The sequence below is a fragment of the Aequorivita sp. Q41 genome (genome assembly GCF_039831855.1).
Lineage (GTDB): Bacteria > Bacteroidota > Bacteroidia > Flavobacteriales > Flavobacteriaceae > Aequorivita.
Genome location: NZ_JBDPMS010000001.1, coordinates 288,358 through 403,700 on the forward strand (window position 1 = coordinate 288,358; position 115,343 = coordinate 403,700).

Annotated in this window: 99 protein-coding genes (2 of these 99 only partly in view); 54 read left to right on the forward strand and 45 right to left on the reverse strand. The window is 34.2% G+C overall.

All coding sequences use genetic code 11. From position 1 onward, the window contains the following. On the reverse strand, window positions 1–251 hold the 5' portion of the coding sequence (gene holA / locus ABJ955_RS01340; RefSeq protein WP_347372804.1) for a DNA polymerase III subunit delta. It extends 754 nt beyond the left edge of the window; only the first 251 of its 1,005 coding nucleotides appear in the window; it begins with the start codon at window positions 249–251; its stop codon lies off the left edge, out of view. 63 nt (window positions 252–314) lie between these two features. On the opposite strand from holA, the gene ABJ955_RS01345 reads away from it, so the two are divergent. The 4 genes from ABJ955_RS01345 to ABJ955_RS01360 all read left to right on the forward strand — a co-directional run bounded on the left by ABJ955_RS01345 (window position 315) and on the right by ABJ955_RS01360 (window position 3,416). Beyond that, window positions 315–758, forward strand: a complete 444-nt coding sequence (locus ABJ955_RS01345) for a type I restriction enzyme HsdR N-terminal domain-containing protein (RefSeq protein WP_347372805.1) — start codon at window positions 315–317, stop codon at window positions 756–758. Between the two features lie 38 nt (window positions 759–796). Beyond that, the gene (locus ABJ955_RS01350; protein ID WP_347372806.1) at window positions 797–1,789 is read left to right on the forward strand and encodes a glycosyltransferase family 2 protein; all 993 of its coding nucleotides are present in this window, start codon (window positions 797–799) and stop codon (window positions 1,787–1,789) included. A 106-nt stretch (window positions 1,790–1,895) separates the two neighbouring features. Further along, entirely contained in the window at window positions 1,896–2,759 is an 864-nt protein-coding gene (locus ABJ955_RS01355) for an OmpA family protein (RefSeq protein ID WP_347372807.1), read from the forward strand. A 198-nt stretch (window positions 2,760–2,957) separates the two neighbouring features. After that, window positions 2,958–3,416 carry a nuclear transport factor 2 family protein gene (locus ABJ955_RS01360; RefSeq protein ID WP_347374346.1) on the forward strand — a complete coding sequence of 153 codons (459 nt, stop codon included), beginning with the start codon at window positions 2,958–2,960 and terminating at the stop codon, window positions 3,414–3,416. A gap of 1 nt (window position 3,417) precedes the next feature. Here ABJ955_RS01360 and ABJ955_RS01365 read toward each other — a convergent pair whose 3' ends face one another. Then, complete coding sequence (locus tag ABJ955_RS01365; protein WP_347372808.1) at window positions 3,418–4,035, reverse strand: L-threonylcarbamoyladenylate synthase; 618 nt, start codon at window positions 4,033–4,035, stop codon at window positions 3,418–3,420. Between the two features lie 186 nt (window positions 4,036–4,221). On the opposite strand from ABJ955_RS01365, the gene ABJ955_RS01370 reads away from it, so the two are divergent. Then, window positions 4,222–5,094 carry an alpha/beta hydrolase gene (locus ABJ955_RS01370; RefSeq protein ID WP_347372809.1) on the forward strand — a complete coding sequence of 291 codons (873 nt, stop codon included), beginning with the start codon at window positions 4,222–4,224 and terminating at the stop codon, window positions 5,092–5,094. A gap of 24 nt (window positions 5,095–5,118) precedes the next feature. Here ABJ955_RS01370 and ABJ955_RS01375 read toward each other — a convergent pair whose 3' ends face one another. Further along, on the reverse strand, window positions 5,119–7,434 hold the full coding sequence (locus tag ABJ955_RS01375) for a UvrD-helicase domain-containing protein (RefSeq protein ID WP_347374347.1): 2,316 nt from the start codon (window positions 7,432–7,434) through the stop codon (window positions 5,119–5,121). 147 nt (window positions 7,435–7,581) lie between these two features. On the opposite strand from ABJ955_RS01375, the gene ABJ955_RS01380 reads away from it, so the two are divergent. Together ABJ955_RS01380 and ABJ955_RS01385 are read left to right on the forward strand one after the other, a co-directional pair. Beyond that, on the forward strand, window positions 7,582–9,198 hold the full coding sequence (locus ABJ955_RS01380) for an FMN-binding glutamate synthase family protein (RefSeq protein ID WP_347372810.1): 1,617 nt from the start codon (window positions 7,582–7,584) through the stop codon (window positions 9,196–9,198). A 68-nt stretch (window positions 9,199–9,266) separates the two neighbouring features. After that, the gene (locus ABJ955_RS01385) at window positions 9,267–9,791 is read left to right on the forward strand and encodes a hypothetical protein (protein ID WP_347372811.1); all 525 of its coding nucleotides are present in this window, start codon (window positions 9,267–9,269) and stop codon (window positions 9,789–9,791) included. Window positions 9,792–9,804: 13 nt separating this feature from the next. Here the strand turns inward: ABJ955_RS01385 and ABJ955_RS01390 are convergent, their stop codons facing one another. The 6 genes from ABJ955_RS01390 to ABJ955_RS01415 all read right to left on the reverse strand — a co-directional run bounded on the left by ABJ955_RS01390 (window position 9,805) and on the right by ABJ955_RS01415 (window position 15,706). Continuing rightward, a complete protein-coding gene (locus ABJ955_RS01390; RefSeq protein WP_347372812.1) occupies window positions 9,805–10,437 on the reverse strand; it encodes a response regulator transcription factor in 633 nt (210 codons plus the stop codon). Window positions 10,438–10,473: 36 nt separating this feature from the next. Then, window positions 10,474–11,226, reverse strand: coding sequence for an ATP-binding protein (locus ABJ955_RS01395; protein ID WP_347372813.1), 753 nt, complete (start codon window positions 11,224–11,226; stop codon window positions 10,474–10,476). Then, on the reverse strand, window positions 11,208–11,819 hold the full coding sequence (locus ABJ955_RS01400) for a hypothetical protein (RefSeq protein WP_347372814.1): 612 nt from the start codon (window positions 11,817–11,819) through the stop codon (window positions 11,208–11,210). Before ABJ955_RS01400 ends, ABJ955_RS01395 begins: the two co-directional genes overlap by 19 nt. 49 nt (window positions 11,820–11,868) lie before the next feature. After that, window positions 11,869–12,549, reverse strand: a complete 681-nt coding sequence (locus ABJ955_RS01405; protein ID WP_347372815.1) for a hypothetical protein — start codon at window positions 12,547–12,549, stop codon at window positions 11,869–11,871. Window positions 12,550–12,740: 191 nt separating this feature from the next. Next, window positions 12,741–13,655, reverse strand: a complete 915-nt coding sequence (locus tag ABJ955_RS01410; protein ID WP_347372816.1) for a patatin-like phospholipase family protein — start codon at window positions 13,653–13,655, stop codon at window positions 12,741–12,743. Continuing rightward, a complete protein-coding gene (locus ABJ955_RS01415; RefSeq protein ID WP_347372817.1) occupies window positions 13,652–15,706 on the reverse strand; it encodes a M1 family metallopeptidase in 2,055 nt (684 codons plus the stop codon). The genes ABJ955_RS01410 and ABJ955_RS01415 overlap by 4 nt, the downstream gene beginning before the upstream one ends. Window positions 15,707–15,795: 89 nt before the next feature. On the opposite strand from ABJ955_RS01415, the gene recG reads away from it, so the two are divergent. From recG to ABJ955_RS01480, 13 genes are all read left to right on the forward strand, one after another. Beyond that, on the forward strand, window positions 15,796–17,913 hold the full coding sequence (recG, locus tag ABJ955_RS01420; RefSeq protein WP_347374348.1) for an ATP-dependent DNA helicase RecG: 2,118 nt from the start codon (window positions 15,796–15,798) through the stop codon (window positions 17,911–17,913). A gap of 121 nt (window positions 17,914–18,034) precedes the next feature. Next, on the forward strand, window positions 18,035–18,868 hold the full coding sequence (locus ABJ955_RS01425) for a peptidylprolyl isomerase (protein ID WP_347372818.1): 834 nt from the start codon (window positions 18,035–18,037) through the stop codon (window positions 18,866–18,868). A gap of 206 nt (window positions 18,869–19,074) precedes the next feature. Next, the gene (locus ABJ955_RS01430; protein WP_347372819.1) at window positions 19,075–20,238 is read left to right on the forward strand and encodes a M28 family peptidase; all 1,164 of its coding nucleotides are present in this window, start codon (window positions 19,075–19,077) and stop codon (window positions 20,236–20,238) included. A 99-nt stretch (window positions 20,239–20,337) separates the two neighbouring features. Further along, window positions 20,338–22,542 (forward strand): RelA/SpoT family protein, encoded by a 2,205-nt coding sequence (locus ABJ955_RS01435; protein ID WP_347372820.1) that lies wholly within the window; start codon window positions 20,338–20,340, stop codon window positions 22,540–22,542. Between the two features lie 27 nt (window positions 22,543–22,569). Then, window positions 22,570–23,043 carry a transcriptional repressor gene (locus ABJ955_RS01440; RefSeq protein ID WP_347372821.1) on the forward strand — a complete coding sequence of 158 codons (474 nt, stop codon included), beginning with the start codon at window positions 22,570–22,572 and terminating at the stop codon, window positions 23,041–23,043. 3 nt (window positions 23,044–23,046) lie between these two features. Next, window positions 23,047–24,318 (forward strand): adenylosuccinate synthase, encoded by a 1,272-nt coding sequence (locus ABJ955_RS01445; protein ID WP_347372822.1) that lies wholly within the window; start codon window positions 23,047–23,049, stop codon window positions 24,316–24,318. A gap of 47 nt (window positions 24,319–24,365) precedes the next feature. Continuing rightward, window positions 24,366–26,087, forward strand: coding sequence for an OstA-like protein (locus ABJ955_RS01450; RefSeq protein ID WP_347372823.1), 1,722 nt, complete (start codon window positions 24,366–24,368; stop codon window positions 26,085–26,087). Window positions 26,088–26,189: 102 nt separating this feature from the next. After that, a complete protein-coding gene (locus ABJ955_RS01455) occupies window positions 26,190–27,374 on the forward strand; it encodes an aspartate aminotransferase family protein (protein WP_347372824.1) in 1,185 nt (394 codons plus the stop codon). Between the two features lie 141 nt (window positions 27,375–27,515). After that, entirely contained in the window at window positions 27,516–28,916 is a 1,401-nt protein-coding gene (locus tag ABJ955_RS01460) for a tetratricopeptide repeat protein (protein WP_347372825.1), read from the forward strand. A 34-nt stretch (window positions 28,917–28,950) separates the two neighbouring features. Then, a complete protein-coding gene (locus ABJ955_RS01465; RefSeq protein WP_347372826.1) occupies window positions 28,951–29,931 on the forward strand; it encodes a DUF368 domain-containing protein in 981 nt (326 codons plus the stop codon). A gap of 35 nt (window positions 29,932–29,966) precedes the next feature. After that, complete coding sequence (locus ABJ955_RS01470; RefSeq protein WP_347372827.1) at window positions 29,967–30,989, forward strand: DUF368 domain-containing protein; 1,023 nt, start codon at window positions 29,967–29,969, stop codon at window positions 30,987–30,989. After that, entirely contained in the window at window positions 30,982–31,713 is a 732-nt protein-coding gene (locus ABJ955_RS01475) for a shikimate dehydrogenase (protein WP_347372828.1), read from the forward strand. Before ABJ955_RS01470 ends, ABJ955_RS01475 begins: the two co-directional genes overlap by 8 nt. A 102-nt stretch (window positions 31,714–31,815) precedes the next feature. Next, the gene (locus ABJ955_RS01480; protein ID WP_347372829.1) at window positions 31,816–33,816 is read left to right on the forward strand and encodes a DUF349 domain-containing protein; all 2,001 of its coding nucleotides are present in this window, start codon (window positions 31,816–31,818) and stop codon (window positions 33,814–33,816) included. 59 nt (window positions 33,817–33,875) lie between these two features. On the opposite strand, the gene mazG is transcribed toward ABJ955_RS01480, so the two are convergent. The 4 genes from mazG to ruvX form a co-directional block, all read right to left on the reverse strand. Then, the gene (mazG, locus tag ABJ955_RS01485) at window positions 33,876–34,649 is read right to left on the reverse strand and encodes a nucleoside triphosphate pyrophosphohydrolase (RefSeq protein ID WP_347372830.1); all 774 of its coding nucleotides are present in this window, start codon (window positions 34,647–34,649) and stop codon (window positions 33,876–33,878) included. Window positions 34,650–34,745: 96 nt separating this feature from the next. Beyond that, window positions 34,746–35,291, reverse strand: a complete 546-nt coding sequence (locus ABJ955_RS01490; protein WP_347372831.1) for a DUF5606 domain-containing protein — start codon at window positions 35,289–35,291, stop codon at window positions 34,746–34,748. A 65-nt stretch (window positions 35,292–35,356) separates the two neighbouring features. After that, window positions 35,357–35,947 carry a peptide deformylase gene (gene def, locus ABJ955_RS01495; RefSeq protein ID WP_347372832.1) on the reverse strand — a complete coding sequence of 197 codons (591 nt, stop codon included), beginning with the start codon at window positions 35,945–35,947 and terminating at the stop codon, window positions 35,357–35,359. A 70-nt stretch (window positions 35,948–36,017) separates the two neighbouring features. Next, the gene (ruvX, locus tag ABJ955_RS01500) at window positions 36,018–36,428 is read right to left on the reverse strand and encodes a Holliday junction resolvase RuvX (RefSeq protein WP_347372833.1); all 411 of its coding nucleotides are present in this window, start codon (window positions 36,426–36,428) and stop codon (window positions 36,018–36,020) included. A gap of 164 nt (window positions 36,429–36,592) precedes the next feature. On the opposite strand from ruvX, the gene ABJ955_RS01505 reads away from it, so the two are divergent. Beyond that, entirely contained in the window at window positions 36,593–37,408 is an 816-nt protein-coding gene (locus ABJ955_RS01505) for a 2,3,4,5-tetrahydropyridine-2,6-dicarboxylate N-succinyltransferase (protein ID WP_347372834.1), read from the forward strand. A 49-nt stretch (window positions 37,409–37,457) separates the two neighbouring features. On the opposite strand, the gene ABJ955_RS01510 is transcribed toward ABJ955_RS01505, so the two are convergent. Beyond that, window positions 37,458–38,207 (reverse strand): lipopolysaccharide kinase InaA family protein, encoded by a 750-nt coding sequence (locus ABJ955_RS01510; protein ID WP_347372835.1) that lies wholly within the window; start codon window positions 38,205–38,207, stop codon window positions 37,458–37,460. Window positions 38,208–38,255: 48 nt separating this feature from the next. Here ABJ955_RS01510 and ABJ955_RS01515 point away from each other — a divergent pair, with 48 nt between their 5' ends. Next, a complete protein-coding gene (locus ABJ955_RS01515) occupies window positions 38,256–39,329 on the forward strand; it encodes a glycosyltransferase family 9 protein (RefSeq protein ID WP_347372836.1) in 1,074 nt (357 codons plus the stop codon). On the opposite strand, the gene ABJ955_RS01520 is transcribed toward ABJ955_RS01515, so the two are convergent. After that, window positions 39,326–41,011: a glycosyltransferase family 2 protein gene (locus ABJ955_RS01520; protein WP_347372837.1), complete on the reverse strand. Its 1,686-nt coding sequence runs from the start codon at window positions 41,009–41,011 to the stop codon at window positions 39,326–39,328. The two genes, ABJ955_RS01515 and ABJ955_RS01520, sit on opposite strands and share 4 nt — an antisense overlap. A gap of 128 nt (window positions 41,012–41,139) precedes the next feature. On the opposite strand from ABJ955_RS01520, the gene ABJ955_RS01525 reads away from it, so the two are divergent. Next, on the forward strand, window positions 41,140–41,877 hold the full coding sequence (locus ABJ955_RS01525; RefSeq protein ID WP_347372838.1) for a glycosyltransferase family 2 protein: 738 nt from the start codon (window positions 41,140–41,142) through the stop codon (window positions 41,875–41,877). A gap of 29 nt (window positions 41,878–41,906) precedes the next feature. Here the strand turns inward: ABJ955_RS01525 and ABJ955_RS01530 are convergent, their stop codons facing one another. After that, entirely contained in the window at window positions 41,907–42,611 is a 705-nt protein-coding gene (locus ABJ955_RS01530) for a polysaccharide deacetylase family protein (protein ID WP_347372839.1), read from the reverse strand. A gap of 59 nt (window positions 42,612–42,670) precedes the next feature. On the opposite strand from ABJ955_RS01530, the gene ABJ955_RS01535 reads away from it, so the two are divergent. Continuing rightward, window positions 42,671–43,432 (forward strand): glycosyltransferase family 2 protein, encoded by a 762-nt coding sequence (locus tag ABJ955_RS01535; RefSeq protein WP_347372840.1) that lies wholly within the window; start codon window positions 42,671–42,673, stop codon window positions 43,430–43,432. A gap of 9 nt (window positions 43,433–43,441) precedes the next feature. Here ABJ955_RS01535 and ABJ955_RS01540 read toward each other — a convergent pair whose 3' ends face one another. Both ABJ955_RS01540 and ABJ955_RS01545 read right to left on the reverse strand, forming a co-directional pair. After that, a complete protein-coding gene (locus ABJ955_RS01540; RefSeq protein ID WP_347372841.1) occupies window positions 43,442–44,227 on the reverse strand; it encodes a glycosyltransferase family 2 protein in 786 nt (261 codons plus the stop codon). After that, window positions 44,224–45,093, reverse strand: a complete 870-nt coding sequence (locus ABJ955_RS01545; RefSeq protein WP_347372842.1) for a hypothetical protein — start codon at window positions 45,091–45,093, stop codon at window positions 44,224–44,226. Before ABJ955_RS01545 ends, ABJ955_RS01540 begins: the two co-directional genes overlap by 4 nt. A 72-nt stretch (window positions 45,094–45,165) precedes the next feature. Here ABJ955_RS01545 and ABJ955_RS01550 point away from each other — a divergent pair, with 72 nt between their 5' ends. Then, a complete protein-coding gene (locus tag ABJ955_RS01550) occupies window positions 45,166–46,107 on the forward strand; it encodes a glycosyltransferase family 2 protein (protein ID WP_347372843.1) in 942 nt (313 codons plus the stop codon). 1 nt (window position 46,108) lies between these two features. Here ABJ955_RS01550 and ABJ955_RS01555 read toward each other — a convergent pair whose 3' ends face one another. Next, entirely contained in the window at window positions 46,109–46,918 is an 810-nt protein-coding gene (locus ABJ955_RS01555; protein ID WP_347372844.1) for a glycosyltransferase, read from the reverse strand. A 106-nt stretch (window positions 46,919–47,024) separates the two neighbouring features. Here ABJ955_RS01555 and ABJ955_RS01560 point away from each other — a divergent pair, with 106 nt between their 5' ends. The 5 genes from ABJ955_RS01560 to ABJ955_RS01580 all read left to right on the forward strand — a co-directional run bounded on the left by ABJ955_RS01560 (window position 47,025) and on the right by ABJ955_RS01580 (window position 51,819). Next, window positions 47,025–47,585 carry an L-threonylcarbamoyladenylate synthase gene (locus tag ABJ955_RS01560; RefSeq protein ID WP_347372845.1) on the forward strand — a complete coding sequence of 187 codons (561 nt, stop codon included), beginning with the start codon at window positions 47,025–47,027 and terminating at the stop codon, window positions 47,583–47,585. 74 nt (window positions 47,586–47,659) lie between these two features. Continuing rightward, window positions 47,660–49,090 (forward strand): HD domain-containing protein, encoded by a 1,431-nt coding sequence (locus tag ABJ955_RS01565; RefSeq protein ID WP_347372846.1) that lies wholly within the window; start codon window positions 47,660–47,662, stop codon window positions 49,088–49,090. Window positions 49,091–49,117: 27 nt separating this feature from the next. After that, window positions 49,118–50,143 carry a COX15/CtaA family protein gene (locus ABJ955_RS01570; RefSeq protein ID WP_347372847.1) on the forward strand — a complete coding sequence of 342 codons (1,026 nt, stop codon included), beginning with the start codon at window positions 49,118–49,120 and terminating at the stop codon, window positions 50,141–50,143. A gap of 25 nt (window positions 50,144–50,168) precedes the next feature. Continuing rightward, window positions 50,169–50,684: a hypothetical protein gene (locus ABJ955_RS01575; RefSeq protein ID WP_347372848.1), complete on the forward strand. Its 516-nt coding sequence runs from the start codon at window positions 50,169–50,171 to the stop codon at window positions 50,682–50,684. Window positions 50,685–50,760: 76 nt separating this feature from the next. Continuing rightward, window positions 50,761–51,819 (forward strand): nucleoid-associated protein, encoded by a 1,059-nt coding sequence (locus ABJ955_RS01580; protein WP_347372849.1) that lies wholly within the window; start codon window positions 50,761–50,763, stop codon window positions 51,817–51,819. Window positions 51,820–51,846: 27 nt separating this feature from the next. On the opposite strand, the gene ABJ955_RS01585 is transcribed toward ABJ955_RS01580, so the two are convergent. Continuing rightward, complete coding sequence (locus tag ABJ955_RS01585; RefSeq protein ID WP_347372850.1) at window positions 51,847–54,039, reverse strand: RecQ family ATP-dependent DNA helicase; 2,193 nt, start codon at window positions 54,037–54,039, stop codon at window positions 51,847–51,849. Window positions 54,040–54,240: 201 nt separating this feature from the next. On the opposite strand from ABJ955_RS01585, the gene ABJ955_RS01590 reads away from it, so the two are divergent. Genes ABJ955_RS01590 through lptB form a run of 4 tightly spaced genes read left to right on the forward strand, consistent with a single transcriptional unit; the run spans window position 54,241 to window position 57,250 of the window. Next, window positions 54,241–55,206 (forward strand): KpsF/GutQ family sugar-phosphate isomerase, encoded by a 966-nt coding sequence (locus ABJ955_RS01590; protein ID WP_347372851.1) that lies wholly within the window; start codon window positions 54,241–54,243, stop codon window positions 55,204–55,206. After that, window positions 55,206–56,048, forward strand: coding sequence for a twin-arginine translocase subunit TatC (gene tatC / locus ABJ955_RS01595; RefSeq protein WP_347372852.1), 843 nt, complete (start codon window positions 55,206–55,208; stop codon window positions 56,046–56,048). Before ABJ955_RS01590 ends, tatC begins: the two co-directional genes overlap by 1 nt. Window positions 56,049–56,095: 47 nt before the next feature. After that, window positions 56,096–56,449, forward strand: a complete 354-nt coding sequence (locus tag ABJ955_RS01600) for a carboxymuconolactone decarboxylase family protein (RefSeq protein ID WP_347372853.1) — start codon at window positions 56,096–56,098, stop codon at window positions 56,447–56,449. A 60-nt stretch (window positions 56,450–56,509) separates the two neighbouring features. Then, window positions 56,510–57,250, forward strand: coding sequence for an LPS export ABC transporter ATP-binding protein (gene lptB / locus ABJ955_RS01605; RefSeq protein ID WP_347372854.1), 741 nt, complete (start codon window positions 56,510–56,512; stop codon window positions 57,248–57,250). An 83-nt stretch (window positions 57,251–57,333) separates the two neighbouring features. Here lptB and ABJ955_RS01610 read toward each other — a convergent pair whose 3' ends face one another. After that, entirely contained in the window at window positions 57,334–58,077 is a 744-nt protein-coding gene (locus tag ABJ955_RS01610; protein ID WP_347372855.1) for a CDP-alcohol phosphatidyltransferase family protein, read from the reverse strand. 210 nt (window positions 58,078–58,287) lie between these two features. Between ABJ955_RS01610 and ABJ955_RS01615 the strand changes: the two genes are divergently transcribed. Together ABJ955_RS01615 and ABJ955_RS01620 are read left to right on the forward strand one after the other, a co-directional pair. Further along, a complete protein-coding gene (locus ABJ955_RS01615; protein WP_347372856.1) occupies window positions 58,288–59,355 on the forward strand; it encodes a PorV/PorQ family protein in 1,068 nt (355 codons plus the stop codon). 43 nt (window positions 59,356–59,398) lie between these two features. Then, complete coding sequence (locus ABJ955_RS01620) at window positions 59,399–60,577, forward strand: DUF4105 domain-containing protein (RefSeq protein ID WP_347372857.1); 1,179 nt, start codon at window positions 59,399–59,401, stop codon at window positions 60,575–60,577. Window positions 60,578–60,643: 66 nt separating this feature from the next. On the opposite strand, the gene ABJ955_RS01625 is transcribed toward ABJ955_RS01620, so the two are convergent. From ABJ955_RS01625 to ABJ955_RS01675, 11 genes are all read right to left on the reverse strand, one after another. Next, window positions 60,644–62,035: a sugar transferase gene (locus ABJ955_RS01625; RefSeq protein WP_347372858.1), complete on the reverse strand. Its 1,392-nt coding sequence runs from the start codon at window positions 62,033–62,035 to the stop codon at window positions 60,644–60,646. A gap of 190 nt (window positions 62,036–62,225) precedes the next feature. Next, window positions 62,226–63,239 (reverse strand): glycosyltransferase family 4 protein, encoded by a 1,014-nt coding sequence (locus ABJ955_RS01630; RefSeq protein WP_347372859.1) that lies wholly within the window; start codon window positions 63,237–63,239, stop codon window positions 62,226–62,228. A gap of 81 nt (window positions 63,240–63,320) precedes the next feature. Next, window positions 63,321–64,898, reverse strand: coding sequence for a hypothetical protein (locus tag ABJ955_RS01635; protein ID WP_347372860.1), 1,578 nt, complete (start codon window positions 64,896–64,898; stop codon window positions 63,321–63,323). A gap of 24 nt (window positions 64,899–64,922) precedes the next feature. Continuing rightward, window positions 64,923–65,861: a glycosyltransferase family 2 protein gene (locus ABJ955_RS01640; RefSeq protein WP_347372861.1), complete on the reverse strand. Its 939-nt coding sequence runs from the start codon at window positions 65,859–65,861 to the stop codon at window positions 64,923–64,925. Continuing rightward, complete coding sequence (locus tag ABJ955_RS01645) at window positions 65,862–66,707, reverse strand: O-antigen ligase family protein (RefSeq protein WP_347372862.1); 846 nt, start codon at window positions 66,705–66,707, stop codon at window positions 65,862–65,864. 466 nt (window positions 66,708–67,173) lie between these two features. Further along, a complete protein-coding gene (locus ABJ955_RS01650; protein WP_347372863.1) occupies window positions 67,174–68,289 on the reverse strand; it encodes a glycosyltransferase in 1,116 nt (371 codons plus the stop codon). A gap of 39 nt (window positions 68,290–68,328) precedes the next feature. Then, entirely contained in the window at window positions 68,329–69,420 is a 1,092-nt protein-coding gene (locus ABJ955_RS01655; protein WP_347372864.1) for a glycosyltransferase family 4 protein, read from the reverse strand. Window positions 69,421–69,473: 53 nt separating this feature from the next. Further along, on the reverse strand, window positions 69,474–70,802 hold the full coding sequence (locus tag ABJ955_RS01660; protein WP_347372865.1) for a glycosyltransferase family A protein: 1,329 nt from the start codon (window positions 70,800–70,802) through the stop codon (window positions 69,474–69,476). A 138-nt stretch (window positions 70,803–70,940) separates the two neighbouring features. Further along, window positions 70,941–72,110 carry a glycosyltransferase family 4 protein gene (locus ABJ955_RS01665; RefSeq protein ID WP_347372866.1) on the reverse strand — a complete coding sequence of 390 codons (1,170 nt, stop codon included), beginning with the start codon at window positions 72,108–72,110 and terminating at the stop codon, window positions 70,941–70,943. A 9-nt stretch (window positions 72,111–72,119) separates the two neighbouring features. Beyond that, window positions 72,120–73,199: a glycosyltransferase gene (locus ABJ955_RS01670; RefSeq protein WP_347372867.1), complete on the reverse strand. Its 1,080-nt coding sequence runs from the start codon at window positions 73,197–73,199 to the stop codon at window positions 72,120–72,122. Window positions 73,200–73,251: 52 nt separating this feature from the next. Further along, entirely contained in the window at window positions 73,252–74,190 is a 939-nt protein-coding gene (locus ABJ955_RS01675) for a glycosyltransferase family A protein (protein ID WP_347372868.1), read from the reverse strand. A 237-nt stretch (window positions 74,191–74,427) separates the two neighbouring features. On the opposite strand from ABJ955_RS01675, the gene ABJ955_RS01680 reads away from it, so the two are divergent. The 4 genes from ABJ955_RS01680 to ABJ955_RS01695 are packed head-to-tail and all read left to right on the forward strand — an operon-like array spanning window position 74,428 to window position 78,515. After that, entirely contained in the window at window positions 74,428–75,864 is a 1,437-nt protein-coding gene (locus ABJ955_RS01680; protein WP_347372869.1) for an MBOAT family O-acyltransferase, read from the forward strand. A gap of 2 nt (window positions 75,865–75,866) precedes the next feature. Next, entirely contained in the window at window positions 75,867–76,763 is an 897-nt protein-coding gene (locus ABJ955_RS01685) for a hypothetical protein (RefSeq protein ID WP_347372870.1), read from the forward strand. Continuing rightward, entirely contained in the window at window positions 76,760–77,659 is a 900-nt protein-coding gene (locus ABJ955_RS01690; protein ID WP_347372871.1) for a hypothetical protein, read from the forward strand. Before ABJ955_RS01685 ends, ABJ955_RS01690 begins: the two co-directional genes overlap by 4 nt. After that, on the forward strand, window positions 77,628–78,515 hold the full coding sequence (locus tag ABJ955_RS01695; RefSeq protein WP_347374349.1) for a sulfotransferase family 2 domain-containing protein: 888 nt from the start codon (window positions 77,628–77,630) through the stop codon (window positions 78,513–78,515). Before ABJ955_RS01690 ends, ABJ955_RS01695 begins: the two co-directional genes overlap by 32 nt. Window positions 78,516–78,522: 7 nt before the next feature. Here the strand turns inward: ABJ955_RS01695 and ABJ955_RS01700 are convergent, their stop codons facing one another. The 13 genes from ABJ955_RS01700 to ABJ955_RS01760 all read right to left on the reverse strand — a co-directional run bounded on the left by ABJ955_RS01700 (window position 78,523) and on the right by ABJ955_RS01760 (window position 95,076). Next, window positions 78,523–79,779, reverse strand: coding sequence for a glycosyltransferase (locus ABJ955_RS01700; RefSeq protein WP_347372872.1), 1,257 nt, complete (start codon window positions 79,777–79,779; stop codon window positions 78,523–78,525). 29 nt (window positions 79,780–79,808) lie between these two features. After that, window positions 79,809–80,801 carry a glycosyltransferase gene (locus ABJ955_RS01705; protein ID WP_347372873.1) on the reverse strand — a complete coding sequence of 331 codons (993 nt, stop codon included), beginning with the start codon at window positions 80,799–80,801 and terminating at the stop codon, window positions 79,809–79,811. Between the two features lie 15 nt (window positions 80,802–80,816). Beyond that, entirely contained in the window at window positions 80,817–82,205 is a 1,389-nt protein-coding gene (locus ABJ955_RS01710) for an asparagine synthase C-terminal domain-containing protein (protein WP_347372874.1), read from the reverse strand. A gap of 59 nt (window positions 82,206–82,264) precedes the next feature. Beyond that, window positions 82,265–83,467 (reverse strand): glycosyltransferase family 4 protein, encoded by a 1,203-nt coding sequence (locus ABJ955_RS01715; protein WP_347372875.1) that lies wholly within the window; start codon window positions 83,465–83,467, stop codon window positions 82,265–82,267. A gap of 111 nt (window positions 83,468–83,578) precedes the next feature. Next, entirely contained in the window at window positions 83,579–84,517 is a 939-nt protein-coding gene (locus tag ABJ955_RS01720; RefSeq protein ID WP_347372876.1) for a glycosyltransferase family A protein, read from the reverse strand. Window positions 84,518–84,616: 99 nt separating this feature from the next. After that, window positions 84,617–85,969 (reverse strand): sulfotransferase, encoded by a 1,353-nt coding sequence (locus ABJ955_RS01725; RefSeq protein WP_347372877.1) that lies wholly within the window; start codon window positions 85,967–85,969, stop codon window positions 84,617–84,619. A gap of 45 nt (window positions 85,970–86,014) precedes the next feature. Further along, entirely contained in the window at window positions 86,015–87,250 is a 1,236-nt protein-coding gene (locus ABJ955_RS01730) for an ABC transporter ATP-binding protein (protein WP_347372878.1), read from the reverse strand. 56 nt (window positions 87,251–87,306) lie between these two features. Next, window positions 87,307–88,173, reverse strand: a complete 867-nt coding sequence (locus tag ABJ955_RS01735; protein WP_347372879.1) for an ABC transporter permease — start codon at window positions 88,171–88,173, stop codon at window positions 87,307–87,309. A 93-nt stretch (window positions 88,174–88,266) separates the two neighbouring features. After that, complete coding sequence (locus ABJ955_RS01740; RefSeq protein WP_347372880.1) at window positions 88,267–89,004, reverse strand: hypothetical protein; 738 nt, start codon at window positions 89,002–89,004, stop codon at window positions 88,267–88,269. Window positions 89,005–89,409: 405 nt separating this feature from the next. Continuing rightward, window positions 89,410–90,393 (reverse strand): SDR family oxidoreductase, encoded by a 984-nt coding sequence (locus ABJ955_RS01745; protein ID WP_347372881.1) that lies wholly within the window; start codon window positions 90,391–90,393, stop codon window positions 89,410–89,412. Then, window positions 90,384–91,670, reverse strand: a complete 1,287-nt coding sequence (locus ABJ955_RS01750; protein ID WP_347372882.1) for a nucleotide sugar dehydrogenase — start codon at window positions 91,668–91,670, stop codon at window positions 90,384–90,386. Before ABJ955_RS01750 ends, ABJ955_RS01745 begins: the two co-directional genes overlap by 10 nt. Window positions 91,671–91,817: 147 nt before the next feature. Continuing rightward, window positions 91,818–94,277: a polysaccharide biosynthesis tyrosine autokinase gene (locus ABJ955_RS01755; RefSeq protein WP_347372883.1), complete on the reverse strand. Its 2,460-nt coding sequence runs from the start codon at window positions 94,275–94,277 to the stop codon at window positions 91,818–91,820. A 4-nt stretch (window positions 94,278–94,281) separates the two neighbouring features. Then, a complete protein-coding gene (locus ABJ955_RS01760; protein WP_347372884.1) occupies window positions 94,282–95,076 on the reverse strand; it encodes a polysaccharide biosynthesis/export family protein in 795 nt (264 codons plus the stop codon). 188 nt (window positions 95,077–95,264) lie between these two features. On the opposite strand from ABJ955_RS01760, the gene ABJ955_RS01765 reads away from it, so the two are divergent. From ABJ955_RS01765 to ABJ955_RS01830, 14 genes are all read left to right on the forward strand, one after another. Continuing rightward, on the forward strand, window positions 95,265–97,094 hold the full coding sequence (locus ABJ955_RS01765; RefSeq protein WP_347372885.1) for a cytochrome c peroxidase: 1,830 nt from the start codon (window positions 95,265–95,267) through the stop codon (window positions 97,092–97,094). 192 nt (window positions 97,095–97,286) lie between these two features. Further along, window positions 97,287–100,301, forward strand: a complete 3,015-nt coding sequence (locus tag ABJ955_RS01770) for an alkaline phosphatase PhoX (RefSeq protein ID WP_347372886.1) — start codon at window positions 97,287–97,289, stop codon at window positions 100,299–100,301. Between the two features lie 81 nt (window positions 100,302–100,382). Further along, the gene (locus tag ABJ955_RS01775; protein WP_347372887.1) at window positions 100,383–101,318 is read left to right on the forward strand and encodes a leucine-rich repeat domain-containing protein; all 936 of its coding nucleotides are present in this window, start codon (window positions 100,383–100,385) and stop codon (window positions 101,316–101,318) included. 85 nt (window positions 101,319–101,403) lie between these two features. Further along, window positions 101,404–103,272, forward strand: a complete 1,869-nt coding sequence (locus ABJ955_RS01780) for an ABC-F family ATP-binding cassette domain-containing protein (protein ID WP_347372888.1) — start codon at window positions 101,404–101,406, stop codon at window positions 103,270–103,272. A gap of 127 nt (window positions 103,273–103,399) precedes the next feature. Then, window positions 103,400–104,176 carry a class I SAM-dependent methyltransferase gene (locus ABJ955_RS01785; RefSeq protein ID WP_347372889.1) on the forward strand — a complete coding sequence of 259 codons (777 nt, stop codon included), beginning with the start codon at window positions 103,400–103,402 and terminating at the stop codon, window positions 104,174–104,176. 113 nt (window positions 104,177–104,289) lie between these two features. After that, window positions 104,290–104,988: an ABC transporter ATP-binding protein gene (locus ABJ955_RS01790; RefSeq protein WP_347372890.1), complete on the forward strand. Its 699-nt coding sequence runs from the start codon at window positions 104,290–104,292 to the stop codon at window positions 104,986–104,988. Between the two features lie 33 nt (window positions 104,989–105,021). After that, the gene (locus ABJ955_RS01795) at window positions 105,022–105,198 is read left to right on the forward strand and encodes a hypothetical protein (protein ID WP_347372891.1); all 177 of its coding nucleotides are present in this window, start codon (window positions 105,022–105,024) and stop codon (window positions 105,196–105,198) included. 92 nt (window positions 105,199–105,290) lie between these two features. Next, the gene (locus ABJ955_RS01800; protein ID WP_347372892.1) at window positions 105,291–105,863 is read left to right on the forward strand and encodes a cob(I)yrinic acid a,c-diamide adenosyltransferase; all 573 of its coding nucleotides are present in this window, start codon (window positions 105,291–105,293) and stop codon (window positions 105,861–105,863) included. Between the two features lie 143 nt (window positions 105,864–106,006). After that, window positions 106,007–106,228: a DUF2795 domain-containing protein gene (locus ABJ955_RS01805; protein WP_014782927.1), complete on the forward strand. Its 222-nt coding sequence runs from the start codon at window positions 106,007–106,009 to the stop codon at window positions 106,226–106,228. A gap of 225 nt (window positions 106,229–106,453) precedes the next feature. Then, entirely contained in the window at window positions 106,454–109,807 is a 3,354-nt protein-coding gene (secA, locus tag ABJ955_RS01810) for a preprotein translocase subunit SecA (RefSeq protein ID WP_347372893.1), read from the forward strand. A gap of 109 nt (window positions 109,808–109,916) precedes the next feature. Then, window positions 109,917–110,393, forward strand: a complete 477-nt coding sequence (locus tag ABJ955_RS01815; RefSeq protein ID WP_347372894.1) for a DUF4199 domain-containing protein — start codon at window positions 109,917–109,919, stop codon at window positions 110,391–110,393. Window positions 110,394–110,467: 74 nt separating this feature from the next. Beyond that, window positions 110,468–112,036: a helix-turn-helix domain-containing protein gene (locus ABJ955_RS01820; RefSeq protein WP_347372895.1), complete on the forward strand. Its 1,569-nt coding sequence runs from the start codon at window positions 110,468–110,470 to the stop codon at window positions 112,034–112,036. Between the two features lie 46 nt (window positions 112,037–112,082). Beyond that, complete coding sequence (locus ABJ955_RS01825) at window positions 112,083–113,147, forward strand: tetratricopeptide repeat protein (protein ID WP_347372896.1); 1,065 nt, start codon at window positions 112,083–112,085, stop codon at window positions 113,145–113,147. A 184-nt stretch (window positions 113,148–113,331) separates the two neighbouring features. Continuing rightward, window positions 113,332–115,343, forward strand: partial view of a YCF48-related protein gene (locus ABJ955_RS01830; RefSeq protein WP_347372897.1) — the 5' portion only. It continues 637 nt past the right edge of the window; only the first 2,012 of its 2,649 coding nucleotides appear in the window; its start codon is at window positions 113,332–113,334; its stop codon lies beyond the right edge, outside the window.

Genomic DNA, 115,343 nt, shown 5'->3' on the forward strand with positions numbered 1-115,343 from the left:
ACAATTACAACCTGCTTTTCTGCCATCATAGGGTAGCGCTTGGCATTGCTAATAATATCTTCAATTGAAATATCACGCCCATAAAGCACCATTTGATTAAAGCCTTTTTCTTCTTCAGACAAAACTTTTTCTTCTATATATTTTGAAATACCATCAATATAATAAGGTTCCTCTCCCATCAAAAAGTAGATTGGCTTTGTGTTTCCGCTTTTTATATCGTTGATAATAGATTTTACTTTGTCTAATGGCATTGGACGTTTTACAATTTACAATTCAGGATTACAGATTGAGGGATAAATTTTGAATCTTTGCGTATGCAAAAACTAAACTTTCAGGAATACTCCTTTCGCTTCAAAAGTAGCGAAAATAAAACATTGGTTTTTGATGAAATCAGAAAAAAATTTGTGGTCCTTACTCCCGAAGAATGGGTTCGGGTACATACAGTTCAATTTCTGATAAACGAAAAAAAATACCCTAAAAGCCTCATTAATGTTGAAAAACAGATAAAGATTAACACTACCGTAAAAAGATACGACGTAGTGGTTTTTAATAAAGATGGCAGTATTTTTTTAATTGTAGAATGCAAAGCGCCATCCATAGCAATTACACAACTTACTTTCGATCAAATTGCACGTTATAACTTAGCGTTACAAGCAGAATACTTAATGGTTACAAACGGTTTAGCGCATTATTTCTGCCAAATGGATTTTGAAAAAGAACGTTATCAGTTTCTAAAAGAAATTCCAAACTACAAATAAGCATCACAAAAACGCTTCAAAAAACTATCTTTATACCTGTGAAAATAGCAATAGTCATCTTAAATTGGAATGGGCAGCAGTTGCTTGAAAAATTCCTGCCCACTGTAGTGAATTTTTCAACTGAAGCTACGGTTTATGTAGCCGATAATGCCTCAACGGATACTTCAATCACTTTTATTTCTGAAAATTTTCCGACTGTGAAAATCATTCAAAACATGGTTAATGGGGGGTATGCCAAAGGTTATAACGATGCTTTAAAAAATCTTTCTGAAGCTATTTTTGTTTTGTTGAATAGCGATGTTCAAGTAACAAAAAATTGGTTAGAGCCAATAATTTCAGAATTTAAAAATGAACCTAATCTAGTTGCAGCACAACCAAAAATTCTTGATTATAAAAATAAAGAGTACTTTGAATATGCTGGTGCTGCTGGAGGTTTTATTGATAAATACGGCTATCCTTTCTGCCGCGGACGTATCTTCAATAGTTTAGAAAAAGATTTAAGACAATACAATGATATAACTGAAATTTTTTGGGCCTCTGGTGCTTGTTTCTTTGTAAAAGCAAAAGCTTTTTGGGAAGCTGGTGGGTTTGATGAGGATTATTTTGCGCATCAAGAAGAAATAGATCTTTGCTGGCGCATGCAGTCTCAGGGGGGGAAAATTAAATATGTAGGTACTTCAACAGTCTATCATGTTGGTGGGGCAACCTTAGAAACTTCAAACCCGAAGAAGACATTTTATAATTTTAGAAATTCACTTTTAAACCTCTTAAAAAATGTAAATGGCTTACAAGCTTTCGTAATACTTTTTATAAGAATGGTGCTTGATGGAGTTGCTGCTTTTCAATTTTTATTTCAAGGAAAACCCAAACATTTCCTAGCTATTATAAAAGCGCACATTGGTTTCTATAAATTAATTCCAAAATTTCTTCAAAAAAGGAAAAAATACGCCTCAAATTTAAAATTCTATCACATTAAATCTATTGTATATCAGTATTTTATACGCAATAATAAAAATTTTAACGAACTTTAATTTTTTTTACTTAAAGTATTGTTAATCGTTTCTTAAGTGACTGCTATTTTAATAATTTTGGTTCTTAAATTTAAAAACAACAATCTAATATAACACGTTAAAAATTATGAAAAAACTATTGATTTTAGTAATGTGTTCTGGTTTAGCCCTGACCTCTTGTGTCCCTAAGAAAAAATATGCTGAACTTGAAGCAAAGCAAAAAAATACGCAGGATTTGCTAAATACAGCAACAGTTAAACTTAATGACTGTCTTACTGAAAGAGCGGCATCTACAGCACGTGCTAAAGAGCTGGAAGAGCGATTGGCTGATATGAAAAAAACAAATGCTGACCTTATTCAAAGTTCTAAAGAACTTACAATGTTAACATCAAAAGGAGCTACAAACCTTGAGAAATCATTGGAAAGTCTTAAAGAAAAGGATTTAAAAATTACACGTTTACAGGACGCCCTTAATAAAAAAGATAGCGTTACCCTTGCACTTGTTACTAGTCTTAAAAAAGAAGTTGGTATAAATGACCCAGACATTGAAGTAAATGTTGAAAAAGGTGTTGTTTATATTTCACTTTCAGACAAAGTAATCTTTAAGAGTGGTAGCTACCAAATTTCAGGTAGAGCTACCGAAATTTTAGGTAAAGTTGCAAAAGTAATTAACGGCAAGCCAGACTTCGAGGCTATGGTTGAAGGCCATACAGACAATGTTCCTTACGGGAAAAGAGGTGAATTGTTAGACAACTGGGATTTAAGTGTAAAACGAGCTACTGCAATTGTTAGAGAGCTTCAAAACCTTGGTGTTGCACCATCGCGATTGGTTGCAGCGGGACGTTCAGAATACGTACCCTTAGTACCTAACACAACTGCTGAAAACAGAGCTACAAACAGACGTACTCGTATTTTAGTACTTCCAAAAATTGATCAATTCTATGATATGATCGAGAAAGAAATGAAAAATCTTGAAGCTGGAGGAAAGTAATTTTCAAAAGGAATAGCTATTAAAAACCCAGTCCCTAACGACTGGGTTTTATTTTTTTAAAGCGAAAATTAAAGATACTTTTACATCCCCGTTAATTAAAACATAGTACATTCTTTTTATAGTTATCCTTAAATCAAGAAATAGTATATTATTGTAACCGTAAATTATAAAATCATCGCAACAAAAGAAGAAAATATAATTGAAACCTTTTATACTGCTTTTGCAAATTTAGATGCAGAAGCTATGGTTGATTGTTACCACGATACTATCATATTTGAAGACCCTGCATTTGGAGTTTTAAAAGGGGAAGAAGCAAAAAACATGTGGCGTATGCTTTGTAAAACACAAAAAGGAAAAAACTTTAAAGTAATTGCATCAAACTTTGAATCTACATCACAAGCTGGAAAAGCAAGATGGGAAGCCTTTTATACCTTTAGTAAAACAGGTAGAAAAGTACATAATGTTGTCAATGCTTCCTTCAAAATTAAAAACGGGAAAATAATAAGCCACGTAGACAGCTTCAACTTATATAGATGGTCAAAACAAGCGTTAGGTTTTAAAGGCTTTTTAATGGGGTGGACGCCTTTCTTTAAAAAACAATTAAACGCTCAAACAACCTATTTGCTTAGAGAATTTCAAAAGAAAAAGAACCGCTAATCTAAAGTTCCAAACTTCCTTTTCCCTCTCGAATTACTACCGGCTCAGCACCCGTTAAGTCAATTACTGTTGAAGGAATGTTTCCACCATACCCCCCATCAATTACCAAATCGACTAGATTATCCCATTTTTCAAGAATAAGCTCTGGATCGGTTGTATATTCAATAACCTCATCTTCGTCTTTTATAGAAGTAGAAATAATTGGATTGCCCAGCTCATGCACAATAGCCCGGGTTATCGCATTATCAGGAACCCGAATTCCTACTTCTTTTTTCTTTTTAAAAACTGTTGGAAGGTTATTATTTCCAGGAAGAATAAACGTGTACGGGCCAGGTAAATTTCGCTTTAAGAGTTTAAATGTGGGCGAATCTATTTGTTTTACATAATCACTCAAATTACTTAAATCCTCACACACAAAAGAGAAATTCGCTTTCTCAAGTTTTACACCTCTTAGTTGTGCCACGCGTTCCATGGCGCGATTATTTCTTATATCGCATCCAAGAGCATAAACAGTATCGCTCGGATAAATTACAACTCCTCCATCACGAAGAATTTTTACAACGCGTTTAATTTCTTTTGGATTTGGGTTCTCCTCGTAGATTTTTATAAATTCTGCCATGCTTAAAAAAATTTATCGCTTCTAGTTCGTTTACAGGATTTCACAAGTTAATGTTATTTTTAACCCTATTAATAGGAGCAGTATTTTTATTTAAAGTTACTTACTATTTTTAAAAAAAGATAACTTCCTTTAAAATTCTTTACATAAAAAGCAATTTCTATCGTTATGATTAGAACAAAACCTTTTATGAAAAAACTCCTCCTTATAATTATTTACTTCGGAATTCATTTTAGTTTTATTTCTTGTACTAAAGACAATGACTCTGATAGGGCTGACACCTTGGCTGCCGAAACTTTTCTAAATGTTTCCTACGGAAATAATTCTCAAGAAAAATACGACCTTTATTTACCTGCAAACCGTTCTTCAGAAAAAACAAAAGTAATTGTTTTAGTACATGGCGGTGGTTGGACTGAAGGAGATAAATCAGACATGGGCTCCTTTATCCCTTTTATTCAGCAAGTACACCCCAATCACGCAATAGTTAATATGAATTATGTATTGGCAACTGTCAATACACCTGCTTTTCCTAACCAGTTTTTAGACTTAGATGCCGTAATAAATAAGTTGACTTCTGAGAAAAATGAACTGCAAATTCTTCCGCAATTTGGACTTATTGGGGCAAGTGCTGGCGCACATATTTCATTGATGTACGATTCTGTTTATGACAGCGATGACCAAGTAAAAATGGTTGGTAATATTGTTGGTCCGGCAGATTTTACTGATCCATTTTACAGCGACAATCCAAATTTTCCGGTTTATCTTACCGCTCTTGTGGATGAAAGCGCGTATCCTACTGGAACAAATTATGCAGCAGTTTTGAGTCCGGCCTTGCAAGTTTCTAATGCTAGCAGCCCTTCCCTACTTTTTTATGGAAACACAGACCCTTTGGTACCACTCTCGAACGCAATTACTTTAAATACCGCGCTAAATAATGCACAGGTTGACCATAACTTCACTGTTTATGATGGTGGTCATGGCGATTGGTCTTCAAATGATTATGAAGATTTAAAAACACAATTAAGTATGTATATTAATACATATCTAAAGGTATCTGAATAAGGTTTTATGCTTTCGAATTCAGTTTTAGATAACTTTCAGCTTTGCAAAACGAAGCAGTAACTTTTTTAATCCCCCGTTTTCAAAATCTATTTCCGCTTTAGTATCGGCGCCAATGCCTTCAATTTTTAAAATTTTTCCTTTTCCGAAGCGAACGTGTTCTACAATTGTTCCAACATTTAGATTGGCATCTTCAGCGTTAAAGTTTTTATCGGTATCGCTTGTAACAGGTTTTAACCTACGTAATTTTCGCAATTGCGCTTCTGTTGGCCCCATGGGTGCTTTTCCTGCAATAGGTTTTTGAAGGCGAAGTTTGCTATGATCTACTTCATCAAAAATATCAGCATCTAATAATGGTTTGTAGCGATTTTCTGTAATTGGAGTTAAGTACTCTAAAAAACTTTCGTCTATTTCTTCAATAAAACGACTTGGTTCAGCATCTATAAGCTTCCCCCAACGATAGCGAGATTGGGTATATGTTAAATAGGCCTGCTTTTCTGCACGTGTTAAAGCCACATAAAATAGCCTGCGTTCTTCTTCTAATTCACTGCGGGTATTCATACTCATTCCACTCGGAAAAAGATCCTCTTCCATCCCCACAATATATACGTATGGAAACTCCAATCCTTTTGCCAAATGGACAGTCATCAAAGCTACCCGATCGCCATCGCCTTTATCATTGTCCAAATCAGTTGCAAGCGCTACATCTTCCATAAATTCTGAAAGTGAACCTGTGGCATCGGCAATTTCTTTCTGTTCTTCTACAAAATCGCGCATACCATTAAGCAGTTCCTCAATATTTTCAATTCGTGCAATACCTTCTGGAGTACCGTCTTTTTTCAATTCCTGAAGCAATCCGGTTTTTTTTGAAACATGCTCCGTAATCGTAAACACATCATACCCGCTATTTAGAACCTGAAAACTTTCAACCATAGTAACAAAATCTTGTAATTTGGTTTTGGTTCCTGAATTAATTTTCAAATCGATTTTATCAATGTTCTTCATCACTTCAAAAATCGAACGATTGTAATGGTTTGCTGCAACTATTAATCGCTCCATCGTTGTTTCACCAATACCACGAGCGGGATAGTTTATAACGCGTTTTAATGCTTCTTCATCTTTTGGGTTTAATACCAAACGTAAATACGCAAGTACGTCTTTAATTTCTTTTCGTTGATAAAAACTGAGCCCGCCGTATATTCTATACGGAATATCTTTCTTTCTAAGAGCGTCTTCAATAGCACGGCTTTGTGCATTTGTACGGTATAGAATTGCAAAATCACCATCTTTTAATTGATGGTTCATTTTATTTTCAAATATGGAACTTGCCACAAAACGACCTTCGTCTCCATCAGTCATTGTACGGTTTACGAGGATTTTAGGGCCCTCATCGTTTGCCGTCCACACTACTTTTTCGAGTCTTGTTTTATTTTTTTCAATGATATTATTTGCTGCATTGACAATGTTTTTTGTGGAACGGTAGTTTTGTTCCAAACGAAACACTTTTACTTCATCATAATCCTTTTGAAAATTCAAAATATTATTAATATTCGCCCCTCTAAAAGCATAGATACTTTGCGCATCATCACCAACAACACATATATTCTGAAATTTATCTGAAAGCGCACGTACAATTAAATATTGACTATGATTGGTATCTTGATACTCATCTACCAAAATGTAGCGAAAACGATTTTGGTATCTGGCCAATACGTCTGGAAAACGCGTTAAAAGCTCATTTGTTTTTAGCAACAGATCATCAAAATCCATTGCACCTGCTTTAAAGCATTTATCTACATACGATTTATAAATATCTCCCAACCGGGGCATTTTTGCCATAGCGTCTGCTTCCATCAATTCTGGATTGTTGAAGTATGCCTTTACAGTTATCAAGCTATTTTTATAGGAAGAGATCCGAGAATACACTTGCTTGTATTTATAGACATCTTTATCGAGGTGCATTTCTTTAATAACCGCACGAATTACGCTTTGTGAATCTTGGGTATCATAAATCGTGAAGTTGGAAGGATACCCAAGCTTATCAGCTTCAAACCGGAGTATTTTTGCAAAAATACTATGAAAAGTTCCCATCCAAAGATTCTTGGCTTCACTTGTCCCCACAATTTGTGAGATACGTTTTTTCATTTCCCTTGCAGCCTTATTGGTAAAGGTTAGCGATAAAATATTAAACGGATCCACACCTTGCGACATTAAATACGCAATTCGAAAAGTTAGCACACGGGTCTTCCCAGAACCTGCGCCTGCAATAACGATCATTGCCCCGTCTTTTTGCAATACGGGTGCGCGTTGGGCTTCATTAAGTTGTTCTAAATAATTTTCCAAAACTACATTTTCTTCAAGCTGTGAAAATAGCCATAATGATAGAAACAAGGAAAGAGAATTCTATGAAAATTATAAACAATGATTTACTTCGGCTTTATTCTTTTAAAAACAATTTTATTTTAAATACCTTTATAAAAATTTGATTAAATGAACGAAATCTTATCTTTCTTAGGACAGATTCCATGGTGGGTCTGGGTACTTTTAGTAGTATTTCTTGTTGCTATTCGCGACGTTTTTTTTAACAAACATCACACTATAAGTCATAACTTCCCGATAATTGGACATATTAGGTATATGCTTGAAGGTATTGGGCCAGAAATTAGGCAATACATAGTTGCTAATAATCGTGAAGAACTTCCATTCAATCGAATAGAACGCGGCTGGATTTATGCTTCTGCCAAGAATGAAAACAATTATGAGGGTTTTGGTACCGACCGTGATATATATGAGCCTAATTATATATTTATAAACAATTCACTACTTCCCTTTAAGGTAGAAAAAGAAAACCCCAATTATAAAAACCCTTATTTTTTACCCTGTGCAAAATTAATGGGTGAATTTCATAAACGCCGCCGTCCTTATCGCCCTACATCGGTAATTAATGTATCCGCCATGAGTTTTGGTTCGCTTTCTGCACGAGCGGTAGCATCATTAAATAAAGGTTGCGGACTTGCTTATTGCTATCATAACACAGGGGAAGGCGGCCTTTCGCCATATCACAAAACAGGGGCAGATGTTGTTTTTCACTTTGGAACAGGATATTTTGGAGTTCGTGATGACAATGGAAATTTTTCAATGGAAAAAATGGTAAAGCTTGTAAATGAAAATCCACAAGTTAGAGCTATTGAAGTAAAACTTTCACAAGGTGCAAAACCAGGGAAAGGTGGCGTACTTCCGGGTGCAAAAATAACCCAAGAAATTGCTGAAATAAGACATGTACCTTTAGGGAAAGATGTGCTTTCTCCACCAACTCATTCTGCGTTTCAAGGGGTTCAAGGATTGGTTGAATTTGTGGAAAGTATTGCTGAAGCAACTGGGCTTCCCGTTGGAATTAAGTCTGCTGTCGGCCGTTTAAACGAATGGGAGCAGTTGGCAAAAATAATGAAAGAAACAGGCAAAGGCCCAGATTTTATAACCATTGACGGAGGTGAAGGTGGAACAGGTGCTTCACCACCTAGTTTTGCAGATCATGTTTCATTACCGTGGCTTTTTGGTTTTGCTGAAGTCTATAAAATATTTAAAAAACACGCTATCTGCGATCAAATAGTCTTTATTGGAAGTGGAAAATTGGGTTTTCCTGCAAGAGCAGCAATGGCATTCTCAATGGGAGCAGACCTGGTAAATGTTGCGCGTGAGGCGATGATGAGCATAGGATGTATACAAGCCCAACAATGCCATACCAACAAATGCCCAAGTGGCGTGGCGACTCAAAATAAATGGTTGCAGCGCGGAATTAATATTGAAGACAAATCTGTACGGGCGCATTTTTACTTCAAAAATTTTAGGAAAGAGCTTTTAGAAATGACGCACGCATGCGGATATGAACACCCTTGCCAATTTACGATGGAGGATGTAGATTTAACCGTAGGTGATAAAAATCTAATAAGCACACTTTCTCAAACTTTTATGTATCATAAATGCGATGTACCTTTTAAAAGTATGAAGCACTTAGCCGAATGCGAACATTTAGGGGGTAATTTTCATCAAAAAGAAGCTAAAAAAGAAGTGAAAGCAATGAAGAAGGAAAATATGGTACGATATTAATATTCATATAAAACATGCTTGCTCATATATCAAAAACACATTAAATTTGTTAGCTTTTAAAAAAATATATGGAAGAAACAACACTCGTTATAAGTTATGTAGCCTATCTATTACCTGCAATTGTTGTTGGTTTAGTTGCTTATTTTTTCTTTAAGGGACATACCGCAAATGAAGAAGGGCGTCGTAGGTATTTGGTTCAAAAAGAAGCCCAAAAACAAGTACTACCGCTTCGATTGCAAGCTTATGAGCGTATAACTCTGTTGCTGGAGCGTATAGACCCAAACAAATTATTGGTACGCGTTAAGCCTTTTTCAGATTCTAAAGATGATTATGAAACCTTATTGGTGAAAAATATTGAACAAGAATTTGAACACAATCTTACACAACAAATCTATGTTAGCCCTGAATGCTGGAACGTAGTGAATGCTGCTAAAAATGCTACAATTCACGTTATCCGCCAAGGGGCAATGCATGAAAAAGATGGAAATGTAGATAAAATGCGAGAATGGTTATTACAGAATTTTATTGAAGAAGTTACACCTTCTCAAAAAGCAATGGGGTATATAAAAAAGGAAGTGAGCGAGCTTTTTTAAAAAAAGTATTTTTTCAAGGCGTAAAAAGGTTGTGATGTATTGCAAATAATACAAGACCAATTCTATTTCTTATACCGAGTTTTCTATATAAAGAATCTCTATAGCCCTCTACAGTTTTATAACTACAATACATTGCTTCAGCAATTTCTTTATAATTCATATCTGTACAAGCAAGTTTGATAAATTCAAACTCTTTGGGTTTAATTTCAGTATCAACATCCTTGTCTAAAGAATCCACAAGTATTTGTGAAACTGTATTTGTATAATACTGTCCATTTTGCACAAGCCCCATTAAAGCTTCCTCGAGTATATCTTTTTTTGTGTCTTTCATCAAATATCCCTTGGCGCCAGCGCGAAGCATTTTTAATATGGTATATTCATCTTCTTCTATGGAGAGCGCGAGAACTTTTATTGTAGGGAATTTATTTTTTAATATTTCTGTAGTTTCTATTCCATTGAGAATTGGCATTTTGATATCCATTAAAACGATATCTGGAATATTAGCAGAATCTTTAAGTTTTTCCAATAATTCACTGCCATTGCTGCATAAATACAGCACCTCAAAATTTTTAAAATCCTGCACCAACCCCCCAATTGCTTGAGAAAGCAAAAAATGATCATCGACAACAACTACAGAATATTTCATTTTATGATTTAATTAAAAGTATTACCCTCAAATATATTAAGTAAAATTATAATCCAAATAAAGTGCGGTGCCTTTATCTTTTATAGAATCAATTTTTAATGCTGAATGTATAAGTTTTGCGCGTGTTTCCATATTTTTTAAACCTATACCCATAAAATCATCATTTTTTTCAAAGCCGATACCATCATCCTTGGCGGTAATTTTCAACTCTTCATCAGAATAATTAAGTATTACTTTTAGCGAAGAGGCTTTTGAATGTTTTATTGTATTTGAAAAAAATTCTTGCAATATTCTAAAGATAATAACTTGTATATTACTTTCTATCGGTATTATATCTCCTTTAACAATTAATTCTGCTTTTATAAACTTCAATCTATTAAAGCGTTCTATTTCTAAAGAAACTGCTTCTTTCAAGCTAAGACTTTTTAGGGCCTCAGGGTTAATTAGTTTTGAAAGCGCCCTTAATTCATCAATCCCAGAGCCTATTGTTTTTGAAACCTCGGTCATTAATTCAGGCTTTTCAAGGGCCATTTGAGATTGTATTTTGGCCAAGGTCATTAATTGACCAATATTATCGTGTAACTCCCAGCTAATATTTCGAAGTGTTTCTTCGCGTATTTCTATTTGTGATTCCGCTAATTCACGATCAAAAACTTTTTTGGCTTCTGCTTGTTCTCGAAGCAATCGGTTCTTTCTACTAGAAAAAACACTAAATAAGACGATAACAATGATAACCAGAGATACTGGAATGGCTATTGCTGCTATTATTATTATCTCTTTTTCATCCATAAAAACCCTGTCAGGAAAAATAAATACATCAATATAATTAAGGAAAACTGAATAATCAGTAAAATCTCAAAAAAACTATCAGGTTTGTAAAACCAAGTTTTTATAATTTTAATTGGTATATACCCAATGTAAAATAAAAAAAGACCAACACTAATCCAAAATAAAAGATCATTTTTCACCACTAACACCAAGGATGATTGTAAAATACTTATATAATACAAAATGATGCATAGTATAAGTATTCCTGCACCTACAATATAGGTTATTATAAATGATTCCTTAAGGATACTTGAAAATACAATATCGCCTAAAAAAACTAGCCAAAATATCGCAAGCCCTATTTTTATACACTTTTTAAAAGATACTACATCAATTACTTTCATAAATACATAAAAGAAAAATGAAAAATACAGAAAGTAATATATGTTATAAATTAAAAATATAAAATCCCGATGCCCTATTTTAAGTAGCTGCCCAACAAACTCTGTTGCAAGTGTAATAAATAGAATAATTGGCAAATACTTTAAAGGCGTATCCTTATACAAGGGGAGTCTAATCAATGCTATAATAAACACGATGACGTAAAGCGTCATAAAGGTATTTTCAAGTATGTTTAAAACTGTTTCCAAGTAAAATTTATAACTAATTACTATTACCAAAATCATCGTCACCTGGAGGTGGGATTAGTTGGCCATCATTTATAATTAAACTTGTAGATTTTTGAACTGCGCTGTTATTTGAAGTAAAAAAACCTGCTTCGTTCATTTGGTTTGATGAATCATCCGACTCACCATCTATGTTTTTAGTTTTGCCAAAATTTTTATTGATAGGTACAGCTACCCTTTTTCCATCCATATTTTCAATTGAAAATCCTACGTTGTTTCCTTCATAAGCCATTGTTGGTAAAATAAAAAAGCTATTTCGTCTTGGGTATTTTACTGCTTTCCCATCCGAAAACTTATCGCTCGCCGGGTAGGTGGATAAATAAAAGCGAAGCGTTTTTATATCAACCTTAGCGCCTTTAGCTTCATGCTCAATATATGCGATGTATTGTTTTATTGTCTCTAAATCATATTCTGCATAACGCGTAGGTAAGAATTTTTCATCCTGCTTATCAATACTATCTTCAAATTTCTGGATAATAGGCACACGTCTTTCAGTATAAGTTTTATACATGTTTTGAGCCTGTGCTACAGAGATTATTTTGCCTTTTGGCGGACCATTATACTGAGGTTCTTTATGCGTACTTGTTTCTTGACAACTAATAAATAGTAAGTTGGCAAAAATTAAGACTAAAAATCGTTTGGTTATTTTTGTTTTCATAATATAGAGGTTTACGGTTATGGTATAAATGTAGTTACAAAAGCGCTCACTTAAAAACAGATGTTTTCATCTTTAAAATGAACTCCATCCAAAATTACTGATAATTAATACATTAACTTTATGTTTTAAGTAAAATACGGGGAAAACACTTAAAAATTGGGGGATTCCCCCTTTTTTAAAAGAAAAGAAATTTAGCTGTCTTTTGCACGAACTTCGCTTAAATCTTCATTTTTTTGATGGGCATATACATAGCCGCTTTCCCACCATTTCTTCATCATTTCCTTATCAAAAATCAATGAATTTGTAGTTAAAACCGTAGGGGTATAATATAGATTGATAATTGCATTTTTATTTGCTGCTGCAAATTTACCAATCCGAATATTCTGTTTTTCAATGCGATCTGCCATATAATTGTGCATATTCGTAAGCAATGAAAAAACATTTTTTGAGGGAAGCCGGTTGTAATAGGTAACTTCAGTTTCCAACACAATCACATCAACCGTTGTGGCCCCTCGGTTTATAGCCTCTTCGATAGGAACCATGCTTCCAAAACCGCCATCGGCATATTCACAACCTTCTTTTTTTGCAAGACTCATAAAAGGCGTAAAATTTGAAGAAATCCAAATCCAATCTAAAAAATCGTTGTACTCAAAATCATTGATAGATTTATATTCCACTTGACTCAATGAAAGATTTGAAACCGTTACAACTACTTCCTTTTCTGAAGCTTTTAAGATATTAAACTCATTTTCAGTAAACGTATTTCCTATAAGCTTTCGCAAGTTTAGGCTTTCGCCAAAAGTTTTCTTCCCTTTAATAAAATTTTTAAGCACCGTTATATGGTCAATTCCAATTTGTTTCCCACCAAATTTATCTTCTTTTATTGTAAAAGGACAACTGCTAAAGATACTCTGTTGGTTAACGGAGGTAAAAGTGTCTTTTATTTTTTCAACCTTATTAAGTGCCAAATGTGAAATAAGCAAACTCCCTGTGGAAGTTCCAACAAAAAGATCGTAATCATGGTGTAGCTGCTCCATTAAGTACTGCGCCACACCTCCAGCAAATGCACCTTTGCTTCCCCCGCCAGAAATTACCAACGCCCTCATTCTTTAACCATTAAATTTAAATAATTCGATGCTTTTTCTGAAAGTTGCCTCCCTAAAACCTTCACTTGCTCGTAGTATTTTTGATTGCGAATTAAAGAATTTAAAAGTTCTTTTGAAGTCTTTGAAAATCGCCAAGTAGGATGAACACAGGCTTCCACCAAATTTTTTATCGTTTCCAAATCCCATAATTGAAGCTCGTTAACATACTCAAACGCCTTTTCACGAATTTCAAAACTGTAATCTGTTGAAGTATACTTTTTTAATTCTTTCAAGTACTTTTCCTTTTCAGTGGTTTTATAGTTTTCAGTAATTAAAGCCAATGCAAGCCATAACTGACGAATGTTTTTATTCTGGAACCCTTCAATTCGCTGAGTTTTGTTTAAATACTCACTTCTTTTTTCAGGAAATTGCATCCATAATTGATACAACGCAGCCTCTATTGTTACATAGGAATCGTCATTTAACAGACTTTCATATTCCGTTTGAAATTCCTTCGGGATAGCTTGAAGCGAAAGCGCTACTGCCTGCCGAACATATAGATTATTACTTTCAAAAGCTTTTTTGTATAACGGAAGTACTTCTGAAATCGGTTCGTTTGCAAGTTGATAAACAGCTTCCTGCCCAATAAAATCGTTAGGAAAAATTAATGCCGTTTTCAGCTGATTTTTTTTGTCTTGCAACGCAGTGGCACGAAGTGCTGAAATTTCAAAATAGGTAGTAATAAAGGAAGATTTTAGCAAGGATTTATAAGCTTCTTCGGCTTTAAAAGCTGTTTGCTGCAACCAATCTTTTTCAAAGGTTTCAATATCAGCTTGTGAAACTGCTTTAACTTCATTCAAAAAATCATCTGTTGAAACATTTTTGAATTTATATTTTTCCAAATAATTTTTGATGGCTGTTTTAAATACTTCGTCTCCTATTCGTTCTCTTAAAATATGAAGTGCCCAAGCTCCTTTTTGGTAAAAAGTAAGCGAACTCGCCTTCGCATTTAATAAAGACTCTCCTTTTCCTTCATCGCTCATTGCTTTAAGTTGCTCTGCAGTTTGGTACAATTGCCAGTAATAATATTCGTCGCCAAAAATTTCTTTTTCGGCCAACAAAGCGTAATAAGTTGCAAAACCTTCCTGAAGCCAATGGTCTTTATTTGCTGTTTCCGTAACCAAATTTCCAAACCATTGATGTGCAAGCTCGTGAGCGTTTACATTTACATAATTTCTATCTGCAAAACCTATAGAATCTACCATAAACGCTTCTGAAAAAAATGTGGCGGTGGTGTTTTCCATTCCTGCGTACAGAAAATCGCGAACTGGAACTTGCTTGTAATTTTGCCAGGGATACGGTACGCCAATTTCAGTTTCTAAAAAGTCGAAAATTTGTTTGCTATAACGGTACGTAGGTTCAACTTTTAGTGAATCTTTTGGTTTAAAATACAACTCTAATGGAATTCCAGAATTTGAAACGAGTTCTTTTCTATCAAAATCCCCAATTGCGAAGGCTACTAAATAGCTAGGCATGGATTGTTTCATATCAAAATGCCATGCATTAACTTCCTGCACATTCTGCAAATCGATTAATTTTCCATTTGCAATTACAGTTTTATCTTTTGGAGCTAGTATTTGTAAATCAAACTCAATTTTATCGTTTACATCGTCAATACTTGGCAACCAATGCGACGTATATTTTCCCTGTCCTTGCGTCCAAATTTCATTTCCGAAGAAATAAAGAGTTTGTTTAGGCTTCATTTCGTACCAAAAATCAGCTTTATATGTCATTCCCTTTTCAAAATCTCCCACAAACCACAACTTTTTTTCATCAGAAGTTATCTTGAAATTTTTAGTTTTAACATCATTAATATGAATGTCTTTAGCATCCATAAAAATAGAATCTGTGGTTACTAAAACTTTAAAAGTGGTTAAAAATTTTCCTTCTACTTTTTTTTCCATTAAATCAGTTCCGACAGTTGCTTCAATCTTTAAAAAATCTACAACATCCGTCTGCTGTGAAAAAACAGTAAAACCTGAAAAAAGAAGTGCAATGAGAAACTTGTACATTAGTATAAATGGCGAATTAATTAATGAAAGCAAATTACAAATTTTCAACCAATGCTTCCTGCTCGCAACCAAATTTGTATTTTCGTTTTATGAATGCCAATTTTTTACAAACTCCAATAGATTATCTTAAAGGCGTCGGTCCAAACAGGGCGGATTTGCTGAAAAAAGAACTCGGCATTCACACATTCCAAGATTTGTTGAATCTTTTTCCGAACAGATATTTGGATCGCACCAAATATTATAAAATTGCACAACTACAGCAAACCAATGCAGAAGTGCAACTTATTGGTAAAATAACCCACATTAAAACCGTGGCCCAAAAACGCGGAAAACGATTGGTTGCCACTTTTATTGATGAAACGGGAACTATGGAATTGGTATGGTTTCGTGGACAAAAATGGATCCGGGAAAATTTGAAACTCAATCTTCCCTATGTGATTTTTGGAAAAACAAATTATTTCAACGGAAGTTTTTCTATGCCACACCCTGAAATGGAAACGCTAGATGCGCATAAAAAAAGTATTCGGTCTGCAATGCAAGCCGTTTACCCTTCAACCGAAAAATTAGGAAATAGTGGCATTACAAATCGAGTAATAAATGGACTGATGCAACAGCTGTTTTTGGAAACCCAAAATGGCTTCGCAGAAACCCTTTCAAAACCACTTCTAGCGCAGCTAAATTTGGTCTCAAAAAAAGAGGCGCTTTTCAATATCCATTTTCCGAAAAGTCAAACGCATTTGGCACGCGCACAGTACCGCTTAAAATTTGAAGAATTATTTTACATTCAATTGCAATTAATTCAGAAAAACCGCATTCATAAATCGAAAATAAAAGGCTACCCTTTTGATAAAATTGGATCTAATTTCAATACCTTTTTTTCGGAACATTTACCTTTTGAATTAACCGAAGCTCAGAAACGAGTTATTAAAGAAATTCGAAACGATTTAGGAAGCAATGCCCAAATGAATCGATTGCTACAAGGCGACGTAGGTTCTGGAAAAACAATTGTGGCCTTAATGGCTATGTTAATAGCACTTGACAATGGTTTTCAAGCTTGTTTAATGGCACCAACTGAAATTTTGTCAGTTCAACATTACAATAGCTTAGTTGAAATGTGTAAAAAACTGAACACCAGTATAGCATTGCTAACTGGCTCAACCAAAACTTCAAAGAGAAGGGAAATTCATGAAAAATTAGAAAATGGGGAATTAGATATTCTAATTGGCACACACGCCCTACTTGAGGATAAGGTGAAATTTAAAAATTTGGGGCTTGCAATTGTTGACGAACAACACCGTTTTGGAGTGGAACAGCGCAGTAAATTATGGCATAAAAACACTTACCCGCCACACGTACTTATAATGACCGCCACCCCCATTCCCCGCACTCTCGCTATGAGTGTATATGGCGACCTCGACAGCAGTGTTATAGACGAACTTCCACCAGGGCGAAAAGACATTAAAACCGTGCATCGTTTTGACGCCAATAGACTGAAGGTTTTCCGCTTTATTAAAGACGAAATTTCGAAGGGCAGGCAGGTGTATATTGTGTACCCTTTAATACAAGAAAGTGAGACCATGGATTACAAAGATTTGATGGATGGTTATGAAAGTATTGTACGTGAATTTCCTCCAGACGGATCGGGTCCAACTTATCAAGTTTCAATTGTTCACGGTCAGATGAAGCCAGCCGATAAGGAATATGAGATGAACCGTTTTATAAAAGGAGAAACTCAAATTATGGTTGCCACAACGGTTATTGAAGTTGGTGTAAACGTACCCAATGCCAGTGTCATGATTATTGAAAGTGCTGAACGCTTCGGGCTTTCACAATTGCATCAATTGCGTGGTCGTGTGGGGCGTGGAGCAGAACAGAGTTATTGTATTTTAATGACGGGCCATAAACTTTCTGCAGATGCAAAAACCCGATTAGAAACCATGGTTCGCACCAGCGATGGTTTTGAAATTGCTGAAGTTGACTTAAAACTTCGTGGTCCAGGCGATTTGATGGGCACCCAACAAAGCGGTGTTTTAAACCTCCGTATTGCCGACATTATAAAGGATAGCGAAATATTAAAGCTTGCCAGAAGCTACGCCATGCAAACCCTAAAAACAGACCCTAAGCTTGCTTCGGAAGGAAATATTCCTATCAAAAACACCTACGTACAACTTGTGAAATACAGAAATATTTGGAATTATATTTCATAAATATTGCCTCACAAACCGACTGTTTTAAATGATAGAATTACACGCTTCGTAGACATTTATTGTTGCATTTTTACGTTATCACAAATAAATCATATATATTTAATTCCTAAACGTATTCACTATGAAAAAAACACTACTTTATTTTCTTTTTATTATTGGTTCTGTTGGAACTGTAAATTCGCAAACGGTCGTTACTTTTTATACAACACTGGGCGATTTTGAAGTGGAATTATATGATGAATTAGCACCCATTACTGCTGGCAACTTTTTAAGTTTAGTGGAACAAGAATTTTATGATGGTATTATTTTTCATCGTGTAATTTCAAATTTTGTAGTTCAAGGTGGCGATCCAACTGGAACCGGAAGTGGGGGACCTGGATATACTATTCAAGATGAATTTATTCCTGGTTTATCCAACGTAGAAAGAACCCTTTCTATGGCCAATACTGGACAACCAAATTCTGGGGGAAGTCAATTTTTTATCAACCTTAAAGACAATACTTTTTTAGATTTTGATAAACCACCCCTTACATCTGCACATCCTGTGTTTGGAAAAGTAATTACAGGCTGGGAGGTTGTTGAATTGATTGAGAATGTACCTGTTGATGGAAACGACAGACCAATAACTCCTGTTGTAATGAACATGATTCGTGTTACAAAACCTTTAGGAACTAATGATTTTAACTCGAATGATTCTTCATTTGCTATTTATCCAAACCCAATAACAAAGCAAAGTATTATTGAACTAAATAGCAAAACATCCGCAAGGACGTCATTTTCCATAAGAAATGTTAATGGCGCCCTTATCGCTAGCAAAAGTATTCAGGTAAATGAAGGCCTAAATAAAATTAATTTAGCAGCATTTGAAATTGAAAAACTTCCAGTTGGCATGTATTTTATGTCTATAAACAACACCAATATGGTTACACAAAAACGCTTTTTAGTTTCTGAATAATTAAGTTTTTTGTCCTCATAAATTTAAAAGCTAGGCTGTAATTTATTCTTGAAGGTCAAGAATAAATTACAGCGTTTATGTAAAATACACCAAGCTAACCAACATAGAATCAGATTTAAAAGGACAGGTTTCTTTTACAACAAGTTTTTATATATAGCTTGAATGAAAGTATTTGAAAATACAATACTTTTACAAAAAAATTACAAATGAAATTAATTACCTTCTTCACTTTTACCGTGTGTCTTTTTACTTTTCCAACTACTAAGGCGCAGGTTTTTAACACCTATTATGACGAAATAGTTCAAGATGTTTCTTCAGCAAATCTTTTAAACGACTTAACTACACTGGTAGGTTTTGGCATAAAAGAACCTGGAACAAATGCAATTGAAAACGCAAAAGACTGGATTGTAAACAGGTACCAAACCTTAGGATATACAGACATAGAAACCCAAGCTTTTAGTGTTGGTGGAGAAATTACTTCAAATATTATCATCACTAAAACTGGAAGTGTGTATCCAGACACTTTTTTAATAATTGATGGTCATTACGATACCCTAAATGGTCCTGGCGCCAATGATAATGGCAGCGGAACAGTACTTATACTTGAGCTTGCGCGATTATTAAAAGACGTAGAGACCGAATATTCTATCAAATTCATTCATTTCAGCGGAGAAGAAGAAGGCTTAATTGGAAGTAAATTTTATGTAAATAATACTGTAATTCCTGAAAACCTTGACATTAAATTAGTGTTTAACATTGACGAAGTTGGTGGAGTTGCTGGCATGCAAAACGATACGATTGTATGTGAACGCGACGAAGGGTCACCAAATTCAAACAATGCTGCTTCTGCGCAAGCAACTCAAGAAATGGCAAATTGCTTCGGTCTGTATTCAAACTTATTAACAGAGATTTCATACGCATACGCTTCAGATTATATGCCTTTTGAAGCCAATGGCGAAGTGATTACAGGGCTTTATGAAAAAAACGAGTCTCCTTACGCACATTCTCCAAATGATATTATTGATAATATGGATCCCGATTATGTTTTTGAAGTAACAAAAGGCAGTTTAGGCACCGCCCTTCATTTTGCGGTGGGCATTGAACCACTAAGCATTTCTGAAAATAGTTTTGCTGAAAATATTATTAGCTACCCAAACCCTTCAAAGGGAAAAATAACAATAAGTTTAAACCCCTCTTTATCTGAAAAAATAGAATTAACGGTTTTTGATGTGCTAGGAAAACTAGTCTATAACACAAATTTGAATAGCAAAACCAATACGTTGGATTTAGCTTTTTTGCAAAGCGGAATGTATCAAGCTGTTTTTAAAAACGACACCAATATAGCTTTCAAAAAAATTATTATTGACTGATAATCAGCAGCTAACTTTCTGTTGTTTTTTCTCATTATAATTAGCGTACTTCTTATTAATTTCCTTGCCAATTAAATTACTTATCAGTATTTTTAGTTTATGACAGAAGCCGCATTAGAAGAAGAAAAAAAAGAGCTCGCAAAGCAGTATAAGCAATTGCTTAAAATTAGTTATCGCACACTTTCTACGGAAGATAAAAAACTAATTCGTAGCGCGTTCGATCTTGCTGTTGATGCACATAAAGAACAACGACGAAAAAGCGGTGAAGCCTACATATTTCATCCCATTGCTGTCGCAAAAATAGTAGCTTCAGAAATTGGTCTCGATGCAACTTCCATCGCTGCTGCCCTTTTGCACGATGTTGTTGAAGACACAAGCTACACCCTAGAAGACATTGAAAAAATGTTCGGGTCAATGGTATCGCGTATTGTGGACGGTCTGACAAAAATTGCGCACATCTCCATGTCTGAAGATGTTTCCATGCAAGCGGAAAATTTTCGAAAAATGTTGCTTACCCTTAATGAAGACATTCGGGTAATAATCATAAAAATTGCAGATAGGTTGCACAATATGCAAACCATGGATTCCATGCCTCCGCATAAGCAACGAAAAATCGCTTCAGAAACACTTTATATTTATGCCCCCCTCGCCCACCGTATTGGTCTTTATAACATAAAAACTGAACTGGAAGACTTAGGATTAAAATTTACAGAGCCTGAAGTATATGCCGAGATATTAGGTAGAATAAAGGAGAGTAAAGAAGAACAAGACGCTTATATAAAAGCTTTTAATAAGGTGATAAAAGATTCTTTGGATGAAGAAGAATTACAATATGAAATAAAAGGTAGGCCAAAATCTATCTTTTCCATCCGAAGAAAAATGCTTGCGCAAAATGTAACTTTCGATGAAGTATACGATAAGTTTGCCGTACGAATAATCTATAAAGGGAAACCTGAAAATGAAAAGTTTTTCGCTTGGAAAATATATTCAATCGTTACAGATCATTTTCGACCCAATCCAATACGACTGCGCGATTGGATTTCTTCGCCAAAATCTACAGGTTATGAAGCTTTACACATTACCGTAATGGGGCCAAAAGGACGTTGGGTAGAAGTGCAAATTCGTAGCGAGCGGATGAATGAAATAGCTGAAAAAGGTTTTGCGGCACACTATAAATATAAAAACAAAGAAAAAGACGACGGCGGCCTTGAAAATTGGCTCAATAAACTCCAAGATACCTTAGAGAATTCTGAGATAAGCGCGGTAGATTTTGTAGAAGAATTCAAATTAAACCTGTACGCAAAAGAGATTTTCGTTTTCACACCAAAAGGAGATTTATATTCATTGCCAAAAAGTGCTACTGCTTTAGATTTCGCTTTTCACATCCATACCGAAATTGGAATGCGAACCCGGGGAACTAAAGTAAACGGTAAGTTGGTGCCGCTAAGCCATGAATTAAAAAGTGGTGATCAAGTAGAAATTATTACTTCAGAAAACGCAAAACCCACTGCAAACTGGTTAAATTATGCTACTACTGGACGCGCAAGATCTAAAATTAAATCTTCTTTAAAGGATGAAAAGAAAAAACTTGCAGCAGAAGGAAAAGTAGTTTTAGCTAGAAAATTAAAGTCCTTAAAGCTAAATCTAGACGAAAATACGTTGAACCAATTAGTTGTATTTTTCAAAGTTAAAACAAGCCTCGATTTATACTACCGCGTTGGTGCTGGAATTATAGATAATCAAAAACTAAAAGATTTTGCCGCTTCACGAAGCAATGCTTTTATTAGCTTCTTTAAAAACAGAATTCGCAAGCCCGAAAAACCTGAAGATGTAAATAAAGAAGAAATAACAGAAAAATTTGACCAGTTAGTCTTTGGTAAAAATGAAGAAAAGCTAGACTATAAAATGGCTAATTGTTGCAATCCAATCCCTGGAGATGATGTTTTTGGATTCGTAACCGTTAATGAAGGTATTAAAATTCATAAAACAAATTGCCCCAATGCGTTACAGCTTCAAAGCAATTATAGTTACCGAATTATGCCTGCAAAATGGATAGATTCCACACAACGGGAGTTTAAAGCAAATCTTTCAATTAGTGGAATTGACACCATCGGATTGGTAAATGAAGTGACAAAAATAATTTCAAACAACCTTCACATTGACATGAAAAGTGTCCATTTTGATAGTGATGATGGTGTTTTCACTGGAAAAATCATTGTGATTGTAAAAAATAAAACCATCCTAAATAATTTGGTTGAAAACATAAAAAAAATAAACGGAATTGATAAAGTAACTAGAGTGTAAATTTTAAGTAACTTTGCAAACTTAATTATGAGTTCAAAAACAGATATAAATAACCAAGCAATTGTAAAGAACGTTTTTACAGGTTTTCTAGAAGAAAAAGGACACCGTAAAACGCCGGAACGCTATGCAATTCTTCAAGAAATTTACGACCACGACGACCATTTTGATATTGAATCGTTGTATATAAACATGAAGAATAAAAATTATCGTGTTAGCCGTGCCACACTTTACAATACGATTGAATTGCTTTTAGAATGTGGTTTAGTGCGCAAACACCAGTTTGGGCAAAACCAATCACATTACGAAAAATCATATTTTGACCGCAATCACGATCATATTATTCTTACAAATGGAGAAGTAATTGAGTTTTGCGATCCACGAATTCAAAGCATTAAAAAAACCATAGAAGAGGTTTTTGATATTGAAATAACCAACCATTCACTTTATTTCTACGGAACTAAAAAATCTACCGCTACTATAGAAGCGGATAATTCTAAATAAATTATGGCAGTAGACTTACTACTTGGACTACAATGGGGCGACGAAGGCAAAGGTAAAATTGTTGATGTGCTCACGAAAAACTATAATATAATTGCACGTTTTCAAGGGGGACCAAACGCTGGTCATACCTTGGAGTTTGATGGCATAAAGCATGTTTTGCGCACAATTCCTTCAGGGATATTCCACCAAGATTCCGTTAATGTAATTGGAAACGGTGTTGTAATTGACCCTGTTGTTTTTGTAAAGGAATTAGAAGCTTTAGATAAATACAATATTGATTATAAAAAGAATCTAATCCTCTCCAGAAAAGCACACGTAATTTTACCCACACATCGGTTGCTAGATGCAGCTTCAGAAGCATCTAAAGGGAAAGCTAAAATTGGCTCAACCTTAAAAGGAATTGGACCAACCTATATGGATAAAACCGGTAGAAACGGAATACGTGTTGGTGACTTAGAACTAGAAAACTGGCAAGAAAAATACAGGGCTTTGGCAGATAAGCACGAAGCAATGATAGATTTCTACAATGTGGATGTTCAGTATGATTTAGCAGACCTTGAAGCCGAATTTTTCGCGGCTGTTGAAACACTTAAAACGCTAACTTTCATAGATAGTGAAGAATATTTGCACCAAGCTCAAAAAGAAGGAAAAACCATCTTGGCGGAAGGCGCACAAGGCTCTTTACTTGATATTGATTTTGGAACCTACCCTTTTGTAACCTCCTCAAACACAACAGCAGCAGGTGCTTGCACAGGATTGGGCGTTCCTCCAAACAAGGTAAAGGATGTCTTCGGAATTTTTAAAGCCTACACTACCCGAGTGGGTAGCGGTCCTTTCCCTACCGAACTTTTTGATGAAGTAGGAGAAAAAATGGCGAAGATTGGTAATGAGTTTGGCGCAGTAACTGGTCGTGCAAGACGTTGCGGTTGGTTAGATTTAGTCGCTTTGCGTTATGCCGTTCAAGTAAATGGTGTTACACAATTAATAATGATGAAAGCTGATGTTTTAAGTGGCTTCGAAACATTAAAAATTTGTACCGCATACAATTATAAAGGAGAAACTATTCACCATTTGCCTTACAATATTGAAGCTGAAAATGTAACACCAATCTTCACAGAAATGAAAGGTTGGAAAGCAGACCTAACTAAAATGGATGCGGCTTCACAATTGCCACAGGCTTTAAATGACTATATCGACTACCTTGAAAAAGAACTGGAAGTACCTATCAAAATTGTTTCGGTTGGACCGGATAGAAAACAGACGATTCATCGGTAACCAATTTTTTGCTGATATTTTCGTTGCTAATGACAAATAAATCTTTTTTGAAAATATCACAATTCATAGTTATTATTACTTTGTTTTTCTTCGGAAATACGCTTTTCGCACAGGAAAAACAAAAAGTAGATATCCAATCTGGATACCTTGAATTACGCCCTGAATTTCCTGATGCCGCTATCTACACAAAAGATGAAACTGGGCAGGTTTATATTGTTCATGAAGGTGTAGAAATGTGGTGTGATCAAGCTTTTGTTTACCTAAAAAACAACTTTGTAAAAGCGTATGGCTCGGTGCGTATTTCTCAAGGCGATACTATTTCTATGCATAGTAAATATGGAGAATATAATGGAAATACGCAGTTTGCTTTTGCCAGTGGCGATGTGGTGCTCACCGAACCAAAAACTACTTTAAAAACAGACACTCTTTATTTTGACAGAATAAAACAACAGGCTTATTATAGAACTGGCGGGACAGTCCGTGATACTGCAAGTGTTTTAACAAGTCGTTCCGGAAGGTATTTTGCAGAAAGCAAAAAGTATGAGTTCCTTTCAAACGTAAAAATTGTTAACCCAAAATATACCGTAAATAGCAATCAACTGGATTTTTATTCCGAAACCGGCGCTGCCTATCTTTACGGGCCTTCTACGATTGTTAGTGAAACAAGCACCGTTTACTGTGAACGTGGCTATTATGATACGCGAGGTGACACGGGATATTTCGTAAAAAATTCTAAAGTAGATTATGAAAATAGAACATTGTATGGCGATAGCATTTATTTTAATCGAAATAAAAGTTTTGCTTCCGCTACAAACAACATTCGGGTTTTAGATACTGTAAATAAAAGTGTCATCCGGGGTCATTATGCTGAAGTTTTCCGTGAAAAAGATTCTGTTTTTATAACGAAAAGAGCCGTTGCCATTACAGTTCGTGATGGAGATTCCATATACGTTCACGCAGACACACTACAAGTAACGGGCAAACCAGAAAACAGAATTGTTAAAGGTTTTTACCGCGCCAGATTATTCAAACCCGGAAAAGAAGGAGACGAACCTACAAGTGGAAAATGCGACTCAATTTACCTAAACCAAAAAAAAGGAATCACAAAATTACTTCGCAATCCAGTTTTATGGAGTGGCGAAAACCAAATGATTGGTGATACGATACATATTTTATCTGACACAATTACAGGCAAGCTAGATACTTTAAAAGTTTTTAATAATGCATTTTTAGTCCAAAAGGACAGCCTGGGTTTCAACCAAGTAAAAGGGGAACGGCTTATAGGTCTTTTCACAAATAATGAGCTAGACACTGTAAATATTGATCGAAATGCTCAGGTAATTTATTATTCTCGGAACGACAAAGGTGAATTGGTTGGTATAAACAATACTGTTTCCAGCGCTATACAAATGTATCTGGAAAAACAACAAATTTCAGGAATTCGATTTATTAAAAAAGCTACAGGAAAAGTATACCCGCCTTCTATGCTACCAGAAAACGCACGGATTCTCCCTGGTTTTCAATGGCGTGGTGAGGAAAGACTTTATACCGTAGAAGATTTATTTAAGGGGAAAATAGCCCCCGTACTCCCAAAAATAACAGGAATACCTTTACCAAAAGATGAAGGTGCGTTTTTTGAAGAGGTCCCCGACGAGGAAATTGATATCCCAGAAGAATCAAAGCTTAGTCCGAAAGATTTGCAGGACAGACCAGATGATCCCAAGCCTGAAACACAAGAAAGTGAAGCAAAACGGGACTCTATTCAGTAAGTAAATGACACTACTCCAAAAAAAAGATAACTAACTCTAACTGACATAATAAAAAACGTCTTTTAGAATCAACTTACCGCGCAAAAATATTCACTTAATTAAATGAAAAAAGATTTCTTAAAATACCAAGCTCAGACAAGCCCGCACCCTCTGGCATTAGAAATTTCGCATGCAAAAGGAAGTTATATTTACGACACTACTGGTAAAAAGCATTTGGATTTTGTAGCAGGAGTTTCTGCTTGCACTTTGGGGCATTGTCATCCACGCGTGGTTTCGGCAATTAAAAAGCAAGTGGGGAAATATTTGCATGTTATGGTATATGGGGAATATATTCAAGAGCCTGCTGTGGAACTTACAAAACTGCTTTCTAAAAACCTTCCGCAAAATTTAAATACCACTTATTTGGTAAATAGTGGTACTGAAGCAATTGAAGGCGCCTTAAAACTAGCGCGTCGTGCAACAGGCAGAAGTCAAATTTTATATGCAACCAACGCGTATCACGGAAACACAATGGGCGCAATGAGTGTGATGGGGTTTGAGGAACGTAAGAATGCTTTTAAACCATTACTTCCGGATTGTTTTCCTATTAACTTCAATAATGAGGAAGATTTGCAAAAAATAAATTCAGAAACTGCAGCTCTAATTTTAGAAACCATACAAGGTGGCGCTGGCTTTATTCAGCCTAAAAACGAGTATTTAAAAAAAGTGCGTCAACGTTGTGATGAAACGGGCACACTGCTAATACTTGATGAAATTCAACCTGGATTTGGACGTACAGGAAAACTCTTCGCTTTTGAATATTTTGATATTGTTCCAGATATTTTGGTGTTAGGAAAAGGAATGGGAGGTGGCTTGCCTATTGGTGCTTTTACAACATCACACGCTCTAATGGCACTACTTCAAGACAATCCAAAACTTGGACATATAACCACTTTTGGCGGAAATCCTGTAATTGCGGCTGCCGCTTTGGCAACACTACAGGAGCTGACAGAAACTGACTTAATTCAGCAAACACTTGAAAAAGAAAAGCTTTTTAGAAAATTGTTAAAACATCCGTTAATAAAAGAAGTTCGTGGTAAAGGCCTGATGCTAGCAGCAATGTTGGAATCTCCAGAAATTGCTTCTCAAGTAATTCTAGCCTGTAAAGATCAGGGATTAATTCTATTTTGGCTACTCTTTGAAGGTCGTGCGCTCCGTATAACACCGCCACTAACAATAAGCAATAACGAAATTGAAGCTGGTTGCAAAATACTGACAAGGGTTTTAAATAGCATCCAATCGCAATAAAAATTACATAAATAATTAATTTTCAATTGATTAACAAATGGCGGTTTGTTGATAAGTTCGTTAACAATAAAGACGGCATAACTATTGAACTTGATTATACATTAGTATCTTTAAAATAGAAGAAACCGTTAAACCGTGTGTATGCAATTAAGTTCAAACGAACATAACAACTTCTCACTTGCCAGATTCGAATCTATGCTGAAAACCAACAGCGTTCTTTTTTTCGATTCAGAGGAATTTGAAGAAATAGTGCACCACTATCTTGAAAACGGAAAAATTGCCTTGGCTAAAAAAGCCACTAAGCTTGGCCTAGAGCAGCATCCTTCCTCAACAAACCTAAAGCTTTTTCAAATAGAGATGTACATTTTTGAGAATCAATTGGACATCGCCGATGAACTTTTAGATGAATTGTACCAATTAGAACAAAGCAACGAGGAAATTTACATTCAAAAAGCAAACATTTTTTCACGACGCGATAAACATAAAGAAGCGATTGTGCTTCTTGAACAAGCATTAGAAATAACTGATGATGTAGCAGATGTATTGTCATTATTAGGCATGGAGTATCTTTTTATGGAAGATTACCAAAATGCCAAACATTATTTTATGAAATGTTTAGAAGAAGATGAAGAGGATTATTCAGCGCTTTACAACATTATATATTGCTTTGAATATCTTGATGAATATGAAGCTGCTATAGACTATTTAAATGATTTTTTAAACAAAAACCCTTATTGCGAAGTTGCTTGGCATCAAGTAGGAAAACAATATTACGAGCTTAAAGATTACAAAAAAGCGCTTGCAGCTTTTGATTTTGCTATAATTAGTGATGACCGTTTTATAGGTGCATACCTTGAAAAAGGAAAAGTCTTAGAAAAACTAAAACAATATGAAGAAGCTATTGAAAGCTACTCCATCACTTTAGGCTTAGACGACCCAACTTCATATGCGTTATTACGAATCGGAAAATGCTATGAAAAACTTGGAAATGCAGAAATGGCACTTCAATTCTATACAAAATGCGTAGAAGAAGATTCCTTATTAGATAAAGGTTGGATTGCAATTACAGACTTTTACACTAAAAACAAACAATTTCAAAAAGCGCTTTATTTCATTGAAAAAGCCATCAATATTGACAGTGAAAACATACTTTACTGGAAACGATATGCTAAAATAAACAACCGTTTAAATCTTTTTGAAGAAGCTGAAGTAGGCTATAGAAAAGCCTTAGAGCTTGGTAATTATGAACTTGAATCATGGTTAACACGAGGCGACATTCTTACCAATTTAGGCGAATATGAAGCAGCAGTAAATAATTTTAACCAGGCCTTGGAGTTCTACCCTCAGCATGCCGAAATAGAATACCGTCTTTCTGGGCTATATTTTACGCTAAGCGAAAGTGATAAAGGAGCATTTCATTTAAAAAATGCACTTAAAACAGAAGCTGATTTTGTGATGATTATTGAAGAATTATTCCCCCTGGTTTATGAAATGAAAACGGTTAAAGAAATAATCAAACAACACAAAAATCCTTCTCTTTAATTTGTGTATTTTTGAAGCATAGCAAAAGAAAATTATGCCTCAAAGAAATTTCCTTCAATACTTAATAATTACTGCAAAAGGCCTTGCAATGGGTGCTGCAGACGTAGTTCCAGGTGTATCTGGCGGTACAATCGCTTTCATTTCTGGCATCTATGAAGAGCTTATTCAAACCATACATAATATAGATTTAGGCTTTTTTAAAATCTGGAAAAAAGAAGGTTTTTTAAAGGCTTGGAAACAGTATAACCTGTCATTTTTAGCAGCTCTTTTTTTAGGTGTTTTTATCAGTATTATTTCACTTGCAAAATTAATTACCTGGCTTTTAGACACCTATCCAATACTGATATGGGCGTTTTTCTTCGGGTTGGTAATTGCCAGTATTATATATGTAGGAAAGCAAGTAACTATCTGGAAAATGCCTGTTATAGTAGCGCTAGTAATTGCCTCAATACTTTCATACTTAATTACAATTGCAGACCCCGTTGGTTCTCCAGAAAGCACATGGTTTTTATTTTTTGCAGGGTTTATTGCTATCATAGCAATGATACTTCCTGGTATTTCTGGTTCTTTTATTCTTTTACTTTTAGGTGCCTACACTACTGTTATTGGGATTATCACAGAATTTGGAGAAGGGATAACTACCCTCAACAGCACCCTATTTTTTGGCGCGCTCAGTAAACTTTCAATATTTGGAGTCGGTGCTATTTTAGGTCTAAAAATGTTTTCTAGAGTATTAAATTGGATGTTTAAACACCATAAAAATTTAATATTGGCAGTCTTAACAGGGTTTATGATAGGTGCGCTCAATAAAATATGGCCGTGGAAAGAAGTATTGCAATACAGAATGAGTCATGCAGGGGAAAAAGTTCCTTTTATTGAAAAAAGCATTCTTCCACAACATTATCAAGGAGAGTCACAAGTAGTATATGCTATTGTTTTTGCGATAATTGGATTTTTAACAATTTTCTTATTAGAAAGGATTGCCGGAAAAAAAGTCACAATCGAAAATGAATAGCAAACAAATAAAACCCTAAGCTCAGAAACAAACAAATGCACCAACACCGATCTTTTTCTGACAAAGTTTGGCTAGTCCTAAAAGGACTCGGAATGGGTGCGGCAAATAAGGTTCCGGGGGTTTCGGGTGGCGTTGTAGCTTTCGTAGCTGGTTTTTATGAAGAGTTTATTTACTCACTTCAAAAAGTGAATAAAAAAGCATTCAAACTATTTTTTTACGGACGTTTTAAAAGCTTTTATAAATATACCAACGGACAGTTTTTAAGCCTCCTAATTTTGGGAATGATAATAAGCTATTTTAGTGTCTCCAAGCTTCTCGATTACTTAATTGTTCATTATGAATTATATGTTTGGAGTGCTTTCTTCGGAATGATTATAGGGTCTATATACTTCATTGCAAAAGATTTTGGCGACTGGAATCGGAAGTATGCAATTTATCTACTTTGTGGTGTTATTGCTGGAGTAGCCATAAGTTTTCTTGAGCCTGCAAAGGAAAATAGCAATCTCTTTTTCGTTTTTTTCTGCGGGATTATTAGCGTTTCTGGAATGACATTACCTGGGCTTTCAGGTTCTTTTATCTTGATGCTCTTTGGGAATTATGTCTTACTTTTAGTCGATTCTGTAAATGCCCTTTTTGATACGTTTGCCAATATTATTCAATTGGATTTCACTTGGGTTTATAATACTCAAAGAATTGAACTCCTAAAAGTTTTGGCTGTATTTTCACTAGGATCATTAGTAGGTTTGGTTTCCCTTTCACATCTTTTAGCATATGTTTTAAAGCGCTTTAAAAAAGCTACTTATGCAGTTATTATAGGGTTTATAGCCGGATCGCTTGGTGTTGTATGGCCTTGGAAAGAAAAAAAATATGCACTTAATGCTTTAGGTGAAATTCAATTTGACGCCAATGGAAGAGAAATCATTATTGGTTATAATCGTTTCTTTCCTTCAGAAATTGGCACGGAAACAATCCTTGCTATATTTTTTATAATCATTGGAGTTTTAATTGTACTAAGCTTAGACTGGTATGATACTCATAAAAACACACAACATGTCTAAATTTGGATTGCTAGGAAAAAACATTGATTATTCTTTTTCAAAAACCTACTTTTCTGAAAAATTTGAAAACGAAAACCTTCCTCATTCCTACAACAATTTTGATATTTCTTCAATAGATTTATTTCCGAAGCTGATTTTAGAAACTTCAAATTTAAAAGGATTAAATGTTACAATTCCCTATAAAGAGCTAATACTTCCATTTCTGGATGATATTGCTCTTGAAGCCAAAAAAATAGGCGCAGTAAACACCATTAAAATTTCAAAAAAAAATAAGCTTAAAGGATATAACACCGACTGCTTTGGGTTTCAAAAATCTCTTGAAACATTTTTGCCTCTTGAAAAAAAAACAGCACTAATTTTAGGAACTGGAGGGGCTTCAAAAGCTGTGGCTTATGTGCTAAAAAAATTAGGGTTTGAATTTAAATTTGTGAGCAGGACTATAAGTGCAATAAATCTAAATTACGCTGCTTTAAACAAAGAGCTAATTGAAAACCACCTATTAATTATAAACTGTACCCCCTTGGGAACATTCCCGAATGTTTTAGATTGTCCGCCAATTCCGTATCAATTTTTAACAAATAAACACTTGCTTTTCGATTTGATATACAATCCTACTGAAACCGAATTTTTAAAACGCGGAAGGCTTCAAAATACTAAAACCAGTAATGGTTTGATAATGTTAGAACTCCAAGCTGAAAAGGCTTGGGAGATTTGGAATTTATAAATTTCAGCTAAAAAGATTCAAAAAAACGCTGTGTGCTTTGCCAAGTGCGCAGTTGTTAGTATCTTGAGCATCCAATAAAAACGAACCTAAACATTGAAACAAATGTCTGACGAAAAATTATCTCAGGAAGAAAACGAAAAAGAATTACCAACTACAAATTCAGTTGATGAGACACAAACTGTTTCTAAGGAAGTGGCAAACACTACAACTAAATTAGCTGAAACAGCTTTAGAAGAAAAAACAGAAGACACTTCAAAAACCACTGAAAATGTTTCTAAGAAAGAAGTAGAAGGTACTTTAGAAACTATCGAAATTGACGAAGATGAAGAAGAAATAAAATCTTCCGAAGATGATGAAGAGGAGGAAGAACACAATGAAGAAGTACAAAAAGATTATAGCTCACTTTCAAAAAAAGAATTAGTTTCTGAACTTGAAAATTTGCTTAATAGCAAAAAAATTCAAGACTTAAAAAACGAGGTTGAGGAAATTCGATCAGAATTCAACAATCAATTTAATGACGAATTAGAGCAGAAAAAAGAAGAGTTTCTTGCTGAGGGCGGAAATATTATTGACTTCCAATACACTACTCCACTAAAAAAAGAGTTCAATTCACTTTACTTTGATTATAAAGAAAAGCGAAATACTCATTACAAAACCTTAAAAAATAATCTTCAAGCCAATCTAGACAAACGTTGGGAGCTTATTGAAGAACTCAAAGGACTTTTAAGTGCCGAGGAAAACATAAACACAACATACAAGCATTTTAAGGATATTCAGGAAAAATGGCATGTTGCTGGTGCAATTCCACGCGATAAATACAACACTGTTTGGAATACTTACCATCATCACGTTGAAAATTTTTATGATTTTCTTCACCTAAATAGAGAGTTTAGAGACCTTGACTTTAAGCACAATCTAGACAGTAAGTTAAAATTGATAACCCGTGCTGAAGAATTAGGCCAGGAAGAAGATATAAATAAAGCATTCCGTGAGCTTCAAATGCTTCATAAAATGTGGAAAGAAGATATCGGTCCTGTAGCCAAAGAATATCGTGATGAAGTTTGGGACAAATTTAGCGAAGCCACAAAAATTATCCATGATAAGCGCCAGGAGCAATTGGCAGCTATGGAAAAGGATTTTGCAGCAAATTATGAGAAGAAAAAGCAGCTTGTAGAAGAAATAAAAAAAGCTACAGAAGAAGCTAAACCGAGTCACCAAGGTTGGCAAAATGCGATTAAAAAAGTACAAGAACTTCGCGATGCATTTTTTAATACTGGCCGTGTACCAAGAGCAAATAATAAAGAAATCTGGAAAATATTTAAGGATGCTACAGGCAACTTTAATCACCAAAAAAACAGTTTCTACAAGAACCAAAAGAAAGAACAATACACCAACCTTGAAAAGAAACTTGAGCTTATAAAAATTGCTGAAGATAATAAGGATAGTGAGGATTTTGAGGTGACGACAGCATTGATGAAAAAAATCCAAAACGACTGGAAGAATATTGGTCATGTACCCCGAAAGGACAGTGATAAAATTTGGAAACAATTTAAAAAGGCATGTAACGATTATTTTGATCGCCTTCACGCCCAAAAGAATGAAGCTAATAAAGAAGAGGTTGTTCATTTTGAAGCCAAGCAACAAATGCTTGAGAAACTAGCTAGTTTTGAATTAAGTGGAGATCATAAAGCTGATATAAAAACCATAAAAGAACATATTACAGCTTGGAAAGAAATTGGTCGTGTACCTTATAACAAACGTACTATTGAACAAAAATTTAATAAAACACTCGACGGTCTATTTTCTAAACTAGATTTAGGTAAAAAAGAAACGGAACTTATTAAATTTGACAACAAGCTAAATACACTCGTAAACCGTGAAGATGAAAGAAAACTTCAGAACGAACATTTCTTTATTTCTAAAAAGATTGACGAAACGAAAGATGAAATTCGTCAGTTGGAAAATAACTTAGGGTTTTTCCATCACGTTGATGAAAATAATCCCTTAGTAAAAGAAGTACATAAAAACATTGCCAGACATAAAGAGCAACTTGATGTCTGGAAAGCTAAGCTTTCAAAAATTAAGGAAGTAAGAGAAGATTAAAATAAAAAAGTGCCGGATTTAAATCCGGCACTTTTTTTATGCTATATACTGTATGGCTCTCACTGCTTTTTTGCTTCTTCCCAAAAAATGTCCATTTCTGCAAGCGTCATATCTTTTAGGGATTTATTCATTCCTTTTGCTTTACCTTCTAAATACTGAAAACGTTTAATAAACTTTTTATTGGTACGCTCTAATGCGTTTTCAGGATTTACTTTTAAGAACCTTGCATAGTTAATCATTGAAAAAAGAACATCGCCAAATTCAGCTTCTATTTTTTCTTGATTGTTTTCATTGATTTCGTGTTGCAACTCACCCAATTCTTCTTGCAATTTTTCAAAAACTTGCTGCGGTTCTTCCCAATCAAAGCCCACACCCGCTACTTTATCTTGAATTCTACTTGCTTTTACCAGTGCTGGCAATGATTTTGGAACCCCCTCCAAAACACTGCTTTTACCCTCTTTGAGTTTTAAACTTTCCCAATTTTGTTTTACCTCTTCTTCATCAGCAACTTTAACATCGCCATAAATATGTGGGTGTCGTGAAATTAATTTTTCACAAATGCTATTACAAACATCTGCAATGTCAAAATCATTCGTTTCGCTTCCTATTTTAGCATAAAAAACAAGGTGCAATAACACATCTCCCAATTCTTTTTTTACTTCATCCAAATCATTATCCAGAATTGCATCGCCTAACTCATAGGTTTCCTCTATGGTTAAGTGACGTAGGCTTTCCATGGTTTGCTTTTTATCCCAAGGGCATTGCTCTCGCAACTCATCCATAATAGTTAACAGCCTATCAAAAGCATTTAATTGGTTTTCTCTAGAGTTCATAGTATAAATATTCTATAATTTTAAATGTAATTAAAGAAAAAAATCCCGAAAGTGCTTACTGACGGGATTTAAATTAGTGAAAATTACTTTTCAATTTTAGGTTTTACGTGAAGCTGCACTTTTAGTGGCTCCTCCTTTTTTTGCTGAAGATGCCTTTGGGGAAGCTGATTTTGGATTTGTTGCTTTTGGAGCAGTACCCTTTTTAGTTGTAGCTGCTTTTACTTCTTTTTCTACTTCAGCCGTTTCTTCTTTTGCTTCAGAAAAATCTGTAATTCCATTTTTTATAAGCATATTATACCACTGTACAACTTTCTTGATATCACTTGCGTACACACGATCTTCATCATAATCTGGCATAACACTAAAGAAATATTCTTCCAATTCTTCTTTTGAAGCCTTATGATTTATCGCTTCTTTTCCTTCTTCTTTTTCAGAAATCTTATTAAAAACTTCACGAAGTGGAACTTCTTCTGAAAGTGTATATATCGCAATTTCAGAAAGCAAACTCACATTGTGGCGACCACTTACATTTATGGTTTTTCCATCCAAAAGCGATTCTGCAAGAAATCCTGCACGGGTTTGGGTTTTCAATTTATATAGACCGGGTTTACCGGCTATGGAAAGCACTTTTTCTAAACTCATAAAATCCTTTTAAAATGTTATAATGGATGCAAATATCTTTGGTTTGGTTTATATTTCCAAAAGAGTTAACGTTTCTTTTTTGCATTTGGGAATTTCATCCGATAATCAACGCCTACTTTTCCTTTAGAAATATTTGCCAATTTACTTTTTATCAATCTTTTCTTTAAGGGGGAAAGCTTGTCAGTGAACAAAATACCTTCAATATGGTCGTATTCATGCTGAATAATTCGCGCTACAATCCCACTGAAATTTTCTGTGTGTTTTTTAAAATTCTCATCTTCATATTCCACAACGATGTTTGGTTGTCTAAAAACATCCTCTCGTACCTCAGGAATACTCAAACAACCTTCGTTAAATGCCCATTCAGTACCAGATTCTTCAATTATTTTTGGATTTATAAAAACTTTTTTGAAGGTAGAAACAAATTTTTGTTCTTCTTCAGAAAGCTCATCATCATCCTCAAACGGAGTTGCATCTACAATAAAAAGACGAACAGCTACCCCAATTTGTGGCGCAGCCAAGCCTATTCCGCGTGCTTCATACATGGTTTCAAACATGTTTTCTATAAGCACGTCAAGTTTTGGGTACTCCTTTGTAATTTCTTCAGTTTGTTTTCTTAAAACTGGATCGCCGTAGGCTACAATCGGTACTATCATTTTTATATTCTATTATTATTTATGGAAGTACTTGCTTACTAAAAAATGGTGTCGCAAACTTCTTTAAAATCTATTTGTTATAAAGATACTCTTGTAAAATAATGGTTGCACTAATTTCATCAACCAATGCTTTATTCTGGCGTTGTTTTTTTTTCAAGCCGCTATCAATCATTGTTTGAAAAGCCATTTTACTGGTATAACGTTCATCTACACGTTTTACCTCTAAATTGGAAAAAACATTTGAAAATTTCTTTAAAAACTTCTGAATTTCGGCTTCAATATTAGAATGTGTTCCATCCTTCTGTTTAGGTTCTCCCACCAAAACGAGCTCCACTTTTTCTACAGCTATATATTCCTTTAAAAAATTCATCAAATCGGCAGTAGGTACTGTTTTTAAACCTGAAGCAATTAACTGCAACTCGTCTGTAATGGCGATTCCTGTGCGTTTACTTCCATAATCTAATGCTAAAATCCTTCCCATATAGACTGCAAAAATAAGGGTTTCGGAAATAGTATGCTAAAAATGAACCATTAATTGAGATTGAGGTTTTATATTTGTATAAAAATAGCTAATAACCAAAATAGGGATGTTTGGTGAAAAATGAAATTCCCATCCAAATAATAAAATTTATAGGATTAAAAAATATGACTGAACTACAGCAAACCATAGAGAAAGCTTGGGATGACCGCTCGCTACTTTCAGAAACAGAAACAATAAACGCAATCCGCGAAGTAGTAGCCCTTTGTGATGCAGGAACCTTGCGTTGCGCTGAACCAACAGCAAACGGATGGCAAGTAAATGAATGGGTAAAAAAGGCTATTGTTCTTTATTTTCCAATCCAAAAAATGGAAACAATGGAAGCTGGAATTTTTGAATATCACGATAAAATTCCATTAAAAAGAGGCTACGAAGCTAAAGGCATTCGTGTAGTGCCCCACGCAGTTGCACGTCATGGTGCCTATATTTCTAAAGGGGTTATTTTAATGCCAAGCTATGTAAATATTGGTGCGTATGTAGATGAAGGAACAATGGTTGATACCTGGGCTACAGTGGGCAGCTGTGCACAAATTGGCAAAAATGTACACCTAAGTGGCGGCGTAGGAATTGGCGGTGTTCTAGAACCTTTGCAAGCTGCACCAGTGATTATTGAAGATAATGCTTTTATAGGTTCGCGCTGTATTGTTGTGGAAGGTGTACGCGTTGGTAAAGAAGCTGTTTTAGGTGCCAATGTAGTACTTACTGCTTCTACAAAAATTATTGATGTAACTGGTGAAAATTCAGTCGAAATAAAAGGCTATGTTCCAGAGCGTTCTGTAGTAATTCCTGGAAGTTACACCAAAAAATTTCCTGCTGGTGAGTTTCAAGTACCTTGTGCATTAATTATTGGGCAACGAAAGAAAAGTACAAATTTAAAGACTTCTTTAAATGATGCGCTTCGAGAATATGGAGTAGCTGTATAAAAGCTAAGCAGTATTTAAATGCAGCTTGCAAGCTACATTTAAATACTGCTTATTTTCTTCTTCTTCTTAGTTTTTTGCTATTAATTTTTTTCTGAAACTGTCTACTGTAATGTAACATCATCGCATAGGTGCTGTCAACAGGTTTAGTATATAAGGTGGCATATTCTTCTGCCATTACTTTTATCATGGTTTTTGAAAGCCATAGTCTTCTAAAATTATGCATACGTGCGTTAAAATCCATAGGCTCAAACCGCATGCGGTTTAAATCGATTAGATAGTATTCATAATTATTACCTCCATTATCTACTATCAAGGTGTTTCCTGGCGAATGGTCTAAAAAGTTTATACCATTTTCATGAAGCTTAAATGTGAATTTAGTAAACTGCCTTAAAATTTCATTCCGATTTTTGAATTTTGGATTGTGTATTAATTCTCGGAAATCAAAATCGTAATTTATATGCTTACTAATGTAAAAACTCTCCTTTAATCCACCCGAAAAAACTTCTAAATAGCCAACCGGAAAAGGCGTATTAATACCAAAACCTATCAACTTTGAAGCATATTCGTAGGATCTTTTCGCCTTGCTTTTCCGAAGAAATTGATATACTATTGATTGAAAAACATTAGGAGTTTTAAACTTTTTAATATTAAAAATAGTCCCCTCAAGCTGAACCCTTTTTATAACATTGCGATCGCCCTTAGTAACATATTCTCCTTTTTTTGAAAAATTAATAAGCACATCCATTAGCTTTGCAGCTAAAGGGGAATAATCAGGGTGAATTACAAAATTCTCACGCATTTATAAAAAAGATAAATTCAAAAAAGGTATTTTGCGAAGGTAAACTATATGAAGAAAATACTCGTAATACAGAACAAAAGAATTGGCGATGTGCTAATCAGCTCCGTTATTGCTAATAATATTAAAACTATTTTCCCAGATAGTAAAGTTACTTATTTTGTATATGATTATACTACTGGAGTTTTGGAAAACAACCCAAATATTGACCAAGTTATTTCCGTTAAAGAAAAAGAACTCAAGAGTTTTCCAAAGTTATTACAGACTATATCAAAAATAAGAAAGGAGAATTACGATATTATTTTCGACCCATATTCCAAACTTCAAAGTCGATTAATTTGTTTGTTTTCTGGTACTAAATTCAGAATCGGCCTTAAACGTGCGCACAAGGAATTAAAACTACCATTCTATACACACCCCATTAGTTTTTTAGAGCACCGTTCTAAAAATTGTGGAAAAGCAATTGAAGATAGAATAAATATGATTACTTCTGTTTTTGAATTAAAGCAGGCTGAATATACCCCAAAAATTTTTTTGACTGAAGAAGAAAAAAAATATGCGCGTATAGCTTCGCTTCAAAAACCTGTAATTATGCTAGGTATTTTGGGTAGCACCCCGCAAAAATCCATGCCATATGATTATATGGTTAAAATAGTTGACTATATAACAACCAATTATAAAGGCACTATACTTTTTAATTATGCACCTAACCAAAAAGAAGAAGCGTTAAAAGTGTATGAAATGTGCCAAAATAAAAACCAGATAAACTTGGATATTTATGAAGATTCCATTCGCGGTTTTATAAAATTAATGAATCAATGTACCCTTCTAGTTTCAAATGAAGGTGGAAGTGTACACATTACTAAAGCGTTAGAAAAACCAACGTTCACCATCTATTCTCCCTATGTAAACAAAGAACATTGGTGCAGTTTTGAGGATGGCGACAAACACGATTCTATTCATTTACTGGAAGAAAACCCCAATCTTTTTAGCAGTTTTACGCTTGAAGAACGCCGAAAAATTGAAGAAGACCCACATTCGCTATACAAAGAATTAACCCCTGCTATGATCCTTTTGAAGTTAAAACCCTTTTTGGAGCATCATCTTTCAGAATATGCTGTCTAATTACTTAAGCTTTCTTTCTTCTGAAAATTTTCAGATTTTGGAGATTTAACAATCCCGAATTCTGTCCAAACCCGTTTTTCCTGTTTAGTAATTTTTCGGATTGCTTTGTTTTTAACAAACATTTCTTTAGTTACATAACCACGTTCATGATCCAGGTGCAAGGTAACGGTACTATACCTAATCTGTAAAGGTTTTATGCCATAATTCATCAAACGCTCGCCCATTTCACGGTCTTCGCCTCCGTATTGCATTCGTTCGTCAAAACCATTAACAGCTAGTACATCTTTACGCCAGCCAGATGCATTATTTCCATCCCATGTAGCACTTGTAGGTGTAAAAGTGTTTAAAAAATCTTCCTTAAATCCGTACGATGTAAGCTTATTAATTTTAAAAGTCTTTTTCAAACCATGTTTCAAAAGCCACTTTGCATTAAAACAGCGCTGAGTTTCAATATCATTTTTTGTAATCTGATTCGAAATTTTCATAGAAAGCTTAAAATATCCAGCAGAAAGGAAACACCCTGGTCGACTTAAGCCTAAATGTGTAGAAACTAAATCATTCCGAGGAATACAATCACCATCTGTGAAAATTAAATATTCTCCCTTTGAAATACTTATCGCTTTATTTAAAATTTTCGTCTTCTGAAAACCGTCATCTTCTTGCCAAACATGCGTAATATTTAACGAAGAGTTTTGTTTGAAAGAATCTATCATTGCTTTAGTTTCTTGTCTTGAACCATCATCAGCAATAATAATTTCAAAATTCTTTTCATGCTGTTGCTCAAAACCCCAAAGTGCTTTTTCAAGCCATTCTGGTTGGTTATAAGTACTTACAATAACAGAAATATAAGGTGTGGAATCTGCATTTTTCACAATTCCATACGGTGTCCACTTCTTTTTTTGTTCCCGTGTCAACTTACGAATAGCAAGATTTTTTTCTATGGATTGCTTATTTTTATACCCCCGTGGATGGTCTAAATGCAACACAACCGCGTTATAACGAATCTGTTTACTTTTTATTCCTAAATTTATTAAACGTTCTCCAAGCTCACGGTCTTGTCCGCCATACTGCATGCGCTCATCAAAACCATTTATTGCCACAATATCCTTTTTCCATCCTGAGGCATTGTGGCCATTCCAACTTGCGTTGGTGGGTGTAAAAGCATTTAAAAGGGATGCTTTTATAGGACCTGAATAAAGTTTGTTATTTTTAAATGAAGAATGAAGGCCATGCTTTTTAAGCCAAGCAACATCAAAACATTTTTCTGAATAAACATCTTCCTTGCTAATTTCTTTAGAAATACCCATCGGCAACATAAAATAGCCCCCAGATAGAAAATAACCTTCTTCACGGTATTTAACGTGTTGCTCAACAAAATCTTTCCGAGGAATACAGTCGCCGTCGCTCATGATTATATACTCGGCACTGCATTGCTGAATTGCTTTATTTAAGATTTGAGATTTCTGAAAACCTTTATCCTCATGCCAAACATGAACAATGGGATAAAAAACTTCGGCTTCAATCCTTTTTAGCAATTGCAGTGTTTCATCGTTTGAACCATCATCCGCAACTACAACTTCAAATTGCCTATAAGTCTGATTATTATAGCCGTACAAAACCTTCTCTAACCAATCGCTGGAGTTGTAGGTACTTATTATTATGGAGGTATCAAGTTGCTTCATTACTACAAAGATAAAGTTATTTATCAAGTTGGCTCACGAAACAAAAAGTTGTAATTTCGAAAAAACTAAAGAATCATTAATTCACAAATAGTTAAAACAATAATTTGTGAATTTTTAGCAAAAATAAAATGCTGAAACTTACAGTAATCATACCTACATTCAACGAAGAAGCCTACCTAGAAGATGCTTTGTTTTCTGTTTCTTTTGCAGATGAAATTATTGTAATTGATTCTTTCAGCAGTGATAAAACTCCTGAAATAGCCAAAAAATACACTACAAAATTTCTTCAACGGAAATTTGATAATTTTTCAAACCAAAAAAACGCTGCCTTAAAAGAAGCTACTGGAGATTGGGTATTATTTGTAGATGCTGATGAACGGGTTACGCATTCGCTTGAAGCCGAAATAAAAGAAGTTCTTAAAAACCCCAAACACGGAGGCTACAAAATAAATTTCCCGCATTTTTATATGAATCGTTTTTTATACCATCACAGTGATGATGTGTTGCGATTAGTAAAAAGAAATGACGCTAAATTTTCGGGTTCCGTTCATGAAAAACTGAATTGTGAAGGCAGCATTGGAAAATTAAAAAATAAAATGCTTCATTTTACCTACAAAGGCTTAAACAGTTATATTTCAAAAAAAGAATCGTATGCTTGGTTTCAAGCGCAACAGCAATTTGACAAAGGCAAAAAAGCAACTTGGTTTCATCTGTTTTTTAAACCACCCTATCGTTTTTTTCGTTCCTTTATTTTAAAAGGTGGTTTTCGTGATGGTGTGCCTGGAATGACCGTTGCCGCTGTAAATGCCTACGGTGTTTTTGAACGGTATGTTAAGTTGATGCTTTTGCAAAAAGGGATTCGGTAAGATTGAATAGTGAAAATAATTATTTAGTATCAAAAAAGCTTTCCAAATCGGATTTTCTGCCGAAACTTTAACATTGAATATTCTCCTTTTATGTCAATTCGTTCAATTTCGAAGGGTTTTTTAAATGGAAAATGATTTATTCTATTTCCAATTCGCAACCCAAGTTGAATTCCATGCTGTTTTAATACTTTTTTGAAAGCTTCATTTTGCTTTATTTTCTTTGGAAATTTACCGTATGGATAAGCTACTATGGAAGAAAATTTTAGTTTGTTTTCAGCAACAAAATCAATACACTTCTGCGTATCTAATTCAATTTCAGCATTGGAAAGTTCCGTAATTTTTTTATGATAAAACGTATGGAAACCTAACTCAACAAACTTTGAGTCAAGAGATTTTAATTGTGTCGCGGTCATTATTTCTATGGAAGAAGTGTTCCAACTATCGGTTTTTCCTAAAAAATTAAGTGGGACAAAAAAAGTAGCTTTCAATTTATATTTTTTCAACAACGGTAGTGCGTGTTCCATCTGGCTTACATAGCCATCATCAAAAGTGATTACTATATTTTTACCTTTTGGCAGTTTTTTTAGTTGGAAAAGTTCCTTTAAATGAAAAGTTTTATACCCATTCTCAGCCAAGTGCTTGAATTGCTTTTCAAGTTTTTCTGCTGAAATAGTCAAGCCCTTCCCTTCTTCCACAGTAATGTGGTGGTACATTAAAATTGGCAGCTTCTCCATAATTGTTTTAAATTTTATACTTGTAAAATTATTACTTTTACACAAACTACAACTCGTTTTTGGAAAACGCTACAAAAATCACCGCCCTTGCTATTACGCTCAACGAAGCGCATACTATTGAAGCTTATATAAAAAGCCTTTGGTTTGTTGATGAAATCGTTATTGTAGACTCTTTTAGCACGGATGAAACCGTTTCCTTGGCCGAAAAACACGAAAAGGTAACTGTTTATCAGCGGAAATTTGACAACTTCTCTAAACAGAAAAATTTTGCGATTTCAAAAGCAAATAACGCTTGGGTAACTTTTTTTGACTTAGATGAAGAAATAACGCCTGCCCTTGCAAAAGAAATAATTGAACTTTCCAAAAACCCAACTGCCATTGCTTATTTAGTAAAACGCGACTTCTATTTTATGGAAAAACGCATAAAATATAGTGGTTTGCAGAATGATTATATTGTGCGTTTTTTCAATAAAAAATACTGTAAGTACAACGCAAATTTAGTTCACGAGACTTTGGAGGTTAATGGGGAAAGTGAGAATTTAAAAAACAGTCTTCCGCACCACACCTATAAATCATTCGATACTTATACTTCAAAAATGCATCAGTATAGTGCGCTACAAGCGGAAATGCTTTATAAAAAAGGAAAAAAACCTAATTATTATCATTTTCTATTCCGTCCTTTTTATCGTTTTTGGAATCAATTTATTTTTAGACTGGGAATTCTGGACGGCAAAGAAGGGTTTATTTTAGCCTATGTAAGTGCTTTTTCGGTTTTTAAACGGTATGTAAATCTTTGGCTTTTATATCGTAAAATCGATTAAAATTTTAAGTTACAAATATTTATCAATTCCATTTTCACACCATTTGCTTTTTTCTGCAACTGCTTTACTTTGTAGATTATCATTGATTTCAAAGCGGCTTTGGTCTTTTACTCGATGCCAAATATGGTACACAATACCGCGGTAACGCAGCCTTCTTCCTAATACGCCATTATTCATCATCCTAATAATTAGCTCTGAATCTTCCCTGCCCCAACCTTCAAATGCTTCGTTATAACCGTTTACGGCCACAACATCTTTCTTCCAGAAGGAAACATTGCAACCTCGCATTTTATCTGAAATTTCGTTTTTGGTTTTATAAAGACCACTTAAAATTGGAATTCGCAGATTTCGAGTCCTCTTTTTAATTCCTTCATCAAAAAAACCAAATTTTATTTTCTGTGAATCAAAAAGCTTTGGAAGAAATTTTTCTTGAATGTTTACACGACTTCCAAAGAGATATACATTTTTCTGAGCCAACGCTTTGTGATCGCGCACAAAATCTTTGTGCATTATACAGTCACCATCAGCTTGAATAATATAATCACCCTTTGCTTCAGCGATTGCTTTATTTAAAATTATTGCTTTTCTAAATCCTTTGTCTTCATGCCAAAAGTGATGAATTGGGGCGATTAATTTTTTTTGAAAATCTTCAATTAAACGCTTTGTATCTTCCGAAGAGCCATCATCTGCAATCAGAATCTCATCTGGTTGCTCTGATTGATTGTGCACACTTAAAAGCACTAATTCTAGTGCTTTCGGCCAATTATAGGTAGAAATTAGTAATGAGGTTTTCATTTAAAAAGGTGTTTAAAATATTGACCAAAATTCTTTTTAAAAAGAAAAATAGCAGATGGATGTAGTTTAGGGTTTTTATTTAATTGCTGCTTTATTTCATTTAAATCTTTAGTATCAATATAGTCTAAAGTTTTCCAACCATCAGGCTGTAAATAAAAAAAATCCTGCTTTTTTTTATAATTCTCTTTATTTACTGAGCGCCATTTTTCAACATATTTTTCAATATCAAAGTCTTTTGAATGTCCCCAATTTGTAAGTTTAGTCATCAATTCTTTCTCACTGCGTGAAATACATTCGTGCATCAAAAGATTATCAGTATAAATTATTCGCTTACGATTTTGGCGCGCATAAGTGTATTTTGGATAATTTGTTGCTAATAAAACCTTTGTTGGATTGTCTACATAAAGCAAGCCATCATCTGTATATTTATACATATTTATTAAAAATCCAGCAATTTGAACAGGCGTCTTTTCTGGGTTGTTTAAAAAACTATCGTATGTGCGAAGTGTTTTTACAAATTTTTTAAAATCAATAAAATACTCATCAGCATCTACTTGTATCAGCCAATTACCAACCCCCATTTTTTCAGAAAGCATGGTGCGTTCCCGCGTGTCATTTTCTATAGCTGATAACTCAGGAATGTAAAAATCATCCCTATAAATTTGGATTTTTCCTTCGGTGTCAAATTGTTTTATCCAATCGTAAAAACTTTGATCAACCTCAAATTTTTCTCCAGACCAAGTTCTATATTCCATATCTTCAGCAATAAATATGGCATCAGCCTCCCTATAAACTGGCGGAATAGCCTTTTTGAGGTTTTCATAATCGTAGGAGAGTAAAAAACCGACTTGAATTTTTTTAGACATATCTTTGTGATGGTTACAATATTCACAAAAATAGCCTATTTTTAAAGCCATTGACAACTATACCGCTAAATTTTGGAAAAAAGCAGTTTCACAAAACCACATATTTCAGTCGTAATTTTAAACTATAATACGTTCCAACTTACACTGGATTGTATAGCTTCCATTAAAAAAAATACACCTCCCGCAATTGTTGTAGAATATATAATTGTAGATAATGCTTCGGCTAATAATGAAGGAGCCTTACTTGCTACTGAATTTCAAAATAGCAGCGACATAAAAGTCATAAAAACGCAAATAAACTTAGGTTTCGGAGCTGGAAATATGGTAGGTGCACAACAAGCCACAGGTTCCTTTTTCGCTTTTATAAATAGCGATGTGCTGTTTACACAAGATTGTTTTTCTGAAATGGTCTCCTTTATGAAAACCAACAAGGATGTAGGTGTTTGTGGTATTCAGATTTTAAATAGGGAAGGACAAAAAACCATTTCGCAACGCCCGTTTGAAGGAGTTCGTTATAAATTATTGGGAAAAAAACTACTCTATAAAACTGATGCAACTATTCCTAAAATTAATGCAGAATTAAAAAAGCCAACTCAAGTAGATTTTGTTATTGGCAGTTTTATGTTTTTCAATGCAAGTGCATACCGGGAATGTGGCGGTTTTGACCCTAACATATTTTTATATTATGAAGAGTTCGATATCTGCTATCGCTTAAAGAAACTTGGTTATAAAACAATGTTTCTACCGCATTTGCAATACATACATCTGGAAGGGCAAAGTGGCGCTTTCAATATTTTGAAGAAGAAGGAACACTTACTTTCGTACCTCTATGTAGTGCGAAAAAACTTAGGTATTTTTAAGTTTTGGATTATAAAAAACTATTTATTAATCAGCTATTTTTTTAAAGCAATCTTTAAGCCAAAATACCTCCCAATGTTTACTTTTTTACTTTTCCGAGGGGAGAGTTTGGCGCATTCTATACGGCATCTACAAAAACAGTTGGAGAAGAAGTAAATTAATTTTCAGTTACTTTATAAACCATACCGCACATTCTTTTTATTTTAACAACCATTTTTTGAAACAAAGAAGGTTTGTAGCGCCTTTTCAGCTTTTTAAGTAGTTTGTATTGTTGGTCTCTTTTTCCACTGGTTTCATAGGCCGTAAAACTTTGTGATTCCTTAGAAACAATTCGGTAATAACAGCTGCGTTCTTTCACAAAACTCACAGAATTATTCATATAAATTGGTAATAAAAACAAATAATCTTCAGCCAATTGTAAGCGTTCATCAAATTCTAAACCTAATTGTTTTACCGTATTCTTTGCTACTACAAAACTATGAATGGTTATAAAATTATCTTTATAAAAAGATACCTTATCAATATATCTTCCTACAAAAAGTCCAGGTTTTTGTTTCCCTGTTTCATCCACAACTTGCGAAATACAAAAAGCCATAACAGTGTTATTGTTTTTAATTGCTGAAATCAGATTTTCATAGTGATTGCTAGCCACAAAATCATCATCATCTAGAAAAGCTAAATACTCCCCTTGGGCAGAGCGCATACCGAGGTTAAGGTTTTTTGAACGTTCATCTTCATTCGTTTTATTTTGAATGAAAACAATTTTTTTCTTAGGAAAAAACGCAGTAAGATTATTTTTAACTTGCTCAAAAATAAGGCTATCAGTACCTTGAAAAACTACAATAACTTCTATGGAAGGGTATGAATTTTCAAAAATACTGTTAACAGCTTTTTTTAATAATTCTATATCCCGCCCCATTGTTCGCACAATGACAGAGAGTTTCGGTAACGTATTTAAGGTATCCAACTTTATTAACCAGTTATTATTAAAGATTCAAAGCTACTGAAATAAATATACACCTATTCGCTTGTAAACTTCAAATTCAATAACTTCGCAGTTCAAAATATTACACATGAAAACTGAAATTGAAAACTGTCTTACCATCCTTAAAAGAGGTGGTCTCATCCTCTACCCTACAGATACTCTTTGGGGTATTGGCTGCGACGCTACCAATCCAGAAGCAGTTGATAAGGTTTTTCAACTAAAGAAAAGAAGTGATGAAAAATCGCTAATTTGTCTGGTTCATGATTTTAGAATGCTCAATGAATATGTTGAAAACGTACCAGAAGTGGCTTACGATATTTTGAAATACGCGCAAAAACCTACCACTATTATTTATGACGACCCCATACGTGTGGCTGAAAATATTATTGCTAAAGACAACTCTCTTGCTATTAGAGTAACGAAAGATGAATTTTGCAAAAAACTACTTCAAAAATACAGAAGACCTTTGGTGTCCACATCAGCAAATATTTCTGGTAAAAAAAACCCACAAAGCTTTGCCGAAATAGACCCTATAATTTTGGAGGGCGTAGACTATGTTGTAAATTTGCATCACGAAAAAAAATCAGGAAAGCCATCTGCAATTATCAAGCTGAAAAATGATGGTTCCGTACGTATAATTCGGAAGTAAAAACGAATTCTAAAAGGAGTCCAAAACTTACTTGAACATTTCAAGAAAAAACACACCTTTTCGATACTATAAAAATGCAACATCAAACCTACATATCTGCTTTAAAAAACCCACTTTTTAGAACAATTTCCAAAGCAGCTTCAAACCTAAATACAGAAAGCTACGTGATTGGCGGTTATGTTCGTGATTATTTATTAAAACGTGGTACTGCTAAAGATATTGATATTGTTGCTGTTGGCAGCGGCATCGATTTAGCACAAGAGGTTTCAAAATTACTTCCAGGAAAACCTAAAGTTTCTATATTTAAAACCTATGGAACCGCAATGCTAAAAAGTGGCGGAATAGAGCTTGAGTTTGTAGGAGCGCGCAAAGAATCCTACTCTGAAGAAAGTCGAAATCCCGCTGTGGAAAATGGCACTTTAGAAGACGATCAAAACCGAAGGGATTTTACCATAAACGCTTTAGCGTTGAGCCTAAGCAATGCTACTTTTGGAGCACTTCTAGATCCTTTTAACGGTGTTAAAGACCTTCAAAATAAAATAATCAGAACACCATTAGATCCAGATATTACCTTTAGCGACGATCCTTTACGCATGCTTCGAGCAATCCGCTTTGCAACTCAATTGGATTTCATTATAGAGCAAAAATCGTTGGATGCAATTACACGAAATTCTAAAAGAATTAAGATTATTTCCAAAGAGCGAATAGTTGATGAAATAAACAAAATACTGCTTTCAGAAGTTCCTTCTAAAGGTTTTGCCTTACTGCATAAAACTGGGTTGCTTCCTCACATTCTTCCAGAATTAATCGCCTTACAAGGAATAGATGAAAAAGAAGGCCAAACCCACAAAGACAATTTTTGGCATACCTTAGAGGTGGTCGATAATATTTCAAAAACCACAGACGACCTTTGGTTACGCTGGGCCGCTTTACTTCATGATATTGGAAAAGCACCCACAAAAAAGTTTGATAAAAAGCTAGGTTGGACCTTCCATGCGCATGAGTTTATAGGCGCTAAAATGGTTTATAAACTCTTCAAACGCTTAAAATTGCCATTGAATGAAAAAATGAAATTCGTTCAAAAAATGGTTTTAATGAGCTCACGTCCAATTGTGCTAGCCAGCGATGTAACTGATAGTGCTGTTCGAAGATTAATTTTTGATGCTGGCGAAAATGTAGAGGATTTAATGACGCTCTGCGAAGCAGACATTACAACGAAAAACCCTAAAAAGTTTAAAAAATATCATAGTAATTTTCAGCTAGTTCGTACTAAATTAGTGGAAGTTGAAGAACGCGACCAAGTGCGTAATTTTCAACCACCGGTTACCGGAGAAGAAATAATGAAGACCTTTAATTTAAAGCCTTCTCGTGAAATAGGAATTATAAAAGACGCCATAAAGGAAGCAATTCTAGAAGGCGAAATCCCCAATGAATATGAAGCCGCAAAAGAGTTTATGCTGAAAAAAGGAGAATCATTAGGCTTGAAAATAACTGATGCTTCCTAATTAAATCGTGCTTAAAAACCGTAAACAATGTATCGTAAATTTGTAAAAATATCACTTGTATTCGTGTATTTGGTCATAATAGCAGGGGCAATGGTGCGAATGACTGGCTCTGGAATGGGGTGCCCAGATTGGCCTAAATGTTTTGGGTATTATATTCCGCCAACAGATATTTCGGAACTTGAATGGGATGCTGTGCGCGATTTTAAAAAAGGGGAAGTTATTATTCACAATGAAACACTACAAGTTGCTAAAAAAGATTTTACAACTTCCGATACTTACAATGCTACAAATTGGGAACTTTATACAAAACACGCTTACGCCAAGTTTAATGTTTGGCACACATGGATTGAATATATAAACCGATTGTTTGGCGCGCTGTCGGGAATTGCCATTTTTATCATGGCCATCTATTCCATTAAAAAATGGAAACTTAGTAAAAGAATCACCCTAATTTCATGGGCAAGTGTCTTTATGCTTGGTTTTCAAGCTTGGTTAGGTGCAACAGTGGTGTATTCGGTTTTAGACCCTATAAAAATTACAATTCATATGGTTATGGCATTGGTAATTGTTGCCGTGTTACTTTATCTTTTATATATCTCTAAGGATACGCAAGAAGACTTTAGTACTTCAAAAATGTTTAAATCTATTATCATTTTCTCTGTTATACTCACGCTTATTCAGATTGTTTTAGGAACACAGGTTCGTGAGTTTGTGGACGAACAAGTAGCCATAGTTGGGTACGGCGCACGCGCGCTTTGGTTAGAAAACCCAAGATTAGATTTTTATCTTCACCGTTCATTTTCGATATTAGTGGTGGCTACAAATCTTTTTCTTTGGTATTTAAACCGTAAAAATAATTTTGGCCTCCAAAAAATAAATTATTTATTGCTTTTAATACTTGCCGAAGCATTCACAGGAATATTGATGTATTATTTTGATTTCCCGTTTCTTTCGCAGCCATTACATTTAGTCCTTGCTTCCTTACTTTTTGGATATCAATTTTATATCTTGTTAGAAGCATTTCACCCCCGTAGAACAAGCAAAAGTTTGTAACTTTGCACCCTAATTTTTTATACGTATGATTTATCGTTTCAGAATAATCCTCGACACCCACGAAGATGTTTTCCGTGACATCGAAATAGAAGCATCAGCAACACTGGAAGATTTGCACAATGCCCTTACTCAATCCTTTGGGTTTGATGGACAAGAAATGGCTTCCTTTTATATTAGCAATGATTTATGGGAAGAAGGTGAAGAAATATCTCTTTTTGATGTAAGTGATGAACCGGGAGGCATTCGGGTAATGAATGAAACCACACTAGAAGACGTTGTTGACGAAGAAAATACGCGCCTTTTGTATGTGTATGATTTTTTAAACATGTGGACATTTATGGTGGAACTTGCTGACATTGCAGAGCTTGAAGAAGGAATAATGTACCCAAACCTTATGTTTGCTCACGGACAAATTCCTGAAGAAGCACCTGAAAAAGAGTTTATCGCTGAAGAAATTGATGAAGATGAAAATTTTGATGAGGAATTTGATTTAGATCCTGAAGATTACGACAACCTGGATTTTGATGAAAATTGGAATTAAATAAATAGCTACTCCTTTTAAGTAGTAATTGAACTAAAAACACTTTATTTACAACTCTTAATTCACCCCTCAAGAAATGATCAACCTTTTTTCAACCCATATCGCCTCCCTTTCCATTCACCGAGTTGGTAATAAAAGCCGAAGCGAAGCAATGTTCCTTTCTGAAGAGCCCTATAAAATGGATGATGAAATTACACCATTGCTTAAGGAATTTTTCTTGAAACCCTTTCGCGATAAAGAAGAAAACTATTTTAAATTTTCACATGAAGCAGATTTAGAATTTCATGAATTGTTTAATAGTGCTACCAAAATTTTTGACAACCCGGATACCATTCATGAAGAGAGTCGTAAAATAGCAACCTACCTTTACAATCAATCTGAACATCCACATATAAAGAGTGGCGAAGTATATGTAGCATACCTTGAAAATGTACAACTGGACAATGTAAAAATGGATGCCATTGGCATTTTTAAAAGTGAATTAAAGCAGGATTTTTTACAATTTTCTGAAGAAAAAAATCAGTTAGAAGCCATGCTTCAACACGGTGTTAACCTAAACAAACTCGACAAAGGTTGTATTGTATTTAATACTCAAAAAGAAGAAGGTTATAAAGTGCTCTCTGTAGATAGCAATCGCTATGATGCTAGATATTGGTTAGAAAGTTTTCTTGGGGTTGACGCTCTTGCAGATGATAATTTCTACACAAAAAAATATTTAAAATTCTGTCAAGATTTTGCGAAAGACGTTGTGCTTCCTGCAGAAGACAAAAAACAGGAAGTAATGTTTATGAACCGTGCGGTTAATCATTTTGCGAAAAATGACAATTTTGAAGAAACCGCTTTTATGAATGAAGTAATCGACAATCCAGATTTACTACCCGAATTTCGTCATTATAAAAGTGAAAAAGCGCCCAAATATAGCATTGAAGATTTAACCACATTCCCGATTGCAAACACTGCTGTTACCGCGGCTCGAAAGAAGATTAAAAATGTAATAAACCTAGATACAAACATTCAGATAAAACTAGATTTTATAAATCCTGAAAGTGCTGAAAAATTTGTAGAAAAAGGATGGGATGAAGAAAAACAGATGTATTACTATTTAGTGTATTTCAATAAAGAACAGAAAAGTTAGTGAATAGTAAAAAATTAAATTTATATACTAATTCCCAACTTCACTGATGAATTTGATACGGTACAAACGCAATTCTTCTTCATCGTAATCACCATCAAATTCCTCTAAAGCTTCTTCTATTTTATCGCTTTTGGCTTCAAGAAAATAATCATGAATTTCTTCTTGTTGGTCTTCGTCTAAAACTTCATCTACCCAATAATCAATATTTAATTTGGTCCCGCTATAAACGATGGCTTCCATTTCTTTAATAAACTCAGGCATTTCAAGGCCTTTCGCATTGGCGATATCCAACAAAGAAAGTTTTCGATCAACGTTTTGAATTATATATAATTTTAAGGAACTATTTGTTCCAGTAGATTTTACAACAAAATCTTCGGGTCTAATTATATCGTTTTCTTCAACATAATCTTGAATTAGCTTTAAAAATCCTTTCCCATATTTTTTTGCTTTCCCCTCTCCTACCCCATGAACATTGGAAAGTTCTTCCATAGTTACAGGATATTTAAGCGCCATATCTTCCAATGAAGGTTCTTGGAAAATAACAAATGGAGGAAGGTCTAACTCATGCGCCACTTTTTTAAGCTGCGCCTTCAAAAGTTTAAAAAGGTTTTCGTCTGCAACATCGGCTCCTTTATTTGCAGCGACAATAACATCATCGTTCGCTTCTTTAAAAGAATGATCTTCTGTCATCATAAAAGAAGTTGGCGATTTTATAAACTCTTTGCCTAGCTGTGTTAAATGAATTACACCATAAGTTTCAATATCCTTTTTTAAATATCCAGCTACAAACAACTGGCGCAGTAAGGCCATCCAATAGGCCGCATCATGATTAGAACCAGAGCCAAAATATTCTTGTACATCGGTACGGTGAGATTTAATAAGTGCATTTACTTTTCCAACCAATACATTTACAATTTCCTTGCTTTTATATTGTTCATTTGTTTTAGCAACTACTTCTAGAAGCTGCTTGGCATTATCTTTTGCTTCTCGTTTCTTTTTAGGATGACGCATATTATCGTCCATCATTCCACCTTCCCCAGTTTCATTATCAAACTCTTCCCCAAAATAATGAAGGATGAATTTTCTTCGGGAAATAGATGTTTCAGCAAAACCTACTACTTCCTGCAATAGCGCATGGCCTATTTCCTGTTCTGCAACAGGTTTTCCGCTCATAAATTTTTCGAGCTTTTCTATGTCTTTATAGCTGTAAAATGCAAGGCAATGACCTTCCCCTCCATCTCTTCCTGCACGGCCTGTTTCTTGATAATAGCTTTCTATACTTTTTGGAATGTCGTTATGGATTACAAAACGCACATCGGGTTTGTCTATTCCCATCCCGAAAGCAATTGTTGCCACAACCACATCCACATCCTCCATCAAGAACATATCTTGATGTTTTACACGGGTTTTTCCGTCGAGTCCTGCGTGATATGGAACCGCTTTTATACCATTTACTTGCAATGCTTGCGCTAGTTCTTCAACTCTTTTTCTACTTAAGCAATAAATAATTCCACTTTTTCCTTCGTTTTGTTTTACGAAACGTATTACATCTGCATCAACATTTTTAGTTTTCGGTCTAATCTCATAATAAAGATTCGGGCGATTAAAAGAAGCTTTAAACGTGTTTGCTTCTTGCATTCCTAAATTCTTCAGAATATCTTCTTGTACTTTTGGGGTGGCTGTTGCGGTAAGTCCGATTATTGGAATAGCGTCGCCAATTCGCTGAATTATACTTTTTAAATTCCTGTATTCAGGTCTAAAATCGTGTCCCCATTCGCTAATACAATGTGCTTCATCGATAGCCATAAAGGAGATTTTCTGGGTTTGTAGAAAAGACACATATTCTTCTTTCGTAAGTGATTCGGGAGCTACGTAGAGTAATTTTGTGATGCCATCGGCGATATCGCTTTTCACTTTTTTCACTTCCGTTTTATTAAGTGAAGAATTGAGTACATGTGCAATTCCTTCTTCCGATGAAAGTGAGCGTAAAGCATCCACTTGGTTTTTCATTAGCGCAATAAGTGGCGAAACTACTATTGCCGTACCTTCCTGCATAAGCGCTGGAAGTTGATAACAAAGTGATTTTCCTCCACCTGTTGGCATAATTACAAAAGTATTATTGCCGTCAAGAATGCTCTTTACTACTTCTTCCTGCAAGCCTTTAAACTTGCTAAATCCAAAATATTTTTTTAATGCTTCGTAAATGTCAGTTTTTGCCACCCTGCGTTGGTTTTAATGGACAATTCAGTTTTAATCAACAATACATTGTTTTACAACTTAACAATCGTAATTTTGCAACCGTATTTAGTTGACTGCATCTTAATAGAAAGGTATCTTTATTAAGATTCTGAATTTAGTTAAATTCTATTTTAAATATACTAATTTCTGAAACAGTTACAAACATTCAAAAGCAATTAAATTTTGAACAAACAGAAACGAATCATTTCCGTAGCCAAAAGCACCATAGAAACTGAAAGTAAAGCCATTGCAAACCTCGCTCACCTAGTGGATGCTGAGTTTGCAAACGCTGTAGCATATATTTATCACTCTAAAGGAAGGGTAATTGTTACGGGAATTGGCAAAAGTGCGAATATTGCGACCAAAATTGTTGCAACTTTAAACTCAACTGGGACGCCTGCAATTTTTATGCATGCTGCCGATGCAATACATGGAGATCTTGGAACAATTCAAGAAAACGATGCCGTAATTTGTATATCAAAAAGCGGTAATACTCCCGAAATAAAAGTGCTTGTTCCTTTAATAAAAGCAATCGACAACAAATTGATTGCAATTACAGGAAATCGGGATTCATTTTTGGGGCAACAGGCAGATTATGTATTAAACGCATATGTTGAAAAAGAAGCTTGCCCAAACAATCTTGCTCCTACAACGAGCACCACTGCACAATTAGTAATTGGTGATGCTTTAGCTATGTGCCTTCTGGATCTTCGCGGATTTTCAAGTAAAGATTTTGCTAAATTCCATCCTGGGGGTTCTTTAGGAAAAAAATTATATTTACGCGTTAGCAATCTAACTTCCCTCAATGAAAAACCACAAGTAAGCCCGGATACAGATGTTAAAAAGGTAATTATTGAAATTTCTGAAAAAATGCTGGGTGTAACCGCTGTTGTTGAAAATGATGAAATTATTGGTATAATAACCGATGGTGATTTAAGAAGAATGCTAACAAAAACGGATAATATTGCAGGTTTAACGGCTAAAGATATAATGACCCGTAACCCCAAAAAAATAGCCAATACCGCCATGGCAGTTGAAGCTATGGAAATGATGGATACTTTTGGTATAACCCAGATTTTAGCTGAAGAAAAAGGCAAATACAGTGGTGTGGTACACATTCACAACCTTTCCAAAGAAGGAATTATTTAATGAAGAAAAAAGCTTCCCAAGAAAAAGAAATGTCCTTTTTGGACCATTTAGAAGAATTGCGCTGGCATTTAGTACGTTCTACTTTTGCGGTATTAATCGTAGCAGTGTTAGCCTTTATTTTTAAACGCTTTATTTTCGATGTCTTAATTTTTGGGCCATCACGACCTGAATTTGCTACCTATAGTATTTTTTGTGACATCTCTCAGGCTTTGGGAATGGATGCATTTTGCTTTCAAGAAATGCCCTTTAAAATTCAAAGTAGAACAATGGCTGGACAGTTTTCAGCCCATATGTGGACCTCTATTTATGCGGGAATAATTGTTGCGTTCCCTTATATATTATTTGAATTCTGGAAATTTATCAGTCCTGGTTTAAAAGACAATGAACGTAAATCCAGTCGTGGTTTTATTGCCATCGCCTCCATACTTTTCTTTTTAGGAGTTTTGTTCGGTTACTATCTAATTACACCATTATCCATCAACTTCTTGGGTAATTATCAAGTTAGTGACGAGGTAATAAATCAGTTTGATCTGGACAGTTATATTTCATTGGTTAGAACCTCTGTTTTGGCCTGTGGGATTGTTTTTGAGCTTCCTATTTTAATGTATATCCTCACGAAAATTGGCTTGGTAACACCCGAAATTCTTCGGAAGTATAGAAAATTCGCCTTGATTATAGTTTTGGTGCTTTCAGCAGTAATTACACCGCCAGATATTGTAAGTCAAATTATCGTTGCAATCCCGATTATCATTCTTTATGAAGTAAGCATTCATATTTCAAAAATTGTGATAAAAAATCAGTTGAAAGAGGAAAAAAGAAGGAAAAAAGAACAAGGTATTTAATTCATTTTTACAATTCTTTATTCAGTATAAAATTTAAGTTTATTGGTATGAAAAACAAGCTAGTTGAAGAATTTAACGCATATCGTGAAAAAATGAACGCGAAAATGCTTGAAGATAATAATAAGATTATCAAGCGTATTTTTAATCTCGACACCAATGCCTATAGGGAAGGTGTACTTTCTAAAAAAACCAAAGAATTACTCGGCCTGGGTAATTCGCTTGTATTGCGTTGTGATGACTGTGTACGGTATCACTTGGAAGAATGTCATAAATTAGGGTTGACCAAAGAAGAAATTGTGGAAGGCATGAGTATTTCATTATTAATTGGTGGAACCATCGTAATTCCTCATCTAAGAAGAGCTTTTGAATATTGGGAAGCGTTAGAAGCGCAGCAATCTTAATTTTTTCTTCGTAAAATTATATAGTACATTTATCGTTTTATCTACGGAAACAAAAACCGAATGAAGCTAAAAGCTGAAAATCTTATAAAATCGTACAAAGGCCGAAAGGTTGTGAAAGGAATCACCGTGGAAGTTAACCAAGGCGAAATTGTTGGTCTATTAGGCCCTAATGGTGCTGGAAAAACCACTTCTTTTTACATGATCGTGGGGTTAATAAAACCCAATGGTGGTAATATTTTTTTGGAAGGAACCGAAATCACTACGTACCCAATGTACAAACGTGCTCAAAATGGGATTGGTTACCTAGCACAAGAAGCTTCCGTATTTAGGAAACTAAGCGTGGAGGATAATATATTAAGTGTACTTCAGCTTACAAAACTTTCAAAAAAAGAACAGCTTAAAAAAATGGACTCCCTAATTGAAGAATTTGGGCTGGGCCATATTCGTAAAAACCGTGGCGATCTTTTAAGCGGTGGGGAGAGACGAAGAACCGAAATTGCCCGTGCATTGGCAACAGACCCACATTTTATCCTTCTTGATGAACCATTTGCTGGCGTAGACCCTGTTGCTGTGGAGGACATTCAACGTATTGTAGCCCAACTAAAAAATAAAAATATTGGTATTCTTATTACAGACCACAATGTTCAGGAAACCCTAGCAATTACCGATAGAACCTACTTGATGTTTGAAGGTAGCATCTTAAAACACGGTATTCCTGAAGACCTTGCTGCGGATGAAATGGTGCGAAAAGTCTATTTAGGTCAGAATTTTGAACTTCGGAAGAAAAAACTGGAATTTTAGCTTTAAACGAAATCAAAAATTACCACTAAGACTTTGGTTATACTGAATTCTAGGGAGCAAACCGCATACCTATTACCTAGAACCTAGTCCACTGTTTTCCAAAACAATGAAAGCAATATATATAGAAGGATTATAAGGGGTATTGCCATAAACTTCAGCAATACTAAAAGTAAAACACAAAGAATTAAAAACACATAGCGCAGTGCATTATTTTTAAAGCCCCAAGTTTTAAATTTTAATGCGAAAAGCGAAATTTCGGCATTTAATAAGATACAACTCAATAGTGTCATTCCTATTAAAAACCATTTATTGAGAATAATATTTTCCACAATTTCTGAGTATTGAAATTGCAATATTAATGGAAGGCTTAAAATTAGAAGTGTATTTGCAGGCGTTGGCAGACCAATAAAACCAGATGTTTGGCGTGTATCTACATTAAATTTCGCAAGGCGATACGCTGAAGCTATTACTAATAAAAGCCCTAAAAGAGGCACATAGTTTTGGAACCCAACATTCCATCCTCCTAAAGAAAATGTTTCTGTTAGGGTTTGCATATGTCCAAAATAAGAAAGATTTAATAGTTGGTACATTACCACACCTGGTGCCACCCCACTGGTAATTACATCTGCCAAGGAATCTAATTGAAGTCCAACCTCACTTTGTGCTTTTAGCAAACGTGCCGCAAGCCCATCAAAAAAATCGAAAAAAATCCCGAGAAAAACAAAAATAGAAGCTGTAATCAAATCACCTGAAACAGCAAAAAGAATTGCCACGCACCCGCAAAGGATGTTCATGGAGGTAATAATATTAGGTATTTGTTTTAGCATAGCAATAAAAATTAGTTGTAAGCAACTGTTTTTACAGATCGAAATTATAGCGTATAAAGCTAAAAGTTCTTAATCAATTTTAATGAATTAAATACTTTCATGTAAAAATAGCAAAGTATTTTCGTCCAAAGGCATATAAACACAATATGTGCCTTAATTTAAAGTTTAGTATTTTGTAAAATAGTGCCATATTTGTCCAAATTTTTAAGTTTGAAAGAAAAGTTTTTCCTTTTATTTATCATCATTTCTGCAACATTGAGTGCCCAAACCGTGCGTAAGTATTCAAATGAATTTATGAATATTGGGGTTGATGCTGCTGCTTTTGGGATGAGTAATGCTGTTGTTGCTTCCTCAGCCGATGTAAACTCCGGTTATTGGAACCCTGCCGGTTTGGTAAATCTTGAAGACAAACAAGTTTCTTTGATGCACGCTTCTTATTTTGCAAACATAGCAAATTATGATTATGCTGCATTTGCAATGCCTTTAGACGATAAAAGTGCCGTGGCATTTTCTGTAATTCGTTTTGGAGTAGATGATATTCTAAACACCACACAGTTGATCGATGATGAAGGAAATATTTTTTACGATCGCATCAGTAAATTTTCAACTGCAGATTATGGGTTTACTTTTTCCTACGCCAGAAAATTACCTTTAGATGGGTTAAATTATGGGGTAAATGCAAAAGTAATACGCCGTGTAATTGGTGAGTTTGCTTCTTCATGGGGTTTTGGTCTGGATGCTGCTATTCAATTTAAAAGCGATAAATGGATGCTGGGGTTTATGGCACGCGATATTACCACCACTTTTAACGCTTGGAGTATTGATAAAGATAAATTTGCAGAAATCCAAGGTGCCGTTGAAAATCAAAATCAAGAGCTACCCGAAACTACAGAAATTACAATCCCTAAACTACAGTTGGGAATAGCCCGTAAATTTGTGTACGACCATGATTTTTCGTTATTGGCTGAAGTAGACTTAAACTTTAGATTTGCTGAAACCAATGATGTAATTTCTACTTCTTTTGCAAGTATTACTCCTTCTATGGGGTTTGAATTTGCGTATATTGATATGGTATATGTACGCGGTGGCATGGGGAACTTTCAAAACATTAAACAACTTGATGGTAGCGATTCTGTAGGTTTTCAACCCAATATTGGAGTGGGTTTTCGATATAAAGGAATCCAAGTAGATTATGCTTTAACAGATATTGGCGATCAAAGTGCAGCTTTGTATTCCAATGTGTTTTCATTAAAACTAGATTGGGATGTATTTAGATAACGATTACATTTGGTTTGAAAATTATTAAATGAAATAAATATCCGTGATAAAAAAATTCATTTTTCTCTTACTGCTTTTAATAAGTATTTCTGTAAAAGCACAATTTACTCCGCTTTCAGAAACATCTGAGATAAGTATTTTAACAATTGGACCAGGAGCAGAGCTTTACGACAAATTTGGACATAGTGCTTTTAGGGTTCAAGACACTTTAAATGGTCTTGACGTAGTTTTTAACTATGGTAAGTTTGATTTTAACACCCCAAATTTCTATACTAAGTTTGCCCAAGGAAAACTTCTTTATGAGCTAGGAGTAAATTATTATCAGCCATTTTATGAAAACTACGTAGCTCAAAACCGCTGGATAAAAGAGCAAGTATTAAACCTTAATCACACTGAAAAGCAAGCTGTTTCAGATTTTCTTTGGAATAACGCCAAGCCCGAAAATAAAAAATACAAATACGATTTTTTTTATGATAACTGTGCAACCAAAATCCGTGATGTTATTAAAATAGTACTTGGCGATAAACTTGAATTTAAAGAAAATCATATTAAAGATGGGTACACCTTTCGGGAACTTATTCAACAGAACCTTCATGCAAATTCATGGGGAAGCTTAGGGATTGATGTTGCGCTTGGTGCAGTAATAGATAGAAAAGCTAGGCCAATTGAATATCAATTTCTCCCAAAATACGTATATGCTGGTGCCGAAAATGCGGTAATCCATAGAAACAATGGAACCAAGCCTTTGGTTAAAATTACACACACACTTTTTAACAACATCCCTAAACCTACAACCTCAAGCTTTTTTTTAAGTCCGCTATTTCTTCTTGGGGTATTAGGGCTTTTAATTATAGGCATTACCTATCGAGATGTTAAGAAAAAATCCCGAAGCAGGTATTTAGACATGTTACTATTTCTTGTTACAGGGATAATTGGAGTTTTTTTACTATTGCTTTGGTTTGCTACAGATCATACAGCAACGGCTAATAATTACAATTTATTATGGGCTTTTCCAATCTCATTATTTTTTATTCCAGTCATTTTCAAAAAAAGCATCGCCCCAAAAAAGAAGCGCTATGTTTTATTGCTTATCCTACTTTTAGCCCTTATGTGCATTCATTGGATTACGGGAGTTCAAGTTTTTGCAATTGCATTAGCCCCTTTATTGATAGCTTTCGCACTTCGCTATTTTTATTTGATGTATTTTATAGCAAGGCAGTAATCATTATATTTTTTTATACGTATCGTAGCAGTTTCAACACTATGCATACTTAACTAAGCCATTTATTTATTTCCCTCTATAAAAAATAATTGTACTTAGTGTTTTTATAATAATTTCTACATCTAGGAAAAGACTACGATGTTTAATATAATATAAATCGTATTGTAGTTTTTCTAATGAATCTTCCTCACAGGAGCCGTATTTTGCATTTACTTGCGCCCAGCCAGTAACACCAGGATTAACTAGGTGTCGTACTTCATAAAAAGGAATTTTTTCAATAAGATTTTTTACAAATTCAGGACGCTCAGGACGTGGGCCTATCACACTCATTTCTCCTTTTATTACATTCCAAAATTGTGGAATTTCATCAAATCTAGACTTTCTTAAAAAACTACCGAATTTTGTAATCCGAAAATCATTATCAACCGCAAATTGTGCCCCGTTTTTTTCAGCATTCTGCACCATGCTTCTTAATTTATAAATTCTAAAATGTTTCCCATTTTTCCCTATACGCGTTTGAAAATAGAACAATGGACCTCGATTTCCAATAAAATTTCCCAAGATAAATAACGGCAGTAAAGCAATTCCAAAAAGCAACCCAATTATAGCGAATACTAAATCGAGAATTCTATTAAAAAAAAGGTATAGTTTATTTTGATTACTTCGACTAAAAGGAAAGTAACGATAGAAGTCTTTTTCAACGTGTTGTACGGGAATTTTATGTGTAAGCTCTTCATAAACTTGTGTGTACTCTCTAATGGGAACTCCGTTTTCAAGTAATTTTATTAGTTTATTATTTAGCTCTACCGTCATCCCTTCAGAAGTTGGTGTACCAATTACAATTTCAGAAATAGCCGCTTCTAAAATTAAATCATCCATAGTTTTCAATGAAATGGATGCTACTTCAATCTCGTTATTATCATTCTCTTCTTTAGAATTTGTATTAAAATAACCAATTACGCGATAATTTGGATCCGATTTTTGTAGGGAAGTCACAATGCTATTTACATCAGCAGTATGAGCAACCAATACTACTTTTTTATAAAAACGAGGTGTTGCTATAAAAGTGATATACGCAAAGCGCCAAACTAATAATGCAGTATTAATCGCCAAATAGAAATAAACTATTTGTAAACGATTGCTTGGCAACATGGGGGTATAAAACGGTGTTAACAAATAAAACAAAACCGTAACAGCGCTTGTTATAATAACATTCTTAACAACGACATCAAATTTACTGGCTTTTTGAAGGTTATAAAGCTCGAAAATACTAGCAAAAATAGTAAGGTAAAATCCAAGAACAATAGACCATACCCAATGATCTGAATTTATTTTGAAATAATCAAAATCAAAAATAATCCCTACCACATAGAGCAAACTTAAAACGCAGGCAATATCTAAAATACGCAGAAGTATTTTCCGTTCAGATATATCGAAATGCATACTGGTTTTAGCCATTATTTTTTAAAAATATTTTAGTAGGGATAGAATACTTGCAAAAGTACGGACTTTTATGAAACTCTATTTGTTTAAAATACTTCCAAAAATTCAAACAATCGCAAATTGAACTACAAAAAAATCCATTTTACACTCATTAGGGGAGAACAGTATTTATAAAAAAATAAAATTTCTTACGTATAAGTAAAATCTACGTGTTTAAAAGCCTTGTCCATTTAGCCATTATTTCTCTCCAATTGAATTGCTCAATTTTCAAACGAGATTTATAAGAAATTCCTGCTGTTTTTAAAGAGTTATTACAAAGCGCTTCAATAGCTTCAACAAATACTTTCGCGTTATTTGGCGGTAACAAGATCCCATTTTCATCATTATCTATAAGGTAAGGCATGCCCCCAACGTTTGTAGAAATAACGGGAAGACCAAGTGCCATTGCCTCCATTACACTTACTGGCATGTTGTCGAAATTGGTAGTATTAATAAAAATATCATATTCTGTAGAAAGTTCAATCCATTCTTCTTTTTTCAACATTCCTTTAAAGCTTACAGGAAGGTTTAAGTCTAAAGCAATTTTTTCACAACGTTTTAAGGAGCCATCTTTATCTGGCCCAACCATACACAATGATACTGGCATGCCTTTTTTCTTTAAAATTTCTACTATTTCCAACGCCAGCAACGGATTGTATATTTCAGAAAAAGAGCGCACCCATAGTAATTTTGGGGTCACTTGGTTTCTAATTTTAAAAGGGTAATTCGCTATCTCTATGGTATTAGGAATATATGTAAGTTTGCTATACCCACGTCTTTTAAACTCTTCTAAAATATATTGTGAAGGCGCTACATTTGTCGTAGCTCCATTGAAAAGATTTTTACTTAATTTCTTGCTTTTATCGAGACGCTGTGGAAGATTACCTCCTCTTAGAATAGGGATATAAGGCACTTTAATAATTCTACAAAGTGCAGCAACTGCTACGGCATAATAAAAATTTTGTGTGCTATAGGTGTCTATTAAAACCCATGACACTTTATTTCTGAATACAAATGTTGCTCTTAGCATATCTAAGATGCGAAGAATCTTATTTTTAAATGATGAAAAAGACAGTATAAAAAAACCTTCCCTTTCTAAAAAACTACCTAAAGTTTCTATAGAGGTTATTGTGCTTCCTTTTTTAGAAAGCTTATTTCCTATGTATAATATTTTTTTCAAGCTAGACTTTCTTTGTATACATTAAACATTTAAATATGAATTAAATATAAAAGATGAATTTAAATCTTATAGGAGTTGCTATCACAATTTATAGAGCTTTAAGGTATTTATTATTTTTATAGGCATGAGGGAGTCGAATCGGTTTCCATAATCGACTATATAAGTTACTTTTTTCTCTTGAAGAAATCGGATTTTATCAATTTGACTTGAAAGGTTTTCGAAGTGTTTTTTTTCAAGATACCAATTAGAAAACTGTTCTGGATTGCCTTCAATAAGTATAGAAGCACCTTTAGTGTCTAAAACAACTGATCGTTTTGTAGCGCTTCGTATTATTTCTGGCCCATAAAAAACAGCTTCTTCTGGAGTATTCTTTCTTATAAAATTTAACATGAATTCCATCTCTTCATTTTTTGAAGAAGAACGATCATATACATTTAAAGAATTAGGAAGGATGCTTCTAACAATATCATCGCCCACAACAGGAATTTTGTTAAATGCATAATTATTAGAAATACTTATAATTAAACAAAAAGATATAAGCAAAATAGGCCAATAATACTTCTTTGGTTTCAAAAGTAATATCAAAAATAGCAATGCAAAATAGGCTGGTAAAATTGCTAATTTCTGTAAACGTATAAATTGAAATGAAATTCTAAAATTCCGGTCTAAAAGAAAGTTTAAATAACTCTCAACATACACACTCAAATTTGGTATAATTAAAAGTATGATTGTTATTAAAACTAAAAGTAAAGCTCTTTTAAACTCTTCCTTTTTGTAGAAAGAAATGATAAAATACAGCAGTAAAGGAACAATAAAAAACAACGTGCTGATTCGCCACCAGCTTTTAAGGTATAAGATTGGGTCAAAAAAATCATTGGAAAGTCTTGCATCAAGTGCTTTTTGATATATCGTTAAATCATAATCTAATACGGATGATGTTTTTCCAAAGTATGTAAGTATAAAAGGCAGCATTCCAATGATTATTGAGGAAAGTATCACAGCTGCTTTTTGAAGTGGTTTCTTAATTATGGCTTTGTTTAAAAAATAAGAATAGCCGATAATAGTTAGGTAAATAATAATCCCTCCTAAGCCAGTAATGGGGTGAAAATTAAAAATAAGCCCTGCCAAAAATGCGGATAACCAAATATATTTTTCACGAAAATGAAAAAGGATTAATAAAAAAACGGGCATAAATACAATATAGACGGTTCTTGGCATAGTGGTCCAGATACCAGAAATACCCCAGATTTCATATCCTGGAAGCCAAATAATACCACGTATTAATAAAGACATTAATAAAGAGAGCCAAAAATTCTTAGCAACTTTATAAAAAAGCATAAACCATAACAGTCCATAAAAAAAATGCAAAATAAAACTCATTACATTAAGTGCCTGAACGTAATCATAGTTTGTAAAACTTGCAATAAAGCGTAGCGGCTGAACAAAGAAAGGAGTGTAATACTTAACGTTTTCCAAAGTGTTTAAAAACAAATCTTCTTTGAATAGTTGCGGATTATCAAATTTCTGTGCAATTCCAACGATACTGTGCACATCAGAAACAAGAGAAGTAAATCCTGCATTTTTATGTGTTGTATAAAAGCCTATTGCAATCAATAGGTTAAGAAATACGATTAGGAATATTTTTTTATTTTCCTTCATTAATTTTTTAAAAAACGATAATACTTAATTAGATGGGGTTTTAAAAATATCGAATTGCACCGCTTGAAGTAAAAGTTGAAACCCTAAAATTATCAATATAGCACTTATCATTATAGTTCCTAAAGGCGTTAAGATACCTTGGCTTGAGTAATGATACCAGTTATAGCCTCCAAAACTCACTCCCCCTAAAAAAAGGGGAAGCCCAAATAGTATATAGAGCGTTCCTATATTAAAGTCGTAAACGAAGTAAGCCTTCCAAATACGCTCAAAAAAGATTTTAAATAGTTTTCCCATGAAGACAAATGGCATTTTAAAAATCTTCATATTCGATTTTTCATTTCCATAAATTGCAGGCATTGGCACTTCTAAAATACGTGCGTGCTGATAATACAAAGATGCTATTAAGGAAGTTTCAAAAAAATAAGTATTTGAAAGTGAATTAATTTCAATTAGCTTTAGGTTTTTAGTTGCTATTGAAAAAAATCCATTGTTAAAATCAAAACAATTCCAGTATCCGGTTGCTCCTTTGCTTAAAAAAGATAACACTAAATTTCCAAACCTTCGTATGGGCGGCATTTGCTTTAAGGCTTTAAAGTCGCGAAACCTATTGCCTTTTACAAAATCATACTCCCTTTCAAAAATTGGCTTAACCAACTCTGGAATATAACCTGTATCCATTTGATTATCCGCATCTAGTTTGACGATCACTTTAATTTGTGATAATGAGAGTAGGTATTCAAAGCCACATTTTGTAGCGCCACCTACACCAAGATTGGAGTTTGTTTTGAGTATTACAACTTTTTCGATTTCACGGATACTCTTGGGCAGTCGTTCAAGGCTGTTATCATCAACTACAACAACGGTTTCAGCATATTGAATTGCCTTACGCACCACAGTTTCAATTTGTGCTGCGGCATTATAGTACGGAATAACGATTCCTATAGCTTGTTTAGTAGATTTCATTTAGGTTGATTTTCTTAAAGGAGCAGTTAAGAGAACACAAATCATCATAAAAAAACCTAAAATACCAAATAAAGGTCTATAAACATATAGATGTTCTCCAAAATATAATGTTACCAAAAGTGCTATAATTAAACCGTTAAGCGCTAATTGTAATCCAGGCATTTTCTGCTTTATTATTACCATAAAACTAATTAACCATCTTAAAAAAAGGATTAGTCCTACAATTCCCACTTCATTAATAAGAGACAAATACATATTATGTGCAGACGAACCAATACCCAAACGATTGTTAAAGCCGCGACCAAAAGGAATAACTAATGGTTTATTAAGTAAGTATTTTACATACATTACATGTAACTCTGACCTTCCTGCGCCCAGCTCGTCATACACCCCTGTAAAATCCTCATAACTTGAAATATCTTCAGGACCGTCTATTGCATATGTTACTCTATTTTCCAAAGTAGCTGAAATTCGATCCATTATCATTGGGCTAGATACAATCAATATAACAAATAATACCCCTCCTATAATTCCAAAAACCATAAAGTGTCCCGTTTTTGTAAAGAAAAAATATAATAAAAAGAAAATTAACCCCAGATAAGTGGTTCTTGAGCCACTAAATAAAATACAAAGTGCTGCTATGGTAATTGCGCTATAAAGCAACAATTTGTTTTTCTTTATTTGTTTTTCACTATTAATTCCTATCAAAAAAATAAAAGAAATAAGCATTGTCATTCCCAATACAATTTTATTTGGTCCAAATGTACCAGACAAGAAGCCATGATAACTAATACGATATACTTCACTCCATAAAAAAGGAACAAGACCTATATTCTGCAAAATCACTATCAGTCCTTCTATTATTACAAGAAGTAGTATAAATGATAAAAAAGAATGAAATCGCTTTGCCGAGTTTAAATAATAATATAAAAATACAGCTCCCAAAAAAAACACCCACATATGATAGAGGTATAAGAAGCTTTGAATAAACCAAACAAATCTATTTTTAAGTATCGAAAAAACTAAGGTTAAAAGAATGGAAATACTGCAATAAATAAGAAAATACTGAAACCTTCGAAAAAAAATAACTTTTGAAATTTCTATTGAAACTACTTTATAGTTTATGAAATATTGAAAAAAAATAATTATTCCTAAAAAGTCATATAATCGAAACTCATTGTCTCCTTTAATAGAATAGCTTAAAACAGGTAAATTATAGAAATAACTAAAAAGTAATAACCAGAGTAAAGCCTTAAAAAAAGGTTTGCTTGTTACGTCTTCTAATATTTGTCTGGTTGTTTGGATAATAGTACTACTTGTTAAGAATTTCTCTGTTTACTCTATTTCTAAAATAATTGTATGTAAAGTACTCAGCAATAGTGTAATTTTTCTTGATAAATGACTCATAATTTATGCATTCAATACTTTCCGATATTTTATTTCCTACCCCCTCTGAGGTAATAGGTGCTATTAAAAACCCATTCTTACCATCATTAATATATTGATGAATACACGAAACATTAGATACTAAAGGGATACAGCCATAATTCATAGCTTCTGCTATTACTTTTGGAAAACCTTCCGAATCGCTGGGCAACAAAATAAAATGAGCTTTTTTATAAATTTCAAAAACTTGTACCCTTTCCAAAAAGCCATGAAATAGTGCAGGTAATCCAAATGTATTACATTGGCTTTTATAATGATCCATTTTCTCACCATCTCCGATAAAGTGAATTGAGTCCACTTTGTCTAACGAGTCTAAGTCTCTAAAAGCGTCAATAATACGTTGAACACCTTTAGTATCCTCTAATCTACCCACAAAACAAAATGTAAAAGGAGGCTCGATTTTTTTTAAATTAGTAATTTGTAAACCTTCCTCCCGCTCTGCTTCTGTAAGGCATGGATTTTCAAAAGTTAAACACTGTTCGGGCTGGTTTGGCCAACGTCCATTTATAGTAACTTTTCGTTTTTGTTGTTTTAAAAACCACCGTTGAAGTGCATACCCCAAAGGTGGGTTTTTTTGAATCCAGTTTCCAGCATATTTATACCATCCTTTTTTTGCACTAAAAAAAGTAAGGTAAGGAATTAAAAAAACACCTATCCCTGTTGGCGTACGCAATTGGAATACATCGACAAGCTTTAGTGTTTTTCGCACTGTGCTTAAAATTGTAGGAATATTGTATATAAGCTCTAATTTTGAACTAAACCCTTTGCCGCCAACCGGTTTTAAAGGAATAAAATTTATTTTTTGTGACGTATAAGGCAAAGAGCTTTCAGAAGGGGCTTTTGTATATAAAAATGCGATGTGATAAATTTCCTCAAAATCTTTTGCCAAATGATTTATCTCGCTTATGGTTGGGCCCCACCCTACTATTGCGCCATCCGACAACTTATAGTGTTCTGTATGTGAGATAATTGCAAGCTTCATAATGTTTGCTGATTCATTTTATTAAAAGGCAAATACTTATTAAATTTTTCTCAAAACCTCGAGATACTTATCTAATATTTTTTCCCAAGTAAAATTTCTCGACCAGACTTCTGCTGCCTTAGAATACATTTCGTAATTGCCTAAAATCTCATCTAAGGATTCTAAAAGTTCTATTGGGGTATTAAGGTTGATTAATTTACCTGAAACACCATCATTTATTGCATCTTCTATCCCACAATGTAATGCGCCTATTGCTGGAACACCAACAGCATTTGCTTCCAAAATAGCAATTCCAAATCCTTCAACATCACCCCTATTTGTTGTTTCACTTAACATAACAAAAACATCTGATTGTTGTAGTAATGCTATCTTTTCTTGTTCCGAAACTTTTCCAAAAAAGACCACAGCGCTTTCAACCTTTAAATGTAGGGCTAATTTTTCCAATCTTGGTTTTTCCGTAGGGATGCCTACAATATAATATTTTAGGTCTGGATATTTTTTTAAAAGTGTTGGTAAGGCATTAATAATGTTATGCTGCCCTTTTCGTTGCGTAAGGTTTCCAACAGTTATAAGTATTGGCAAGGGCTTATTTTTTACAGGCTTCTTTATTTCCACCTCAACATTAAAACCATTGGGTATCACAACAACTTTTTCTGTTGAAAGCTTTGAAATCAATGATTTTGTATAATTACTTACAGCAATAATAACTTTAAAGCGTTTTAGTGAAAAATCAGTTAACTTTCTTAAAAAATAATTGGAAAGCAAAACTTCACTGCCATGAATTATTGCTATATTTTTTTTTGTTTGCAATACACTTAAAAAAGCACCAAGCCACAAGGAGAATTTTCCTGAACAAATTATAATTTCCGAATTTTTAGCCAAGCTAAATGCAACCTTAATTCTCTTAATGTAACTTTTAAGAATAAACTGCTCTCTATTAATGCGAACAACTTGAAAATCTAAATCAGCATCAAACAAAAACTCTTCATTGCCATTTTTGGAACGCCTGTCACATACTAGTTTAACGTCATAACCATTTTCCTGTAATCCTTTTGCCAAATTAAAAGCATGATTACCAATCCCACCAGGTTGTGGGGGAAATTCAGATGATACTATTAAAACTTTTGTCAATCTCAGAATTAATTATAAAATTTAGGAAACCTTAGTGCTGATACCATCTGTCTTCAAACCATTTCTTCGATTTTTGAACCTTCTTGTATTTTTTTTGATGCCAAACGCCAAGAAATGAAAACCTGTAACATTACTAAAGGAAACAAAAATACTGAGATAAAAAATCCAAAAACTAACATTATTTTATTTTTCTTAAATCGATATGGGACTATTGATTGTGGAACAGTTCTTATAATCGCCAATATACTTCTTTTATTACCGAAGTATGATCTAAAAAAGTAAAGAACGCTAGGAATAGGTCTTGGTGCAAATATTTTTTTTGGACGAAAGGCGTCCCAGCTTCCCATTTCACGAAGGCCTCCCGTGCCAGCCTTTACATCAACACAATACGCAATTGGATTTGAAAAACTTTTAAAACCATTAAGATAGGCTCTTAACCCAAATTCCCCATCGCCCATACGCTGTTTTTCAAATTGTCTGTCAAATAAACCAATTTCATTAAATACGCACTTATAAAGCATAGAATTTCCTGTAGCAAACTGAGAAGCCAAGCAAAAAAACGATCGTTCTATGGGAAGTGAATGACCTTGTGGAAAAAACACACCAGCAGATATATCTGCCTCAAAAAAATCTAATGCTTTTAAATGATTCTCAATCCAATCTTTAGGTATACGTACATCATCTTCGGAAAGTGCTATTATATCTCCACGAGACATTTTTATAGCCCTGTTTCTTGCTAACCAAAGTGCAGGTTCTATTTGTTGGACATGATGTATTGTAAGATTGAAAGATTTATATAAATCCTTATGAAAATGCTTTGATTGATCTATAATCAGTATTTCAAAATTATCATAGGTTTGCTTTTCAAAATCTGAAAGAACATTTATTAGGTATTCGGAACGATTAAGTGTCGGAATTATAACACTTATAAAGGGTTTTTTAAGAACTAATGGTGATTCAAAAGAGTCCCAGCTTCTATGCATGCTAGGTTTTGCTAAATAGTTGCTTCTTTTTGTTTTTCTACTTGCATTCCAAGCCCCTATCTCCACAAAGATATTTTTCAATGAAAAAACTCGAAGGAGTAAAACATAAAACACCCAAACCGCATTAAAATATTTTCTTAAAAATCGGTATTCATCTATAATGGGTACCCTTTCAAAAACGGTGTAAGTAGCAGCTGGGCCTATATAGCCTTTATTAACTGCCTGCCAAGAAAGGTCGTATTCACGTGCCTTTTCACTTTTAAACTTTGCATCAGGCTCTAATTGTTTTCTAATTTCATATGGTAGTTTCGCTACTATTGGAAAAACAGAAGTTCCATCATTTCTATAAAGCTGAAAATAATGCGTGGGTTGAAGGTATTTTAAAAAGTGAAATAACATTATTTTAAATTATATACGTTTTTTTGTTGAGTCATTTTTTATTTTCACCTTTCAGAAAGCATAGAGTGAATTGACAAGCATACAATTAACTTGTTCACCTTACTCAATCTGCCAGATTATAAAATAATACTGTAAAATTTAAGCGAAATAAAACTTCATAAAAGCTTCTTGTTGCTTTTCAATATTAAATTCATTTTTCACTCTCTTTTTTGCTTTTTCAGAAATTACTCTTTTTTCCTTTGGGCTTAGGCTCAACACTTCATTGATTTTTTTTGCCAATATTTCTGGGGCATATTTTGGCACTACCCACCCTGTTTCTCTATCCAATACATTTTCAGACAAGCCTTCTGCATTGCTAACTATACAAAGCTTACCCATTGCTTGGGCCTCCAAAACGGCATTACAAAAACCTTCTTGAATGCTATATTGCAAGTATATAGAAGCACTTTCTAATTCCTTCTTTACTTCAATATGAGGTAATTTTCCTAAGAAGATAACGTTTTCCTTTAAGTTAAGCTCATAAGCTGCGAAAGCAATACGCTCATAATCCTTACCTTCCCCTACTATTTTATAGGTAAAATCTAACCCTTCCTCTTTAAGAATAGCCAGCGCCTGTAAGGTCTGAATATACCCTTTTTTCCAATGAAGTCTTCCTGTTGTCATAAATACAACTTTCTTAAGAGAGCTATGATTTTGTATCGTAGTTTGAAATAATGCCACATCAATAGCGGGAGGTATTTTTTCAACAGGAATATTTTTGGGCAGACCATGCTTTTTTGCCAATACGAAAAGATCATCTGAAATGGTATGTACTTTGTCAATATATTTCCAAAGTTTTTTATAGCATTCTGGATATTTTACAGGGTAAACCGCTATATCAAATCCGCGAATACTTACAGCCATTTTTGCATTTATGGCTTGTGCCACAGTTTCACTTCCCAAAGCTAAGGTTGCAAAGCCAAAATGCAGCCAGTCTAACTTTGCTTTTAAAAGGTGAGCGTTAAGATATATTTTTTTAAAAATTTGAATAACTCCAACACCGTCTTTACGTTCCAATTTTACAAACCGAATCACGGAAGCTATATAGGGTATAAGAAATAAGACCTCCTTACTAATATACCCAATTTGAAAAAAAGGGTTTCGAGTAATTTTTGGACTTTTAACAACAGGACATCCTTTAAAATTGTCATCTTTTGACTGACAAAATAACACCACTTCCATTCCATGCGCTTGTAAGCCTTTAATTTTTGAATTGAAAAAGGTCTCAGAGTAACCCGGAGTGCTAGAAAGGACAATCCCTATTTTCATGGTGTAGCTTTAAGTAATATTTGTAATATCTTGGTAAAGCAACTCGTGGCTTTCTACAAATGTATTCATGGTAAAGTGACTAAGACAATAAGCTCTTAGCCTTGTTCCTAATGCATCACGTTCAGAAGGAGTTTGCTTGTAAAAAAAATCTATTTTTTTTGCCAAGGCCTCACTCTCTAAAACTGGAAATAATAAATTTTCAAAATCCTTTAAAACGAAGCGAATTCCTGAGATATTAGATCCTAAAACAGGTACTCCCATACTCATAGCCTCTACCAATGCCATGGGCATGCCTTCTTTTTTACTTGTTATAATGTATAAATTAGATGTTTTCAATAACTCGCGTACATCTGGTTTTTTTCCTAAGAAAGAAACCCTGCTTTGAAGCCCCAAATCTATAACCATTTGTTTTAAACTATCAGCATATGGATCTCGAGTATCCCCAACAATATCTAATAAAATTGATGTGTCTACTCGTTTTAATGCTTTAATAAGCACTTCAATTCCTTTAACAGGCACTAAATTAGCAACTGTTATAATCTTAAATACTTCATTTGACCTATTCTTAGGAAACAAAGCTGGATTGTAGAAATCTGTATCTAACCCAAAGGGAATCAGTTTTTGGTGTTTCTTATTGGGAAAAAACATTTTCATATCGGTATTCACTGTAATGATAAAATTACTTAAGTAACTACGTATTTTCCAGTGAATATTACCCCACCCCATTGCCTTTTTGGTATACATAAATTTTACACCTGCTAAACGACAAGCCAAGGCTTCTGTCCAATCACTACTCCAATCCCATGAATGTACTATATCTACTTCATTTTTTTTAAGAAGACTCATAAACGGTTTAAGTCTCAGAAATAAAGTATAAAAAGGCCGTATTGGGACTTTAATTTGGATTATATGAATAGGGATTTCCAAGGCTTCTACTTCTTTAAAAAACGTTCCTCTTTTATGATTGCAAGCAATAGAAACTCGAAATTTTTCTGGATTTAATTTTCGTGCTAAATCGTACACAACCTTACCACTCCCAGCAGTGTCAAAATTCGGGATTGTATAAAGTATGTGAATTTTTTTAGTCATAGTTAATTTCAATAGGCAAATATCGACTTATCTTCATTATTTCAGCATTAATCTACCTTTTAGGTTTAAACACAAAACGATTAAAACGCAAAAATTGTGTTCCTGAAAGCACATTCCATTTATATAGATTTAAACAGACAGCACCTATTAGAAATTGGAAAAAATGAACATAGCCCTTTTTATAAAAAAGCCAAAGATTTCGGAATACTAAATGTGCTTCTCTTTTATTTTCTGAACGTTCTAAATACCTTGTACACATAAAATAATACCCTTTCAAAAGAGAGTGTTGGTATGAAGTTATCTGCTGTGTTTGAAGTAATTCATCTATAAAAATATAAGTAGCGTCGCAAACAGGTTTTAAAAAATTTTTACGTGAGCGTATTGGTCTCACGTTATAATAAAAATCGACTTCATTATCTACAACGATAAAATTTTTACTGTTTTGAAGGGCGCGTATTGCCAATTCCACATCTTGAAGTCGTGGTAATTTAGGGTTAAATTTTCCTATCGCATAGAAAAAAGATTTTTTCCATACTATAGCTGTTATAGGCCATATAAAACGAGCTTGAAGAAAATAATCTAAATAATTATCTGTGAGCTTTGGCGAAAATTGGGTCTGCTTATTTTGATCAATTGTTCCCGTATTCTTAAACACCATAAAATCGTTAAAATCCAGCAGTCTTTTATCAATAAAATTAGGGGTAATAATATCATCCGCATCTAGAAAGACTAAATTTTCATAAAGTGCAAAATCTGCTCCTAAATTTCGACAAACCGAAGCATTACTTTTTTCTTTATTACAACTAAGTTTTATCCGATTGTCGTTTAAGCGGTGGCACCAATCTTGAATTTCCCGCTGAATAGTTATATCTGAAAAATCGTCCACTATAACCCATTGCCATGACTGTTCACGCTGCTCTAACAAACATTTATAAATTTGTTCTAGCCCCTTTGGGTCATTATAATGGGGTGTAATGATACTGATCGGCATGGATTGTTTTGGTAAGGTAATTTCTATTAATACTAATATACTGTTTGACTTTAATTACTCCAAAAAGTAGGACAACTATTCACTGACTTATGCAATATAAAGCTTACCAGACAAAATAATGGCGTTTATTGAGTTTTGTAATAAGTTATTTTCATGCTTTATAAATCAATAAAACATAATTGTCCTTTTCATTTTTTATTTTAGATTCGCATAAGCTTTTGATTTTTACACAATAATATGCTATTCAATTCAATAGATTTTGCCATATTCTTACCTATTGTATTTCTAATATATTGGTTTATTTTTAATAAAAATCTTAAGCTACAAAATGCTTTTTTAGTTGCCGCAAGTTACCTTTTTTATGGTTGGTGGGATTGGCGTTTTTTATCACTTATTATTTTTAGCACACTAATAGACTTCTGGGTAGGGCAGTTATTGAGTCGTGAATTAAAGGAACGAAACCGCAAGTTTTTACTTTGGGTGAGCATTCTTGTTAATTTGGGTTTTCTTGGATTTTTTAAATATTATAATTTTTTTCTCGATAATTTCGTGAATGCATTTTCTTTTTTGGGAATGCCAATTTCAACACAGTCACTAAACATTATTCTGCCTGTAGGGATTAGCTTTTATACCTTTCAAACATTAAGCTATAGTATTGATATCTATCGAAACAAACTAAAGCCTACTACAAACTTAATTTCGTTTGCTGCTTTTGTCAGCTTCTTTCCACAATTAGTTGCGGGCCCTATAGAACGTGCAACCAATTTATTACCCCAATTCTATAGCCGCCGGAAATTTGAATATCATAAAGCCGTAGATGGTTTACGCCAGATTTTATGGGGATTCTTTAAGAAAGTAGTTATAGCCGACAACTGTGCGCATTATGTAAATATTATTTTTGAAACACCTCAAGATTACTCAGCAAGCACGCTAGTTGTAGGCGCTATTTTATTTGCTTTTCAAATATATGGTGATTTTTCAGGGTACTCAGATATTGCAATAGGTACAGCTCGCCTTTTTGGTTTTAAGCTTACCCAAAACTTCGCTTTTCCCTATTTTTCACGAGACATAGCCGAATTTTGGCGGCGTTGGCACATTTCACTTTCTACATGGTTTAGAGATTATCTATACATTCCTTTAGGTGGAAGTCGTGGCACAAAATTTAAAGTTATAAGAAATGTATTCATTATCTTTATTGTTAGTGGCTTTTGGCATGGTGCTAATTGGACTTTTATAGTTTGGGGTGCATTAAATGCTATTTATTTTTTACCCTTATTAATATCTAATAAGAATAGGCAACATCTTAATATTGTAGCTTATTCAAAAAGATGGCCCACTTTTAAAGCTTTTTTAAATATTATTTTAACTTTTGGATTAACAACTTTAGCTTGGATTTTTTTTAGAGCTGAAAACATTACACATGCATTTCAATATATTAAAGGCATCTGTGACTTAAGTATTTTTACAATACCTGAAATAAGACCCACCAATATCTTTTTACTCCTTATACTTTTTCTGCTAATTGAATGGCTAGGAAGACGTAATGAATATGCTTTAGAAGTTTTTGGTTTAAATTGGAAACGACCAATTAGAATAGGTTTTTATTATACTCTTTTGATTTTAATTTTCTGTTTTAGCCGAAATGACCAAACGTTTATTTATTTTCAATTTTAAGGATGAAGTTATTTTTAAGTAAAATCATTCAGTTTTTATTACTAATCATTGTTACGGTAGTAAGTGTTAGTACACTATTAAATACTCATCTTAATAATAAAACACAATTTGCTCTAAATAAGAATGTTGAGAGTATCGTTTTTGGTCATTCGCATCCTGAAACAGCTTTTAATGATTCCTTGATTGTTAACTTTAAAAATTTAGCTCAGTCTGGAGAATCTTATTTTTATACATTTATTAAAGCCAAACAGGTTTTTAAGCACAATCCACAAATTAAAAATGTATTTATTGAATTTTCAAACATTGATGTTACACAAATAAGAGATGAAGAGATTTGGAATGAAAAATATATAAATTGGAGGTACCCAACGTATGCATCTTGGATGAACATATCAGAACAAGCATACCTACTAGCAAAAAACCCAAAAATAGTTATTGCAACCTTGCCAAAAACGTATAAAAACCAAATAGAACGAATAAGAAGCAATCGTTTTAATTACATTAAAAGTACAGGCGGCTATTTGTACCTTACAGAAAGTAAATTGGATTCACTTATAGCCGTAAACTACAACAAACAAGAACCTGAAAACAAATACTTTATAAAATCTGTAGCTAATCTTTATTATCTTGAAAAATTGATCGCCTTGTGTTACGAAAACAACAAGCAGGTATATTTTGTTCGAAGTCCATTGTATAAGGACAGTTTTTATAGGGTAAATGAAGAATTATTTCAAGAAATTAAAAAAGAAATGTTTCCTAAAATAAAGTTTTTAGATTATGTAGATTTTGATATCCCAAACTCCTACTTTCGAGATTTACACCATCTAAATTATAAAGGTGCAATTCAATTTTCTAATATGTTTAACAGTAAGTTACAGCAATTAACTACAGAACAATGAACCCTTTTTTAAAAAAAATCACGGTTTTTATTTCATTGTTTTACCTAGCAATTTTCCTCTCGTTCACTACAAGTAATTGTGTAATTTTTAAAAGTGTAGATTTTACACTTGACCCTAAAATTAATAAAATAATAATTGGAAATTCTCAACCTCAATGCGCATATAACGATAGCTTAATTAATAACTTTAAAAATCTTGCAAAATCTGGTGAAACGTATTTTTACAATTATTATAAATTAAAAGCTTTAATAAGACAAAATACACAACTAGACACTGTTTTTATAGAGTTTTCAAATACAAATATTTTAGAACGGGAAGATCAGAAAATCTGGGAAACTACATATCTGAATCATTTTTTTCCAAATTATAGTTACATGTTAAACTTGGAAGATTATTACTTATTATTTCTAAAAAACCCCGTTGGATTTCAAAAAGCAATCTTTAAAACAATACAAGAAAATACTTCAAGAATTAGAAAGTCTAATTACAATTATAAAGATTCTATAGGTGGATATTGGCATTTAAAACGGCAAAAAGTTAAAGCAATATTAGATTCTACAACTCACAAAACTATAACCAACAAAAAATTAAGCACTATTAAATTAAGTCAATATGATTTAGTTTATCTTGAAAAAATCATTAAACTTTGTCAAAACAACAATATCACACCGTTTTTAATACGAAGCCCATACCATCCAAAATTCCAGGTAGATCAATATGAATTGGATTACCAAAAACTATTGAATGAACGGTTTAATACGGTTACATTTTTTGACTTTAAAAAATTTTCGCTAGAAGACCATGAATACGCTGACCTACAACATCTTAATTATAAAGGTGCTGCAAAATATTCATTGTATTTTAATGAGTTATTCTCAAATAATAAAAAATTATAAACTGAAACCCATTCTTTTTAAAAATCATCAACCTATTTATAATTACCCAATAATGAATAATAATTTAATTTTTCTTCATTTACCTAAAAACGGCGGTAGTACTTTTCATTCTATTTTAAATCGTTTATACCCAAAAGAAAATACGTTTACCATTCAATCTGTGACAAACTCAAAAACAAATGAGGACTTTTTCATTAATATCGCTGATGCCGATAGGAAAACGATTAATTTAGTTAAAGGACACTCTCTGTTTGGTTTACATAAATATATGGATAAAAATACTAGGTATATAACATTTCTCCGCAAGCCAGAAGAACGAATTCCTTCATTTTATTACTATGTTTTACGAAAGCCTAATAATAAACTTTATAAAAAAGTTACATCAAACAATATGTCACTTTATGAATTTGTTACACAAGTTGAGAGTATAGATTTAAATAATTGCCAAGTAAGATGGATTAGCGGTATTGATGATAAAGAAGAGTTTATGCTTGAAAAAGCAATAGAAAACATTGAAAATTATTTTTCTTTTGTTGGAATTACTGAAAAATACAATGAATGCCTTATTTTGCTACAACACTTATACAACTGGTCCATCCCCTATTATATGGTTAAAAACAAAACACGTAATAGACCAATGATTGAGGAAATTGACAATAAAACGATAGCAGCAATCAACCATTATAATACAGCTGACAATAAATTATATGAAATAATTAATGAGAAAATTTCAAAACAAATAAAAACTGAAGAATATATGTTTTTAGAGCTTGCTAGATTAGCTATATTAAATAAAATTTACTCAAATGAATATGGAAGAAAAATTGCAGGTTCAATAAAAAGAAAGATAAAATAAATTATTTTTATTTAAAAAGGCTTGAATAAATTGCTGCTAAGTTTTCAACCAAAATTTCATTTCTATAATTCTGTTCAATAAAAGCGCTACCTGTTTCCCCCATTTCCTTCATTAACTCGGGTTGAAGTATCAATTGTTCAATAACATTTACAAAACCATCCAAATCATTTTCCGCTACCACATAACCACTTTCATTTGGCAACAAGCCATATTTCATGCCACCAACATCTGAAACTACAACCGGTAGTTCCATTGCTTGTGCCTCTTGAATTACTAAACCCTGAGTTTCAGCTCGCCCAGTTTCTGGATCAACTCGTCCAGGCATAATAAAAACATCCGCTTTTTCAAAGCATGCTTTAACTGCTTTTTGAGTGAGAGCTCCATAAAATAAAATATAATCAAGTAATTGGTACCCTTGCGCCTCACTCTCTAATTTATCACGCAAGAAGCCATCGCCAATTAGATGTAAACGAACAGAGCTATACCCTTTTTCATGTAGTTTCTTGACAATCTTAAGTGCCCTATCAGCGCCTTTTAAAGATATAAGCTTTCCGCAAAATACTAAGTCGAAAAATTGTGTATTCGTTTTAGGAGCAGTTCTTTTAAAAAATTCTGTATCTAGACCAACTGGTAAAATATAATGTGGTTTATTATAAAGATTTACTTGTTGTAACAAACTTTCTAGGTACGGTGTATTAACGGTAAATGCATCAGCATATTTAAATAAGTTAGCGTACTCTTTTTTATAATTCGCAATATTTTTAGGCTCCAAATCATATCCATGAAAAGTTGTAATCAATTTAACTTCCTTAGAAATTATATGATGCGCCTTTAAATTTGCTATCCGTTCCCCATTCATCCCAAAATGGGCATGAATTAAATCAAAATCATGCTTACATAAAAACCATTGTGCTTCAAAAAACAACTTTAAGGTATAAGCTTCCTTCCCATATTTAAAAACATTTATACTTTTAAAATATCGTGACCAGTCTATTTTAAAAGCATGAATAAGTGTCCATTGTATAAAAACACTAAACCGTTTTAATTTTGATACGGGCGGTTTTTTAAAATAGTGAACCTTATTTAATAATCCATGGAGATTTATACTTTCTTGGATAACAACATTATCAACCTGCTTATAAGCAAACAAACTAACCTGAAACCCTTTATCTATTACCGCGTTAATCTGATTAATAATAAAGGTTTCAGAAACGGTTGGAAAATATTTAACAACAAAAGCGATATGTTTTAATGGTTTGTTCATTTTAAACAACTTTAACTAGAACCGAAAAATTAAGGAGTCCATTTTTTAATAGTTTCAAGATTTCTTTTATATACCTTGTATTGAAACAAACAATAACTTTGTTGTCTAAAATAACGTTTAGCTACCTCTCGCTGTTCAAAATCACCGATTAATAAAGCTACACTTTTTTTTAAAAACTTTACAACGCCTCCTTTAAATGCGTATCGTATTAAATCTATCTTATTCCGTGGCTGTTCTTTCAATATATCTAAATAAGGCCAAAGCATAAAATTGGAATATGCCATAGCTTTTCGCATTCTAGAAACGTATTCTAAATGTAATCTTTCATTACTCATAAAATGTTGAAAATATAAACGTTCGTCAAACCACATTTTAAGTTCGAAAATTCGTAATACATAACAGTACTCCGTATCGCCCCCTGAGCTTAATTGTTTTCCAACACGATCACTTAATAAGTGATGAAATCCTCGTTTTTTTAAAAGTAGCCAATGTGATTTTCGCAACACCATACCAGCACCATAAACACATCCTTTTTTATTAGTAATATCGCCAGTTTGTTTGCCTTGCCTTGAAACCGCAAAATACCTAGCCTGTGTGTCAAACCAATCAGGTTTTTTAGATTCAAAAATAGCTTCACACCAACCTCCTAAAGCACCGATATTTAAATTCTCATTCATTACCTCAAAAGCAGTTTGCACATAAGTTTCGCACAACCAATTATCATCGTCACACCAAATTAAAATATCATAATTTGCAGCCTGTACACCGCTATTTCTAGCATATGACAAACCGGCCTGATATTCATCAATTATTCTTAAAGTTATTGAAGAGCCTAAAGATTTCCATACTTCTACTGCTATTTTTGAAGTGCCATCTGAAGAATTATTATTAACTAAAATTAATTCCCAATGAAGTCCTTCTTTAATTTTTTGATTTGCTAAATAGGCTAAGGTACTTGGCAGTCTCTTAGCACTATTATAACAGCAAAGTATCACGCTTACTCCATTTGTTGTTCTATTCATTGGTCTTTAAAAGCATTATTTATTGCGAAAATTAGTGTTCCAGACTGCTATAGTTAACAACATACTCAAAGGATGCGAATATGTTACAGCATCTACAGTTTTAAAATTATTATAAAATTTCGCTAATAAAGGTTTGGATATTAAAGGATGCAAATTTTCTGAAAAAATACGTTTTTGTAATTGTTCGTCGTTTTCCATACCTAAAAACTGAAGCTCCCAATTACGTTGAATATACGGTTTTCCCATCTTTTCTTTTAGCGTTCGTTTCAATTTATTTCCGATTCGGTAGGGTATATTATTTGGAGCTTTATTCTTTTGAAAAGAATAAAGGTTAAAAGGGCGTTGTTCTTCCCAAGTTATTGTAGCAAGTTGTGGATTCTGCTGTTTTATATACTCAATTTGCAGCTTTCTATCGGCTAAATATGCCTCAGGAATGGTGCAGATAAATTCACACATCCTAGTGTCATAATATGGCAAAGTGATGGAGTGTGCCGCTTCAAAAACGCAAAGATTTACAGAGGTCCAACGCGGGGCCCAATACAAGCTTTTAAAGGCTCGTAGTTTTGCACTTGGATTCTCTATTTTTAGGGTGTTGAGTAATTCCGCTATGCGCTCCCGAAAATAAGTATTAAAATCGCCTTCCAATTCCCATTCTTGCCAAAGGGCTTCGGCTAGTTCTAGGCCTCCTTTTTTTATAATTTTCTTCAATATTGTTTCTAGCAACTCAGCTTCAGTAGTTCCTTCTGGTGCGCCTCGATCAAAAAGCACATCGCCCCAATGCCCTAAGGAGAATACACCATCCATTTTATTAAATTCTTCTAAAACTGCCATTTGTCGTGGATGGGTAAATTCAGAATAGCAATTATTAATGCCGGCTAAAGCATTCAATTTTGGCCATAGATAACCAGGTTCGATAGTGAATTCTTCAAAATTGAAACCACAGGTTTTTGCGATTTTTTTAGCGATTTCACTTTCAGAAAAACCCCCTTTAAAGGAATAACTATAGGAGGTTACTTGGTTTTTCATTTTCGCCAAAGCTACTGCTTGGGTGCGGCTATCTAAACCTCCAGAAAGAGGTAAAATAACATTGTTGTTTTGAAGTTGCTCGGAAATTATCTTCTCAAATAATGAAGTAAATTCTTCCAAAGCAGTTTCAAAAGAAATATTACGCGGACTGTAATGCCATTGAAACCAAGGTTTACTTTCAATTAAAAAACCGTTATCATCAATTCTATTTTCCGAAGCAGAAGAAAGTACTTTTTGATCCTTCCAATATGTATCTGTATCTAGAAAAAAACCTGTGGCTGTAAAGATACATATGGCTTTTTTATCTAACTCATGTGGGGCATGAACTTTAGCAAACTCTTGCTGGATTGCTATTATTGGAGTTCTTAGTGTAGGCATTTAGGTTTTATATAATCTATAAAAATAATTAATAATATCTTGATACTCCTTCAAAAGAATTAGGAAGCATGCTTCTCTTCACCACAGTTTAATGCTAAAACTTCTTTATACAGTTGCTCCACCCCCGCAATCATCTGTGCTTCATTATGTTGCTGTTCAACTTTTTTTCTTGCGGCACTTCTAACATTTTCTATCTCAGGGAAGGGAAGCTGCTTGAAATTTTCAATCGCCAATGCCATTGCGGCTGAGTTTCGGGTAGGCACCAACCAACCTTCTTTAGTATGGGTAATTAGCTCTGAAACCCCACCGCAGTCAGTGCTTATTACAGGCAAACCAATGGCCATAGCTTCTACAATTACATTTGGCAAACCTTCTTCTAAACTTGGCATTAAAAGGAGTGATGCCTCACTCATTACTTTAAAAACTTTTGTTTGCGGTATTTTTTTTTCAAGTATCACATGGTTTTGTAAGCCTAAATCATTAACTAAAAACTGTAATTCCTCATTCCCCGAGCCCCCAATTATAGTATATAAAAAAGGAATGTCTCTATCTTTTAATATTTTACAACATTGCAAAGCATAATCATAGCCTTTTATCCAATGCGCTCTTCCAACAGATAATATTTGCAATGGGGCCAAAACTTTATAATTTTCAGTATAGTGTATTTTATTGATATCTAAGCCTGTATATACAACCTTATCTATTTTGTTTGGAGAATTCCATATTTTATCTCCATTAGCTGAAATAGCTTTAGAAACGGAATGAAATCCGGCAATTTTAGGATACCACTGCCTTAGGTATTGAAAATTAGTAGCATCAACAAAAGGGCGGACATTGCTATGGAAACCTCGCTGACTAACTAGTACAGGAATTTTTTGTTGTAATAGTGTTTCTTCAAACCATTGAATTGTGGATGGCCATTGTATGTGTATAATATCGGGAGAAATACTAGTAAGGGCCAAGTATAGGTTTTGCTGTTTGAGTAATTGTCGTTTTCCGTATATTAATAATTTGAGGGTAGCAAAGAATCGCTTATAGCTACTTGATTGGAAAAGTAATTTTAGCGTTGTTAAAGTAAATTTCAATTTATTCTGATTACTTCCTAATGAAACATAATGTACACCTTTAATTTTTTTTGACAGCTTTTCATTAAATCCAAGAATATAAACATGATGGGTTTCCGTTAACCCCTTTACCAAACGATTAATAAAGGGTGTGGTCTTAAAACTTCCGTCGAATATTATTATTTTAAGAGGCTTCATATAAGCTTAACTATGTTTTGAATATAGATTAGTGCGATTTATTAAAATTAAATTAGCATTTATGCTGTGTCTATATAGGTACTACTGTTTAAAACTATATATTAAATAGTTTTATATATAACTATACCCTCTTGAGCTTAGCTTATAAAAAGATCCTAAAAAAAATAGTTTTACTATAATTAGTATCCCTTTTGCAGGTAGCGGAAATTTTAAAAGTTGAAAAGAAAAAGTCAATGCATTTTTCCAGCTTTTAGTTTTATATAAATTCGTAAGTACTAGTAAGGACTTTTTAATTACGTAATCTTTAAGCTCTTTGTTTATTTCTTTTTTTTTAAGCTTTTTCAATAAATAAGAAAGAATTAAAGCTTTAGACTTTGATTTTATAGTATTATGTTCAATTTTTATTGGATGATTTCTTTGATAAACCAGCACTTTATGGATTATCCTTGGATTTAATTTTTTTATAAGTGCTTCAATATGAAATAAGTAATCCTGTCCGTTTTGTACCTTTTCATCAAAAAACAAATTTCCACCTATTAAAGCTGTTCTTTTCCATAAGGAAGAATTAATCCCCCAACCAATGTTTTTCTTTATAAAGTCTGTTAAAGGTTCATTACTCCAGAGAGTATCATTCCAATATGTATCTTTTATTTTTCCATTTTCATCAAAAAAACTTGATTGGCTAATTGTAAAATCATAATTTCCTGATTGTAAATTAACAACATCTATTTTAAGCTTTTCTGGATGCATTAAATCATCACTGTCAAACCATTGAATATACTCCCCTCGTGACAATTCAAAACCATGATTCCGAGCAGCATTTCCTCCTGGCAATCTATTTTTTGGTCTGTGATGGTATTGAAACCTGGAGTCTTTAATAATATATCGATTCAGTACGGCAGCAGTAGTATCCGTACTACCGTCATCTACAACTATACATTCCCAGTTTTTATACGTTTGAGCATAAATACTATCCAGAGTTTCCCCAATCAGATGTGCCCGATTGAAGGTAGGAATAATTATGGAAACTAATGGTTTAACTTTAATCAAGAAATTAGGGTTTATAAAAAAATAAGCATAAACTATCGCGTAATTATAATAGCGACAAATATAGTAGCCTTAATACAGTACTACCTTGAATAAAAAATATTAATAATACCGAGTATATAAAGATTCAAAATCTTGGTTCATTTTTGAAATTTTCAAAATAGCATTTTTAATTGCTTGTTCATCAACTTTTTTATACGCTTCCTGATCTTTATTTTTCACCCTATTTGACTGTTTAGCTGAAAGTTCAAGTTCAGAAATTTTTAAAAAGGATTGTAAGTTTTTAAGCTTGGAGTTCAATTTTTCTGTTTCGATATAAAAAACTTTACATTCATCCAATTTAGAAAGGTTGCTTATAATTTGTGAATTAATATAGAACCAATACCAAGTTGCCCGCTCTACTATAGACATAGCCTGCCAATGATTTTCAGGAATATCTCCAGTCTTGCCACCATTTAATCTAAATAATGCCCAATCATTACGATTATACAATTCAAATTCTTCATCATGAAACCAATTTCTAGCGACCATCGATTTAATACAAGCTTCTGGATGACGTATTAAATGAATAAACGTAGCGTTGGGGAAATATGCATTAAAAAAGCCGATAAAATTCCAAAGCCGTTGATCTGAATGAATTAATAATTGACTTTTTTCTGCTTGCCATATCTTAGATTCAAATATAGACTGAATTTCAAAAAGAACAGAGTTCTTTTTGTCTTGCTCCATTGCATATTCTGAGCTTAATCGGATTAATTGATAAACGTCTTCATGAAACGCTTTAATGTGTGGATGCTGATTTAGTGTATCAACTATAGATAGTGACCCTGCTCTTCCTGTACTTAACACAAAGGCTATTGGTTCGTTTCGGTTTTCTGAATATGTTTTTTTAAAATTATCAATAATAGATAAAGGCACCAATCTACCGCTTCTTCCACCAAATTGTTTCTTTTCATTAAGGTCTTTATACACCTCTTGATCTCTATACTTTAGTGTTTTTGTTTTAGTAGTTCCAACTATTTCAAAAGCTGCAATGTCTCTATTTACAATTGTTCCTAAACCGATGATTGCTCCTTTTCCAATTGTTACCCCTGGCACAATAGATACATTCATTCCAATCCATACATTTTCATTAATTATAACAGGCTTGTAGATAGATTTTGAATCGTAGGGTAACGCTTTCCCATTATAATCATGATTTGTAGTGTATATAGTTACATTTCTTGATATATGAGTATTATTACCAATTATTATCCCACCATGACCTGCAAAAAAAGCATTGTTTCCTATATGAACATTATGACCAATAACTATTTTCTTTCTCCCGTTGAAAACCCAGGTATTTCCATTCAGAAAAACATTGTCACCAACGCTTTGAAGGGACGCTAATAATTTTTCTTTTCGATTCTTAAGGTCTTGTTTTTCGAGGTATTTGATTTTTTTATGTATCCTCAATACACCTTTCTCAAATATCCTTTTAAAAAACTTTCGTACCATTTTCTATTTCCATTTATAATCAATATAAAAAGCATGAGCATTACCAGGCAACTTTCCTGTACCATAATAATCTCCAGCTTCAACATTTATATTTCCAGCGTTTTTTACATTTTCTAGCATAATACCTTTATCGTGTATCGCTAAATTATAGCTATAAGAACCTGCGCCTAAAGGCCATTTAGGAATTGTTAAAGTAGCAATTCCATTTTTTTTATCAAAGGTTTGATTCACAACATCACTTCTACACGAAAAAAGAAAGTTTGAATAACTATCGAAAATTCCAATTGAAATAGAAAGTGCTCTTTTTAATGGATTATTATATTCAACTTTAATTTTGATGCTTTGCCCAATTAAGACCATTGTTAAGGGAATATCCGATTGATTGAAAAAACGCACACTTTTTATGCCTTCAACAACATCTATATTATCATAATTCAATTTACCTTTCTGTAAATTATTCAAATAAAACTCTATTCCTTCATTAACTTCTCCATCAAAACTTTTTTCTCCATTCTTTAAAACTATTAATCTAGTACACAAATTTTTGACTGCTGCCATATTATGACTCACAAACAACACAGTTCGTCCTTCTCCTTTTGAAATATCCTGCATTTTGCCAATGGCTTTTTTCTGAAATTCTGCATCGCCCACAGCCAAAACCTCATCGACCACCAAAATATCTGGTTCTAGGTGCGCTGCTACAGCAAAGGCCAAACGAACTTTCATACCGCTACTATACCTTTTCACTGGAGTATCTACATACATTTCACAACCTGAAAATTCTATAATCTCAGCTAACTTAGCGTTAATTTCTGCCTTGGTCATCCCTAAAATAGCGCCATTTAAATAAATGTTTTCCCGCCCAGTAAGTTCTGGATGAAACCCAGTACCAACTTCGAGTAAAGAGGCTATTCTTCCTTTTGTTTTTATAACACCAGTTGTAGGGCTAGTAACTTTAGAAAGTATTTTGAGTAAGGTAGATTTACCAGCTCCATTTTTACCGATAATTCCTAATACTTCCCCTTCTTGGACTTCAAAATTAATATCACGCAGCGCCCATACATATTCTTCCTTTTTTTTACTCTTCCTGTCGTTTACCGCCCCAATTTTTAAATAAGGGTCTTCTTTACCTCGTATTTTATGCCAAAATCGATTTAAATCATGAGACAAAGTCCCAGTACCTACAGTACCTAAACGGTATTGCTTGCTTATATTTTCGGCTTTTAAAATAATACTCATTTTTTTTGAACGCTCTATATTTATATAATCGCAATCTACTATTAACTGCTAACCACTTATACGGTATCGATAAAAGATTTTTCGGTTCTGTTAAATATAATTAAACCAAAAATAAATACGAATAGGCTAATTACTAAGGTGTAAGAAAATCCGATCCAACTAAAACTCCCAGTATTTAACATCATATATCGAAATCCTTCTATTATTTGTGAAAGTGGATTATAATTTACAATAGCTGCTATAAAAGCAGGGAGTTTTTTTTGGGCTTCTGAAAGTGGATATGGCACGGCAGAAATATACATTAATAGAGAAACAGCAAAACCTACCAAAACATTCAAATCACGGTATTTTGTAGTCATAGCGCTAATTGTCATCCCCAAGCCTAAACCCAATAAAGCCATCATTATAATATAAACAGGAAAGAGAAGTAGGTTTAAGTTAGGGCTTATTGAAAACCCTTGCGCGATATAATAAAAATAGAAAAGTATAAATATGAGCAATTGAATGCCAAATTTTACCAAATTAGAAATTGTAATTGACATCGGCATAATTACGCGTGGAAAATACACCTTCCCAAAGATATTGGCATTGCTTCTAAAAGTATCTGAAGTACCTGTAAGACATGCTGTAAAATAGTTCCAGGCTGTAATTCCAGCAAGGTTAAAAAGAAAAGATGGAATGCTTCCTGTACTAATACTACCAAGGTTATTGAAAACCAAAGTAAAAATTACAGAGGTAAATAAAGGCTGTAAAAAATACCACAACGGACCTAAAATGGTTTGCTTGTATACTGTCGTAATATCTCTTTTTACAAAAAGAAACAATAAGTCGCGATACCGCCATACTTCCTTTAAGTTAAGGCTAAAAAGCTTTTTCTCTGAAGAAATTTCGTAGAGCCAAGTATCTGAATCGCTGGAGGCCAATAGTGTGTATTTTATTTAGTCAACAAAGATAACAATTTTGGACTGCGTAGCGGGTATGTATTTACCCCATCCTTCATTAAAAAGCCTATTGCCTTATTGCATAACTGAAAGCGTAAGATGATGAGAATCTGGATTAGAAGTTGCATATATACCTACCCCAGCAGTGCCAATTGCTGCTCTTACTAATCCTTGAACTTGAAGCGTATAAGAATTACCTATGGTAAGACCTGTAAGCAACTTAGAAAATGAAATACTCCAATCAGTTACATCATTATTCAGTACTCCATTATATGTCTGAACTCCAGTTGTTGTGCCTCCTATAGACGTACTCCCATTTAAAACTCTAAATTGAACAATTGAAAAAGTGTTGGTGTAGCCAAATCCTGAGGCAGTTAGCTGTACTAATACTGCTGATTTCCTTGCTGTAAACGTAAGCGTACCAATCCCCGTAATAGCACTATAAGAGGTTGAGGTAAACAAGAGATCCCCTGCTAATGATACACTATCAATAATTGGGGTTGCTCCAGCTAAAATCCATGAACTCCCACCCCAATAATAAAAACCTGTACCAATTGTTACATTGGTATTATAAACCATCGTTCCTTCTGCCAAAGCTGTAACACCCGCTTTGGGATTAATTACTGGTGCTGCAACATTTAAAGCCGTTAATGAAACCCGGGGAGGCACTAAGCCACTCGTAGTTGATGTAATATCTAATGCTCCTTCGGGTTCAATGGTGCCTATTCCAACTTGCGCAAAAACAGAAAAAGAAATTAATAAAAAAATAAAACAAGAAGTTAATTGCTTCTTATTTGGAGGCCAAATATCCATAAAAAATTGTTTTTTGAGTTAGAACAAATTATTATGATATGGGGCAGAACAATAATATAAAACCCAAAGAAGATACACAAGTTTTAAAGAATTTTCCTACTGCGTAAAAACTTTATAATGAATACATTACAATCTCGGTTAATGTGCTTTTTTTTACCGTTAAAACTATATATATTTCAATTTAAATGTTAAGAAAAAACCATGTCAATAGCTATCCAAAAACATTGCATCAATAATTCACTCACTATCTAGCCCAATTATTCTAAAAAAGAAGATTTAATAGAGAAAAAAGATGGGAACCATTCTTTTATTAGCACATACAGCTACACGCTATTGCGAATAAATACAACTAGAGCTATACCTGACTATTAGTATGGTGTTAGGAAATCGCTATCGGGAAATTGGTTAAAAGTTTTCCCACGTAATTTTCAATCCATCTTTTACAGAAAACAAAGGATTGTACCCTAATAAATTTTTAGCTTTTTCAATATTCGCCAAGGAATCGCGTACATCGCCTCTACGATCAGGACCATACGTGGCAGCAATGTTTTTTCCAGAAATATTTTGAAGGTCATTCCAAAGGGTGTTTAAACTAATTCTTTCACCATAAGCAACATTAAAAACTTCATTTACCGCTTCATCATTCGCAAAAAATCCACGAACATTAGCTTGAACCGCATTTAGAACAAATGTAAAGTCACGTGTTTGTTCCCCATCGCCGTTGATTGTCGGTGCTTTTTCATCTTTTAATGCTTGCATAAACAACGGTATAACCGCTGCATATGCTCCCGTTGGACTCTGGTTAGGTCCGAAAACATTAAAATATCGTAGTCCTATAGTTTGAGTCCCATAAGTTTTAAAAAACACATCGGCATATAGTTCATTTACAAATTTAGTAACCGCGTAGGGAGACAAAGGTTTTCCTATATTTTCCTCGACTTTAGGAAGTGATTTACTATCGCCATACGTAGAACTTGACGCAGCATACACCAGTCTTTTAACTGTTTTACTTTCTTTTTGAGCCACAAGCATATTCAAAAATCCAGTAACATTCACTTCATTTGAAGTTAATGGGTCATTAATAGAACGTGGCACAGAACCCAAAGCAGCTTGATGTGAAACATAATCAATACCATCCATTGCTTGCTTACAAGTTTCTAGATCACGGATATCGCCTTTTAGGAATTCAAAATTTGGGTTATTTTGAAATGCTTCGAGGTTTTTCATAAAACCTGTTGCCAGATTATCCAAAACACGAACTTTTTTGGCATTATTAGCGAGTAAATAAGCTACAAGATTAGAGCCAATAAAACCTGCGCCGCCAGTAACAAGGAAATTGAATTTTGAAAGGTCTGCAGTATGGTATTCTGATTTTTTTATTATAGACATCCGTCAATATTTATTTTTGGAAAAAAAGATTTTACATCAAAAACTACAGCGGCAGTATTGCTGTATTTTTTTAAATCAAAGTTTTTAAATTTATCATGAGAAACAGCTAGGATAATAGCGTCATACTCATTTTTTAGATTTGTTTCTTCATTAATAATTGAAAGTCCAAATTCTTTTTTCACTTCTTCTGAATTAGCCCAAGGATCAAAAACATCTATATTCAAATTATATTTCTGAAGCTCGTCAATCACATCAATTACCTTACTATTTCTAATGTCGGGACAGTTTTCTTTAAAGGTAATTCCCAGCACCAAAACATTGCCGTTTTTTACCTTGCAATCTTTTGCGATCATCAATTTTATAGTCTCTTGAGCAACATAATTCCCCATACCATCATTCATCCTTCTTCCAGCCAAAATAATTTCTGGATTATAGCCTTCTTCTTGAGCTTTTTGAGCCAGATAATAAGGATCGACCCCTATGCAATGACCACCAACTAAACCTGGAGAAAATTTTAAAAAGTTCCATTTTGTCGCTGCAGCTTCCAAAACATCTTGGGTATTAATATCTAAAAGTCGAAATATTTTAGAGAGCTCATTTACAAAAGCAATATTAATATCGCGCTGCGAATTTTCAATTACTTTGGCAGCTTCAGCAACTTTTATTGAAGGTGCCAAATGGGTCCCCGCAGTGATGACTGATGCATAAAGTTCATCTATATATTTTGCAGCTTCAGGAGTAGAACCTGAGGTTACCTTTAAAATTTTTGTTACAGTATGCTCTTTATCTCCTGGATTGATGCGCTCTGGGGAGTAGCCTGCATAAAAGTTTTTATTAAACGTAAGCTTTGAGTATTCTTCAAGAATAGGCACACAAATATCTTCAGTAACACCAGGGTAAACGGTAGATTCATAAATTACAACATCTCCCGCTTTTAATATTTTCCCAATAGTCTCACTTGCTTTTTGAAGCGGTGTTAATACTGGCTGGTTGTACTTGTTAGTCGGTGTAGGAACAGTAACAATAAAAACTGTGGCAGCTTCCATTTTTGAAGCTTCGTCGGTAACAATAAGTCCCATTTCTTCATTTGAAACTAATACTTCTTTTAATTCTTCTGAAGAAAGTTCTAAAGTACTATCGATACCTTTTTGCAACTCTTGGACTCTTGCGGAATTAATATCAAAACCGATTACTTTATATTTCGCTGCAAATGCTGCTGCAAGCGGTAAACCTACATAGCCAAGGCCTATTACTGCAATTGTTGGGGTCTTTGTCATTCTCTATTTAATAAGTTGGAAATCTACAAAGTGGCAAAAATACAGGTTTTTATGGTAAATGAAGTTTATATTAATGTAAAAAAATGACTTTCAATAATGTCATTTTTAAAAGGGACCATAAATAACTAAAAGTATTTTAAGGGAATTTTATTTCTTCAAAATAATTTTTTTCATTTTATCTAGTAGTGTAGGTGGTTTCACTTCTTCATGATATCCATTACTCCCATATGAAGTGTATTTTCCAAAGCCATAACCATAGCCATAACCATAACCTCTACCTGTCTTTTCAATATAATCATTTAATACAATACTTATATTTTTAATTTCACCTCTTCTGTATTTTTCATTGATAAAACCAAACATATTTTTATCAGTATAATTAAAACGTGCAATATAGATGGTAGCATCTACATGTTTTATAAGTTCTAAGGCATCAGAAACCAGCCCCAAAGGAGGTGAATCTAAAATGATATAATCGTACTTTCCTTTTAATTCTTCAATTAATTCATCCAACTTTTCACTAATTAATAGTTCTGATGGATTTGGCGGAATTGCGCCAGAAGGGATAATATCTAAACAATCTATTTCTGTTTTTTGAATTATGGTATCAATATCTGCTTCATCGATAAGGTAATTAACCACACCCATTGCGTTTTTAACATGGAAATCACCAAATATTCTAGGTTTTCGAAGATCAAGACCTACTAAAACAGTTTTTTTTGCACTTAAAGCAAATACTGACGCAAGATTAATAGAGCAGAACGTTTTACCTTCGCCACTAATTGAACTTGTAACAAGCACTGTTTTTGCTCCTTTTAATCCTTGTTGTTTATATATAAACTGCAAACTTGATCGAAGTGCTCTAAAAGATTCTGCAATTGCTGATTTAGGTTTTCTGAGCACTGCAAGGTTATCATCGATATGACTTTTACCAATAATCCCCAGCAAAGGGATTTTAGTAACACCCTCTAAGTCTTTGATATTATTTAACTTAGTGTCGAAAAATACCTTGACAAAAACAAAAAGTATCGGAAATAATAAGCCTAGCAAGCCAGCCATCATATAATTTAGCTGCGTGTTGGGCCCTATCTGACCGCCTCCAGTATCTTTAGCTTGGTCAATAACCATAACATCGCTAACATTAGCGGCTTTTACAAGGCCTGCCTCACTTCGTTTTGCCAAAAATAAATTATAGACACCTTGACTCAGGTTGTAACGTCGCTCAATATTAAGTAGGTCCTGTTGTTCTTTTGGAAGTTTTTTAATTTCACTTTCATGCCTTCCTATATTCTTATTAATGGAGCTAAGTTCTTGACTTTTTAAGCTTTTTGAAGAACGTATATTTTCAAGTAAAACATTTTTAACAGCATCTATTTTTCTGTCTAAATCATTAAAAATAGGGGCATCTTCCTTAAAAGAGTACTGAAGCTTATTCCTTTCTTCAGCAAGTGTAATTATTTTTCCGACGCCCGCTACTATACTTTCTTCAGCTATTCCAGCAACAGAAGGGGCTGGCACATCGCGATAATCTGAACGATTTAAAAGATACTCTTGAAGGGTAGTATAATAATTCATTTCACGAATAGCCTCTTCCTTTCGAAGGTCCAATCCGTTAAGTTTTGCTTTTATTTCGGTGCCTTCACTCGCAAGATCAAAAATGGCATTTTTATTCTTAAATTTATTTAATTCATCTTCTACCGTAGAAAGTTCTGCTGTTTTTTGTGCCAAACTACTGTCTATAAACTTAATTGTTTTGGTAGCAAAGAGGTTTTTACGTTCAAGCATGTCTTCACTTAAAACTTGAACCGAAGTATTTAAATAATCTACTAACTGCGCTTTATTCTGTCCTGTTAGCCACATTTTTAATACTGAAGAGCCCTTACTTTCAGCATTCACCCGAATGCCTAAATACTTTTTTACAACATCATCATAGTTTCTAAAGGCTATATAAAAAGAGGTGCCAGGGTTTGTAATTACATCAGTGTTTGGAATAAATGTACCAGCGAAAAAAGGTAGCGAGATAGGCTGACCCATTTTAAAATCCTGCACAAATTCTCCTGCATCAACAAATTTTGTAACTTTCTCTTTTGTAGTATAGTTTTGGAATGTTAGATTTCCTGCTTCTTCAAAGGCAACGCGCATTGTAAAATTAACAGAATCCTTAAACACAATCTTCATTTGCTTATTAAGCATTTGAAACTTCGTAGTATCTACTTCTACAAAAAATGGGGTTTGTTTATAGGCATCTACTTGCTGGTATTTTCCATCTCGTAAATAGTCTAAATAATACTGAAGTCGCTCCACTACCTTTTCATTATGGGAACGGGATTGTAGGGTAATAATAGAGGTGTTTACTTTATCTGTTGTTCCACCCCAATTGAATGTAAGACTTGTATTACTGGTGAAAAATGGGTTTTGATCATCCTTTATTGAAACCAAATTCTCCATCTTATACAGGGGAAGTTTCCGTACATTTATATAGTACGCTATTGAAAAGGCTACTACAAAACAAATAAGAAATAAAGGCCAATGATGTAAAAGTCTAAAAAGAAAACCTTTAAAATCAAAAGCAACATGCGCATCATTTATTTCGAATTCTTCAGTCATATATTTATAATCTTGTAAACAATAAAATTGTAGTCGCAAGTGCAGTAACTATAGTAAGTATTGTAGTGAAAGATTGAATCCCCGTAGTTCCTGTGCCAATTGATTTTTGTGGCAATGGGTTAATTAAAATTAAATCGTTTGGTTTAATATAATAATATGGCGAATTCATAGCATCCAATTGTGTTAAATCTATGTGATGTACTTTCTGTCCTGCGGGATATTGCCGTATAATCACTACATCAGTTCTATCGCCTGTAAGTGTTATATCGCCACTATTAGCAATAGCTTCCATAATACTTACTTGATCGCGATAAATAATTTGTGACCCTGGGTTGCCAATTTCACCATTAATGGTATAGCGGATTCCGGCAAGTTTTACCGTCACAAAAACATTGGCTTCAGCTTTAAAATAATCTGCGAGCAAACGTTCTTCAAGTTTTTCCCGAACTTCATCTACAGTATAGCCCAAAACATTCATTTCCCCTAAGCTTGGAATACGAATATTTCCATGATCATCTATTACAAAACCGTCATAATAAAGACGTTCTTCGCCTGTAGCATTAGGGTTTGCATCACTTATTGGATTAAAAATACCCACCGTTTCTTGATCCAATGCTTTTACACGTATGCTTAACAAATCATTTATTTGAAGACGGTAGGGCTCCTGTCTTTTCTTTAAAATAGCCAACGTATCTGCGCCAGTGGTATTTTCCTGCAAATACGTAAGCTGTTTAGTCGTCACACAAGAAGTAGTTAAAACAGCAATCGTTAAAAACATTAAAACATACGTAAACTTCATAATTGCAGGGTTGTGAATGGGCAAATATAAAGCATCAAACGTAATAATGAAACATATTTCCCAATCCTTTACTACAGCTTGTTTGTGCTTTAGGATTTAATCATTCCTTAATATTTATATAACGCTGCCAATAATTGCGCTCGCTAATTTCGGCAACTGCTTAAAACTTTTTAAAACCATTCTAAAAAATGCCACAAATAAAAATAACGCATCTCATTTTACTTTCAGGTATAACACTCTTTGCATTTGTTTGTTTTTCATTTTCACCTTCAAAAACTGAATTTATCAAACTTAGTTTTCTTCAGCAACATACTTTAGAATTCAAAAAATCTATAGACACGCTAGAAAAAGCTGCGGAAGCTTTTAAACTTGGAAAAACAAAGCAAGATGTAATCCAAGCAAAAGTTCTCAAAGCTCGAGAAGATTATAAAAAAATAGAATTTTACATTTCCTTTCGCTACCCTGAATACACAAATGATCATTTTAATGGCGCGCCTTTACTACATATAGAAAGAGAAAATACACGCCCAGCTGTTTTGGAACCTGAAGGCCTTCAAATTTTGGATGAATTGGTTTTTTCAGATGAAGCGTTTTCCGAAAGAACAAAGATTGCCGCATTAGCTACCAAACTTAAGGCAAGTTATGGCATTCTCTATAACTCATTCCCAAAAAACAAGGCCACTTTTTCTAATGATATTGCAGCACTACGACTGCAATTAGTACGTGTATTTTCTATGGGAATAACAGGTTTTGACACACCAGGTTCCTTAAATGCCTTGCCAGAAGCGAAAGCTGCGTTAATTGGAATGAAAGGCTATTTTGATGAAAACTATAAAAATAAAACAGTAAGCACACTTTTTGAAGCGGCTATTTCCAACCTTCAACAACCCACTACTTTTGAAAATTTTGACAGATTGAATTTTTTAAAAAAGTATATTGATCCATTGTATAAAAACCTCGGAAGCCTTCAGTCTTCAGAAGTGGGTGTTTCTCTTGAAAACACCATGTCTTGGAATCCGAAAAGCAATTCAATCTTTGATGAGAATTTTCTAAATCCCTATTTTTTCACTGGTTTAAAAAAAGAGGAAGACAATGCAGTTTTAAAAAATTTAGGCAAAACACTTTTTTATGATTCTGCAATAAGCAGTAACGGTCAATTAAGTTGTGTTTCCTGTCATAATCCAGACAAGGCTTTTACTGATAACATACCAAAATCCATTAGCAGTGTTCAAGGAAAAACAGTACTTCGCAACGCCCCCACACTTCTTAATTCGGTTTATGCAGATCGATATTTTTATGATTTACGCGCTTTTACCCTCGAACAACAAGCGGAGCACGTAATTTTTAATGAAAATGAATTCAATACAGCATATAGTGAGATTTTAAAAAAACTTAACACCAATCCTACCTATCAGAAAAAATTTAAAGCCGTTTATGGAAAAGGGGAAATTACACGCGAAAAATTTTCAAAAGCCTTAGCTTCCTATGTACTTTCATTAAAATCGTGGGATAGTAAATTAGACAAATATGTTCGTAATGAATCCTCAGAATTTTCTGCCGAAGAAAAAAATGGCTTTAACCTATTTATGGGCAAAGCAAATTGCGCAACCTGTCACTTCGCCCCTACTTTTTCTGGACTAGTCCCCCCATTTTACAGTGAAAACGAAACCGAAATTTTAGGTGTTTTAGAAAACCCAAATTCAGAGATAAGCATATTGGATACTGACGAAGGCAGATTAGCTAACAATATAATCAGTGAAGAAGCGTGGATTTATAAAAAATCTTTTAAAACCACTACGGTTCGTAATGCAGAATTTACCGGTCCATACTTTCACAATGGTGCATACGAAACTTTAAAGGAAATTATAGATTTCTACAATGAAGGTGGTGGCGCAGGCATAGGCTTAAATGTAATAAACCAAACACTTTCTGCAGACAAACTTGATTTGACTGAAATTGAAAAAAAAGAACTTATTGCCTTTATTAAAACATTAAGCGACACGGATTCTTATAAATAAATCGATTCCTTTTCAAGTACTTGCCTCAGCTGTTTTATGTGAAAAATCTGTAAAAATGCAATCTTTCGCATTAATGATTTAGTAACATCCATAACATAGCTTTTACGCAACCTTAAAGCCCCCTTTACTAAAAGGAAACTCCACGAAGGTACTTTTACGACACATAATTCTATAAACCTTAAACCCCTTAAAATGAAAAAAAGATTCCTTTTCCTTAGTTTACTAATGTCCGTGGTTACGGGTTTTAGCCTCGCAGCTAAAACAGTAAAAAAAGATACTTCTATTATAAAAACAACATGTGTTGATGGAGCCTCAACGAATGTTGCTGCTAATGGCGTTTTTCCTATTCCTACCTTGAGCGAATGGAAATACAATGATACTGGTGTAGATCTAGGCACTGCCTGGAAAGAAATAGCCTTCGATGATTCTACTTGGTCTTCTGGAAACGGAATCTTCGGTTATGGTGATGGTGTAGAAACTACAACCTTAAATTTTGGCCCAGATCCAGACCATAAATACCCAACGTATTACTTCAGAAATACTTTTGAAATAGTAGATGCCTCAGCATTTATCGATCTTATATTTGATGTACGTCGTGATGATGGTGTTGTGGTTTATGTAAATGGTACAGAAGCTTTTCGTATGAATATGCCTACTGGTGCAATTACCTATAATACCCGTGCCTCATCAACTGTAGGGGGTTCTGATGAATCTACATATTTTAGAGAAGCAACAGCAAATTTGTTGGTAGACGGTACAAATGTTATTGCAGTAGAGCTTCACCAAGCATCTGCAAGCAGTAGTGACCTTGGCTTTGACATGGCGGTAAGCTCAACAGTTGTCCTTCCTCCTTTAGAGCCTACTCCGTACCCTGTAGCAAAAGATAGCCGTTGGAGGTTTTTGGACGATGGCACAAGCCTTGACGCCGTTAACTGGACAGAACTTGCTTACGATAATTCTGCTTGGGCTAATGGTCATGGCACCTTAGGATATGGAGACCCTGTAAACACAAACATCTCTTTTGGCCCTAATTCAAATGATAAATACATTACATATTACTTCACAAAAGACATTGAAGTTGATCTTACAACTGTTGCGGATTTTGTAGAATTTGGTATGAAAAGAGACGATGGCGCTATTGTGTATGTAAATGGGGTAGAAGTTTTTCGTGACAATATGCCTGAAGAACCAACAGACTACCTAACAACTTCTTCGACTATTATTGATGGAATAAATGAAAACATTTATTTCACACAACAACTCCCAAAAAGTGTTTTTGTAAACGGTATAAACCGTATTGCTGTAGAAGTTCACAACCGCGATGGACACAGTTCTGACCTTCGTTTCGACATGTACATTAAGGATGCGCCGCAACTTGCTGTAGACTGTTCAGCTGCACACATTGCTTGTTTTACTTCAATAGTACCAACAGGGCAAACCTCAAATATGATTATTCCTGAAGAACACAACTTTCAACAAATTTTAAAACAAGGTAGTGCATACACTATTGGAGGGGGAACGGTTCCTGGAAACCACGATTTTACAGGGTATATTGCTACTAACGGAAGCAGTGAGCTAGGTCGCCTTTCAGTAAATCATGAAAATACACCTGGTGGAGTTTCCATTGTTAATCTTCATTTAGATGATGCCACAAACCTTTGGGTACTTGACGATACACAAGCTGTAGACCTTTACAACAATGCTTTAGTAACTACTACTAGAAACTGTTCTGGCGGAATTTCTCCTTGGGGCACAGCAATTACTGCTGAAGAAAGCACAAGCGCTGGCGATGTAAATGGCGACGGGTACCAAGATGTAGGTTGGCTTGTAGAAATTGACCCTGTTACCGCACAAGTTAAAGATTATGGAAATGGGCAAGAAAAACTTTGGGCAATGGGCCGAATGAACCACGAAAATGTAGTAGTTAGCAACGACCAAGTTACCGCCTACTATGGCGAAGATGGTGGAACAGACTGTGTGTATAAATTTATTGCAGACACCCCTGGCGACCTTACTTCAGGTACTGTTTACGTTTTAAAATTAGACCTTCAACTTTCTGGAAACGACCCTAGCTCGGCAACTGCTACTTGGATTGAAGTTCCAAATACGACACAGGCAGACCGCAACAACCTTTCATTGGTTGCAGGGGCACTTGGTGGCACAGATTTTAATGGCGTTGAAGATTGCGAAATTAGTCCACTAGATGGTAAGATATACTTTACTTCAAAAGGAAAAAACCGTGTGTATAGATTTAAAGACGATGGCAATACAGTTTCAGAATTTGAAACATTTGTGGGTGGAAAATCTTACGATATAGATACTGCTCAAGGTGTATTTACAGAACCTTGGGGCAACGGGAACGACAACCTTACTTTTGATGATCAAGGAAATCTTTGGGTATTAGAAGATGGTGGTAACAATTACATCTGGGTGGTTCGTCCAGATCACACACAGAGTAATCCAAACGTTTTGTTACACAGTTCTATGCCTTCAGGCTCTGAGCCAACAGGACTTACCTTTACTCCAGACTTTAAATACGGGTTTTTCTCCGTGCAGCATCCAAGTGGCAGCAATACATCACAACAAGATGCTACCCTAAACAATGTTACTTTTAATGCTTCAGCAACAGTAGTTTTTGCATTACGTGAGCACATTGGAATTCAAAAACCATTAGCAGATTTTATGGCAGATAATGTAGTAATTAAGGAAGGGGAAACAGTAAGCTTTACTGATTTAAGTGAAAATACTCCAGATTCTTGGAATTGGACGTTTGAAGGCGGAATCCCTGCAACTTCTTCAGACCAAGCTCCTGTAGTTACCTACAACACTCCAGGCGTTTATGATGTTTCGCTTGTAGTTTCAAACGTTGCTGGAACTAGTGATGCGGCTTTAAAATCTGACTATATAACTGTGGAAGAAATTCTAGGTGTTGGGGAGAATACACTTCAAAACTTAACACTTTATCCAAACCCAACAAAAGGAAATGTTACCTTGGAATTGAACGCAACTAATTCTGGTAAAACGATCAATATTGAAGTGTTTGACATCTTGGGAAGAAACCTTTATAACAACACTGCCGAAACTACTGGTGGAAACCAAAAAATAGCTATAGATCTTTCTAAATTTACAGCAAACTCAGATGTTTTGATTATGAAAGTTCAAATTGATGGAAAAACGGGTCAATTCAAAATACTGACAAATAAATAAACCGTCTAGAAAACCCAAAAAGGACTGGTAGTTTCTACCAGTCCTTTTTTTAGTTTATAATAACTCTTAAAAAAAACACTAATGGCTCAACCCTTAAAAAAGGAGTTTTTTAAAACCCTTATTTTACTTATTATAACTTTTGGATTTTATAATTCGGTTTTAGCGCAAAACGCCAATCCGTTACAAGAAGCCGTTTATGGAAGCATCCATGATGCATTGACAAAAGATAAAAAAGCGACCCAATTAAATTTGCGTGACCATCATGTTTTTTATGTTTCAGATTCTATAAAAGGGTTAAAAAATCTTCGGTTTATAAATTTAATGGGAAATAATCTGGAAGTACTAAATGATGGGATTTTCACATTAAAAAAATTGGAAGTACTTAATTTAATGCTCAACGCGCTTAAATATATTCCTAAAAAAATAAAGAATCTTAAAAAATTGATTCGATTAAATCTTTCAAATAATGAAATTGCAGAACTCCCTTTAGAAATCGGCACGTTAAAAAAACTTAGATTTTTACACCTTTCTTTTAATTATATAACCTTAATTCCAGAAAACATCAATGCTTGTAAAAACCTTGAAGTTTTAGAGCTTGACAACAATCAATTAAGTTATATGCCAACTACATTTTTTGAACTTAAAAACCTAAAAACACTTAACTTAGGTTTCAATCAATTTAATGAATTTAATGAAACTTGGACCCAATTAAAAAAACTAGAAGAGCTGAATTTAGAGCACAATCAATTACAACTTATTCCCAACGAAATTGGCTCGCTTCAAAACTTAAAATCCCTTATTTTAAACGATAATAAGCTTAAAACCTTACCAGAGTCTATTACACAATTAAAAAACTTAGAGCTGTTTATACTTACCAACAACAATCTAAATAAGCTTCCCCAACAACTTGAAAAACTTGAAAAACTAAAAACTTTAATAGTAATTGGAAACCAATTTACTACTTCAGAAAAAAGCAGAATAAAGAACTTATTACCAAATTGCAGCATCTATTTTTAAAAACTATACCGTTAAGCTTCCAACTAATTCTTCTTTAACCTTAATCATTAAGCAATAACCACTACTTTTGCGGAAAATATAAACCGTGAATTACCTTTCTGTAGAAAACATATCCAAATCTTTCGGGATGCGGGTTTTATTTGAAAATATATCCTTTGGAATTAACGAAGGACAAAAAATAGGGTTCGTTGCTAAAAACGGAACTGGAAAAACTTCCCTGCTTAATATAATTGCCGGCAACGATAAAGCAGATACTGGGAATGTTGTTTTTAGAAAAGGGCTCAAGGTTGCCTATCTACCGCAAGAGCCAGATTTGGACCCAGCGCTTACTGTAGAACAAACTATTTTTTCTGCTGAAAATCCAATTCTCAAAATAATTGAGAATTATGAACATGCCCTTGAAAACCCAGACGATTCTGAAGCCTACCAAAAAGCCTTTGATGCCATGGATGCAAACCATGCTTGGGATTTTGAAACACGCTACAAACAGATTCTATTTAAACTAAAAATGGATGACCTGCACGCAAAAGTTTCAACCCTTAGCGGTGGACAAAAAAAACGTTTGGCCTTAGCAAATGCATTGCTTACTACACCCGATTTGCTGATAATGGATGAGCCTACCAACCACTTAGATCTTGAAATGATTGAATGGTTGGAAAATCTTTTCGCCAAGGAAAATTTCACACTTTTTATGGTTACCCACGACCGGTATTTTCTGGAACGTGTTTGCAATGAAATTGTAGAACTTGACGAGGGAATTTTATATAGCTATAAAGGAAACTATAGTTATTACCTTGACAAACGTGACGCCCGGATTGAAACTGAAGCCACTGAAACAGGGAAAGCAAAACAACTTTTCAAGAAAGAGCTAGAATGGATGCGCCGCCAACCGAAAGCGCGAACTACCAAAAGTAAAAGCCGGATTGACGACTTTCATGAAATAAAAGACCGCGCCAGCAAGCGCCGTAACGACCACCAAGTACAATTAGAATTAAACATGGAACGCATGGGTACGAAGGTTGTTGAACTCCATAAAATTTCAAAATCATTTGAGAATAAAAAAATACTAGATAAGTTTGAATACAACTTTAATCGTGGGGAAAGAGTTGGTATTATTGGAAAAAATGGAACAGGAAAATCTACCTTTTTAAATATTCTTACAGGTACTTTAACACCTGACTCTGGAAAAGTAATTGTAGGGGAAACCGTTAAATTTGGATACTATACTCAAGCCGGAATTAATATAAAAGAAGGTCAAAAAGTAATAGATGTAATTCGCGCATATGGCGATTATATTCCGTTGAAAAAAGGGCGCCAAATTTCAGCTTCGCAACTTCTAGAACGTTTTCTTTTCGACCCTAAAAAACAATATGATTTTGTTGAAAAACTTAGCGGAGGGGAACGTAAACGTCTTTATTTATGTACTGTGCTTATCAAAAATCCAAATTTTTTAATTCTTGATGAACCCACCAACGACCTTGATATTGTTACCCTAAATGTATTAGAAAGCTTTCTGTTAGATTTCCCTGGATGCTTATTAGTGGTATCTCACGACCGTTATTTTATGGATAAAATCGTGGATCACCTTTTTGTGTTTAGAGGAAATACAGAAGTGGAAGATTTCCCAGGAAATTATTCCGATTTCAGAGCCTATGAAGACAGTAATATTCAAGAAAGACGAGAAGCAAGTGAGGCTGCCCCAAAGGAAAAAAAAGATTGGAAACAAGACGCTAACGCTGTAAAACTTAGCTATAATGAACAGAAGGAATACAACAAATTAGAAAAAGAAATAGCCAATTTAGAAAAAGACCGCGAAGCACTTCAAAATAAATTTGCAACTGAAAATTGGGATGGCACTGAGATTGACAAACAATCTATAAAACTTCAGGAACTAATAGACAAGATTGAATCGAAAACGGAGCGTTGGTTCGAGTTGTCTGCTAAAATGGGATAATGGTTGATGGTTGATGGTTGATGGTTGATGGTTGATGATAAAATTCTTTTTCACTATACGCTACTTCTTATTTACTTTTTTTTTTGCAATTACTTATAATTTTTAATTTTAAGGTTTTAACTTTTAGATGATTCATCAATCAAAGAGCTTTATAAAATTCATTCGGCTTTCTAAAAACAAGCACGGTGTACACTCTCCTTTTGTGTATAATTTGGTTACAAAATGCTTTAATGATAAAACCAACTATCCTGAATACACTCTTTTAAAAGCACATAGAAAAGCCCTGCAAAAAGATGCTTCAGTGATTGAAATGAAAGATTTTGGGCAAGGTTCGCGCGTTTTTAAAGGCAACGCCCGAAAAGTTTCTGCAGTCATAAAAAACGCAGGAATGAAAAAAAAGCGTCAAAAATTGTTGTTTAGATTGGCCACTTATTTCAAAACTGAAAGTGTTCTAGAATTAGGCACTTCTCTTGGCTTGGGAACGACTGCACTTTCGGTTTCAAATGAATTTAGTGCGATACACACTGTGGAGGGCTGTCCCAACACCTTAAAAAAAGCACAAGAATATTTTGAAAAATTCAACTTTCATAATATAGAAATTCATCAAAAATTATTCAATGCGTATCTTTCTGAAAATACTTCGGAAAAATTCGACCTTATTTTCATTGATGGCGATCACAATGGCGAACGGACTTTAGGCTACTTTAAGTCACTATTAAAAAATGTACACACTAATTCAGTTATCATATTTGATGATATCTATTGGAGTAAAGAGATGACCGCGGCTTGGAATCAAATAATCGCTCATGAAAAAGTTACGGTAAGCATTGACACGTTTCAATGGGGAATGGTATTTTTTAGAAAAGAGCAACCAAAGCAGCATTTTACATTACGAGTTCGCTGAGTGTTAAAATATTCTTTTCGCATTTCAAGAATTACTTTTCTCCTTAAACTTTGACCTACATTTGTAACATCCCACGTACCTTTGCGTCCTATATAGCATATTGAAAAACGCCTATGAGCTTAGTAATTAAAATTCGAAATATCACTCGGGATTTTCCATTGGGAAATGAAATTGTAAAAGTTTTAAAAGGAATTGATTTAGATATTGAACGCGGCGAATACGTTGCATTAATGGGACCTTCAGGTTCAGGAAAATCAACATTAATGAACCTTTTGGGATGCTTAGACACTCCTACTTCTGGTAGCTACGAGCTTAACGGGAGTGATGTGAGCAATATGACGGATGATAACTTGGCTGAAATTAGAAACAAAGAAATAGGCTTTGTTTTTCAAACTTTTAACCTTCTTCCACGAACTACAGCGCTTGAAAATGTTGCACTACCAATGATTTACGCAGGGGCATCAAAAGCCGAACGCACCGAACGCGCAATAGAAGTTTTAACAAATGTTGGTCTAGCAGATCGAATGGACCATAAGCCCAATCAACTTTCTGGAGGGCAAAGACAACGTGTGGCGGTTGGTAGAGCTTTGGTAAACAAACCTTCCATTATTTTGGCAGATGAACCTACAGGAAACTTAGATTCAAAAACTTCATTAGAAATTATGAGTCTTTTTAATGAAATCCATAAAGCTGGAAATACCGTAATACTCGTTACTCACGAAGAAGAAATTGCCGATAATGCCCATAGAATTATTAGACTACGCGATGGTGTGGTTGAAAGTGATACTAAGAAAAATGTAATGAGTAGTTAAAAAAATTATTCATTATTCATTTATCTTTGAAGTATGAATCTTGACCTTTCAAACCCTATAATCTTAATAATTGGCGGAATATTTCTGTTAGCCCTGCTCTATTTTTGGAACAAATGGAATACCAACAACCAAAGACAGCGAAAGCAAAAAAGTTTTCGCAATAATTATTACGAACGAAAAAAAGAACGGGAGAAAGAAATTGAGCAATAGGCAGTTGCAGTTAGCGGTAATTGTATTACAATATTCTTAGGGTTATTTGTAAATTTGAAGCAAAACCTCATCCCTAAAATCAAAAGATTACTATGAAAATATACACCAAAACCGGTGATGCAGGCACTACCGCCCTATTTGGTGGTACGCGCGTTCCCAAACACAACATTCGTATAGAAAGTTATGGAACGGTAGACGAACTTAACTCATACCTCGGCTTAATCCGCACTCAACAAATAGACCCGCGAAGCAAAGAAATATTGGTTCACATTCAGGATAGGTTATTTACCCTTGGCGCTATCTTGGCTACCGCCCCTGAAAAAGAAACATTAAAGAACGGTAAAGAACGCCTTAACATTCCAAAAATCGATGAAGAAGACATCACCCTTCTAGAAAAAGAGATGGATGCAATGAATGATGCGCTGCCACCAATGACACATTTTATTCTTCCTGGCGGAAACACTACCGTGTCATATTGTCACATTGCACGTACTATATGTCGCAGAGCAGAACGCCGCACAACGCTTTTAAATGAAAATGAGCCAGTTGATGAAAGAGTCCTAAAGTATTTAAACCGACTATCTGACTACCTATTTGTGCTGGCACGAAAATTGTCCAAAGACACAAACGCGGAAGAGACGCAATGGATACCCAAAAAACTATAAATCACTTCCTCTATAAAAATTTACAGTGTTTGATTTTCAAGCACTTACACAAGTTCTTTAAAATATAGCAGAAATAATTCGGATTTTTCTTGACTTTTTAATCTAAAAAATTACTTTTGCAGAAAAATAAAACCTAACGTACTATGTACTGGACATTAGAATTAGCATCTTATTTAAGCGATGCGCCCTGGCCCGCAACCAAAGACGAATTGATTGATTACGCGATCAGGACCGGTGCTCCACTGGAAGTAGTGGAAAACCTTCAGGCAATTGAAGACGAAGGAGACTCTTATGACTCTATTGAAGAGATATGGGCAGACTATCCTACAGACGACGATTATCTTTGGAATGAGGATGAATATTAATCCCAAGATTTTGGGAAAACATTTAAAATAATATAAAAAGTCTCTTTTAAAGGGACTTTTTTTTATTTAAAAAATAGTGTAGAAACAAAACTACCAATACAGAATACTTTAATTATTCGTGTATGGGTGGTAAAATATTATTCAGAAGTATAATTACTATATCCTGAAAAAACTGAATTGACAAAATAGTGCTGCATAGCAACACTTCAAAATAACACACACATCATGGGATTATTAGACAATATATTAAAAACGTTTGTAGGCGATAAATCAAAGAAAGATATAGGCGAAATACAACCGTTAGTTAACGAAGTAAAAAAACACGAAGCCGTACTCGAAAAACTCTCCCACGATGAGCTTCGCGCAAAGACAGATTATTTCAAAAAAGAAATAAAAGATGCTCAAAAAGATGTTCAAGACCAAATTAATGCACTTGAAAGTCAATCGGAAAACGAGCAAGACATCAACAAAAAAGAAGATTATTACAACCAAATTGACAAACTTAAAGACGATCGCTACGAAATAGAAAAAGCGACGCTTATTAAAATACTCCCAGAAGCCTTTGCTGTAATGAAAGAAACAGCAAAACGTTTTAAAGAAAACCAAACCATAACTGTTACAGCAAGTCAGTTTGACCGTGAAATTTCTGCTACTAAAGAATATGTAACGCTTGAAGACGACAAAGCGATCTGGCAAAACTCATGGAATGCCGCTGGTAAAGAAGTAACCTGGGATATGGTGCATTACGACGTACAGCTTATTGGTGGGGTTGCACTTCACCAAGGGAAAGTTGCCGAAATGCATACAGGAGAAGGTAAAACCTTAGTGGCTACGCTCCCTATGTATTTGAATGCCCTTGCGGGAAACGGAGTTCACCTTGTAACTGTAAACGACTATCTGGCAAAACGTGATAGCGCGTGGATGGCGCCCTTGTTTCAGTTTCATGGCATGACAGTAGATTGTATTGACAACTACACTCCCAATTCTTCAGAACGTAGAAATGCATACTTAGCAGATATTACCTACGGAACAAACAACGAGTTTGGGTTCGATTACCTTCGTGATAATATGGCACATGCCCCGAATGATTTGGTGCAACGCCCACACCACTATGCAATTGTAGATGAGGTGGATTCTGTTTTAATTGATGACGCACGTACACCGCTTATTATTTCTGGTCCAGTTCCAGAAGGGGATCGCCACGAATTTAATGAGCTAAAGCCAAAAATTAATGATATTGTTGAAGTTCAGAAAAAATACTTAAACGGGGTTTTGGCTGAAGCAAAAAAACTTATAAAAGAAGGCGATGCTAAAGAGGGTGGTTTTCAGTTGCTTCGTGCATACCGTGGACTTCCTAAGAATAAAGCTTTGATTAAATACCTTTCTGAAGAAGGGGTAAAACAAATTCTTCAGAAAACAGAAAATCACTATATGAGTGATAACAACCGCGAAATGCCTAAGATTGATGCGGAACTTTATTTTGTCATTGATGAAAAAAACAACCAGATAGAACTTACCGATAAAGGTGTAAACTATCTTTCTGGTGAAAACGATCCAGATTTCTTCGTAATGCCTGAAATTGGAACAGAAATAGCCGAAATTGAGAAAAAAGGACTTCCGAAAGAAGAAGAAGTTGCTCAAAAAGAAGAACTTTTCCGTGAGTTTTCTGTAAAAAGTGAACGTATCCACACCATGAATCAACTGCTAAAAGCCTATACGCTTTTTGAAAAAGACGATCAGTATGTGGTAATGGAAAACAAAGTGATGATTGTAGATGAGCAAACGGGACGTATTATGGATGGTCGCCGTTATAGCGACGGTCTTCACCAAGCAATAGAAGCCAAAGAAAATGTAAAAATTGAAGCCGCTACTCAAACATTTGCTACGGTAACCCTTCAAAATTATTTTAGAATGTACCGCAAGCTTTCGGGGATGACGGGTACTGCGGTAACAGAAGCGGGTGAACTTTGGGAAATCTACAAACTAGATGTGGTAGAAATACCAACCAACCGCCCTATAGCACGTCACGATCGCGAGGATAAAATTTACAAAACCAAAAGAGAAAAATACAATGCCGTAGCCGAAGAAGTAGTTGCCCTTTCACGCGCAGGAAGACCTGTACTTATTGGTACTACTTCCGTAGAAATTTCTGAATTGTTAAGTAGAATGCTCAGCATTAAAAACATTCCGCATAACGTATTGAACGCAAAACTTCACAAACGCGAGGCAGATATTGTTGCCGAAGCCGGTAAGAGTGGTATTGTAACTATCGCTACAAACATGGCGGGTCGTGGTACAGACATTAAGTTGAGTGATGAAGTTAAAAAAGCGGGAGGTCTTGCTATAGTAGGTACAGAACGTCACGACAGTAGACGTGTAGACAGACAGTTACGTGGTCGTAGTGGTCGTCAAGGAGATCCAGGAAGCTCACAATTCTATGTTTCACTGGAAGATAACTTGATGCGGCTCTTCGGAAGTGATAAAATCGCAAAAATGATGGACCGTATGGGCTTAAAAGAAGGCGAAGTTATCCAGCACAGTATGATTTCAAAATCGATTGAGCGCGCACAGAAAAAAGTGGAAGAAAACAACTTTGGGGTTCGTAAAAGATTGCTGGAGTATGATGATGTAATGAATGCACAACGGGAAGTAGTTTACAAACGTCGTTACCACGCATTATTCGGCGACCGCCTTCGCGTAGATATTGCAAACATGATTTTTGACACTGCCGAAGTAATTGCCGAAAGCAATAAAATGGCGCAGGATTACAAAAACTTTGATTTTGAATTGATTCGTTTCTTCTCTATGAGCTCTCCTATTTCTGAAAAGGAATTTGAGAAAATGGATAGCAAAGAAATTGCTGGAAAAGTATATAGAGCCGCATATCTTCATTATCAAGATAAAATGACTCGTAACGCTGAAATGGCTTTCCCAGTAATTAAAAATGTGTACGAAACACAGAAAGACAAATACAAGCGTATTTTAGTTCCTTTTACTGATGGTGTAAAAACCTTGAACGTTGCTACAGATCTTGAAAAAGCATACGAAACTGAAGGAAAGCAATTGGTAAACGATTTTGAAAAGAATATTACACTTGCTATTATTGACGATTCTTGGAAAACGCACCTTCGTAAAATGGACGAGTTAAAACAATCTGTGCAGCTTGCGGTTCACGAACAAAAAGATCCATTGCTTATTTACAAGTTTGAAGCTTTTGAGCTTTTTAAAGCAATGATCGAGAAGGTGAACAAAGATGTTATTTCCTTCTTGTTTAAAGGTGAATTACCACAGGAAAACCAACAACAGATTCAAGAAGCACGTGAGGTAAAACGTAAAGAAAACCTAAGCGAGCAGAAAGATGAAATCCCTAATATGGATGAACGCGCTTCACAGTCGCGCGCAGCTGGCAACACACAACGCCAGCAAGTAACTGAAACCATTACACGCGAACGCCCAAAAATAAACCGTAATGATAAAGTAACCATCAAGAATGTGATGAGCGGCGAAAACAAAGAAATGAAGTTTAAACAAGCCATCCCATTGCTTGATAAAGGCGAGTGGGTTTTGGTAGATGAGTAAAATCATTTTAGAAATAAATAAAAAATCCCGAAGTAGTTACTTCGGGATTTTTTTATAAATAAGCTATCTTTAATCCAAATTGAAAGTCATACTTTAATCAACTTGAGCAATGCAAAAAATCTTTATAGAATTTAAATGGGCTATAATTTTTACCATTACCATCCTTTCGTGGATGTTGTTAGAAAAAACACTAGGATGGCATGAAGAACAAATTGCAGACCATCAATGGCTTACCTTGCTTTTTGCGCCCTTTGCTATTTTTATGTATTTATTAGAAATGCGCGAAAAAAGAAGAAGGGTTTATGCAGGAAAAATGACTTGGTTGCAGGGATTTATTTCAGGACTTATCTTGAGTGTTTTTATAAGCCTCCTTTCACCTTTAGCACAATTTATAACGCACAATTACATTACTCCAGAATACTTCAATAACGTAATAGAATACTCCGTAACCAACGAATTGATGTCGCGCACTAAGGCTAATAACTATTTTAATATAAACAACTATATATGGCAATCAGCCTTTGGAGCACTCGGTTTTGGAATTGCAACTGCCGCAATAGTAGCTATTTTTGTTCGGAAGAAATAAAAATAGCAACGATAAATATTTCAAATTAATTAATACTTAACTTTGTGTATCTTGTTACTTCATTTCACAATTTTATGCGCTTTTTAGTAGTTTTTTTCTTCTTCGGATGTTTTTTCACTAAGAGTTTTGCTCAAAATAGCGATCAATACTCCGAAATACTACTTGAAGCTGAAAACATATTGTACACCCAACCACAAGAAGCTCTTAAAATTGCCGAGCACTTAATTCAGAAATCGGAAAATCCCCAACAACGTATTCAAGCCTATCTACTCACTGCTGGCTCATATTATGCTATGGGCAAATTTGACGATGCTACAAAAGCAATTATTGAAGCTAAAAAACTAGCTGAGAATTCAAAAGATATGGAAATGCAGATTAAAACATCCATCTCTTCTATTCATTTGTTGAATTTTTTAGGAATGAATTTAATTGCCGAAGAATACTTTTTTAGAACTAAACATATTACAGAACAAGAAGAAAATAATAAAGTTGCCCCTTATATAGAAGCAGGCTTAAAATTGATTAATGCTGATAAAAACCTTCAGAAAAATGAGTATCAAGTTGTTTTAAAAAATCTTAAAGATGCAAATATTTTTTTTGAAACATCAGACGATTATATTTTGCAAAATGAAACAAGAGCAGCAATCATAGAAACCTATTTAAATGCTTCGCATATAGATAGTGCGCAGCATTACTTTAAAACCATCCATAAAGATACTTTTGGAGAGTACCCTAATAACTATATCAATATGGTTTTACAAAACCAATTGGGGCGATTACATTTTCTTAAAAAAGATTATTCTAATTCTATTGCTTCCTATAATAACGCGCTTGAAATTTCAAAACGTATAGAGAATAAATACTACGAATCTAAAATTATAGAAGGGCTTTCCGCTACTTATTTAGCTTTAGATGAAGCTTCACTATTCTATGCTAACAAAACCAAGAGTGCTATATTGGCTAATGAAGTAGAAACTGAAGAGGATAAAGCCGTTAATTCTATTTACAATTATATTAATTACAATCACACCACAAGAACAGACCAAACTAAACAGAAGTACCAACAAAACATTCTTATTCTGGGAAGTATTCTATTACTTATTCTCCTGTCGTGGATTATTTTAAGATATAGGTATAACTATAGAGCTAAACAATATGAAAACTTTATAAAGTATTTTCAAGACAAGCAAAAACCAAAAGAAGTAATTGTTGTAAAAGAGGTTTCAAAAACTTTAAACATTCCAAAGGAAACAGAAGAAGCATTAATACAAAAGTTAAATCAATTTGAAAATTCTAAACAATTTACAAAACAAGACATGTCTTTAGCCTTACTAGCTTCAAGCTTCGACACCAACACCAAATATCTTTCAGAGATTATAAACACTCATAAAAACAAAAACTTTAATAGTTATATAAACGAGCTTCGTATAAATTATATAATAGACAAATTAAAAAATAACAATACCTACTTACAATACAAAATAAGTTATTTAGCAGAAGAAAGTGGTTTTTCTTCACATAGCAGTTTTGCAACAGTTTTTAAGACAGTAACGGGTATCCCACCTACCGTATTTATAAACTTATTAAGCGCTAAAAAGGCAGTTTCAAAAGCAAATAAAACAGCATATGAAGAGGTGCAGTAAACATATAAAACTATGTTTTTTTATATACTTTTTAATCCTTGCACCTGTGGCACAGGCGCAAGAAGATATAGATAGCATCGTTATAACAGCTAGAAAGCAAATTTACGAAAACCCAGACAAGGCTATTCAGCTAGCGCAAACAGTTTATGATTACCCCAATGTTTCAGTAAATAATAAGATTAATTCTTTACTTATTATTTCTACCGCATATTCCTCAAAAAGAGATTATAAAAAATCTTCAGAATACGTAGAGCGTATAAAGGAACTATTTCCAGAAGTAGATAATAACAAGACTCGAATGAATATCCTAAACAGGATAGGAGGGCATTATCAAGAACTTCAGATATACGACAAAGCTATAGAGTACCTAGACGAATCCTTAATTTTGATTGAAAATTACCCTGAACAAGATTCTATTCAGTCCTTTTTAGGGTATAACGCTACATTACGAGGCTTTATATATCGCGAACAAATGAATTGCGATATCGCTATAAAGTATTTTAACAAAGCGATAGAAGCCTATGAGAGTATTGTTGAAGCACATATTAAGAAAGCAAATTTGAGTATTTGCTTGTACAATAAAGGCAATTGTCTCTTATCGCTCGGGAAAATAGAAGAAGCTAAAACTAGTTTTTTAACAGCTATAGCATACGGTAAAGATGTAGATGCTCTAAGTCTTATTGCTTTTGGTAAAAAAGGATTAGCAGAAGCTAAAACTCTTGAGGGAAATTACAATGAAGCTATTACACTTCTAAAAAAAGCAAATACTATTTCGGAAAATGTAGGCGACCTTATTTTAAATAAAGTTATTTACGAAGCACTTGCTAATAATTACCTTGCATTAAATGATTGGGAAAACTACAATTACTATCACAATAAATACAGATCGCTTCAAAAAGAAACGAAAAATGCAGAACGAAAAAGTGTCAATCAATCCATTATAAAATTAACTGAGACAAAAGCAAAGGAAATTGAACAGTTAAAAAACAAATACAAACCCATTCAAATAGGTTTATTAATTTTTATTGCAATAGCGCTTTTTGTGTTAATTCGTTTAATTTTTTCTGGAGAAAAAAGGCTAAAAAAACTTCAAAGAAAGCTAAAAACATAGCCTAAAACCTAAAAACACTCTTCCTTTTCACTTAAACCTCATAAATATTTCAAACAACTGATAATTAACATTTTACAGTGTTTTTATGCTTTTAAAATTCACGAATTTTAAAAGATACTTCCTTTTATTATAGTATAAGCCCTCTTACTTTAGCTTCAACAATTATTCAATAAATCTATTTAAAATGAAAAAAAAATTATTTCTATTCTTACTTATTTGTGTTGTTAGCACAAGTAGCTTATTGGCTCAATTTGTAGTGAAGCCAACATTTTTTGAAACACATGGAGTTTCCAACGACGGTGTAGTTTCTGGCTATGTAGACCAAGCGGGACCGTATTCACTTTGGAGTCATGAAAATAACACATTCACACAAATTGGTGGGGCTGCTCCCGGGCAAGGTGTAGGTGGAGCTGTGAGATTTTCTGGCGATGGCAACCTTCTTTCTGGTACTACGTATCAAGACATTACGACCCCTACAGATTGGATAAAGTCTAACACAGGGTTTAATTATATTTTTAGAGGAATTGAATTTCCTGATAACCAAAGCTCTGTTGCATTTGCCGTAGGTGAATCCTCTACCTACAACGGCGATGGGATTGTTATTGTAACTTATGATGGTGGTGCTTCATGGACCGAATTATGGACAGGTGAAGACCAAGGGCTTGAAGCTATGAGTTTCCCTTCTCAAAATACTGGCTATGTAGGTGGATGGAACCAATACTTCGCAAAAACAACCGATGGTGGTACCACTTGGACTACCCAAACTCCAGTTCCTGATGTTTATATTTATACAGGAATCAAGTTTAAAGACGAAATGAATGGTGTAGTAACTGCACAAACCGATACTGGTGTTGCAGTATATCTTACAAATGATGGTGGCGCTACTTGGACCGCAGGTTCAGGTTTAACCGGTGTACCTTATAAATTAACCTATGTTAGTGGCAATACTTATTTTCTAGTTACTAACGGTGGCGATATACTAAAATCTACAGACAACGGTCTTACTTGGACTACCGTATTTACTGGTGGTGGTTTATTAGTGGGGATTGAATTTTACGATTCTATGACGGGTATTGCTACTGCAGAAAATGATGTTTTTAAAACAACAGATGGAGGTGCTACTTGGTCAAGTCAAGAAGTTATTGAAGGTGCAATATGGAGAGATGTTGCTTGGCTAGATGCAGACCACGTAACATTAGTTGGTACTCCAGAGTTAATTTTTGCATCAGAAGATGGTGGCGATACTTGGCCAATAAACAATATGGGGACTTCTACTTTAAACGAAGCTTTATACGAAGTTGTATTTACACCAAATGGTAGAGGTTTTATTATAGGATCTCAAGGTGTATTGTTTACAAAAGAACCTGAAACGAATACTTTTTCTATACAGTCTATGTATAACGTTGCCAATGATGAATGGACCGTTCTTGGGGGTCTTAATGCATCGTCGGATAACAATATGAGTTCCGGTTATAATATTTCTGAAGACGGAAGTACGGTTGTAGGTAGCGCTTATGTTGAGCCAACCCCAGGGCACCCAGGATTTGCTGTACACGCTACCGCTTGGACCGCTGCAGATGGTCTTGTTGATTTAGGGAGCCTTTTTACAACTACTAATAGAAGCACAAGAGCAAATGCTGTGAGCGCAGATGGTAATGTAATTGTAGGCTGGCAAGATTTTAATGGCCCTTGGAAATCGGCCGTATGGAGAAAAGATACTAATGGCAATTGGCTTCCAAATGAATACCTATTAGTAGACCCTAATGGTGATCCAACAGACCAAATGAACCAATTAGGTGAATGTAGCGCAATCTCTGGAGATGGAGTTTGGATTGGAGGTCGTGGTGACTTTGCAAATAATGACGAACCATATATATGGAGTGAAGCTACAGGTTATATCTCTCTAGGCACTTTAGCTCCTGGTAGCAGAGGTAACGTAACAGGTATAAACCACGACGGAAGTCTTGTTATTGGCTATTTTCAAGGAGGTCCATTTGATCCAAATATTCCATTTGTCTGGACACCAACAGCTGGTTTACAAGAGTTCAATACTTTTGTAACAGAAACTTTGGGTTATACTATGGCTGCAAGTCCAGTATGGGTGCCAAACTCTATTTCTCCTAATGGTAAGTATATTACTGGTTGGGGATACGACCCTACTATTGGTCCTTGGGGCGATTTATTTACTTACCGAGT

Coding starts and splice junctions, on each gene's coding strand:
- ABJ955_RS01705 (WP_347372873.1), bottom strand. CDS start 80,801: ATGAATAGAACAACAAATGGAGTAAGCGTGATACTTTGCTGTTATAAT.
- ABJ955_RS01625 (WP_347372858.1), bottom strand. CDS start 62,035: ATGGCTAAAACCAGTATGCATTTCGATATATCTGAACGGAAAATACTT.
- ABJ955_RS01685 (WP_347372870.1), top strand. CDS start 75,867: ATGAAGTTATTTTTAAGTAAAATCATTCAGTTTTTATTACTAATCATT.
- ABJ955_RS01635 (WP_347372860.1), bottom strand. CDS start 64,898: ATGAAGGAAAATAAAAAAATATTCCTAATCGTATTTCTTAACCTATTG.
- ABJ955_RS01520 (WP_347372837.1), bottom strand. CDS start 41,011: ATGAAGCAACTTGATACCTCCATAATAATAAGTACCTACAACTCCAGC.
- ABJ955_RS01540 (WP_347372841.1), bottom strand. CDS start 44,227: ATGAAAACCTCATTACTAATTTCTACCTATAATTGGCCGAAAGCACTA.
- mazG (WP_347372830.1), bottom strand. CDS start 34,649: ATGAACTCTAGAGAAAACCAATTAAATGCTTTTGATAGGCTGTTAACT.
- ABJ955_RS01370 (WP_347372809.1), top strand. CDS start 4,222: ATGAAAAAACTCCTCCTTATAATTATTTACTTCGGAATTCATTTTAGT.
- ABJ955_RS01410 (WP_347372816.1), bottom strand. CDS start 13,655: ATGAGGGCGTTGGTAATTTCTGGCGGGGGAAGCAAAGGTGCATTTGCT.
- ABJ955_RS01700 (WP_347372872.1), bottom strand. CDS start 79,779: ATGAACAAACCATTAAAACATATCGCTTTTGTTGTTAAATATTTTCCA.
- ABJ955_RS01380 (WP_347372810.1), top strand. CDS start 7,582: ATGAACGAAATCTTATCTTTCTTAGGACAGATTCCATGGTGGGTCTGG.
- ABJ955_RS01695 (WP_347374349.1), top strand. CDS start 77,628: ATGAGTTATTCTCAAATAATAAAAAATTATAAACTGAAACCCATTCTT.
- ABJ955_RS01475 (WP_347372828.1), top strand. CDS start 30,982: ATGTCTAAATTTGGATTGCTAGGAAAAAACATTGATTATTCTTTTTCA.
- ruvX (WP_347372833.1), bottom strand. CDS start 36,428: ATGGGAAGGATTTTAGCATTAGATTATGGAAGTAAACGCACAGGAATC.
- ABJ955_RS01480 (WP_347372829.1), top strand. CDS start 31,816: ATGTCTGACGAAAAATTATCTCAGGAAGAAAACGAAAAAGAATTACCA.
- ABJ955_RS01665 (WP_347372866.1), bottom strand. CDS start 72,110: ATGAAAATAGGGATTGTCCTTTCTAGCACTCCGGGTTACTCTGAGACC.
- ABJ955_RS01435 (WP_347372820.1), top strand. CDS start 20,338: ATGACAGAAGCCGCATTAGAAGAAGAAAAAAAAGAGCTCGCAAAGCAG.
- ABJ955_RS01660 (WP_347372865.1), bottom strand. CDS start 70,802: ATGTTATTTCACTTTTTAAAATACCTTCAACCCACGCATTATTTTCAG.
- ABJ955_RS01470 (WP_347372827.1), top strand. CDS start 29,967: ATGCACCAACACCGATCTTTTTCTGACAAAGTTTGGCTAGTCCTAAAA.
- ABJ955_RS01430 (WP_347372819.1), top strand. CDS start 19,075: ATGAAATTAATTACCTTCTTCACTTTTACCGTGTGTCTTTTTACTTTT.
- ABJ955_RS01395 (WP_347372813.1), bottom strand. CDS start 11,226: ATGGATGAAAAAGAGATAATAATAATAGCAGCAATAGCCATTCCAGTA.
- ABJ955_RS01815 (WP_347372894.1), top strand. CDS start 109,917: ATGCAAAAAATCTTTATAGAATTTAAATGGGCTATAATTTTTACCATT.
- tatC (WP_347372852.1), top strand. CDS start 55,206: ATGAAGAAAAAAGCTTCCCAAGAAAAAGAAATGTCCTTTTTGGACCAT.
- ABJ955_RS01745 (WP_347372881.1), bottom strand. CDS start 90,393: ATGTCTATAATAAAAAAATCAGAATACCATACTGCAGACCTTTCAAAA.
- ABJ955_RS01775 (WP_347372887.1), top strand. CDS start 100,383: ATGGCTCAACCCTTAAAAAAGGAGTTTTTTAAAACCCTTATTTTACTT.
- ABJ955_RS01765 (WP_347372885.1), top strand. CDS start 95,265: ATGCCACAAATAAAAATAACGCATCTCATTTTACTTTCAGGTATAACA.
- ABJ955_RS01610 (WP_347372855.1), bottom strand. CDS start 58,077: ATGCTAAAACAAATACCTAATATTATTACCTCCATGAACATCCTTTGC.
- ABJ955_RS01425 (WP_347372818.1), top strand. CDS start 18,035: ATGAAAAAAACACTACTTTATTTTCTTTTTATTATTGGTTCTGTTGGA.
- ABJ955_RS01805 (WP_014782927.1), top strand. CDS start 106,007: ATGTACTGGACATTAGAATTAGCATCTTATTTAAGCGATGCGCCCTGG.
- ABJ955_RS01385 (WP_347372811.1), top strand. CDS start 9,267: ATGGAAGAAACAACACTCGTTATAAGTTATGTAGCCTATCTATTACCT.
- ABJ955_RS01560 (WP_347372845.1), top strand. CDS start 47,025: ATGAAAACTGAAATTGAAAACTGTCTTACCATCCTTAAAAGAGGTGGT.
- ABJ955_RS01465 (WP_347372826.1), top strand. CDS start 28,951: ATGCCTCAAAGAAATTTCCTTCAATACTTAATAATTACTGCAAAAGGC.
- ABJ955_RS01760 (WP_347372884.1), bottom strand. CDS start 95,076: ATGAAGTTTACGTATGTTTTAATGTTTTTAACGATTGCTGTTTTAACT.
- ABJ955_RS01545 (WP_347372842.1), bottom strand. CDS start 45,093: ATGTCTAAAAAAATTCAAGTCGGTTTTTTACTCTCCTACGATTATGAA.
- ABJ955_RS01355 (WP_347372807.1), top strand. CDS start 1,896: ATGAAAAAACTATTGATTTTAGTAATGTGTTCTGGTTTAGCCCTGACC.
- ABJ955_RS01790 (WP_347372890.1), top strand. CDS start 104,290: ATGAGCTTAGTAATTAAAATTCGAAATATCACTCGGGATTTTCCATTG.
- ABJ955_RS01565 (WP_347372846.1), top strand. CDS start 47,660: ATGCAACATCAAACCTACATATCTGCTTTAAAAAACCCACTTTTTAGA.
- ABJ955_RS01525 (WP_347372838.1), top strand. CDS start 41,140: ATGCTGAAACTTACAGTAATCATACCTACATTCAACGAAGAAGCCTAC.
- lptB (WP_347372854.1), top strand. CDS start 56,510: ATGAAGCTAAAAGCTGAAAATCTTATAAAATCGTACAAAGGCCGAAAG.
- ABJ955_RS01690 (WP_347372871.1), top strand. CDS start 76,760: ATGAACCCTTTTTTAAAAAAAATCACGGTTTTTATTTCATTGTTTTAC.
- ABJ955_RS01440 (WP_347372821.1), top strand. CDS start 22,570: ATGAGTTCAAAAACAGATATAAATAACCAAGCAATTGTAAAGAACGTT.
- ABJ955_RS01755 (WP_347372883.1), bottom strand. CDS start 94,277: ATGACTGAAGAATTCGAAATAAATGATGCGCATGTTGCTTTTGATTTT.
- ABJ955_RS01640 (WP_347372861.1), bottom strand. CDS start 65,861: ATGAAATCTACTAAACAAGCTATAGGAATCGTTATTCCGTACTATAAT.
- ABJ955_RS01670 (WP_347372867.1), bottom strand. CDS start 73,199: ATGACTAAAAAAATTCACATACTTTATACAATCCCGAATTTTGACACT.
- ABJ955_RS01455 (WP_347372824.1), top strand. CDS start 26,190: ATGAAAAAAGATTTCTTAAAATACCAAGCTCAGACAAGCCCGCACCCT.
- ABJ955_RS01750 (WP_347372882.1), bottom strand. CDS start 91,670: ATGACAAAGACCCCAACAATTGCAGTAATAGGCCTTGGCTATGTAGGT.
- ABJ955_RS01785 (WP_347372889.1), top strand. CDS start 103,400: ATGATTCATCAATCAAAGAGCTTTATAAAATTCATTCGGCTTTCTAAA.
- ABJ955_RS01490 (WP_347372831.1), bottom strand. CDS start 35,291: ATGAGTTTAGAAAAAGTGCTTTCCATAGCCGGTAAACCCGGTCTATAT.
- ABJ955_RS01515 (WP_347372836.1), top strand. CDS start 38,256: ATGAAGAAAATACTCGTAATACAGAACAAAAGAATTGGCGATGTGCTA.
- ABJ955_RS01345 (WP_347372805.1), top strand. CDS start 315: ATGCAAAAACTAAACTTTCAGGAATACTCCTTTCGCTTCAAAAGTAGC.
- ABJ955_RS01710 (WP_347372874.1), bottom strand. CDS start 82,205: ATGCCTACACTAAGAACTCCAATAATAGCAATCCAGCAAGAGTTTGCT.
- ABJ955_RS01600 (WP_347372853.1), top strand. CDS start 56,096: ATGAAAAACAAGCTAGTTGAAGAATTTAACGCATATCGTGAAAAAATG.
- secA (WP_347372893.1), top strand. CDS start 106,454: ATGGGATTATTAGACAATATATTAAAAACGTTTGTAGGCGATAAATCA.
- recG (WP_347374348.1), top strand. CDS start 15,796: ATGAATGCCAATTTTTTACAAACTCCAATAGATTATCTTAAAGGCGTC.
- ABJ955_RS01530 (WP_347372839.1), bottom strand. CDS start 42,611: ATGGAGAAGCTGCCAATTTTAATGTACCACCACATTACTGTGGAAGAA.
- ABJ955_RS01730 (WP_347372878.1), bottom strand. CDS start 87,250: ATGAGTATTATTTTAAAAGCCGAAAATATAAGCAAGCAATACCGTTTA.
- ABJ955_RS01770 (WP_347372886.1), top strand. CDS start 97,287: ATGAAAAAAAGATTCCTTTTCCTTAGTTTACTAATGTCCGTGGTTACG.
- ABJ955_RS01575 (WP_347372848.1), top strand. CDS start 50,169: ATGATTTATCGTTTCAGAATAATCCTCGACACCCACGAAGATGTTTTC.
- ABJ955_RS01650 (WP_347372863.1), bottom strand. CDS start 68,289: ATGAAGCTTGCAATTATCTCACATACAGAACACTATAAGTTGTCGGAT.
- ABJ955_RS01675 (WP_347372868.1), bottom strand. CDS start 74,190: ATGCCGATCAGTATCATTACACCCCATTATAATGACCCAAAGGGGCTA.
- ABJ955_RS01680 (WP_347372869.1), top strand. CDS start 74,428: ATGCTATTCAATTCAATAGATTTTGCCATATTCTTACCTATTGTATTT.
- def (WP_347372832.1), bottom strand. CDS start 35,947: ATGATAGTACCGATTGTAGCCTACGGCGATCCAGTTTTAAGAAAACAA.
- ABJ955_RS01740 (WP_347372880.1), bottom strand. CDS start 89,004: ATGGATATTTGGCCTCCAAATAAGAAGCAATTAACTTCTTGTTTTATT.
- ABJ955_RS01365 (WP_347372808.1), bottom strand. CDS start 4,035: ATGGCAGAATTTATAAAAATCTACGAGGAGAACCCAAATCCAAAAGAA.
- ABJ955_RS01505 (WP_347372834.1), top strand. CDS start 36,593: ATGACTGAACTACAGCAAACCATAGAGAAAGCTTGGGATGACCGCTCG.
- ABJ955_RS01580 (WP_347372849.1), top strand. CDS start 50,761: ATGATCAACCTTTTTTCAACCCATATCGCCTCCCTTTCCATTCACCGA.
- ABJ955_RS01820 (WP_347372895.1), top strand. CDS start 110,468: ATGCGCTTTTTAGTAGTTTTTTTCTTCTTCGGATGTTTTTTCACTAAG.
- ABJ955_RS01800 (WP_347372892.1), top strand. CDS start 105,291: ATGAAAATATACACCAAAACCGGTGATGCAGGCACTACCGCCCTATTT.
- ABJ955_RS01445 (WP_347372822.1), top strand. CDS start 23,047: ATGGCAGTAGACTTACTACTTGGACTACAATGGGGCGACGAAGGCAAA.
- ABJ955_RS01415 (WP_347372817.1), bottom strand. CDS start 15,706: ATGTACAAGTTTCTCATTGCACTTCTTTTTTCAGGTTTTACTGTTTTT.
- ABJ955_RS01795 (WP_347372891.1), top strand. CDS start 105,022: ATGAATCTTGACCTTTCAAACCCTATAATCTTAATAATTGGCGGAATA.
- ABJ955_RS01400 (WP_347372814.1), bottom strand. CDS start 11,819: ATGACGCTTTACGTCATCGTGTTTATTATAGCATTGATTAGACTCCCC.
- ABJ955_RS01510 (WP_347372835.1), bottom strand. CDS start 38,207: ATGCGTGAGAATTTTGTAATTCACCCTGATTATTCCCCTTTAGCTGCA.
- ABJ955_RS01715 (WP_347372875.1), bottom strand. CDS start 83,467: ATGAAGCCTCTTAAAATAATAATATTCGACGGAAGTTTTAAGACCACA.
- ABJ955_RS01405 (WP_347372815.1), bottom strand. CDS start 12,549: ATGAAAACAAAAATAACCAAACGATTTTTAGTCTTAATTTTTGCCAAC.
- ABJ955_RS01390 (WP_347372812.1), bottom strand. CDS start 10,437: ATGAAATATTCTGTAGTTGTTGTCGATGATCATTTTTTGCTTTCTCAA.
- ABJ955_RS01460 (WP_347372825.1), top strand. CDS start 27,516: ATGCAATTAAGTTCAAACGAACATAACAACTTCTCACTTGCCAGATTC.
- ABJ955_RS01570 (WP_347372847.1), top strand. CDS start 49,118: ATGTATCGTAAATTTGTAAAAATATCACTTGTATTCGTGTATTTGGTC.